This is a genomic window from Shouchella tritolerans (assembly GCF_025770735.1).
Taxonomy (GTDB): Bacteria; Bacillota; Bacilli; order Bacillales; family Bacillaceae_D; genus Shouchella; species Shouchella tritolerans.
Window position 1 is genome coordinate 461,005 of sequence record NZ_JAODPB010000001.1, and the last position, 115,343, is coordinate 576,347.

Consider the following 115,343-nt stretch of genomic DNA (forward strand, 5'->3'; position numbering starts at 1 on the left):
CATGAACGTGCCATTTCCAGCGGCTGGCGAGGTCATCGTCATGACGCTCTTTATTGAATTATTGCGTGAGGCGAGTATCCGGTTGCCTTCTCCCCTTGGGCAGACAATCGGCCTTGTTGGCGGCGTTGTCGTTGGTCAAGCTGTTGTTGAGGCCCATATCGTCAGCTCGATCATGGTGATCATCATAGCGCTGACGGCGATTTCGTCTTTTGCTGTGCCAATGTATAACTTAAGCTTGTCTTTTCGGTTTCTTAGCTTTATCGCCATCGTCTTTGCCTCAACGTTTGGGTTGTTTGGCGTCGTTTGTTTTTTTATTTTGCTTACCACCCATTTAGCAAGCTTGCACAACTATGGCGTCCATTATTTTTCGCTCAAGTTTTCATTGAAAAAGCATGGCATTTACGATGCCATCCTCCGTTTGCCGACTGTACTGAAGGATAAGAAGGGGTGAGTCACGCATGGCTAAGACAACTGTTTATACGCAGAAGACGCTGACCAACTTCCAGTTTGCGGCAATGATGATGACGGCGCTTATTGGCGTTGGCGTATTAAACTTGCCGCGGACGATGTCCGTTAACTTAAATACGGCCGATGGGTGGATTTCGATTTTTTTGGCCGGTACAGCAGTAAGCCTTATTTTTTTATTTAATGCCTTTGCCTACAAGGCCCATCGTATTGACTCAATTGATGTTTATATGGAAAAAGCGTTCGGCAAGTGGGCAAGTATGTTTCTCTGCTTCGTGATTGCGATTTACTTTCTCGTCGAGTCAAGTTGGCAAGCCGTGGCCATGAGCGAAATGGTCCGCTATTTTCTCCTGGAAGAGACGCCCTATTATGTCGTGATTGCGATGATTGTCATACTGAGCGTGTATGCCGTCTATTATCCATTTGCAACGATTGTGCGCATTTGCTTCTTTTTTCTGCCGATTTCACTTATCGTGCTCTTATTCATTCTTGGGCTTAGTGCAGAAGAAGTCGACGTGTATCGCCTGCGCCCTGTTGCTCCGGAAGGGTTTTGGCCGATCCTTGCTAATGTAAAAGAGGCGCTCCAAGCTTTTCAAGGCGCTGAAATCATGTTGATCATATTCGCTTTTCTTAGACCAGGCACAAAACCGAAAAAAAGCGGTGTGCTGGCGATTTCAACGATAACGGTAGTTTATGTGTTGATTTATGGGATTGTGGTTTCCTCGTTAGGAGTTGCTGAAGTGCAAACACTTGTGTGGCCGACGATTGCCTTGACACAGGCTGCAGAAAGTGGAGCGTTTTTTGCTGGACGCTTAAATTCGTTGCTGATTACAACGTGGACGGTGCAATTTTTTACAACTGTTGTCATTTCCTTGTTTGCCGCAGTCCACTTGCTCGATAAAATATTGCCGATCCGCCGCGGTTACTTGTTGCTTGTATGCGCTGTTCTCGTGTTCGTGGTCGGAGTGCTGCCGCAAACGTTCTACCATATTACAATGATAAGCAAGTGGGAACAGTATGCTTTTTTGACTATTTTTACGGTACTGCCGTTTCTTTGTTACCTCACTGTTGCGATTAAAAAGAAGGTGAGGGCATGAAATTTAAGATTATCGCGCTACTTTGCAGTGTGCTGCTGCTCACAGGTTGCTGGGACCACACGAATATTGAAGACTACTCACTCGTCATGGGCATTGGGCTTGGGATTGACGCAGAGGAAAAGGAAAAGGTCGGCATGCTGACGCAACTGTACATGCCTGTAGCTGACGACCAAGGCGTTGCCGAGCTCTCTTTTCGGAATCTCTACACGAAAGGAGCAACGGTCTTAGACGCCACCCGCGAGCTGGAGCTAATTGATCAAGGCATACTAAGCGACCATCAACTCGTGCTCGTCTTTCATCAGGATGCGTTAAAAAAATGGCGGGCAGAAGAGCTGATTAACCAAAAAATCCGCGACGAGCGAGCGAGAAGGGGCATTCGTGTATTTGTAACAGAGGTACCGTTGCAAACACTGTTTAAGTATCCAACGGAAGCGAAAGTAGCACCTACATCGCAAATGTTAGATGCTCTCGCGCAAAACATCGACCGCTCGACGAAAGTACTGCCACCAGTCACGCTTGGGACGTTGTCTGATAACATTAATCGTGGCTACACGATTATATTGCCAAAAGTGACAATTAAAGATGGAAACCTAGAGTTAGACGGAGGCCAGATTTTAAAGAAAGGCGTCCACCTAGCCAATGCGCTTTCCCCTGACCAAATTACAAGCTTAAACTGGTTTACAGGCGATATAAAAGCTGGCGTTGTTCAGACGGAAATAGATGGTTACCGAGTCGTATATGAAGTATTAAGCGCCGAGTTGAATTCTGTCAAAACCACCATTGAAGACGGCAAACTTGTGATGGACATTGATGTCCAATCAGATGGACGCCTAGCGGAAAACTGGGATCCGCAAGAAAATACGTACGACCCAAATTATTTAAAGAAACTTGAAGGGTTATTTGAAAAAACGGTAGAAACGCAAGTCGACCAATTCGTTAACGACATGCAAACAAAATACGAGGCAGCTCCCTTTAAGCTTGTTAAATATGTACGTGTCCAGCAATACCCATTTTGGAAAAAGAATAAAGACAACTGGGATGAAGTCTTTTCCGAGGCGACGGTCCGCTATCATGTTGATTTGACGATTACTGACTTTGGCATAAGGGGGAAAAGGCAATAGGAGAAGCAGCGAACAGCTTTACGGAGCTGTTCGCCATTTGCGCTTGCGCGACAGCCGTTTTTGCGTTACTCTAAAACTAGAACGAACGTCCGGTTTTTTAGGAGGGTCAGCAGTGGACCAAGCGCAAAGAAAAGGAGAAAAAACAAAACAATTTATCGCAGAACAAGCAAAAGCGTTGTTTGAGCAAAAGGGCTACGCAGCGACTTCGATGGAAGACATCCGCAGCGCGACCAACATGAGCAAAGGCAGCATTTATTATCATTTTAAAAGCAAGGAAGACTTGTATCTTTTTACGGTTGAAGAAGCCAATAAAGCATGGATTCGCAACTGGCACGAACAAACGCGTGCAGCCGCAACAGCAACAGAAAAACTTTATCAATTGGCGCGCTGTTATGCGACCGACATGCATTCATCCCTTGCGCAAACTGTACCCGAATACATTGCTTCTGAAAATGTACAAGGTCAAAAGCAGGAAAAACTGGCTGATTTAATCGAGCCAGAATATGATGTTTGCCGCCGTGTCATCGAGGAAGGGATTGAACGAGGAGAATGGAACCCAGACCAACCAGCAACTGAATTAGCGTTTATTCTGTATAGTACACTAACCGGCCTGTCCATTACGCAATTTTTAGGCCATGATGTCGACCAATTTTACCGCTTTTATGACAGTGCAATTGCTGTATTTTTACAAGGCATTGCTAAGCCATGATCCCATTTGGGGTCTTTCTATAACTAAAAATAAACCGGACGGTCAGTTTTATTTAATAAGGAAAGGATGATCAACTATGCAACGTGTTCCAACAGCGCGGTATCCCGAAATCGGCTCGCTTTTTGCCCACATGTCCCACCAACCGATTGTCAAATCGATATTAGCTGGCAATACGAAAGGAGAAGTTTACAGTGATTGCACGCTCACCCCTAAATCAAGCATGATCAATGGCATGGGCTTTGAAATCCTCGTCGCAGGTGACGCAGGCAACACGCGCTTTAACCAAGAAGCTGCAAACTACGTTGCCGACAAAGTGGTGCCAATCGCGAAAAAAGCAGGAGCACCACACGTAACGATCTATCCGGAAACAGACGTATGGGCTCACATGTTCCAGAAGAAACTAGGAGAAATGGGGAAACAGGCAGACAAGAAAAGCAAACGTTTCTATACTTTAGAGCGACAGCAGTTTAAAAAGGACAATAAAGAACTACCTAATCACGCAACTTTAACTGCAATTAACGCCAGCGTGCTAAAAGACGAAACGCTGCTAAACCGCGAATACTTGCGGCAATGGATCGATTCTTCTTGGACATCGGTAGAATCGTTTCTTAAAAAAGGAATCGGCTACTGTGTCATCGAAGGCGATGTGATTGTCCATTGGTGCCTCGCCGTCTTTGCGGCAGACAGGAAACTTGAATTTGCCCTTATGACAGTAGCTGGTTACGAAGGCAAAGGCTATGCAAAAGCAGGCGCAAGCGCATGCATGGAAAAAGCGCTTAGCATGGGCAAACAACCGCTCTGGAATTGTAATAAAGACAACGGAGCATCGATTGCTGTCGCAAAAAGCTTGGGCTTTAAACAGCAACTTGATTACGAAGTTTTGGAAATCAGGTTATAAGAAGGGGAGAGGAAGTCCAAACTAGCTATGTTTTAAGAGGACCATATAAAAAAGCTTGTTTTCCCTATTATTCTACAAAGTGCGACAGAAACAGCCAATTGAATGATGTTGGGAAATATCCAAATTCCTTACAATACGAGAAAATTCCATTTATAATAGAAAGCAACATACTTGGTTTGGGGTGATCGGATGTCTACGGTAGTGCAGGCGGAAAAAGCGGGGGCGAAAATCGTTGACTGGTATAGTTGCATTATTTCGCGGTCAATCGACCAAGCGATTCTCCTCAAAGAACAAGCCAGCGCCCTCGTAAAAAACATGGAGCCGAATGACAAGATTTTAGCGTACTATTCATTAGTCGAATTCCGCCATGAAATGCTGCTCAGACAAAACGCAGGAATGGAAGAAGAAGAACGATTTGCGAAAATTGAACCCATCCTAGAGGATACAGTCGACCATTTACTCAAGTACCTCTATTATTTCATCAGCGGGCAAAATGAATACATCAATGAACGTTACAAATCCGCGATCAAACTGTTTAGGAAAGCAGAGCGTTTATTAGAGTATGTCGACGACGACGCAGAAGAGGCCGAATTTTATTATTATGCTGGAGCCGTTTGTTACCGACTAAACCAATACCCTTTTGCGGTTTCATATACCGAGCAAGCCAAAACGATCTTTGACCGTCTTGGATATGTGGAAAAGGCGATTAACTGTCAAATTATAATGGCGGGTATTAACTCCGACATCAAAATGTATACAAAAGCGGCTGAAATCTTAAAAGACGCTTTACAACAGGCTCATATGTATCCTGAATCAAAAGCGCTTGTTTTCCGTGCCCGCGGACTAAATGCAATACGGAAAATGGAGTGGGAAGAGGCAGAACATTATTTCAAATCTGCCTTAGCGATTAAAGAACATCGCCAGTCACCAGTAAGCATGAAAAGCCAGTACAATTTGGCAAACATCTTATTTCGTTTACAGAGAGATTTGGAAGCGCGGGAATTTTTTAAAAAAGCGGAAGTAGGCATTCATTATTATAGAAATATAGAATACTCGGCGCGGTCTTTAGTCACAAAAGGGCTTTATATTGAAAAAGGAAATTTGGCATTAGTCAATAAGGGCATCGATCTTCTAAGAGAACACTCTTTAGAGTTTGAAATTGCTGAAGTGGCTGAAGAGACGTCTGCTTACCTTGAAAAAGCAGGAAAATCACAAGAAGCATTGAAGTATATGAAAGTCGCTTACGAAGCGAGGTTAAAACAAAATGCACTGGGGGTTGATCAAGCATGAAAAAACTTCTCTTCACTTTAGTGTTGGTGCTTGCCTTTACTGGATTTCAAGGCCTTGCACAGTCAAATGGGAACCCAATTCAACCGCATGATAAAAATGATATTGTGAGCTGATTTTTTTAGGAAGAGAAAGCCTAAATAGCAAATGCCTGAAGATGCCTGTAGATTGACAGTTTACAACCAAGCAAAACCAAAAATCAATGGGGGTCGGTCAGGAATGAAAAAACTTCTTTTGACTTTAGTCATGGTATTTGCGTTTACTGGATTTCAAGGCCTAACGCAGACAAGTGATGTGAATGTATTCCAACCAGATGATAAAGCGGATGGTGTTAGTTAAGAAGCATTTTTTCAATTATAAAACAAAGCTGCCCGTGGAAGCCGTTCTCGCGGCTCCGTTTGTAAGGAAACTGGGAAATTCACGGTATACTTAGAAAAACAACGCTGCTATAAAAAAACAGATGGCCGGATAGCCATCTGTTTTTTTGCATTACCCAAGAAGTTGAAGCACTTGTTGAGGCGCTTGGTTTGCTTGAGCAAGCATGGATTGAGAAGCTTGAGAAAGAATGTTGTTCTTTGTGTATTCCATGATTTCTTTCGCCATGTCCACGTCACGGATACGAGACTCAGCAGCTTGGAGGTTTTCAGAAGAGTTGTCCAAGTTAGAGATCGTGTGCTCAAGACGGTTTTGTGCAGCACCAAGGCTAGAGCGTTGTTTTGATACTTGTTTGATCGCATTTTCAACAGCAGCTAGTTGCGTATCAAAATCGTTCGCGTCTGTGTCAGATGAGTCAGCAAACTGTGTCACATCAATATCGGCAATTTTCAATCCGTCTTCGCCTTCAGTACCAAGTGCATTTGCGCTCATGTCGCCGATTTCGATTGTAATCGTTTGTCCTTGGTTCGCGCCGATTTGGAAAGTGAAAGAAGCAGGGCCTGTAGTGTCATCTTCACCAACTGCGCCTTTCAACAAATCTTTGCCGTTGAACGCAGTACGGTCAGAAATCCCTTTGCTTCCATCCGTCATGCCGCCAATTTCTTCTTTAAGCGAGTTAATTTCATCTTGGATCGCTTGAAGGTCTTCGTCTTGGTTTGTACCTGTGCTACCAGCTTGTACGACAAGCTCACGCATACGTTGAAGGATGCTGTGTGTTTCGTCAAGAGCGCCTTCAGCTGTTTGGATAAGAGAGATCCCGTCTTGTGCGTTACGGCTCGCTTGATCCAAACCACGGATTTGCGCACGCATTTTTTCGGAGATGGAAAGACCAGCTGCGTCATCCCCTGCACGGTTGATGCGTAGGCCGGAAGAGAGCTTTTCTTGTGCTTTTGCAGCAGCACCTTGGTTGATGCCGAGTTGGCGATGAGCGTTCATCGCAGACAAGTTGTTATTGATGATCATATTCGTCACACTTCCTTTTGTTTTTTGTTACCTCATCCTTGAGGATTTGCAGAAGCGCTGTGCTTCTAATTTTTTTATCGGCCCGTCTGCAGAATTGTTTACAGGCTTTCGAGGATTTTTTTAGAGAGCGTATTGATTGAAGCAAGTGCGTATAGGCGTAAATAGGCAGCTGCCATAGCTAAGAGATTTTTCCATCTCTTTTTAATGAAAAACTACTAAAATTTTTGTAACAAAGGTAGATGGAAGGTCTTTGGAAATGGTAAAATAGTTTTGTTTGCTAGAGTATCGCAAGGGTTAAATAAGAATGTTTGCTTTTTTGTCATATTTGTCTTTTTAAATAGATCAAAAGAATGGTTTTATGTAATCACACAAAAAAAACACAAAACCCTTTAAAATTAGTGTATATTAGTCAATAATCGACTTTTTTTAACCGATATAAGTAGAATGAGTCCGGTTACGCCTTCTTTACCGTTATCAAGGAAGGCACTCGGCTATGCTAAGGGAAGCATTATTCCTTAGGCGCATGTCGCCGCCAGCATGGTGTGAGGGGAGGTTCGATGCCTCAAGGGCTAAGCCCAAAATACTAAAAAGGATGAAAAAGATAGAAAAGCGCTTACATTTCTTGGCCATGTTAGCCTTTTTCTATCTTTTTCAATTTGTAAACATGGAGGCGAATCAATTATGTCAAAAGTAAAAAAAGCAATAATCCCAGCAGCAGGCCTTGGAACACGTTTCCTGCCAGCCACAAAAGCAATGCCGAAAGAAATGTTGCCAATTGTCGATAAACCGACCATCCAATACATCATTGAAGAAGCAATTGAAGCTGGCATCGAAGACATTATTATTGTGACAGGTAAAGGAAAACGGGCGATTGAAGACCATTTCGACCATTCATTTGAACTCGAACAAAACTTGTTCAACAAAGGCAAACTCGACATGCTCGAAAAAGTCCAAGCTTCATCAAAAGTCGAACTCCACTATATACGGCAAAAAGAACCAAAAGGACTTGGCCATGCCGTCTGGTGTGCCCGTAAGTTTATCGGCAATGAACCATTTGCCGTCCTCCTCGGTGACGATATCGTTCAGGCAGAAACGCCAAGCCTAAAACAACTCATGAACCAATACGACCAAACCGAACGCTCCGTCATCGGCGTCCAATCCGTACCGGAAAACGAAACGCACCGCTACGGCATCATCGACCCAGAATCACAAAACGGCCGCCTTTACCGAGTATCAAGCTTTGTTGAAAAGCCAAAACAAGGCACAGCGCCATCCAACTTAGCGATCATGGGCCGCTATATCCTCACGCCAGAGATATTTACTTTCCTAGAAAAACAAGAAACAGGCGCTGGCGGCGAAATCCAGCTAACCGATGCGATCCAAACATTGAACGAACAACAAAACGTCTACGCCTACGACTTTGAAGGCAAACGTTTCGACGTTGGCGAAAAACTCGGCTTCGTCTTAACGCAATTGGAGTTTGCGTTGGAGCGGGAGGAATTGAGGGAACCATTGCTCCAGAAAATGAGGGAGTTCATTAACGAAAAAACGGCGATTAACTAAGTAGGAAAAGGGGGAACAAAATGGAGGCATCGCGCACTGAAGCCATCCAACACAGATCGAGGAAGCAAGAACAAGTAACAGTTAACGACTCGAAAGGCTACCTCTTTGCTAAACGCACCTTGGACATTGCCGCAGCAACAGCGGGGTTGATCTTGCTTTCCCCGCTGTTTTTCATTCTTGCTATCCTCATCAAATGGGAAGATCCAAAAGGCCCGGTAATCTTCAAACAAGTTCGTGTCGGACAAGATGGGAAAGAGTTCTATATGTACAAATTCCGGTCAATGGTCAGTAACGCAGAAGAACTGCTAAAGGACTTACTCGACAAAAATGAAGTAAGTGGATTAATGTTTAAAATGAAAGACGATCCACGCGTCACAAAAGTTGGGAAATTTATTCGTCGGACAAGCATAGATGAGCTTCCCCAACTTGTCAATGTCCTTAAAGGCGAAATGAGCCTCGTTGGTCCGCGGCCGCCATTGCCGAGAGAAGTGGCAGATTATAATACATATCACAAGCAAAGATTGCTTGTGAAGCCTGGGTGTACAGGTGTTTGGCAAGTGAGTGCGAGAAATAATGTTGGTTTTGAAGAGATGGTGGAGATGGATTTGGAGTATATAAGAAATCGATCCATTATCTTAGACTGCTTGCTAATTTACAAAACTATATTTGCCGTTATTAAGTCAGAAGCCTATTAAATATAATAGGCAATTGATAAAAAGGAAAATGTAATGGTTAAATTAATATTAAAAAATAAATTCATGCGCAATCTTTCTCTTTTAATGTCGGGAACAGTTGTTGCTCAACTTTTGACAGTTGGAGTGACGCCTATTCTAACTAGATTGTATTCACCTGACGCTTTTGGGGCTCTTGCTATTTTTTCATCGATAGCAGGTGTTTTAATCATTTTAAGCACTTGTAGATATGAGATGGCAATCGTGTTACCAAAAGAAGAGAGAGTTGCTATTAATATTCTAGGTCTATGTTTCTCTATTTGTGTTATTACATGTATGGTTTACTACTTACTAATCTTATTATTTGGTAAAAGTATTATAAGTGTCTTTGAAATTACAGAAATAGAAGATGTACTGTGGATCTTACCATTAAGCGCACTAGCAATGGGGATTTACAATACCCTTAACTACTGGTCGACAAGGAACAAGCAATTTAAACGAGTTTCTATTTCACGAGTCACACAAGCCGGTGGGGTAACTGCAACACAAATAGGCCTAGGTGTAGGGAAAGTGCATAGTCTTGGCTTATTTATAGGGACTGTAACAGGTCAAATGATTGGTTCTTTGGTGCTGGCTTTGCAAGTATGGAAATCAGATGGTATTCGGATTAAAAGAAACTTAAACGTAAGGATTTGGTTAAAGCTTCTCTTCGAATATAAAGATTTTCCTTTGTATAGCTCTACACAAGCAATGATTAATGCTGCTTCTATTTCAATACCTCCATTATTATTAGGAATTTTTTATAATGCTACGACAGTTGGATACTATGCCCTAGGTATAAAGTTAATTCAATTACCAATTGCTTTAATCGGTGATGCTTTTAACCAGGTCTTCTTTCCAAAATTTAGTGATCATGCAAATAAAAACGATGATTTATATAAGGAGTTAAAGAAGGCTACGTTACTATTAGCATTAATTGCATTTCTTCCTGCAGTTGGAATTATTTTATTTTCCCCTATAATATTCGAATTTTTTCTAGGAACTGGGTGGGGGAACGCAGGAGTATTTTCTAGTTTGCTAGTAGTTTGGCTGTATTTTAGTTTCATTAATAGACCTGCGGTTGTAGCAATACAGGTATTAAGAAAACAAAAGTACTTCTTATATTATGAAATCTTTCTTTTTATTACAAGGTTTATTGTTTTGTTTGTAAGCGCACAGCATTTAAATGCTTTTGAAAGTATAGGTTTATATAGCATTGTAGGGGGCATATTTAATTTAAGCCTTATCCTTATTGTTTTAAAGACCACTAAAAATTATAAGAAAAAAATTACTAGAGGTAGTGAATAGATTGAAGGAATTCTTAAAAAATAAATCTATGGAAAATCGTTTCCTTCAAAAGATATGGCTGAGGGGAGTTTATTTTAAGTACCATAGGCGTCTGTTATCATTTAGAAACCCAAAAACATTTACTGAAAAAATGCAATGGGCAAAAGTCTACAGTGATTTAGAAAATTTGGCGTCCTATGTAGATAAGTATGAGGTTCGCCAATATGTTAAGGATACTATAGGGGAACAATACTTAATTCCAAGTTTAGGTGTTTACAGTAATGCGAAGGATATTGATTTTAATTCGTTACCGTCTTCTTTTGTAATAAAAGCTGTGCATAGTGCTGGGCAGAATCTCATAATTCCTAATAAAAAAGAGATTGATTTTGAAAAGACAAGAAATGAAGTAGACCAATGGTTAAAATCCAATTACTACAAAATTACTGGTGAGAAGAACTACAAGCACATAATTCCAAGACTAGTTATTGAGGAATATATAAAAGAAGAAACTGGTGGATTAAAAGACTACAAATTTTACTGTTTTAAAGGCAAACCATCTTTTATTCAAGTCATTAGTAACAGAGAGCACAACCAAACAATTGATTACTTCGATTTAAAATGGAACAACCTAAATATCCGGTCAAAAATGTATCAAAATTCGATGAAAGCAATTAGTAGACCAAGCAATTTGGAAGAAATGGTGAAGGTTGCAGAGTTGTTGTCTGCTAAGTTTTCTTTTGTCAGAGTAGATTTATATAGTGTTCGCAATAAAATTTATTTTGGAGAGTTGACTTTCACCCCAGCTAACGGTTTAAGGCCATATGAGAGTTTGAAACATGATATTTGGATTGGGAGCTTTATAGAAAAAGAAGATTTACGTTCTTTTATCTTGAAGTGAGAGAGGTAGCCGATTGTGAAAAAAAATATTGTCTTCTTAAGTCATACTTTTATAGGGGGACCATTTGTAGTAGGCTCTCATCATTTGGCTAAAGAATTGGCAAGACAGGGTCATAAGGTTTTGCATATAAGTACACCTTTAACATTATTACATTTGTTTAAGAAAGATGAGATTACAAGCTTAAAACGCTCAAAAAAAGATTCCCTGGAAAAAATAACGGATAACTGTTATCAACTCATACCATCTTCTTATGGATTACCCTGGAAGATATCTGGGGAAATATATAAGAAAACGAAAATAAATTTACTTACCAAACCAACTGAGAAAATAGTAAAAAAATCAATAAAAAGTGTATTTGATAATCAAGTCATAGATTATTTATTAATAGACCAACCTACTATGATAGGGCTAGAAAATATAATACCGTCTAAAAAAATTATCTATAGGGCGACCGATATATATAGTGAAATGTTGAGTGATCCAAATATAGTAAAGGCTGAAATCGATCTTTTAGAAAAAAGTGACGCAATGATAGGAACATCGCCCACAGTTAGTAGCTACTTAAAATCTTTAGATGGGGAACTTCCCCTTTTAACATTAGAAAATGCTGCTGATTTAAATTTGTTTAAATCAAAAACTAAGAAACCAAATTATTATGTGGGCATGGAATCCCCTATTATGGTATACGTAGGTGCCCTTGACAGGAGATTTGACTTTCAGACTATATATTGGATTGCTTCAAATTTAAAGTCAATAAATATAGTTTTAATAGGGCCGCTGGTAGAAAGTAAAGAAGTAGAATGCCTATCAGAGTTAAGCAATGTCTATATAATGGGCCCTATCCAATATGAAAAAATTCCATCATATTTACAACATGCTGATATCGCTATATTGCCCCTGAGTGACCACCCCTCAAACAAAGGAAGGAGCCCAATGAAACTTTATGAATATTTAGCTTCGGGGCTACCAATAGTATGCAAAGCTGTGGACGATTTGAAAAAGCGCCAATTAAAGCATGTTTACTTCTATGAAGAGTCGGAAGAAATTCTAGAATTGATACCGGAACTCTTGAATAAAAAAACAGATAAAGATACTATTAAGAATAGCTTCGGAGAGGTTTCCTGGGAAAACAATACAAGAAAGTTAATGAGTTTTATTTCTGATCTGTAGACAATTAACCTATATAATTTCGCTTCTTTAATAAAGAGGGAGGATCTCGATTCAATAAAGGAACATTCTTGGGCACATAAAAATTATTCGTTTGCTTGAGTTCCTAACGAATTTATGAACTTTGGAGTTTTAAACTATGACCAATAATTCAAAGTGGTGGAGTTCACCATACGGTATTGTAGCGTTTTTTCTTTTACCTATTTACTGCTTTATATTTTTAGTAACAAATAATAATTTGATAGCTGGCACGAAAAATTATTTTTCTTTAGAATACTTTTTATTGGGTTTGTTGTATCTATGCATATTTTTGTTTTTTGCATTTCTAGGTACAAGGATTAGTTTAACTAAAAAAAAATATGAAATTACAACGCTACATATAAAATCAAGTTTCTTGGATTTATTAGCTTTGTTGACCGTTACAGCCTATGTAGTTTGGTTTGGAGAGCTTTTGTTTCAACCGGAGATAATAATAAATATACTAATGGGACAGGGAGGGACTGATGGAGTTAGAAACTTTGTCTCAACGGTTCCAGGTGTCACCACCTTATCACAATTAGGTATTTTGTACTCAATAATATTCTTAAATTGTTATTTTGATGAGGATTATAAACTAAAAAAAAGATATTTTTTCTATTTCTTTATTATAATCTTTCTCACTTTATTTAGAGTTGTGGCCTGGTCCGAGAGGCTAGCGTTTATAGAGATCTTAATTCCTACAATTTTAATAGTCGTTGCTAATTTAAGGTTGAAAACTAAAATACTAATAAGAATGATTAAATACGCTCCATATATTGGTGTAGTGTTATTACTAGTGTTCTTTGGGGCAACGGAATATTTTAGATCTTGGAATTACTACAGGAATCAGTACAACAATAATATAATAGAGTTTGTTCTTGAAAGAGTAATGAATTATTATTCCACTTCCCTTAACAATGGAGCAGGGATAATTGAAAATTTTAGCGGTTTGGAAGGGAACTTATGGTTTCTACTGAACTGGCTTTACAAATTACCGATAATCGGTGATAAATTTGTAGAAACGTTTGATGCGAATCCAATAATTTCTGAATTTCTTAAACGATATGCTAATGAAGAATACAATAACCCCTCAGGTCTTTTTATAATTGCTCAGGAGTTAGGTATATTTGGGGGAATGGTTTATGTATTACTATTTGGATTATTGGCTGGGTCATTATACCGTTCATTTTATTTTAAGAACGGCGTAGGTTTATATCTTTATCCAATAGTATACATTTCGATTTTGGAATTTTTTAGATTAGTTTATTTGAGTGAAAGCAGGACTTTTCCCATTTTGCTATTTGGCTTAATTGGCTATCTGTTCTTTACAAGAAAAAAAAGAAAAGAGGCTTCATATGAGCGGTAAGGTTATATACATAAATGGTAGGTTCCTTACTCAAACTATAACAGGTGTTCAAAGATATGCGATTGAGATCCTAAAGGGAATTGATAAAGTAATCGACAAAAACCCAGCCTATTTAAAAGATATTGAGTTGATTATCTTAATGCCTAATCAGCTCCCAAACACTACTATTACCTTCCGACATATAAAACAAAGGAAAGTAGGTAAGCTTAAGGGGCATTTATGGGAACAGTTCGAACTCCCCTATTTTTCTAGAGGATGCGGATTAATAAATTTGTGTAATCTTTCCCCTTTAGTTAAAAGGAGTCAAATAATCACTATACATGATGTGGCAGTTTACACAAGACACAACAATCAATCAATTTTATTTAAATACTGGTATAAAATAAATTATAACATCTTTAAAGGCAGGTTCAAAAAGGTATTAACTGTTTCAGATTTTTCTATGGACGAGATAGTAAGGTATAAAATTTTTCCTCGGGAAAAAATCACGGTTACCCAAGAGGGAAAAGAACATATCTTGAAAGTAAAAGAAGACTATAGCGTTTTTGATAAACATAGCCTGAATCCCAAAGAATATTTTTTAGCGGTTAGTAGTCTAAACCCTACCAAGAACTTTAAGGGTATAGTAAATGCGTTAAAATTACTAGACGAGAATGTAACTGTTGTTATCGCAGGAGGTTCTAATTCAAAAGTTTTTAATGAAGAAGACATAGTTTTTCCTGGCAACGTTAAAAGGGTTGGCTATATATCTGATTCAGAATTAAAAGCTCTTTACCTAGAGGCAAAAGGATTCATATATCCTTCACTCTATGAAGGGTTTGGGCTTCCCCCTTTAGAGGCAATGTCATTGGGGTGTCCTGTTATAGTATCTAATGCTGCATCTCTTCCAGAAGTTTGCAAGGATGCCGCTGTCTACTGTAACCCATATGATCCAAAGGACATTGCTCGAACTATAAAATTATTAAATGAAGATAACCAATTACGATCTGAGTTAAGTAGAAAAGGTAGTCTAAGATCAGAGAGTTATTCATGGGAGCGGGCAGCGGAAAATATTTTAGAAGTGTTGAAGGAGATATATTCTTAATGAAGGTTTGCATCATACATGATTGGCTGGTTACTTACGCAGGCGCAGAAAAGGTATTAGAAGAATTGATAAAAATTTATCCTGATGCTGACCTTTTTAGTACTGTTGACTTCCTTGAATCAAATCAACGGTCATTTATTATGAATAAGGATGTAGAAACAACATTTATTCAAAAACTTCCTTTCGCAAAGAAAAAGTACAGGCAGTACTTGCCTTTAATGCCTTTTGCTATAGAACAGTTAAATGTATCTTCCTATGATTTAGTAATAACTAGCTCTCATGCTGTGGCTAAGGGAGTAATAACTGGACCTGATCAATTACACATATCTTACGTCCATTCCCCGATTCGTTATGCATGGGACTTGCAACATCAATATTTTAAAGAAGCCAATTTAGAAAAAGGTCTTAAAGGACTAATTGCAAAAATGATTATGCACTATATGAGGATTTGGGATTACCGTACTGCTCATGGGGTAAATTACTTTATTTCAAATTCAAATTTTATTGGGAAGAGAATTAAGAAGGTATATGGAAGAGAATCAGAGACGATTTATCCTCCAGTGGATGTCTCCTCTTTTTCTCTGTGTACAGAAAAAGAGGATTACTATTTAACAGCTTCTCGTATGGTTCCTTATAAAAAAATGGATTTAATTGTCGAGGCTTTTGCTCAGACACCTGAAAAAACATTAATTGTAATTGGCGATGGGCCTGATTACAAAAAAATTGAACAGAAAGCAACGGATAATATTAAACTTCTGGGCTATCAACCTTTTGATAAATTAGTGAGTTATATGCAAAGAGCAAAAGCTTTTGTTTTTGCAGCCGAAGAAGATTTTGGAATAACTCCGGTTGAAGCACAGGCATGCGGTACACCCGTTATTGCGTATGGGAAAGGCGGTTCGTTGGAAACAGTTAAAAATGAAGGCGAATTTAAAACGGGAAAATATTTTTATAAACAAGATGTTCCTTCAATTAAGAAGGCTGTAGAGGAATTTGAGGAAGAAAATTACAACTATGAAAAGATACGAGAACATGCTTTGAACTTCTCACCAGAAATATTCAGACAGAAGTTTAGCGATTTTGTAAATCAAAAACTTGAAGAGATGTAAGGAGGCAAGATCTTGAAATTAGTCCTATTATCTGGCGGTTCAGGAAAGCGTCTTTGGCCACTGTCGAATGATTCGAGATCAAAGCAATTTTTGCGGGTTTTAAATAGCAATAACGAGAAAAAATCATCTATGGTGGAAAGGGTATGGGCGCAACTAAATAATGTAGGACTTAGCGAATCAACTATTATTGCTACAAGTTACTCTCAAGTTGACATGATTACCAATCAACTTGGACAAAATGTGCCTTTAATTGTTGAACCAGAACGTCGTGATACCTTTCCTGCAATCGCATTAGCAGCCACTTATCTTTACTCGGTACAAGCTGTTTCTTTAGAGGAAGTAGTTGCTGTTTTGCCTGTTGATCCTTATGTTGAGAATGCCTTCTTCGAAAAAGTAAGTGAATTAGAAACCTTGTTAGAGAAGTCCGATGCTCAATTAGGCCTGATTGGGATCGAGCCAACATATCCATCATCTAAATATGGTTATATTATCCCTAACTTATCAAAACAGAACGATTATGTAAACGTCAGCCATTTCCAAGAGAAGCCGACTGAGGAGGAAGCAAAAGAATTGCTTTCTAAAAATGCTTTATGGAATGCTGGCGTTTTTGCATTTAAATTAGGAACGCTTATTGACATCCTTCTTGAGAAGGGACTTCCAATCCAATATAACGAGCTGTTGAATCGTTATAGCGAACTGCCGAAAATCAGTTTTGATTATGAAGTGGTAGAAAAGCTAGAGCATATCGTGGCACTTCCATACCAAGGGTATTGGAAGGATCTTGGAACTTGGAACACATTGACAGATGAGATGGCAACTAATTTGCTAGGTAAGGGCATGATTAGTCCTGATTCTGAAAACACGCACATTGTCAATGAGCTTGATATTCCAGTAGCAGCTCTTGGCGTTAGAGATTTGGTCATTGCTGCAAGTCCAGATGGAATTTTAGTAACCGAAAAGTCGGCAAGCCCACGGATTAAAGAACTACTGAAGGGATTTGACCAACGTCCTATGTTTGAAGAGCGCCGTTGGGGTTGGTACCACGTAATCGACCATGCGAGTTACGAGGATGGCCAGGAAATGTTAACCAAACGGATTTCTGTGCTGCCAGGAAAAAATTTAAGCTATCAATATCATGAGACACGTAGTGAAGTATGGACCGTTATAAAAGGGGAAGGCGAGTTTGTGCTTGATGATAAGATAATACCAATTAAAGCGGGAGATGTATTACGTGTCCCTGCACGGGCGAAACACGGTGTTAAGGCACTCACTGCTCTAGAGTTCATAGAGGTTCAAACTGGAAGAAACCTTGTGGAAGATGATAAGATCCGTCTATTTGAATCGTGGGAAGAAATTGAAGCACACTGTGAGTTTGTTAAACTACAAGTAAAGTAATTGAAGGAAGGGTATCGTATGTCTTTTAAAAACATCGCTGTCGTCGGCACCGGCTACGTTGGCCTCGTAACCGGCGTTGCCTTGTCGGATATTGGCCACTCGGTTACGTGCGTAGACATTGATGAACAAAAAGTTGAATTGATGCAAAGCGGTGTTTCTCCGATTTATGAACCAGGTTTATCGGAGCTAATGACGAAAAACATTAAAGCAGGTCGCTTGTCCTTTACGACTAAGCATCAACAGGCATTTGCAGGGGCTGATGCGATTTACATAGCGGTGGGCACTCCCCAGAAGGAAGATGGTACGGCTGATCTTCGCTTTATTGAGGCAGTCGCAGGCCATATTGCTGAGCATCTTACCCGTTATGCGGTGGTTGTCACGAAAAGCACGGTACCAGTTGGAACCAATGATTATATTAAATCTTACATTGAAAAGCATACGGATGTACCGTTTGATGTTGTCTCGAACCCTGAGTTTTTGCGTGAGGGTTCAGCGGTACATGATACGTTCCAAGGTGACCGCATTGTCATCGGTGCTGACAGTGTGGTCGCGGGTGATTTGATTGAGGAAATCAACAAGCCGTTTGGCATTCCTGTCTTTCGGACGGACATTCGCAGCGCTGAGATGATAAAGTATGCGTCGAATGCGTTTCTAGCTACAAAGATCAGTTTTGTCAACGAGATTGCTAATTTATGTGAGAAATTGAATGCGAATGTAGATGATGTTGCCAAAGGTATGGGCCAAGACAAGCGGATTGGCGATAAATTTTTAAATGCCGGGATTGGCTATGGCGGTTCCTGTTTTCCGAAGGATACGAGCGCGCTTGTGCAAATTGCCGGCAATGTGGAGCATGAGTTTACACTCTTAAAGGCAGTCATTGAAGTTAACTATAAGCAACAACGCCTTCTTGTTGAAAAAGCGCGAGAACACTTTGGTTCGCTGCGCGGCAAAACGATTGCGATGTTAGGACTGGCGTTTAAGCCGAATACAGATGATATGCGTGAAGCGGCCTCTATTATTCTAGCGCAAGAACTTATTCTCGCAGGCGCCCGTGTTGTTGCTTATGACCCAATCGCCATGGAGAATGCCAGAAACGTGCTTCCTGCTGCTGTCGACTACGCAGACAGTGCGTTTGCTGCTATTCAAGGCGCAGATACAGCTTTTGTGGTAACAGAGTGGGATGAGATTTGTGCCCTCACGCCTGAAGATTTTAAAGCGAATTTAAAAGAACCGGTTGTGTTTGATGGCCGCAATTGCTTTAACATCGAAACGATGAAAGAAGCTGGATTGAATTATTATTCTGTGGGACGTCCGGTTGTAAAAACGGAGAAAGAGCTGATTTAAAACTGAAACCGCCTGTATGCCTATCTAGGCTATATAGGCGGTTTTTCACTGTAGCTAGGGCATGTCGTATGCTACTATTTTTGGGGCACCAACAACATTTTGATAATACGCTAAATTTAAGGAATAGTCTCTTCAGTTATTACTAATAGCCTTCCTCTGAAGGTTTAAATGAAATATACATTGATAGTAAGCCGTTTAATGCCAAGAAGGTAACCATTAGTTTAGTAAGGAATGCAATATCGGCAGCAAATACTTTTACTGCATTCCAGGGAGATCCGACACTATAGATTAGTAATGGAATTACAGCAATAGATAAAATTAATAGAATTATACCGGAGAAGCGCCACACGCTTCTTTTACGTATTATTCCCGATTTAGCCTTTATTAAGAGGTAAAAGAACATTACAAAAAGTAAACAGACTATGCCTATTATGGTTATTTGAATGGTAGGGTTGTATTTAGGTATATCAATAGGCTCTTCCCCATTTAAAATATTGATAATCCCTTGTTTCAGGTATATAAGTGCGTCTTCTTCTAAGATGTGATTTTTATTTGTTAGAATCACACCGCCCCAACTCGTTTTTGGTATAAAGAATACTTCTGCATGTGAATCAGGAGTTGAGCCTGAATGCCATATTATTTCTTCTTTAGAATTTGGATTAGTGATTCTTACACCAAGGCCATAATATCGATGTTCACCAGTTTGAACGTAAGGCGATACATAAAGGTTCATAGTACTTTCGCTCAAAAAATGGTTACTCTCAGGTTGACTAAGTAAAATAATGTACTGAGCCATGTCTGTTGCGCTAGCAGTTATGTATCCATATGGTGCGCCTCCGTTATCATATTTTACTGCACTTTTTCGAGGGAGTCCTAGCCATGACTGATAACCAGCTACATATCCTTTTTTATCTGCCATGTTATAATCAGCAGCTGCATATTTCATTCCTAAAGGTAAAAAAACTTGCTTCTCCATGTACTCAGAATATGTTTGATTTGTAACTTCTTCAATAAGAGCACCAAGAATTTAGAAATTAGCATTACTATACTGATGCTTTTCTCCAGGTAAAGCAGTTAGCTTATCGTTTGACAAACGTTCTACATTCTTTTTTATAGCACCAAAACTTTTAGACTCTCTATCTGATATAGATAAGCCAGAATAAGTACTTATCCCACTTGTGTGTGTAAGTAACTGTTTAATTGTTATTTGAGATGCTGCTTGTTCATCTCTAAGATTAAACCATGGAATATACTTTTGAACCGGATCATCTAAAAGGACGGTACCTTCTTCAATTAATTTCATTATAGCTAAGCCTGTTAATGATTTACTAATTGATCCTAAAGTAAAGGGAGTTTTAGTAGTTACTTTTTCCTTGGATTCTCCTGTTACACCCCATGCTTTAGAGTGAAAAATATCATTTTCATGAACAATAGCAATAGAAGCCCCGGGAATCCGATGCTCTTCTAAAAAAGTTTCGACATAGCTGTTTATAGTACTTTTAATGTCTTGTTTTGCCGTGGTTTGTGAGATTGGCAGAAATATAATAAACGAAATGAATAACAAACATACTAAGATACCTTTTGATATAGTCGCTATTATTTTCACGGTACTCACCTAATTCTCATTTTTTGTGCGAAAAGTTTCGCAACAAGCACCGTTCCTAAACAAGCAGTAGAAATGCTAATTGTCATTAGTAAGAAATTCCACCATGAATTATCTGAAATATGATAAAAGATATTATAATCAAAGGAATGGGTAGTATTCTGTGGGTTAAAGGATTCAGTTAAAAATATGGATAGTATTAGCTGAGAGCTGAGATAGGTAAGAATTAAAGTAAAGAATCCTGCCACAAATAAAATCCCTGTTCTACTTTTGGATTTTCGTATCTGTTTTATTTCAGAATGAAGATCTATTCCATTAATTTCTAGGAAATCTTTGATAAATGTTGTTGTATTCCCCAGTTGACTTATACTATCTTGGCCATGTTCACGAGATGCTTGAATATGCTCTAAAAGCTGTTGTTTTATATTCCTTCTTTCCTCTGCACTTATTTGATATTGCTTTAACTCTTTGATAACTTCGTTTAAAAAATTTTTTTCTTCCATATTCAATTTAATATTCATTATAAAAGATCTCCTTCCAAACCACTTTGCAGTAGGGATTTTATGTCCTGTTGTAACTCCAACCATTCATTGATTTTTTTCCGAAGATACTTTCTCCCTTTTTCATTGATTTCATAATAAACTCTAACCTTCCCGTTATCTGTTAATTCACGGTAAGTATCAACCCATTCCTGATCCTTGAGCTTAGTCAGAATAGGGTAAATGCTTCCTACTCCTTTCAGTTTTAAATTGTATTTTTCAAGCTCCTTCATAATTTCATAACCATAACTTTTTTCCTTTGACAAAATAGATAATACACACATTTCTAGATGCCCTTTAATTAAACTTGTTCTATCCATATAACGAGTTTAACAAACGTATATATTTCTTTCAAGTATATATAGTAATTAAAAGTACATTTAGAAGGAATATGTGTAAGCAACAATGTTAAGAGCCCTTATAGAATGGTTAACACCGTCATGAGAGGAAGTACCAGAATACAGCGTCTTTGCTATGCAAAAAAGCTAAATTCTCGATAAGGTGACCGGGAATTTAGCTTTTTTCTTTCTTCTATGAAAGTGTTAGTCAAGTTCGATTGTATGCGCAGTTCGCCTAGCTGTCTCTGTGCCTAATCTTTTCCCAACTACGTGCAAGGCCATTTGAATTCCCGCTGAAATTCCGGCTGAGGTGATGACATTTCCTTCATCGACATATTTAACACCTCTTATGACTTCAACATCGGGAAAGTTTTTTTCTAACAAATTTAACGCAGCTCGGTTTGTCGTCGCTTTTTTTCCGTTAAGGATGCCAGCTTGTGCTAAGAAAAAGGCACCTGTGCACACAGAAGCCATCGTCTTTTCCTCGTCGCTTTTTATCCAACGAATGATTTCTTCGTTATTCTGTACAAGCTGCATGGCTTTTAGAGGTCCTCCAGGAACAATGACAATGTCAAATGCGGGTGCATTTGAAAACGAGTAATCTGGCGTTACTTTTAATCCATTATGTACAGTAATTTGCCTCCCGTCTTGGGAAACGGTACTCACTGTAAAAGGTTTTTCCGTCAAGTTGTTCGTAAACATTCTTTTCACATCATCGCTGTTATACGTGGTAAGGTTGAAAACTTCATATGGACCTGCGAAATCCAACGCATCCACATAATCGAATAGCAATATCCCGACATGCTCGTTTTGGCTCATGTTTAAACCTCCTTCTTTATACTGTACCCCCGTATCGTATATAAGGCAACCTTTTTATCATTCATCCCCAGCTTTTCTTAATCAAACGTTTAATTAAAGTGGTCATAGGAAGCAATAAACGCTGTTTGGGAATAGGGGATGATCCAATTTAAAAAGAGCCAATGATGGCTCTTAGCTGGTTCTGAAACTGATTATCCGTTGTATAAGCCTTCCCTACCCGTACTTCCAGCACACACTGTTCACTAAATCAATATTCGGCATGTCTCAGGTAAACTCCAGTGAGTTCACATTCAATTATCCTTGCCATAATTCAAACCGAAGCGGTAAGCTTGATCGAGCAGCCTTTCGTAATGTTCTGGCATTGAATCGAGTGTCTCATATAAGAATTCAACTTTGGAGTTGGAGATACCGCAATAATCGGCAATGCCTACATTGAGCAAATGCGTCATCTTTTCATCATAATCGCGCTTTTTCATCTGTTCTTTCGAAACCCCGGCCAATCCAAGCCATAACACATGCTGATGGTGAAGGTGGTTCGAACCGTACGCAAACCCATTGTTAAAAACGCGATCAATATACCCCTTTAGCATCGCTGGCAAATGCCACCACCAAATCGGAAAAATAAATGCCAGCGCATTATGCTTCTTTAACCGCTTTATTTCCGCTTCCACTTCAGGAGAGAAAGGCTGCTCCGCCACGGTCCAATCAGGTTCATCTATCCCTTTTAAAACAGGGTCAAAACCACTTTCATGTAAATCCAACAGCTCATACTCATGACCGGCGTCGGCTAGCCCTTGTGCGAAACGTTCAGCGACTTTAAAGGTCAAGGAATCTTTTCTTGGATGTGAAACAACCGTTAACACGTTCATGCTTATATCGTCACGACCTTTCTCAACAGCTCATATATAGCCATCAATACTGGCTGATGCTATTATAAACAGTAAGAAAACGATCTGGAAGTACGTACTTTAAAGTGCTATAGGAACATTAAAGTACCCTAGGTGCATTTCATGGAAATAGACTTTTGGCATAAAAATGAGTGGTTGTTCCAAGCAAACTTTGCCTTTTAACGGAGGGGGAAGAGATGGCTGAACAGACGGAAAATAGCGGTCAAAAGAAGTATCACGTTGGCGTGGAAGTGGCTTTAGAAGTAATGGGGGGGAAATGGAAGCCGTTAATTATTTACCACCTGATGACAGGGCGGAAACGGACCTCCGAGCTTCGCCGGTTAATCCCTGGCATTACCCAAAAAATGCTGACTACCCAGCTTAGAGGCTTGGAAAAGGATGAGATCGTTACCCGAAAAGTTTACAATGAGGTCCCACCTAAAGTCGAATATGAGTTAACGCCCTACGGCTGGGGACTAAAACCAGCGCTAGACCATTTATGCTATTGGGGAGAAGACCACCTGGAAAAGGTGTACGGCGACAAATCGAAAGTTTTGGCAGAATTCGAGAGCTGTATAGAGTAAATTAAGGAATTTAGAAAAATAGAAAAGCCTTCGATCGGAGGCTTTTTTTCTTTGTAGAAAATGTAATGCCTAGCGCATAATGATCCTGCCTAATTATGAGGGGAGAGGAGGCTTGTCCACAATAGAGTAGACACAAACACGATTCGAAAACGATTAAACGAAATGATAAGTAAACGTAGAGTTATTGAAAATCCAATTCATGACAAAAAGGGGGTTGTTTTATATCCATACTCTTATTTAAAATAGAGGGGTATGAAGCAATTGCCATTTAATAGAATATGAGATTGTTAGCCAAATGTTATCAAGTTGGTTAAAGGAAATTGGCTGAGGTAGTAGCGTCTGGGATGTGGGGCGCAAACGATGAAAAGAGCATGCTAAATCTACTTTACTGCCGTGTCTGTTGTCGTTTCACTATGAAGATGCAGAGCCTTCGACGAAAGGAGCGAAGGAAAGAAAGGAGAGAAAATAACGGTGAATGAACGGATTGTACGCCTAAAGAGCCGGAACTATGAATTAAGAGCCCGTGTGGGGGAGGCACAAGGAAATATAGAACGTTTGGAAACGGCGAGAACGACGATATCCGGAGAGAAGCCGAATGTCCAAGACAACCGTGAAACCTTGACACGCAAGGCTCTCGATGGCGATGAGTGGCGGGGAAACCGCAAAGAGGAGCACGAAGGGTTAAGGGAGGACATCAAGGCGAAATTCGATGACGCTGAAAGTCACATAGAGCAACTGCTAGAAGATATGAAGGCGAAGAAAGCACAGCTACAATCAAGCATTGAGACGATGCAAAACACGATGATGTTGAATGAATTACTCATAAGAGAAGAGAGGGAAAAAGCCCGTGGCTGAAATTTTATTCGAAAAAAGTGATGTAGAAGAGAAGTTCTCGCAATTGAAAAATGGCGCAAATGAATTTCCCGCCGACCTCGAACTTCCTTCTATCTCAACAAGTGAACTACGTACGGTTGAGCAATTCAAAGAAGTCGAAGAAATGTATCATGAACTGATCATTAGTTATATCGCTGCTTTGGGAAAAGGGGCAGAAACAGCATGGGATAATATCCAAACATTAGGGGAAGCGGATGAAGCCCTTTCGCAAAGTATGGGCTCCTAACACCTAGATGGACTCATTGTCTAAAAGTTGAAGGATCATACTCATTCATTCACTGAAATTTCATCCTTTTGGATATTAAGAAATGGATGGAAAGAATCAAAACCGTTCACATACAAATCGTTTTAAGAGGGAAGGAGGCCGGAAATGATTCTCGATACGAATGAACTGATCACAGAAATCGAACGTTCGATTGAACAAAAACGAGATCACCGGGACCAATTGCAAACGCTTCAATCTAAAGTAGAAGCCATCTGTCACTTAGAAACCCTCCAAGGAGAGGGAGGCGCAGCAATCAAAGACTACTTCACAACGCTGCACTTGCCTGTACTATTATTCTTCCAACAGTTTATCGAAACGCATATTAGCCAGCTTGAGACGGTGAAAGACAACTTGCTTTCCTATGACGGCGATGCCAATACCCTTGTCCGGACAGAGTTTCTGAATGAAGTGAAGATGGATTTGAACCGGGTCATCAACTATACGAGAGATTCGGCGAACATCATTAACAGCGCATACGAATCGGTGAGTGATCTGATCCACACAGGCCGCTGGGAGTCATCAGCCCTAACAGACAAAGCGAGAGAAGCGAGGGATCAGCTTAAAGACGCAGAAGACCACTTAGAGGAAACCGACCAAAACAATCAAACCGTGCTCGAAAATTCCAAAGCAACGCTAGAACATCTCGAAGCCTTGGTACGCAAAGTCGAAGGGTGGACGACGAAAGAGGCGATGCTTTCTCCAACAACACTCAGCGATATTTCCGCCTATTTCCAGGAGGGCGAAGCCGTTCTTTCCCTGTTGGGTGTAGACCATATGAATGATCTACTAGATAAAATGCTAGTGGGGGTAGATGGGGAAGGATTAACAGATGTGGAACATGCACTGCTTTATCATTATCTTCATCGTGAAGTCATTCAGGGAGTATCGAGTCTAGTAAAAGAAGACACAGCAGGATTGCAAGAACGTCTGAATTATGAAGTACTTATCTCAGATGGTGCATTAGCAAAAGAAATCATGATAATGGAGTTTTATATCTATGCGCCAGCAGTCAATCCAGCGCTATCTAACGACCCCGAAGAGCAGGCAATGATTCAGGCGTATACAAGTACGTTAAGAAACCATCAAGCTTCAATTGCGCATATAAGAAAGGATCACAACCATCTTGATTTAGAAGGAAGTCCATTGCGCGCATTTGTAAGTAAATTGGAAGTGAAACAAGAAGGAAATGCGTCTGTGTCGATACATTCCCGTTTGGCTTTTGATCTTATGGGTTCAAGTGCAGCAATCCCCCACGCTCAATGGATAGAGAGAAAAGTGTCACCTGATGTAGATGAGGGAACGTTAAAGCAGCACGGAATGACAAAGGAAGCGTATATTAAGGAAGGTCACCATTTATTAGAGCCAGGAATCGTCCAATCGGCATCAGAAGTAACTCATTATAGGGGACAAAGTGCTGGTTTCGAGTTTGGCAGAATTCATAGGGAAGAGCGTGAGGAAGACCTTCAAAATTTCACCGCGAATTTTGTTATTGGAAAAGTGGTAGATGCAACCGTGGGAAAAGCGGTAGATGCAGCGGTCACTGCTATAAAAATACCTGGGTTTATCATTAAAGCGGGAAATATTGTGATGATGGTGCCTGAGCACAACGCGGAAAAGAGCGAGCAAGAACGTCAAATTAATGGAGAAAAAACAATGGAAGCAGCTAAACTGTTGAAAATGGAGGTAACGGAGTCACAACGTATGGAAGTGCGCGCTCAACCTGAGCCTGAAATCCAACTTCATCCTACCCAACATACAGAAGGGATATTAAAGAGGTGGGAAGAGAAGGCGGGTGAAATAGAAATGATTGAGTACCCTGTTGAGGCGGTTAAAAATAATGAATGGGATGAAGTGTATAAGGCTTTGTTAGAGATTAATAGAACAGGGGGTATTAAGGAGGAGGATTACGAATATATCATTGAAGGATAAGGTTTTAAAGTTTTAAAGGTCAGTTCAGTTGAGCATTAAAGCATTAACTGTGCTGTCTTTGCAAATTTTGAAGTTTAGGAAAGAGAAGATCATTATATTTGGAGTCTTAAAAACGACAAAGGGAGACTGTTGTATGAGGACGTTTATTTGCTGCCTTCTTTTGCTTATGGTGGTATCAGCCTGTGGAAATATTACTGAAGATGATCTTATTGGTGGAACGTGGGTAGCTACCTCCGGTTATATTGATGGGGAGACGAGTGGAACTCCAAATTGTGGTCAATTGAATACAGGGCTGCAATTCCTTGATGAAGAACTCGTTTATGTCGTTGGGGAAAAGCGGAACTTTGAATATGAGTTGAGAGAAGGAATGGAGCAAATGGAAATTAAATTCTTTGACCCGGAACTAAGGGAGAGGCGTGAAGAAAAGGGAGATGAGGAAGTCGAAACGTATTGGTATTTAATGGGCGAGTATTTTATTGAAAAACATAGCAACAATGAATTTAGTTTAGAGGATCAATGGACATCGATTCAGAATCCCCATCATTGCTACATGGAGCGCCAGGATAGCGAGTGATTCTGCTGTTTTTCTAAGTTAAAAAGAGGGCTAATATTTGGAATGCTGACGATGTGTACACTACTTTTCATTTTGGTAGGGTGCGTTATCTTTACTGGAGACGATCTAATTGGAGGAGAACTTGGATAGCGCGACCTCAGGCTATGTTGATGGAGAAGCGCCGGGGTCCTTCCGGTTGACCTTGGATTGTCAACACTAAATCAGACGGCTTTTTTAAGGGATGATCGTTTATATTCAATTGGGCTTACGTAGCCTAGTGTTCCATGAATTCGCAGCTTATTAAACCAGTGAACATAATCACTGAATTCAAGCGTAAGATGCTCTAAACTATCAAACTTCATCTGGCTGATAAACTCTGTTTTGATGATTTTAAATGTGGCTTCCGCCACGGCATTATCATATGGACAGCCTTTCATGCTTAAGGAGCGGCCAATCTGGAAGGCTGCTAACGTTTCGTCAATGAGCTGGTTTTTAAACTCGCTGCCACGGTCGGTATGGAACAGCTGGATATCCCGCAGATCACCTTGAATAGAAGAAAAAGCCCGTGTGACAAGGCCTGCATCTTTGTTGGGTCCTGTGCTGAAGCCGATGATTTCGCGATTAAAGAGGTCGACAAAGATACATACGTAATGCCATTTGTTTTTGACTTTGACGTATGTTAAATCACTGACGACTACTTTTTTCGCTTTTGTCTGATGAAACTCGCATTTCAATTCATTTGTGAGCTGACTCATTACAGGAAGTTTTCTGCGGCTTGAACTGTGCCGCTGTATAGGAAGAAACAAGCCCTTGTTCCTTCATGATACGGCCAATACGTCTCCTAGAAACCGTAAATCCACGCTTGTGCAGTTCGACCTTGATTTTTGATTTTACGCGTGCCGTAGGCACTTCGGTTTTGTTCAAAAATCTCTATGACAGCGCCTGTTACATCGTCTTCTGACTGACGCTCTTTGGCCTTATAGTAGTACGTACTACGGGAGATTTGCAGGACGCTGCACATTGCTGATACCGAGTATTTGTCTGTGTTTCGTTTAATGACATTTACTTTCGTCCCATGATCAGCGCGGCTTGCTTTAAAATATCATTCTCCATTCTAAGTTGCTTTAGTTCCTTGCGAAGTTCCAAAAGCTCCTGCTGTTCAGGAGAACGATTGTCTTTCTCTTTGAAAGAACCAGAGGTTTCGTCCTGGTTGATCCATCGGTCAAGAGATGACGGAGTCAGATCATATTCATCAATAATCGCTCGTTTCGTTTTTCCATTCTGGTACAGCTGCACCATTTGCTTTTTAAACTCAGGCGTGAATGTGCGGCGTTCTCGCTTTGTCATAGTCGGAGCTCCTCACCTGTTTTAGGTCAAGTGTACGTGACCTTAATTTTTCTGTCCAGATAAGTGTAGACGCTCCAAAATGAGTAGGCGGGGCAGGAAGGGAAAGCTTGTGTAGAAGGGGTTAATTAATGCCCCTTATTCTCGCCTTAAAACGGATTAATACACATTCAGTACCTATTAACCTTTCGCATATTAAAGCTAAAGGTAAGGGCAGTATTCGCTTGTAAACTGGAGAAACAAGAGGAAGGCAGAAAGGACGATCCAGGTGAGGAGAGGCGGACGGCACGCGTTTGTCTATGTGTTTGTTGGACTGTTGATTTTTATGGCAGCGTGTAACACGGACGCGAAAGAGGAGAATTTAACAAGAAAAGAAGCGATTATTGCGAAAACGATCGAGCAAGCCGAATCAGTGGAGTCGTATGCGATAGAAGGAGGGATATTAGAAGATTTTCTATGGGAAGATGGGAGTTCGGAGTATAACTATCTATTGTTGTCGAGTAATAAAATTCCTGAGCGAACCCACAGTCAAGTCGTACAAGAATACGGTATTGGAGAATTTGAAACGACCGTGTTTACATCAGAACTGTACCAGAACGCAAAAGAGAGGTATATAAACCTCGATGATAAGGGATGGAAGAAATCAGAAGACCCCAAGGACATTGAATATGATTATACTGAATATGAAGCACCCATTATGTTTTTAGAACAACTGGAAAACGTGGACGAACTGATGGTAGAAGAAACGGAAGCTGAGTATGAAATTCGCTATTCTGAACCAAATGAAACTCTTTATGACATCTATGAGCCGCCTTCTGAGGCTTCGAAAAAGGGGACCGTCTTTGTAGAGACTGGCAGTCCAGAAGTGTTTCTTGTAATTGATAAAGCCGATTATACTGTCCGGGAATTTACAACAACGTTCTTTTATGAAGATGAGGCAGGAAGTGACTCGGAAGGTACAGCCACGCTGGAGTTGCGCTTTGATAAGATTAACGAAGTTGAGGACTTTGAGATCCCCGATGAAGTGATTGAAGAAGCGGAGGCAAATGAGTAGGCGGGGCAGAAAGGAAAAGCTTTTGTAGAAGGGGTTAATTAATGCCCCTTACTCTCGCCTTAAAACGGATTAATACATATTCAGTACCTATTAACTTTTGGCGTATTAAAGCTAAAGTTAAGGGCAGTATTCGTTTGTAAACTGGAGAAACAGGAGGCAGGCAGAAAGGACGATCCAGATGAGGAGAGGCGGACAGAACGCCTTTGTCTATGTATTTTGGGGGTTGCCGATTTTTATGGCAGCGTGCAGTATGAGCGCTGAAGATGAAGATTTATCAAAAGTAGAAACGGTTATTGCACAAGTAATTAAGAGAGCTGAAATGGTGAACTCTTATGCACTAGAGTTTGAGGTGCGTGATGATATTGCCTGGGGAGATGGAGACATAAGTTACACTCATTCTATGCTTTCAGGACTTTCATTTTCTAATCCTCAACGTGGGTATTACCAAATGACTGAGGTAGAAGGCAACGGAGAAACAGAAACTACTGTGTTTACAGACGAAATCTATGAAGATGAAGATGCAGTCTATGTAAACTTTAATCAAGAAGGATGGATAAAATCTGAAGGCTATAATAATTATAACGAGACAGGTTTTGAAGCAATGATTCAACTATTAAAGGAAATAAAGAATACGGAAGAGATAATTATTGAAGAAACGGAGGAGGCTTTTGAAGTTAGCTTTCCTGAAATGGCTGAAGTTCTCTACGAATTCTATGACCCAGCGACTTCTATAATGGAGAGTGATGCCTTTGTGGAAACTGGAGTTCCGGAAGCATTTATTAAAGTTGACAAAGAAGACTATTCGGTTCGAGAGTTTACGACAAAATTTTTTTATGATGCTAGAACAGGAAGCTCATCAGAAAGAGTGGTTACAATCGAATATCGGTTTGATGATATCAACGAAATTGAAGACATAAAAATCCCCGATGAAGTGATTGAAGAAGCGGAGGCAAATGAGTAGGCGGGGCAGGAAGGGAAAGCTTGTGTAGAAGGGGTTATTTGATGCCCCTTACTCTCGCCCTAAAACGGATTAATACACTTTCAGTACCTATTAACCTTTCGCATATTAAAGCTAAAGGTAAGGGTAGTATTCGTTTGTGAACTGGAGAAACAGGGGGAAGGCAGAAAGGACGATCCAGATGAGGAGAGGCAGACGGAACGCCTTTGTCTATGTAATTTTGGGGCTGTTGTGTTTCACGGCAGCGTGCAGTATGAGTACAGAAGATGAGGATAAGACGAGGGAAGAAGCAATTATTGCCCAAGCGATCGAGCAAGCCGAATTGGTAAACTCTTATGAAATCGAGGGAGGAGTTTTTAATGATATTACCTGGGAAGATGGGAGAATGGAATACACGTATTATTTGTTTTCGGCTTTCGAGACTTCCGAACCCCAACGTACACATGCTCATTTAGAAGAAAAACAGGGAAATGGAGACACAGAGATCACTTTGAATACAGAGGAAATTTACGAGAAAGGGGAGGACATCTATGTAAATTCCGATGGTGAAGGCTGGAAAAAAACGAGTAACTCAGCGAATTATGAATATGAGATGACAGAACATGAAGTGGCGATTAGGTTGTTGGACAGGATAGAGAACCTGGAAGGCGTAAACGTTGAAAAGACGGATGAGACTTATGATTTTAGCTACTATGAAGCCGATGAAACAATTTATGATATCTATAAGCCAACTTCTTCCGAAACTGTGAAAGGTACAACTTTTGTGGAGACTGGAAGTCCAGAAGTGTTTTTGGCAATTGATGAAACTGATTACACGGTACGGGAATATACGATCAAATTTTTTTATGAAGATCAGGCGGGGGGAAAGGCAGAGAACGTTCTTACAGTAGAATACCGTTTTGACAATATTAATGAGATCGAGGACATTGAAATCCCCGCCGAAGTCATTAAAGAAGCGGAACAAAACGAATAGCAAAAATGAAGACGCGATACATAGGGAGTAATGCTAAAAGCCTGATAGAGGGTCAACCCGCATGGCGAAAACGCATCTCCGGCCAACAAAAAAACGCACCAAGTAGATATGGTGCGTTTTTTTGTTAGATTTAGAGGCAAGGCGATCTTGCCTATACTGTTATTCTTCAGCAGTGTTTTAAGCATCACTTGTTGTTGGCAGGTAAGTTTACCGCTATGAACAAGTTTCCCCGCTGTATGGTTGCTTTTCAACGTTAATGTCATCTTCCCGTCCTCTGTACCATTGTAAAAAGGAATGGGCGAGTTCGATTGGCACGTCATCCATTCCTGAATGGCGCACAGGGTTTCCTCGATTGGTTATCTCAATCGAGGCGAGGCCCAACCTTTTTTGAATGATGTTTCGAGTGATCTTTGCTTTAATGACTTTTTCTCGTTTTGAGACAAATAAAGAGGTCGTGAATGCGCCTTTTTTCAACTGGATAAATTGGTCGTTGATGGCATAGCGGGTATGGAAAAAGTCGAACAACCTTGCGATCAATAGATAAACCAAAAGGGTTGCTGATACGATTATCCAGGACGGCTCTATATTGAAAATGGCAGGTTTAAAGTAAAATAAAGCACCGGTGGCAAGGAACCAGAACCAACTTGGGCGCAATATGCGGACCCACAAGGATTTTGTTGGAAGACGAGTCATTTCTGTTGTAATCGTATAGGACGGTAACATGTCCGATATCATCTCATAGGCTTTGTTTACTGGGAGAAACGGATAGAGCGTATTTTTTTCGAGTGCATCTTCTCCAGAACGTAGCCCACCGGCACTTGTTAGTTTAACTTCTGCGAGTCCGAGGAGTCTTTTTATCATGGACTGTTCCATTTCAATGGCTTGTACCTTGTCTTTGGAAATGGAAAAGGCGGTTTCGTCGATAACGCCTCTTTTAATGTAAATATGATTGGCATCTGAAGCGATTTCGTATTTTCCATACTTCAGATACGTTCGAATGAGTCCAAAGATCGTGGAGGCGACAATAAGCACGATGACGATGACGGCTACAATCCACCAGGAATTTGCTAGTTTGTTGATCAGTCCTTCTGCCGTGTCTTCCACATGGAAAAGATCATTGATTTTAAAATAAAATGAACCAATTATCGGAATGAGCACCAAAAAACTTAAAGAGGTTACAGATGCTTTTAAAATGTCTCTTTTTGTCGGTTGAAAATGAATCGTTCGCTCTTGATCGAGATCCCCGGGATGCTCTTCCTCGTCATTTGGATCATGTGATTGCTGATTCCAATCCTCTAGTTCCTCGTGAGTTGCCCTTTTGACGTGTGCTTCCATCTGTTCAGCTTCTGCTTTGGAAAGAACTTCAAATTTTATATTGGCATTTTCACCTGTCATCGCGATTTCAAAATGAATCGAAGTCCTTTTAAAGACACGATGGAGGAACGATGTGTGACGGTTGATGTTTTCGATTTTTGAAAAAGGAATGGTTTGTTCCGTTTTACTGAAAAGGCCTTTGTAAAGATGGAATGAGTGATCATCCAATTTGTATTTATGGGTAACCCATTTATAGATAATCGAGAAAAGGGTCAATCCAACTATGATCAAGAAAGCCATTCTCCCATATTTGATGAAGGCAGATTCGGAACCGGCCATGACGACGTATAAATAAATGACAAAGAAAAAGGCATTCCGTACAAGGTTGATCAAGTGAAAAAGCATCGTATATGGAGAATAACGCTTTGCCTTTGTCATTACTCCACTTCCTTAATTCTTGCATATTGGGCAATTTGATTTCGCAACTCAACTGCCACTTCTTTTGGCAAGGCAGGAATGGTGTGAGACGATCCCATCGTTTCCACGGAGACGGAACAGAGGCCATATTTTCTAAGAATCGGGCCTTGCTCGGTTGCAACCGATTGAATTTTTGTCATCGGGACAAGTTCATGGGTTTCTTTTAGTGCCCCTGATTTTAGTTGTAAATATGCTTCATCGACATCATAGCGCCAATGTTTGTAAAGCAAGAAGGGGCGAATCACTGACCAAATCCAGCCGATGATCGTTAACACGGTCGCGCCGATTAATAGCCATCCAACCCATTCTTTCCATGAAAAACGATCATCAAGGTAAAAAAAGATGCCCAAGATGATGAGAACGATGATATTTCCAATCGCGTCACTGATGAGCCAAACCTTGATTGCATCCTTCGATAAACGTTTCTGAGGTGCGTTTATGGGGATACTCAAACAATCACCACCTATATTCTCTGCCTATTATACATGGCTTTGAGTGATGGTTCATCCATCTGAATATGAGTCGCTATTTTCTATAAATTAAAACCCCTTGATAGAAAGTAGAATCAATTGTTTGTTTCCGGAAAATGGACGTACTGGCCTTTTCCCTATCAATGGATAATTCTCTTGCAATGTCTGAGATTGTCATTCCATTTTTGTATATACTTTAATCATAAAAAATTCCCCTCTTGTAAATTGTATGAAATTCTTTGGCGTATTAATGTCTTAAATGAAAATATCCCTAATCTGTGTTGATTCGTAAGACATTTGGCAAGAGACAGTTTAGTAATACGAATGGATGTATGAATTTAGCACAGTAATCTGGTAAAATATCATTTTCCACAAAAAACACTCAGAATGTTTCACTTCTGAGTGTAATTGAAATCGAAATATCTTTTTCAACTATCGCGGCCTACTTCAGAGACCGCTTAAATTATAATTTCTTTTTCTTTTAGTCAACACGAGCAGGCTTGTAATTAGAATTAAATTAGCTATTGAAACAATAATACTGCCTTCAAATTTATATGTACCACCTGATATCAACAAACTTCCTTGAAAAGTATTGATTAGAAGATTTGGATAATCACCTGCCAGAGAAACACCACCCAATATAATTGCCCCAACTGTATTCCAAATGAAATGGATAATTATTGGTGCCACTATTGTTCCTGTATACTCTAAAAGTAACGTTACAAATATGCTCATCGAAATAACATTAATCACTGGGATAATACCTGCTTCAAATGCGCCCCCATGCATCACGGTGAATAAAATTGTTGTTAAAATGGTTGCCACAATAACATTATATTTATGTTTCCATAATTGATATAAATACCCTCTTACCAACAATTCCTGCATGGCAACATTCAACAGTGATGCCAAAATCCAAATCCATATGTAATCAATACTGTTTTGACCCTGTATATTCATAGTTTTTGTAAGTAAGAAGACAGTTACTACACTCCCTAGCCACAAAATACCTAAAACAATACCTATTAAAGAACTTTTAAAGAATCTTGAAGCTACAGGAATCGTAATTTTACACTTTTCTACAATAAAAACGAAGACCACTGACAATAAAACCACTACCACAAGTGGTGTAAACTCCCACCATAATCGTAAATACGCCTGACTGTTTGTATGTATATCAGGCGTAAATGATATTAAAATGGCCCAACTCATAAAAAATATAATTGTTTTTAAAATGGTACTGGTTAACTTTTTCATTATTGGTTCCTCTCTTCTAACTAAGAAAAACTGTGCAGTAATCTTGTCCGTTTGCTGAACATCATACTCTTATATAGCTTAACACAAACAATATTTCTCTAAAATGGAAAGCTAAAAATACTGAGAAATGAGGAGAACCGTCAAAGTTAACCGAACGCCTGAACAGGAAGAACGGATTAAGAGACATAAAGAAAACCAAAGACTTGATGGAGAATAATATTTTAAGGGGAGCCGCGCTGATCTTGGGATAAAATAGATGTGATTCGAAATAACGCTCACAAATACTCAGTATCAGCAATGTGAGACGTCTTGCAAATTCCTAGAAGTACGTATTATTAAGAAGCGAAAATCAGAGATGACCAGGAAGAAGAGAATACGGCCAAGAAAATTAAAGATTGAGCTTCAAAAGAAGGACTGGCAAGTGTCACGCTGTCATATTGGGCGCATTATGAAAGAGCCCAGTTTACCCCCCAGAACACTTCAGTCAGTGAATCGGAAGTTGGAAACGTACTCAATCGAGAGTTTAATTAGGACAAGGAGTTAAAGGTCGTTGTCAGTGATCTGACCTACGTCCGGAACAGACAGAAATGGCATTACATCTGTATTTTGGTAGATTTATATAACCGTGAAATCATTGGCTACAGTACCGGTTCCGAGAAAACGGCATCCTTAGTTCAGCATGCCTTTGCATCGGTTCTCTAAAGTCTTAATCGCCTCGAATTGTTACATAACCGATCGGGGCAGTGAGTGTAAAAATAAGCTAATCGATGAAGCTCTTGGCCTTTGACATCGAGCGTTCCTTGAGGGCAAAAGGAACGCCCTATGACAATGCTGTTGAAGAAGCTATGTTTAAGACGATCAAAACAGAGTTTGTCAACGGTGTTTTTTTAGCCAACAGGAACTGGATCTGGAACTATTTGATTAGGTGAATTGGTTTAATCATATTCGGATCTATGAATGGCTGGCTATTTAACACCCCGTGAATATAAGCGCAAGCACCAGGCTGAAATATATGCTATTTAGCAGTAATGAGCGCACTCTACTTGGAGTGGCGGTCATGACAGCCTTGGCGGCTGAGCAAGATTCTCTTAAATATCTGGCTTCCTGGCCCGTCATCCTGCCCGCAGAGGCTCCAAGTTAAGTGACAGACGACTATCTTTCATTAAAGTGAGATTGAATACCTTAAACAGGTCTATGTTCTTAAAATAATTGTTCAGTTTAGTCATTCCAACGACCTAAATTACCCCCTACCACTTATAAAGGGATAGGCTTTTTCTATTTCTGAACAGCCGCATTTGGGAGGAGGTTGTTTATCTAAGTAATGGAATAATGGTCTCTTGTAGGTTGTAACATAGAAGAAAAAAACCATTGACCACTCCGGTCAGTCGTGATATTCTTCGGTTGACCAGGGTGGTCAATGGGATTAAGAAAGGAGGGCATTCCTTGTCTAAACAATTTGAGAGCCTTGAGAAAGAGAAGCAAGTCCGAATTTTAGATGCAGCTTTTCATGAATTTGCTGAAAATGGGTATGAGAGCGCGTCGACAAATCGGATTGTAAAGGCTGCGGGTATTGCTAAAGGAACACTCTTTAATTATTTTGAGAACAAACAGTCGCTGTATCATTATTTAATTAACTATGCGATTGACCTATCAAGGGAACAATATTTGCAAAAAATTGATGTAGAGGAAGCGGATTTTTTTGAACGCTTGAAAAAAGCAGGTACGTTGAAGTGGAAAGTGTTTAAAGAGCATGAGAAGGTGTTAAATTTTCTTGCGACTTTAGGGCTGAGCGTCGATGAAATCGAACTTCCTAAGCCTTTAAGGATGAAGTTTGAGGAATTGCTGACCTATTGGCATAGGGTGCTTAACGATAACATTGACTATTCAAAGTTTCGTGACGATGTAGATGTAAGGAAGGCATTTCATTTGATTCGCTGGTCGATTGAAGGCTATCGCTCTGAGCTTATGCAAAGATTTAAAGGGGAGAACTTGAATGAAATCGATACTGAGCCCTTTTACGACGAGTATTACCAATATATAGATATACTAAAAACTTGTTTTTACCGAAAGGAGGAGGTTGAGAGATGAGTGTATTAGTTAGCGAGTCATTAACGAAACGGTTTGGAAATTTCAGGGCGCTAAATCATGTTTCGTTTGACGTACAAGAAGGGGAAGTGTTTGGTTTCATTGGGCCTAATGGTGCTGGGAAATCAACAACGATACGGATTTTGCTCGGTGCTTTGAAAGCTTCGAGCGGAAATGCAACCATTTTCCAACAGGATGTCTGGAAAGACGCGGTGGCGATTCATAAACGTTTAGCTTATGTTCCAGGTGACGTCCATTTATGGCCGAATTTAACTGGCGGGGAAGTGATTGATTTATTCGGTAAAATGCGCGGGTCATACAACAAAGTACGTAAAGAAGAATTAATGGAAAGGTTTAGCTTTGACCCTACAAAAAAATGCCGTACTTACTCGAAAGGAAACCGACAAAAAGTTGCACTCATTTCCGCCTTTTCCTCCGATGCCGATTTGTATATTTTAGATGAGCCGACGTCTGGGCTTGATCCATTGATGGAGAAGGTGTTTCAAGAGTGTGTTGCAGAAGAGAAAGCAAAAGGGAAAAGTGTGCTCCTTTCTAGCCACATTCTTTCGGAAGTAGAGCGGCTTTGCGACCGCGTGGGGATCATACGAGAAGGAGAAGTGATTGAATCGGGGACCTTGGAAGAGCTTCGCCATTTGACGAGAACGAATGTAACGGTAAAAACGGAGAAACCGCTTGTAGGACTGGCGGATATGAAAGGGGTGCACGATCTCCGCGAGGAAGCCGGGACGTTTCGTTTCCAAGTTGACGGTGAAGAGCTCGGTACGGTGATGCAACATATTAGCAGCTTTGGATTGGTAAAGCTGGAAAGTGCTCCACCGACATTAGAGGATTTATTCATGCGTCATTATCGAGGAGGTGTCAAAAAGTGATGGCGTTTCATCATACGTGGTTGATGGTGCGGTTTATTTTCCGGCAGGACCGGATTCGCCTCTTCGTTTGGATAGCAAGTTTCGTTGTCGTGAATGTGGGAACGGCGTCTGCCTTTACGAATTTATATGCGTCGGAAGCAGAACGGCAGGCGATGGCACAAACAGTGGCAAACCCGGCGATGACCGCGATGCTTGGACCGGCATATGGCTTGGATAACTATACGGAAGCGGCGATGATGGCCCATCAAATGTTGCTTCTTACCGCCATTGTGGTTGCGGTGATGAACATTTTGCTGACCGCACGGCACACGAGGGCCCCAGAGGAAGATGGGCGTATGGAAATGATGCGGTCGCTTCCGCTCGGTACGTTGACACCATTAAGTGCGGCAATCATCGTGATGGCTGGAGCAAATATGCTGGTCGGCATAGGTTCAGGGTTTGGTTTGGCTGCCCTCGGGATTGAGAGCATGGACTTACATGGTTCGCTCATGTATGGAGCTGTACTAGGAGGCGTGGGATTCTTTTTTTCTACGATCACGGCAGTGTTTGCCCAGCTCTCAGAAAGTACGAGAGGAACCGTCGGCCTGTCCTTTGCCGTCCTGGGCTTAGCGTATTTGGTTCGTGCAATCGGCGATGTATCTAATGAAACGCTGTCTTGGTTTTCTCCTCTTGGATGGGCCGTGAAGACCGAAACATATGTCAATAATCAATGGGGACCATTCCTTCTGCTAATTGCGGTTGCGCTGCTTTTGTTTGTCTTCGCCCTATACTTGCAGGTCAAGCGTGATTTAGAGGCAGGCTTTTTACCAACCCGCGCAGGCCGCAAAGAAGCTTCTGCTTTCTTAAACGGACCTGTCAGTTTAGCGATAAGGTTGCAACGGACAGCGATGATCTCTTGGCTTGTGGCTATGGCTTTAATCGGTGCCTCCTACGGCTCCATTCTTGGAGACTTAGAGACATTTTTTGAATCCAATGAACTGATGGCAGACATGTTTGCTTCTGATGCAGGATTTTCGATAACGGAGCAGTTTATTTCGATCATTATGATGGTCATAGCGATTATTGCAGCGATTCCAGCATTGCTTGTTATGTTTAAATTGAAAGCGGAAGAAAAGAAAAACCGAAACGAGCACGTGTTGGCCAGAGCCGTGTCCCGAAACCGGCAATTTGGCAGTTATGTGTTACTTGCTCTTCTAGTCAGCATAGTCATGGTCGTTATCGGCGGATGGACGCTTGGAGCGACAGGGAACGCGGTGATGGATGAACCGATTAAGATTAGCCAATTACTAGGAGCTGCTATTGCTTACGTGCCAGCCCTTTTTGTCATCATTGGCCTCGGGGCTCTCTTTGTCGGGGTCTTCCCGCGAGCGACCATGATTACATGGCTCTATTTAGTGTTCGCGTTTGTTGCCAATTATTTTAGTGAACTTTTTCAGTTTCCAAATTGGGTAGTGCAGCTGACCCCGTTTGGATATGTACCGCAAATGCCGATGGAGGAAATGAATTACGCTGCAACAGGTGTACTCTTGCTCATAGCAGCATGTTTACTCGTCATCGCATTCCAAAGCTATAATAAGCGTGATATTCAAGGATAATCTAAAACTAGGGTGTAAGGGTACACCCTAGTTTTTGTTGGTGGGTTTGAGTACAACATAGGAGAATGGCAACTTCAGTTCATAATAAGTTTAGTGAATAGGCCATATTTTCACAGACATGAACAATATTTTATGTTGCTCTTCATCGAAAGCAAAGTTAGGAACGATCATATGACAAATGAAAAAGAAGAACTCCTTTACGTTATAGAAGCCAATGAGGAAAACAAGCCCCAAAAGGCAAGAGTTCTCTATTGTGTGGCACTCTATGTGGTTGTATCGATTGAAATTGGCTTAGGCTTTAGTATCCCATTCTTTGCAAGTCGGTGGGTTTTGAAAAGGATTGGCTGCTCAAATACGGGCGATAGAAGAAATTCATGAGCAAAAACAGAAGAATGGACTTGTTTGTCCGTATTGTAATAGCCATTCAGTTGTTCGGTTTGGGAAATACGCTATCAAAACACGTATCGGAGTGTTAAAACGTCAACGTTACCGCTGTAAAATAGGCAATCAAACATTCAACAACCTAACGAATACCCCTTTACCACGGACGTGGAAGCCGCGCCTATGGGTACGATTTATTGAGTGCAAAATGGATGGAACGCTTCAACGGTGTTGCGACCAAGTGTCTGCAACATTGCTTGCTTCAATTCATAGACAGAAAGGAATAGGAGAATACCTCGTCGAACAAAAAGAAGATGCTTGTTAGTTCTTATTTGTTTCCAGCGACAGAGACGAATGTCAAGCTTCGACGCACAGTGTTTTCGTGTTGAACTAACAGGTAATTTATATGCTCCAACTTAGGGTTAAGGGGGTAGCGATGAAAGTAGATGAAGACATCTCAATTGCAGAATACAATTCAAATTGGGCAATCTGGTATCGAGAAGAAACAGAACAACTACTGAATGTTTTTCCAAATGCAATGTTCGAGCATTTTGGCAGTACCTCGGTATCTGGACTCTATTCAAAACCCATCGTGGATATACTGATAGGTCTAATTGGTGTTCTTGAGTTGTCGGATGAACAAAGAAGAAAATTGGAGTATCTAGGGTATGAAGTTCTCGGGACTGCTGGTGTTCCTGGGCGGATACATTGCCGAAAGCGCGGCATACGCTCGTTTAATCTTGCAGTGACTCCATTTGACTCAGAATTATGGCGCGACAATTTGCTGATACGAGATTATCTGCGTTCTCACCCAGATGAAGCCAAAATCTATGCTCAACATAAGTTAGATGCGTACCGTAAAGGATATCGTACACTGATAGCATATTCGGATTATAAAGCGGAGTTTATATCGAGACTGCTTCTACGCGCTAAGACAGCTCAGGAAATTTGATTATTTTATTGTAGAATGGCTACCGTCGTCCAAAAGAGAGCCCCTTTTTTTAACAAGATGTTTTTCTTTGGGCATATATCAACACTAAGAGTGAACATAGCCTTTCTAAATAGGGGCTTATGCCAATTTATCCATTTAAAAAGTGCAGAACCTGTAAAAGAAACAACAGAGTTCTGCACTTTATTGATAGAAAGGACAACTGAGCAGTTCCGATTGTCTACAACTCAATGCTTGATTTAAGGGGTTGATTGAGATGGATTTTTGTATCGTGTTTAAGGGCTTGCTTACCTTCTAAATTGAGGCAAATCCTTTTTATGCGCTTCTAGCATCTCATCCAATATCTCTTTTGCCTTTGCGTCGCTCGTAATTAGCGGGTTTATGCAAAGAGCCAATAATGCTTGTTCATAAGAACCTGTTACGGCTGCTTCAATCGCTACTAACTCAAACGATTTGATTTGTTGGATGAGGCCATTGATCGAGTAAGGAAGTTCCCCTACTGCTAGTGGAATTGGCCCCTGCTTTGTGACAACGCAGTTAATTTCAACGATTGTATCATTAGGGAGATTTGTAATCGCCCCTTCATTACGGGTGTTGAGTGTTTGGACATCCCCTTTATCGTTGTAGATGGAAGAAATTAAATTACACGCAGCATCACTGTAATAAGCGCCTCCGCGTTTTTCTAGCTGTGGTGGCTTTATGTCAAGGTCAGGGTCTTTATAGAGTTCGAACAATTCATCTTCTAATTGCTTAACGACTTCAGCGCGTGTCTTACGGTGTTTAAACTCTTCCAATTCCTTTTGCAAGATTTCGCTCGTCTTGTAATAATAGCGATGATACGGACTCGGTATGCAGCCAAGCGCCTTCATAAACGCTTTCTCCCAAGGGAGTGGGATGATATTTTTCATTGTTACTTCATTATTGGGATCTGTTACTAAGTCGATGACGTCATTTAATCTCGATTCACCATTTACATGGACGTCAAGGCCATAGGACATATGGTTTAACCCAGCAAACGTAATCGTCAGTTGGTCAGGGGGGACGTCTAATAATGTCGCAATGGTCATTTTTGTGTTGATCGGTACATTGCAGACGCCGATGATTTTTTTGTGTTGACTATATTTCATGACCGCTTCTGTGACCATTCCCGCAGGGTTGGTAAAGTTGATGAGCCACGCATTTGGGCATAGTTCGTGCATTTGTTCGGCGATCTCCAATAAGACGGGAATGGTTCGGAGTGCTTTAAATAAACCACCTGCCCCGTTTGTTTCCTGGCCGATCATCCCGTGTTTTAATGGAATGCGTTCGTCTTTAATCCGAGCCTCTAATAAGCCAACACGCATTTGCGTTGTAACAAAATCAGCGTCTTTCAATGCTTCTTTTCGGTCAAAGGTTGTATAAATAGTTATGGGCAGGCCCGCCTTCTTGACCATTCGCTTCGCCAAGCTTCCGACAATCTCTAGTTTTTCTTTTCCTTTTTCTATATCAACTAGCCACAGTTCCCGAACGGGAAGCTCTTTATGGCGTTTTATTAATCCTTCAACGAATTCAGGTGTATAACTCGATCCTCCACCAATCGTCACGATTTTGATGCCGTTTTTACCCAATGATATCGCCTCCAAACACAAACGTCATTAATGCGCTCGTAGCAAAGCCGACAATAATGGCGATGCGTATTCTTTGTCTATTTAATCGTTTGTCAGTTGTTTTTCCGTCGATTTTTGTTAGCACAATGCCTATTCCAACAGCTGCGGAAATCCCTGCGCTTAGAAAGGCACTCATTACTTCAGAAAGGTGAATGTATTTGAGAGGAATGGAAAGGAGAAGCATTCCAAAAAACAAGATCATCATAAATACGAAAACACCTTTAGGGCTAATGCGAGGAATTAATCTTGGCTGCTCCACAAGACAGACCCCCTAATACCTTAGGGGATCGCAAGGATCCCCTAAGGCCAGTTTTTTTATTGCTCTTCGTTCTGTTCCATAGCAAGCATTTTATTGTCATAGATTCGTAGAAATGGCAAATAAATCACGACAGATATGGCAAGGTTTACTAGGACAAGAATAATCGAACGCCAGTCGCCCCCTGTCGCTAAATAGGCGCCTATTGGGGCCGGGAGTGTCCACGGTGCTTTTATAAATGTAGGCGAGACAAGGCCAACGGAGGTCGCTAAATAGGCAATGACTGCTGTGACGATTGGCGTGATAATAAACGGAATCACTAAAATCGGATTCAATACAATAGGTAAACCAAATATAACTGGTTCATTAATATTAAAAATACTCGGTACAGCCACGGTTCTACCTAGACTTTTTAAATACTTTGACCGTGCAAAAATCAACATGACAATGACTAGGCCTAACGTTGCGCCGGAGCCGCCAATCCATATAAACCATTGATATAGAGGTTCTGGGGCAATATGCGGAAGCTCACTTGCGCCTGATGCGACAGCTTCGCCATTTTTTAATAAGTATGTTTCCCATAGTGGGCGGGCAACGGAACCGACAACAGAAACACCATGAATCCCGAAAGACCAAAAGAATGTAATTAAAAATACAGGTACTAATACTCCAAATAAACTATCGCCAGCTGTAACGAGTGGGACCGTTAATTTCTCCACAAGGGCATGCAAATTGACCCCCATAATGATCGTGATGAGTGTCATAAGCATAATCACAATCGCCACAGGTATGAGCGCTTCGAATGAACGGCTGACTGACGCGGGCACTGCCTCAGGAAGCCGAATCGTTATATTTTTTTGCTTACATATCCTAAAGATTTCGACAGATAAAATCGAAACGATGATCGTTACGAAAAGCCCACTTCCACCTAGATATTGCATCGGCAGCACAAAGCCTAACTCTTCAACAACAGAGGGAGTAATGGTCAAGAGCAAGGAAGCGACTGCGATTTGTCCACCAGACAAGGGGTCGACTTTATAAGATTGTGCTAAGTTATAGCCAATGCCGAATGCCACGTATAAGGACATGATAAACATGGTCATTCGATAAGGGATTAAGATTTGGTCGGCGTTTTCCGTCGCCCATTGAGTGATTCCCCACGATTCGGGCAACGGAGGGAACGCAATGATTAAGAAGAATGAACCGACGATAATAAATGGCAAGGAGGAGACAACCCCATCGCGTACAGCTAAAAGGTGCCGCTGTTCCGCTAGCCTTGCCATCGGGTTAGATACTCTCTTTTCCAAGAAATCGATGAATTTCCCCATGACGTTAGCCTCTCTTTTTCTTCTTTATTTCACTAATTCTTGAAGCGTTTTCAATAATGTTGGGCCGCCTAATGGCGTATAGGCTTGCGGTGGAATTGGGCCACAAGGAACTCCGTATTCATCCGCTTCTTTTTTAATGTTGTCAAAACGATGTTTGATTTGCGGCGCAACCATAACGACATCCCAGTTGTTTTCCAGCTCCGCTGCCACTTCACTAGAGCCGATCGCTTTTACTTCCAAGGCTTGTCCATGTTTTTCTGCTTCTTTCTTAAGGGTGTTTACTACGATCGCGCTCGACATGCCTCCAGAACATACAAACAATACTTTTGTCATTTTCAATCATCTCCTTCATGTCACTCTAGAACTGTGAATCTGTCTTTTCGCTTCTTGCTTGAAAAGGCTTTCACTTACATGTATTATAGGGTTAATGAAATAAAAATTCAATATAGTTATAGAGAAAAGCTAATTTAAATTTCGTAATATGTTTTTTTATTGAACGAAGTACATGTTTAGGAGGAGTTAAGATGAACGTAGAGGCGGAAATATTCAACATGATTTCAAACGCAGGGGATGCAAAGGCGATTGCTTATGAAGCGTTAAAATTAGCACAAAATAACGATTTTCATTTAGCGAACGAGAAACTGGAAACAGCCAATAAAACGTTAGCAAAAGCACATAATACGCAGACAAAATTAATTCAAGCCGAAATCAATGGGGAGCGTGTTGAACAGTCTTTGTTAATGGTGCATGCGCAAGACCACTTAATGGCAGCTATTAGCGAGATGTCATTAATTGAACAGATGATCGCCATTCTCCGCAGGGTAGCTCAATTAGAAGAGAGATCGGAAAGTGAGAGTGTGTAAACATGCAGAAGCTAGGGATATCGATTTATCCAAATCATTCAACAGCAGAAAAGGACAAACAGTATATACACGTAGCTAACCAATACGGGTTTACACGTGTTTTTACCTGTCTATTGTCAGTAGAAGGGGACAACATTTTAGCTAGTTTTCAAGAGACGATTCACTTTGCCAAACAGCTTGGGATGGAAGTCATATGCGACATCAATCCACGTGTATTCAAGGATTTGGGTATTTCCTATGATGATCTCACTTTTTTTAAAAACCTTGGAGTGGATGGCATCCGGTTAGACCTTGGTTTTACTGGGAACGAAGAGTCCATGATGACGTTTAACCCTCATGGCTTGTTCATAGAAGTCAACATGAGCAATTCTACGAAATACATTGACAATATCTTAAGCTTCCAACCCAACCGCAATAAGTTAATCGGTTGTCATAATTTTTACCCCCATCGCTATAGTGGATTGTCGTATGATTTTTTTATAGAATGCAGCGAAAAGTTTAAGAAATTTGGATTAAGGACGGCTGCTTTTGTCTCTTCGCAAGCGGCAACGTTTGGGCCGTGGCCAATTGTCGAAGGATTGCCGACACTAGAAATGCATCGTGGTTTGCCTATTGACGTTCAGGCGAAACATTTGTTTGCCACGCGGTTGATTGATGATGTCATTATAGGCAATGCCTACGCATCTGAAGAGGAACTTAAGCGTTTAAGCCAAATAAACAAGGAGAAACTGACATTTAATCTAGAACTCGTTGACTCTGTGCGCGATCTTGAGAAAAAAATTCTATTTGATGAACCGCATTTTTATCGAGGCGATGTTTCTGACTATATGATTCGTTCTACTCAAAGCCGAGTTAAATATAGAGGGGAAGCTTTCCCACCCCACAATACAACAGACATAAAAAGAGGGGATGTCGTCATAGAAAGTGAATTATATGAACAATATGCCGGCGAATTGCAAATTGCTTTAAAGGATATGAACAATTCTGGCCGGACAAACGTTGTTGCTAGAATCAGAGAAGAAGAGATTTTCTTAATTGATTACTTAAAGCCATGGGACAAATTTGCCTTTTCAGAATGGGATGGGTGAGCAAATGTACGTGATCGGGCTTGACGCAGGCGGTACGAAAACACACGCGGCTGTGATCGATCAGAACCAAAACATTCATTTTTCGATCGAGACAGGGCCAGGAAACGTAGCTGTTAATAGCGAAAAAGCAAAAGAACATATAATGGCTGCCATACAAGCTTGTATAAAAAGTAAGTACGGCAGCCTCTGTAAATCGATTGTTTTAGGGATCGCTGGAATTGAAAAAGGGCATTTAAAAAGCGAATTTAAAACATTGGTTGAACAACACTTCCAATTGCCTGCATGGATTTTAAACGATGCCGAACTTGCACTTTATGCCGTTCTCGAAGACGAAAATGGGATACTGGCGATCGCAGGCACCGGCTCCGTATTGATTGGCAAAAAGGATTCAACGATCAAAATGGTTGGCGGTTGGGGGCATCTGCTCGGGGATGAAGGAAGCGCTTATCACATCGGAATACAAGCGTTAAAGCAATTAGCCTCGGAAATCGAGCAGGGGAACATTCAAACCAAATTGGCCAAGGCGTTGGCTACTCAGTACCAATTACCCAACGCATCAGCGATAAAGGAGTTTGTTTACTCTTCCACAAAAAAAGAAATTGCCGATACCGCCCTATTTGTGTATCGGCGTGCACAAATGGACGATACAGATGCAAAAATACTATTGGAACAAGCAGGAGAAGAACTAGCCCAGCAAGCCATTCGGTTAGTTAAACAACTCGGATTAGAAACATCGTCAATCCCGATCATTGTGAAAGGGAGTTTATTAGAGAAAAACGAATTTGTCCGCAACCATTTTACAGAAAAACTAAACCAATTTTCACCTGGCATTTCTATTGTTTGTAAAAACCGTCCAGCCGTAACAGGCGCCTTGCATGCATGGAAGAATTCAAACGGTGATTAAATGAAGCCGATGTTTTTGCATGGACAGCTTCTTTATAGGTTAAACGTTTCTAGAGGCAATGTTCATGAATTGAACTCACTGGAAATGATCACCCCCTTCCTGAAGAAACGACGATAACGAACATTCAAAGTGCGAACCCCAAGCGCACATAAAATCCCTAGATCACCCGCACCAAAAATAGCCTCTAATATGTGCCAATGTGTAGGAAAATGTAATCATGTGGCCTTGTTCGGTGTGCTATGATAGGCAATAGAAGCAAAATGATTCGTTTGCGGTTGTGTATTTCCGGAAACTGGATAAAATTCGCTGTCGCACTCTATGTGAGTGCGTGGATTGAAATTGCTAAACAGGTAGCGTGGGCATACGAGATCAAAGTCGCACTCTATGTGAGTGCGTGGATTGAAATGGTACATTAGTTATTTATGATAAGAAACAGAATAGTCGCACTCTATGTGAGTGCGTGGATTGAAATCGGCAGTCTCGGATATTGCCCCGATGATTGTTTCGTCGCACTCTATGTGAGTGCGTGGATTGAAATGTCGCATGTGTGGTCATCCTCTTTGATTACTTTGTCGCACTCTATGTGAGTGCGTGGATTGAAATAAGGATTTCTTTGTCACGCTCTTTTAGCGTGCTTGTCGCACTCTATGTGAGTGCGTGGATTGAAATTAGCGCTGCTGGCCGCCGAAGATGAAATCGTATTTGTCGCACTCTATGTGAGTGCGTGGATTGAAATATTGACGCAAAATCGCCAAGGACATCTGAAGACATCGTCGCACTCTTTGTGAGTACGTGGATTGAAATTCATTGCTCTTGCGATTGCGCCTTTACCTCTTGGTCGCACTCTTTGTGAGTGAGTGGGGGGGAAGAAGAATTGATTTTTCTACCACAAAACAAAAAAGACTCGAATCCGACGAATAAAGGTTCGAGTTTTTTTCGGTACATTTAAATTTACTATGAACATTTAAGCATGGGCTTCTTAGTATTTAGTAACGTCTTTCTCTGTTACGAAGTGCAAACAAAGCGATCGGTGCATAGAAAGGAATAATCGATAAAACAGTATGTATCCATGCCTTTTTTGCATAGGCCTCGTAAAGACGGTATATGATGTAGATAAGTAGAGCCCATAAAATAAGCGACACGATCCGATGGATTGGCTCTGGGATTTTAACTAATAAATGGATGTATAAATGATGGAAGGGAAGAAAGCGATAGACAATCGTTACACACCCAATGAGTAAGACCTTTATGCCCCCATTTCCTCGTAGTTTCTCCGAAATCAATTCACCGACAATCCAAAACTGAGCAATCGGTATCCAACTTAGCCAAGGGTGACGGATATGGACATTCTTGGCCATTCTCGATAAAGCAGCGGCCAATATTAAATGAGCAATAAGCCAAAGGATAAATAAACAAATATATAGGAACAACATCAGGTTCAGTAGAAGAAGAAAAGATTCTTTTATTTCCTCAGGCGATTGAGAAAACGCCGTCATAAAAATACCCCCTTCCCAGCTATACAGTCAATGTTTAAAATGCCTCTCATTAAAAAGCAAACGTTACCAACATCCTAACACATGGACAAATCGTGTGTCTCTTATTGTAAAAAACGCGGTGGTGTTAGCTGGAACTCCTTATTATCATAGAATAGCAGTACGATGGAAACGAGCCTTAAAGGCAAACGATTCTCCATTGCTTCAATAAGGAATAGCCTATGCTCACTTTTCTCTAGTGCGAACCCCAAGCGCACATAAAATCCCTAGATCACCCGCACCAAAAACAGCCTCTAATATGTGCCAATGTGTAGGAAAATGTAATAATGTGGCCTTGTTGGGTGTGCTATGATAAGAATTAGAAGCACAATCACTCGTTTTCGAATCATTATTTCTAAAAAAGGGGTAATATTCGCTGTCGCACTCTACGTGAGTGCGTGGATTGAAATATTTTGCTAAAAATTGCAGGATGGACAACATTTTGTCGCACTCTACGTGAGTGCGTGGATTGAAATGTAACGCGCAATTCATTGTCAACAAGCGCATACACGTCGCACTCTACGTGAGTGCGTGGATTGAAATGACTGTGAGGAACTTGGCTATTTGACGCGTAAATTGTCGCACTCTACGTGAGTGCGTGGATTGAAATCGTACCGGTATGCTTTTTTGCAGATCCCGCATTAGTCGCACTCTACGTGAGTGCGTGGATTGAAATGATTTTACGTTTCAATTTTTCCTCTGCTCTAATACGTCGCACTCTACGTGAGTGCGTGGATTGAAATTTGAAAATATCTCAACGTCTGTCAGCTAATTAACGTCGCACTCTATGTGAGTGCGTCGCATAAACTAAGACAAGCCTCACCCCTTGCTGCAACAAGTCTTTTCCCTGCTCAATTCGAGTGCATCATACGTTTCTCCACTAGATCAGCATGTGCATCACACCTATAAATACACGTATCTAAACACATAGCTAAAAAGTAAATTCCAATTAAGAGAGGAGTAAACAATGGAAGAGAAAGAAATGTTAGAGCTCTTATTACAGAAGGTAACTGATCTGGAATTGGGGTTGTTAGAGCAAAAAGAGCACAATTTGGCAGTGGCGCAAGATATCAAAGAATTAAAAGAAGGTCACAATGCTTGAAACGAATCAGAACGTCAAGAACATAGAGGCAAGTCTCGAGAGTTTGAGTGACCAAAGTGAGTCAGTTGTCTGAAGACCAAAAATCAGTCCGGGAGATTTTAGGCGATCATGAAGTGGCGATTGGAACGCTTTGAAGAAAGCCGGTTTAAAGATTTGGATAGAAAAAGGTAGGTATCACCACGAAACAAAATAGTAGATGATGTTTTTCCGCGTCTATTTCGCTGCGGATTTTTTGTTTTCCTTTGAGCGGATGGTTCAACATTTATTAGGAAGATTCTTAAAGCGTTTTTCCCCATTCAGTTTGGCATCAAATCGTTACACCCAGCCACTGTCGATACTATATCCTTTCAAACAACCCCCATGCAGTTGCATAACTCAGTACCATTTTCCTCATGTCCGTTCCTCTCCCGATAAAAATCGTTTCTGAATTTCGGATGTTTTTTTGCGATTTTAGGATTAACGTGTGGTTGAGTCTGCTTTAACATAAGGAATAGCAAAAGGAGGGATTGTTTTGAAAGCGCTTAAAAAATTCGGTGTGGTGGTCGGTTTGGCTGTTGCGGCAACAGGCTGCGGCGGGAATGGAAGCAGCGGCGATGACACATTGGTCGTTTATACAACGCGTAGTGAGAGTTTGAATGAAGCGGTGATTCCCCAATTCGAGAAGGAAACGGGCATTCGCGTGCAGATGATTTCGGCTGGCACAGGGGAAGCGATTACTCGGGTTGAGTCGGAGCGTAATAACCCGCAAGGCGATGTGTTGTGGGCGGCCGATATCACGATGCTTTATGATAAAACCGATTTGTTTGAGGAGTATGTGTCGCCGGAAGATGAATATATGATGGAAGGGTTTAAAAACACAACTGGTTATTTTTCGCCTGCCTTTTCTGATCCGACGGTGTTTATTGTCAATACCGATTTAGCGGGCGATATGGAAATTGAAAGTTTCCAGGATTTGTTGAATCCAGAGTTGAAAGGGCGGATTGCCTTTGGCGACCCTGTTAATTCAAGTTCAGCATTCCAATCGTTAATTGCGATGCTTTACGCTGCGGGCGACGGCGATCCAATGTCGGATCAGGCTTGGGAGTTTGTCGAAGCGTTTGTGGCCAATTTGGACGGCAAAGTGCAAGGCAGCTCTGGCCAAGTGCATAAAGGTGTGGCCGACGGTGAATATGTTGTTGGCTTGACATGGGAAGATCCGGTTGTCCATTACAAGCAAAGCGGGGCAGCAGTTGAAGTCGTTTTTCCAACTGAAGGGGTTGTCTACCCAGGGCAGTCGATCCAAATTATTAAGGGCACGAAAAATTTAGAGAACGCCAAGAAATTTGTTGACTATGTGTTATCGGAAGAAGTGCAAAGCCGTACGGGGCAGGAGTTGACGGTTCGGCCGCTCCGTGAAGGGGTAGAGGTGGCTGACTACATGACACCACAAGAGGAAATCAAGCTGTTTGATGAGTATGACGAGATGTTTATTATCGAGAACATGGATGACATTACCGCTCGTTATGTCGAAGTGCTTGAAGGCTCGATGGATTAAAGGCATTGGCATGCTTGCTTGTTTGGCTGGCATGCCTGATTGTGAATGGAAGGAGGCAACAAGATGGGTGTAGCAATTGATATTGACAATGTGGTCAAAATGTACGATGAGCATACGGTTATTGATGGGTTGTCGCTCACGATTCAGCCAGGCGAATTGTTTACGTTATTAGGTCCGTCTGGTTGTGGGAAAACGACGCTTTTGCGGATGATTATCGGTTTTAATTCCGTTGATGGCGGGGCGATTAAAGTCGATGGCCAGCGAATTAATGACGTTCCCGTTAGCAAGCGGAAAATGGGGATGGTGTTTCAAAACTATGCGATTTTTCCCCATATGACAGTGGCAGAGAACATTGCCTTTGGGTTGAAGACGCTCAAGGAAAGCAAGGCGCAAATGCAAAGCAAGATTGACCATATAATGAAGGTCGTCCACATTCAAGACCACCATAACAAAAAGCCAGATAAGCTTTCAGGGGGCCAACAACAACGGGTTGCGCTTGCTCGGGCGCTTGTTATTAATCCGAATGTTTTGTTAATGGATGAGCCGCTTTCGAACTTGGATGCGAAACTGCGGATTGAGATGAGAAATGCGATTAAAGAAATTCAACAAGAAGTGGGGATTACGACCGTTTATGTGACCCATGACCAAGAAGAGGCGCTGGCGATTTCTGACCGGATTGCTGTCATGAATAAAGGGATGATCCAACAAATTGGCAAACCTGAACAAATTTATTTGCGTCCGACGAATTTGTTTGTTGCCCAGTTTATTGGCACTTCCAATGTGATTAAAGCGAAGATCGAAAAGGAAGGTACTGATACGTTCGTCGTCTTTAATGGCGAATACAAAGAAAAGCTTGATAACGTGGTGGAAACGGTTGAAAATGGGCAGGAAGTGCTGGTATCTGTCCGTCCACAGGAGTTTACGATTACGCAAGAAGCGAGTGCGATCGCTGGCGTTGTCGAAAGCACGATGTTTTTAGGGATTAATACCCATTATCTCGTCACCCTTACAACTGGAGAGCGAGTGGAAGTGGTACAACATATTGAAGACAAAGCGATTATTCCAGAGGGAACGAATATTTATGTAAAGGTGAAGCCGCACTTAATCAACTTGTTTGATGTGGCGAATGAACAAACGCTCATGAAGGCAGGTGAGTGACATGCGGCCTAAAGCGTTCAATGGCTGGAATTGGATCACGCTGTCAATTGTGCTATTCTTTGCTTTATTCATTTTGTTCCCGGTTGTGTTAGTCTTGAATAAGAGCATTTATAATGGGGAAGCAGGGCGTTTCACACTTGAGCATTTCTCGCTCTTTTTTGAACGGAAGTTTTATTGGGTGACGCTGTGGAACAGCATCAAAGTGACTGTAGTAGCGACGCTCTTGGCTGTTTTGATTGGCCTGCCTCTTGCTTATATGTTGCGGCGAGTGAAAATTTTCGGAAGTGGCATTGTCCAAATTCTCATTATTGTCTCGTATATCTCGCCGCCGTTTATTGGCGCTTATGCATGGATTCAGCTACTCGGTCGAAGCGGTGTTATTACGAAATGGATCAATGATACCTTTCATCTTCAGTTTGATGGCATTTATGGTTTTGCCGGAATTGTGCTTGTGCTAACATTACAATCATTCCCGCTTATTTTCATTTATATTTCTGGGGCATTGAAGAACCTTGACAATTCATTGATCGAGGCAGCGGAAAGCCTTGGCTACTCCGGGATGCAGCGCGTCGTTAAAATTGTCGTTCCGCTGATTGCACCTACGATTCTTGCCAGCTCGCTCCTTGTCTTTATGCGCGTAATCGCTGATTTTGGCACACCGATGCTAATTGGCGAAGGGTACCGGACCATTCCCGTTTTGATTTATACGCAATTTATGAGCGAAGTTGGGGGCGATGCAGGCTTTGCGGCAGCACTGGCATCGATCTTTATTATTGTGACGATTGCTTTGTTTCTCGTGCAGCGAGTGATTGCGCGTCAATACTCGTATTCGATGTCGGCCCTGCGGCCAATGGAAACAAAGAAAAGCACAGGCATAAAAAACTTGCTCAGCCATGTGGCTGTGTACGGGGTCACACTGTTGGCGATTTTGCCGCAGCTCGTGGTCGTCTACACTTCCTTTTTGGAAACGATTGGTGGCCAAGTGTATACAGGAAAGTTCTCGTTGCAAAATTATGAGAATATCTTGTTTAACCGCGATTTGTCGATGATTTTAAATACGTACCAGTTAGGCCTGATCGCGATCGCGGTGATTGTCATTCTCGGGATATTAATTGCGTATTTAACGGTGCGCAAACGAAATAAAGTAACATCGTTGCTTGATACGGTATCCATGCTTCCTTTTGTTATCCCTGGTTCTGTTTTAGCAATGGCGCTCATATTCGCTTTTGGCGAAGCACCCCTGTATTTAACGGGAACGAGTTTGATTATGGTGCTAGCCTTTGTGATTCGACGTATGCCTTATACGGTTCGTTCCAGTACGGCAATTGTCAGCCAAATTAGCCCGAGCATGGAAGAAGCGGCCATCAGTCTTGGCGCTTCCGAAAAGCGGACATTTTTTAGGGTAGTGGTGCCGATGATGATGCCTGGCGTGTTGGCGGGCGCTATTATGAGCTGGATGACGATCCTTGGCGAGTTGAGCGCGTCGATTATTTTGTATTCAACCAATACACAAACGCTCGCCGTTTCCGTTTATACGGAAGTGATCCGTGGAAACTTTGGCAATGCCTCTGCTTATTCGGCCATTTTAACGGTAACGTCGATTTTGTCGCTGTTTCTATTTTTTAAGTTGACAGGCAAAAAAGAAATGAACGTGTAATCCGCAGGAAGAAATCACTCGGCTGGTTGAAAACGCTCGCCAGACGAGGAGTGCAGCCGAGGGAAGATGCGAATAGAACGGGGTTCATGAGCAGCGGTTTTCTTGCGCATGAAACGCAAGTTTCAAAGTATATGAGTGAGGCAAACGACGAAGTATGCGAGTTTGTCTGAGGGCTGCTTGTAAAAAGCAGCCCCTCGTTGTCCTATCATCATAGTGGGGTTGACCGCGATGGAACGCAGACGGATGAAAGATGATATTCAACGGTCGTTTTTAACGAACGCTATCGTCATTATTTCCGCGATTTTGTGTGTATATCTATTGTCTTTGCTTTTTCTATTCAATGTATCGATTGTCCGACCGAGCCAAGCGACAAATGAACGAGTGGCTAAAGAGGTCGAAGCTGAGTTTGCCCAATACAAAGAGGGAATGGCCCGTTTAGTAGCCGATGAACAAATCAAAGCCTTTTTACGTGGCGAAGGAAAAAGCAGAGAAGCGAATCAATTGCTTTACGATTTCCGTAATGCCCAAACGTTTCAGTCAGACTTTGTCTTGCTGGACAACGAAGAGGCGATTGTCTCCACAAGCTTGTATGAAGGGCAGAAGGAACAATTGCAGCAAAGCCCGGTCCTGCGGGAACAAATGCAAAAAGCAGATGAACATCAATTTACAGGGGAGTATGTCAATAAACGAGCGCTTAACGCTGGCCAAGGAGGCGCTTATGTGTTTGCCGCTGCGATAGAGGAAGGGGAGGGAGAGCGTACAGGTTATTTGCTGTTCTTGCTTGAACATACCCTCCAGTCGGCCAGTGAGCAAATTGTATTTGTCACCGATTCATTCTATAATGCCGTTTTTTATAGCCATACAATCGGAATTGGCGCCCTTGGAAAATTAACGATTCCAACCGATGGATTCCTTGTCCAGTATGACGGCAATCCTTTTTACGTGACGAAAACAGAAGTCGCTGGCCAGCCCATTCAAGTGATCACGCTCACGTCTGTCAAAACGTATCAGCTGCTGTTGTTGTATGGTATTTTAGCAATGGTGGTTTCAAGCTTTGTTATGTTGGCTGTTGTCTGGCTGGTCACACCGAAAATTTTAAAAAAGACGCTTGAACCTTTTGATGCGCTAGTCGCGCGAATCTCTTCAAAGAACAACCATCTTCATTTTCAACAAACCGATCATGTCTTTGCTGAAGTGCAAACAATTTACGAGGAATATACGAATAAAGTCCATGAAATTCAAGCACTTGTCGATAAAAACGAAGAGATTCTTGAGAAAAAACGCTTGAGTGAAATCAAACACTTAGAGGCAAAATTTAATCCCCATTTCCTTTACAATGTATTGGAAATGATCAAATATGAAACATTGGCTAACCCAGAGAGTGCAGCGGAGATGATTGTCAAAACAGCGAAATTGATGCGCTACAACGCTCATTTTGGCGATACGACTGTTTTGTTGGAAGAAGATATTGCCTACTTGCAAGACTATTTTGCCTTGCAAAAAATGCGCTATGGCAAGAGGCTCGATTACACGATCGCGATTGAGCCAGAACTAGGCCGTGCTCGTGTGCCGAAACTACTCCTTCAACCACTAATTGAAAATGCAATCAAGCACAATATTGACAGCACCCGCTGTTTGAAAGTTGATGTAAGCGCCTGCTGGGGGAATGGGGTGCTGACATTTGTAGTAGAGGACAATGGGCTTGGCATGACGCCTGGAGAAGTGGCGAAAATCAAAGCGATTATGGCAGGAGAAATGAAAGAGACGGCGCATACTGGTTTAAAAAATACCCACCAAATGATTCAACTGCTTTACGGGGAATCTTACGGGATTGAGATCGCTTCAGCGCCGGAAAAAGGAGAGGGGACGACCGTCCGTATGCACATTCCATATGAGGGGTGACAACATGCTAAAAGTGGCAATCGTGGAAGATGAACCGATCCTGTTAAAAGGGCTGCTCTACCGTGTGGACTGGCTAAGCAACGATTGTACCGTGGTCGGTGCCGCTGAGGATGGGGCTGAAGGGCTGAACCTCATTAAACAAACAAAACCGGACATTATCATTACGGACATCCGCATGCCGTTTAAAGACGGGCTGGCCATGTTAAAAGAAGCCAAAGCCGATTATTCCTTTGAAGCGATTATTTTATCTGGTTTTGGCGAGTTCGAGTACGCCAAGCAAGCGATCACAATTGGCGTCCATGATTATTTGCTAAAACCAGTTGATTTGCATGAATTGGAGGCTACTTTGCAAAAGCTCGTACAAAAATTGCAGGAACAAAAAAACAACGATCATTTAACAAAACAATCAAAAGTGTATAGCCATCTTCTCGACTTGGGGATAGGCAGCCACTCAACCTATGTCGCCGAAATCATGGATTTTATTAAAAAACACTACCATGAAAAAGTGACGTTAAAAGCAGCAAGCAATGAGATTGGCCTTTCCACAGTCAGCTTGAATGACAAGTTAAAGGAAAAAACAGGGTACAGCTTTAATGAATTAGTAACGCGCTACCGCCTTACCAAGGCAATTAGCTTGCTTCAAGACGAAAAGCTGCTTATCTATGAAGTCGCCGAAAAAACCGGTTTTAGTGACTATAAGTATTTTAGCCAAGTGTTTAAAAAGTACACAGGAATGTCGCCTAAGCAGTTTTGCGGCAAATAGAAAAGCAAGAGAGAAGGCGGCACCTCCTGCGGGAGCCGCTTCAACTAGTTGCTCCCTTGCTAAGCGACAGCGTTCGGTTTTACTTGGCCACTGGCAGCACGCGGCGGACTGACTGTCAGAGTAAAGGTTTATTGGCCTGCGCCTAATTTAAATAAGTTTTGCTTGGCTTGGTAAGCAATTTTTAAATATTTTAACGCCAATGTTGTATGGCCGGCTTGTTCAAAATAAGTCGCTGCTTCCTCTGCAAGCTCGTCCACTTCAAAGTCAAAGCATTCCTCATTTAACTGCTCGATTGCTTGGTCAATCAGTGCATAGTTGCCTTCCGCATATAACCCTCTAGTCGCTAAACATCGTGCCTTGTATTCTTTATTTCGATAAAACTCTGCCCCGATCGCTGCCTTTTTCAAATAAGGCGCTGCCTGTTGGGGCAAATTCAAGCGATACAATGTATTGGCTAAATTGTACGTATTTTTAACGCCGATAAGGGTATGCTGGAACTCATGGTAAGACAATGTCTTTTCAAACCATTGCCGTGCTTGTTCATAATTGCGGTACCTAAGTGCGTTCAGGCCTAAAGCGCGAAGGACCGCCATTTTGGAAAAAGGGTACGGATCAGCTGCGGCGAGGGCTTCATTAAGAATTAGAATTGCCTTATCGTATTGCTTTGTTTCCGAATAAATGCCCCCAAGGATCGTTTGGCAATGGATGGAGCGTTCCTTATTTCCTAAACGGTTAAATTCGACGAGTGCTTCTTCAATATAAGATCCCGCAAATGGGTACTGGCTGATCCGGTAAAGGGAGAGGCCCATATAGTAATGGAATTCAGCTTCTTCTTCTTTGTTTTCTACATATTCGAGCAAGCGTTCAGCTTTGCGGAATAAGCGAATGGCGGAGCGATAACGTTCATTGACAAATTCGTTCTGTCCGCATGAAAAATAATATAAATACTTCAATAGATGGTCCACGGATTCCTCAGCCACCATCCCGGCCCTCTTCAACATTTCGTCGTCAGCACTGCCTTGGCTAGCTTGTTTGCACATAAGGCGGTAGCGAAAGTTGACGAGTGCATAATAGGCGAGCAAACGCTCATTCTTTTCGATCTGCTTAAACATGGCATCAACTTTTGCCTTTAATTGTGAAGCTTGTTCCACGGAACGGGCAATGATGCAACTGTACCACTCGGCAATCGTGGCTCCTGCTTTCTCAGGGGAAATAGCAACGGTCATCTTTTATCACCTTTCATTGAAGATTTGTTCAATTACGTTCAGTCGTTTTTCATAAAAAAACGAGTGACAGCAACAGTCGTAATAAAAAATGAAGCCACTTACCATAACAGAATAGCGTGTTGATCGTTTGTTCGAATGAAGCTTGTTCGTTTATTATCAGCGATTCATTGGGAAATCGTCAAGACTTTTTGGCGTTTTTTACTGAATGATTTGAATAATTATGCGGAGGAAGAGTACAAACCATTTTTGGCAATGTCCAGGGGTGGCGCTTCTAGGAGCACGGTGTTTTGAACGAAAGAGCGTGGCAAGGTATGTTTTCCAGACGGACAAGCAACACTAACAGCAGGCAATAGAAAGAGAGGATGCTTGCGAATGGCTAAACCAGTAATAGGAATTACGAGCACAATTGCCCTTCATAATCAAATTCCAAGTGTAGACCTCGCTGAGAAGGTCGTCGAAGTCATCATGAACGCTGGAGGCGTGCCGATTGTGATCCCTGTAGGCAAAGTTGAACTCGCTTCTGATTGGATAAAAGCATGCGATGGCTTGATTTTAAGCAGCGGTGAGGATGTGGATCCATATTTATATAAGGCTGAACCTTCGCCGAAACTGCAAAAAACATTTTTACAGCGTGATGAAGTGGAAATCGAATTAGTTAAACACGCTTTGCAACAGAAAAAGCCGATTTTTGCCATTTGCAGAGGCATTGGCGTCTTGAACGTTGCTTTAGGAGGAAGCTTGATGCAAGATATTGAAACAGGCCTACCAAATGCCTGCAAACACTACCAGGAAGCAGGCCGCACAGATGTGACTCACCGTATTCAGATTGTGAAAGATAGCCTGTTGCATCAAGTGATCGGATCCGAAGAGATAAGGGTGAACAGTTTGCATCACCAGGCAATCGGCAGGCTTGCTCCGCAGTTAAAGCAGGTCGCATCGGCTTCTGATGGCATCATTGAGGCAGTAGAAGGCAGAGAAGGAATGCCCTTTGTCCTTGGCGTCCAATGGCATCCAGAAGAATTAGCAGCAAACGATGCAGCGATGGCACGGTTATTCACTGTTTTGATTGAGAAAGCGAGTAAGAAGTCCCTATAGGCGTTTTGTTGCTGTACGATTGGCGAGTCGGCCACAGCTCCATATCCTTCAAAGCCCCGCGCAAAAGACGACTGGAGGCCCTTCCCTGTAAGGAAAGAGCCTCTTCTTTATGATGAGCCAAGACGGTGCAACACTTGTTGTTTTGACGGCATCCCTGCTTGTGCGCCTGCCTGTTCTACTGATAGCGAAGCTGCGGCATTAGCAAATGGCACCGCTTCGGCTAATCGCTGGCCAGACGCCAAAGCCGCGGCAAGAGCGCCATTGAATGTATCGCCTGCCCCGGTAGTGTCGACGGCGTCCGCTGGAAATCCGTTTACGTGAACGAGCTGTTGGCCGTCGTGGTAGGTGGCGCCTTTTTTTCCTTCCGTTACAAGCAACTTGTTTGGATATCTCTGTACCGCTTGTTCAACCGATTGCTTAAAGATCGTCTGGCACTCCGTTTCATTTGGAGTGATATAATCAACGAGATCAAGCAACGATGGCGGCAGCGGCTGTGCAGGGGCAGGGTTTAGAATGACGATGCATCGTTCTTCCTTGCCTATTTTAGCGATTTCCTCGATAAAAGGGAGCGGCACTTCAAGTTGCAGCACGAGGACGTTTGTCTGTTTTAACACATCACGGTATTGGGCGGTGTCTTCGCGCTTCCAACTGAAATTGGCGCCAGGCGCGACAACAATCGCATTGTCGCTGTTTGTTACCGTAATCATGGCTACGCCTGTATGTTCGTCCTTACCAACGTCTATGTAATCCGTGTTAATTTGTTCGTTTTGTAAGTTGCCTGTGACAAGCTTTCCGTACGGGTCATTGCCGACTTTGCCTATCATCGTCACGTCAGCACCAAGCCTCGCCGCGGCTACTGCTTGATTGGCCCCTTTTCCTCCTGGGTTCGTTTGGAACTCGCCGCCAAGCACTGTTTCCCCTAGGACAGGCATGGTGCCCGTGTGGACGACAAGATCAATGTTTATACTGCCAACAATCGTAATCAATGGATACGCCTCCTCTTCCGAATGACTCCATTTTACAATAAATCGTTTTGCCAGAGAAATTTCAGTAGGGGACTGTGGACGTGTGGCAATGATCCAGCCGAAAGGCTAGATCATGAAAAGGACGCTTCAAGACATTTTGTCTTGAGGGCGTCCTTTTTTCGGGAAGTGAATATCAAATGATGTCCCTTTAGATGGTTCGCTCTCTACAGAGATCGTCCCATGATGAGCACGAACAAGGTTATAGACAATAGCCATACCAAGTCCAGTCCCTTCAGAGGCTGAATTTGTCGTTGCCCCTCGATAGTATTGTTGAAAAAGATTTTCCATCATGTGAGTCGGCATGCCTATGCCGTTATCTGTTATATGGATTCTTGCCTGTTCGTTGTAATCGAAAAGCTCTATATAGATGTCAACGGGTTCAGGATTATGGATAATCGAATTCATTAAAATGTTTTGCAAAATGCGTTGCATAAATTTGTCGTCAAAGTCGACGTCGATTCTTGGCTTGTTCGTTTTAAAATGGAGTCGATAGTCAACAGCTTGTGGGCTATTGCTAATATCGGCAACGACCCTTTTCGTAAATTCGACCAAATCCTGGCTCGTCGTATGGATAGGGAACGGGCGATCGCCATCATTTAATTTTAAGACGAGATTTAAATCCTGAATCAACTCTTCCATATGTTTGCCTTTATCATAAATTTCCTGAGTAAAAGAGCGGGCTTCCTCTGTTGACCATTCATACTGATTCGTTAATAAAAGGGTAGAATATCCAGTGATATATGTTAAAGGCGTTTTCAAATCATGGGAAATACCCGCTATCCATTCCTGTTTTGCATGTTCAATTTTCTTGCGTTCTACTTCATTTGCTTGTAATTGCTCAGCCAATAATTGAAGGGAATGGAGCACTTCCTTATAAAGAAGATAACGCATCCGCAATGTTTCTTTTCGTGTGTAAATCTTCCTTAGGCCTGGAGGCTGCTTGTAATCTCCTTGCGAGAGCTGGTGGATCCATCTCATGATAAAAGCGATCGGCCCGCCAAAATACCAGCCAAAGAGGACAATGCAAATAAGAGTACTTAGCGCAAAAATCCATCCAACTAGTAGTCCTTCCGTATTTGAACCAACCATCATATCGAATAAGGGAAGAAGGACTTCAACGAGAATCACTATACAGAGTCCGGTCCCTAGCAACCAAAGAGTAAGCCCTAAAGCGAAATGGAGGGTGAATCGCGTTTTTATTCCCATGGCAATGCCTCATTCGGAGGGAGAAATTTATAGCCAATTCCTCGGAGATTTACAATGATTTTTGGTTTACGCGTATCATCGCCAAGTTTCTTTCGCAGCTTGGATATATGGATGGTCACAGTTTTTTCTTCTCCGAACACATCATTCCCCCAAACGCGTTCATAAAGCTGGGCTGTAGTGAAAATACGATTAGGATTTTTACAAAAAAAATGCAGCAACTCCAGCTCTTTTGCCGTGCATTCTACTGTTTGATTTTGAACCATTAATATGGCCGATTCAGGATAAAACGCGAAGTAGCCGTAATCGTAAACCGGCTTCTTCTCTGAACGTTCATACATTTTTTGGCGCCGAAGAATGGCCTTTATGCGTGCAATGACTTCTAAAGGATTGAAAGGCTTAGTAATATAATCATCTCCGCCGATCCCTAATCCCGTTAATTTATCGAAGTCTGTAGACCGGGAACTAACAAAAATAATAGGTGTATCCGTATTTCGTCGTATTTCTGTACATAACTCAAATCCACTAATATCCGGAAGCATAATATCTAGCAAAATGAGATCGAATGTTTTTTCTTTCGTTAATTGCAGCGCCTCTTTTCCAGTGGTTGCCTTATCTATATGAATGAAATTTTCTTTTTCAAGTGTAATTTCCAGTAGCTTTATGATGCCTATTTCATCATCGACTATTAGAATTTTTGCGTGTTCCACTTTTATGATCCCTCATTTCAATCCCAATCTCACCAAACCAGTCTATAAAAATTACAGGCATTTTCCTTCCTGTTTACTTTGATTTTACTTTCATTGATTAAGCTAAGTGTGTAACAAATCAATACGCTTATTGTACCCCATTAAGGGAATCAGGAGGAAATAAGAATGGAAACCATTATCGAAATCCATCAATTGTATAAGAAGTTTAAGGGAATCGAAACAATATCTAATGTCAATATGAAGATAAACAAAGGGGAAATTTATGGTTTTTTAGGTCCGAATGGGGCTGGCAAAACAACGATTATGAAAATGATTTTGAATTTAGTCAAGCCTTCTTCTGGTAAAATCCTGGTCTCCAATCAATTGGTTAAACCAATGTCCTATTTCTATTTAAAGAATATCGGCAGCATTATCGAAAACCCTGTATTTTATGAGCGGCTTACCGTGAAAGAAAATCTCGAGCTGCATTGTCACTACCATGACTATCATGATCAACATGCAGTCAAAGAAGCTTTAGAAGTGGTCGGTCTTGTCGGTGTCGCGCAAAAAAGAATCAACGAACTTTCTTTAGGAATGAAGCAGCGATTAGGGATTGCTCGGGCGATCGTGACAAAACCAGAGATTCTCATTCTTGATGAACCGATTAATGGGCTTGACCCAATCGGAATCAAAGATATTCGAGAACTGCTTGTGTTATTAAAACAAAAATACGGCGTTACGATTTTGATTTCAAGTCATATTGTTTCAGAAGTGGAAGCGATCGCCGATACGGTCGGGATCATCAATCGAGGAAAACTGTTAAAAGAAGTGAAAATGGAAGAAATCCGAAAAGGAAATGACCATTATCTTGAAATCGAAGTCAACCACTTGGAAAAAACAATATCCATTCTAAAAAAGAAGCTAGGAATCAAAAAGTATCAAATCGTGGATCAACAGACGATTCGGATTTTTGAACAAAGTGTCTCTCAAGCTCAAATGAATAAACTGTTCGTAGAAAACGATGTTCAAATGGGCAAAATGGAAATGAAACAACATCATTTAGAAGCGTATTTTTTAAATCTTATTAACGAAGGAGAGCACCATGCTTAAACTGATTAAATTAGAATGGAGAAAAAATCACTTATCCCGTTATTTTAAAGGAGTCGTCATTTCAATCGCAACAATTTTTGCGGCTGTTGCCCTTATGGGATGGGGATCAAAAGGACAACAAGACATTATGTTTCCAGATTATTTTGAATTCATGTCGTTAACGAATATATTGATTAAAATCGTATTTATCATTTTTTCAGCCACTGTTTTATCTCGTTTAGTTATCGAGGAGTACAAAAGGAACACGGTTCAATTGTTGTTTACCTATCCATTACAGAGAAAGAAAGTAATGCGAAGCAAATTGTTCATTGTCTTTGGGTTTTGTTTTTTCAGTACCATCCTAGCTTCAATCATGATCAATGTACTGGCTTTTTATTTGAATCCGATCATAGGATTTTTTGAAAAGCCGGTTCACTTAAATGATATTCTCGGAACCATTCCAGCTGTTTTTCTAAGTGCCTTTATGATTTCTGGAATCAGTTTGATTCCTTTGTATTTTGGCATGAGGAAAAAATCAACGGCTGCCACCATTACCTCAGCTGTACTGATTGGCTTTTTAATCAATGCAACGGTTTCGAATGGGGGCGATCAAACAAGCCTGTTTCAATTTATGGGAGTGCCGGTTCTATTGTGTCTATTAGGTCTTATCATTGGCTATTTTTCTTTTCACCGCGTAGACAAAATCGATCTTATTTAAACGTCAAGAAAGGAGGAATAAAAATGAAACGAATAGTGGTGATTCTCGTTGCAGTTGCCGCAATTGGCGGACTCGTTTACGGGTTTACTAAAATAAAGGAGAATCCTTTCCGAATAGACGAGTCCTTTGACTCAGCAGGAATTGAAGAAATCGAAATCAATAATGAATCTTGGGATGTTGAACTCAAACAAGCTGAATCGAAACAACTAACGATTACTGCCGAGGGCACACAGAAAAATAAGAAGTACCCTGTAACAATAGAAAAGCAAGGAAACAAAATGACAATTCAACAGTCAGATGAAACAGGCGGCTCACGAGGGTTCAGCTTTGGAAAGAACGGCACAATTTCTGTCTCAATTCCAGACAATGAAGTCAACACAATCACAGTGTCAAATAATAATGGCGATATAGAAATGAAGAATATAGCGACGACCAACCTCATTGTTACAAACGGCTCAGGAAGTGAAAGAGTGGCCGGGATATCAGCTGAAAAGGGACAATTTACTTCAATCGATGGTGAATTAAACGTGGAGAATAGTTCATTGCAGGAAGTGATTGTAGCTTCTGAGGCTGGCGATAGTTATATAACAAATGTAACAAGTACTAAGATGAACATTACTTCAACAGATGGTGAAGTAGCTGTCAAAGAAGCAACAGAAGAAGAAGCCCTTTTTGTAGAAACAAAGTCTGGAGACATCACCGTGTCTTACAAAGAAGCTCCTGCTTCATTGCAGCTTACTGCCCAAAGCGAATCGGCCGATATTACAGTGGGATTGGCTAATATGAAAGAAACAAAAAGTACAGACAAATTAAAAGAGGGAACAATTGGTGATGCATCACATACAGTGGAGCTATTGAGTACACACGGAACCATCAATATAAAATAGATGGATACTGATCCAAACGTAACAAAAGCGAAGCTTCCTTATCAAAGGGGCTTCGCTAAAAGTCGATAACCGATCTCTATATTGTGACTCAAAAAAGCTTAAACAGACGTACATTCTTTTTTGCACATGGAGTTTGTCCAGTGCTCCATGATGGCCGCTTCCTTGTAGTCGTTGTCAATGACATGGATGGCTTCAGGTTTGTGCTTAATGAGGCGCAAGACTGCCGCAGCCATCTCCTGCTCATCGCTAGGCGTGGCAAAGGCAAGTGACTCTAACGCGCTTATAAATTGTTGGTTTAACATATCATAACCGACTGCATCATCCATTGGAACCATCCTTTCAAAAGTGTTGCTATTAGTTTGTACCTTTTTAAGCGAGAACGCAAACATTATGCTTGGGGGAGTGATGTGTAAGTAGAGGGTGGTGCTAAGCAGGACAAGTATTAAGTCTAACCAGTTCGTTTTTGTCTTTTAGAAATGCAGCATTATTCAAAGGCGTTTTCACCGTTTCCATCGAAAAATTGAGTTTGACATTTACTATCCATTTGGCTAATCTGAATTGGAGATTAACCATTTTTTTCAATTTAGGGGGTTGAAATGAGTATTTTTACTGTATTTGTTTTTGTATTGGCTTTAGTTCTTGTAGGACATGCAGCAATGGCCAATGCCAGAACACAAAAATTAAATGAACAAGCAATTAAAAATGCCCAAGAGTTTCATAATAAGTCTATTAGTCTACTTGAACAAATTCTCGAAACGGAGAAACAAGTATTAGAAGAATTAAGAAATAAGCAAAATAATTAATCCGTATGCCAATTATTGACGTAGCAAACACGCTTTTGACTTAATGGAGGGGTTGTTTGGAATCGTCATCAAAATTAGCCAGGTCCGCAGTTTCGCAATTTGTCAAAACCGTAGGCGTACCAATATTTCAAGAGGGGGGTATCTCAATGAAAAAAACGCTAATGCTAGGATTAACAATGACGTATATTGCGACAGGGTGTGCGGCTCCATCAAATGACATGGCTAAAGAGGAAATAAAGGAAGAAATCAGTCAAGAAAATGAAGACGTAGAGGCTAGCAGTTCAGGTAATGATAAGAATATTCACAGGGCGGTTTTAGACGGTATTCATAATACAGCGATGATTTATCATGCGACGCTACAGGAAACATTTGATTTCACTGATGAAGATTTAGCAGAATTTGAAAACGTGCTAGATCATCATGAAAGTACAATTCGGTTGGCAAAAGAATTTGACGTTTCAAGTGAGATACAATACTCCCTTGAAGAAAGTTTAGAATTGACAAGACAAGCAATAGAGCAAAAAGATATTAGCTTATTGGAAGAAGCAAATGAATATTTACAAAAGCTTGATAAACAACATTGGTACGAAAAAAATAGCAACCACTCCTAATTCCATGAATGATAAAGTATTAGAATAGGGGCGGTTACTATTTAAAAACAATTAGAAACAAAACCGAAAAACTCTTTACTCGGCTCGAATCGAAAAAAGGGAGCCGACAGGCGAAAAGCTATTAAATAGAAATAGTACCCTTCAATTATGTGAGATGGGAAGACGCTGTCGGTAAGAATGTAATATCCACTTTTTCACCGTTTGGGCTAACTCCTAAAGTAAGGGCAACTACTAGAAACGATAGAAAAACAATCCGTTTAAACAAATTGATCAACTCCTAAAGTGTTTTGGTGCAGACGCGCATCATGTGCAACTTTCATATACTTCAACGCCAGCTTGGTTTTTCCTTCCTTTTCTGCAAATTGTGCTGCTTCTTCTGCTAGTTCACCTACTTCAAAATCCATTCCTTCCTTTTCTAGATCTGTAATGGCTTGATCGATCAAATCAAAGTTGTTTTCAATAAAAATGCCTTCCATAAACAAGCAGCGGGCACCATATTCTTTGTTTTGATAGTAAGCGGCACCTGCTTTTGCCAGTTGGAAATGGTGCAGAGCTTCTTCAATTTTCTTCTGTTTAAAAAGGGCGTTGGCTAAACTGTAGCTTGTTTTTACTCCGAAAATAGTGTTCTTATGTTCGGGGTACTCAAGCGCTTGTTTAAAATAGATTTCGGACTCAGCGTACTTCTGTTGAGCTTGTTTATTTAAACCGAGTGTTCGCAATACTTGCGCATATACAATCGGAATGTCAACAGCCTGTCCTAATGCCTCTTTGAGTATTTTTTCACCTTTTTCTGTATTTTTAAGTTCTTGGTGGATGCCGGCTAAAACAATTTGGCAGTTTATCGACGGTTCCTTGTATTGGAGGCGGTCAAAGATGAGTTTTGCTTGCTCTATGTAGGAAGAGGCAACCAAGTACTGGTTGAGTCGATAATAAACGAGCCCGTTGTATTGGTAAAATTCGGCTTCTTCTGCCTCATCGTTTACATACTCCAGCAGTCGTTCAGCTTTACGGAACATTTTTACGGCTGAACGATACCGTTCTTGTGTAAACTCGTATTGTCCACTGACGAAGTAATAGAGATACTTAAGCATGTCATCAATTTTTGTTATTGCATCAAACGGATCTATTTTTTGGGAACATTGATTTTTATTATAGCGACTGACTAGGATGTTATGTTTAAAGTCAACCAAAGAGTAATAAGCTGTCAACTTGTCATTGGGATCAATTGACGAAATTAGGTGTTTAACCTCATCTTTCAATAAAACAGCCTGCTCGTATGACTTGGAAATGAGGCAGCTATACCATTCTACAATCTTGGCTCCAACCTTTTCTGAGCTTATCGTCCTCTCCATATAATCATCAGCCTCCTAATGAATCCCATTTTGCTTAATAATAGCAGAGGTAGAACGAGTTGCCTATAGTTTTAGGATTTTCCCAACTTTAGAATAAAGTTATCTTTAAATGAAGATAGGTTCTGGGGAAACACCCCCATTCACTCCCTGTTTAAAAAGCAGCCTATACGGCTGCTTTTTTAAGATGCATGGGGAGACGATTTCCGGTATACGAGCCTACGGAACAGGTGGTCAATTGGTCCACTTTTTTGTTTGGATTCGAGCCATGATGCGCAGCCGAGGGCTGTGAGCCAAATGCAGAGAGTGAGTCCCCATCCTGCGGCCATGCCTAGTTGGTTTCCTAGATTAAATGTTTGTGTGGAGAACAGCAAAATCAACATGATTTCGTTGTAGATAAAAAACGTAAGTGATCGTTTTCCAAGGGACGTGATCGCCCAAACCATACCGCTTGGTTTTGTTATTTTCGGTCCTATTAAGCCAAAGATAGCGGCGTAAGCGACACCCCCAAAAATGCCTGTTGCCATATGCAAGGAGAACGTCAAGCCGACTAAGGCTGGAGGCAACTCAATCAGTTGGTTGCTGTATAAGGCGTGGGGAAGAGCGCCGACTAAGGAAATGGAAAGGCCGTAAACAGCGGCTTTTTTCAGGAATGGTTTGTTCTTTGGGCTTTCATTTAACAATCCTTTTTGCCCAGACCAGATACCTATAAGGATTGATACCCCAACAGGCAGCAGAAAATGGGCGATGAATGGTCCGCCTGTGGCAAATTGGATAAATTGACTTGTGACTCGTTCGAAGTAATGTGCGTAATTGCCTGGAAGGATCTCGTTTCCGTTAAATTGTGCATAGGCCATCGCTATCCATGTGAGTGGCAAAATAACGACATACGCAAGGGATAAGGCCATGATGCTTCGAAGTACGGTTTTGTCACTTCGAAACAGTAACCAACAACACGCGAGAAGGGCAGTCCCATAGATGGCGAGAATGTCTTTTCCGCCGATCAGAACGGAGAGGATGAAGCCGAATAGAATGAGAAACCAAGCTCTTCGGTAAAGAGATGTTTTTGCATCTTTTATCGGTTTGTTTCGTTTTAGATAACTGCGCACAATTAAGGTCAGACCGTAGCCGAACAATAACGCAAACATCGCTCTCGCCCGGTTATCAACAAAGAAGACAGAAAGATAATTGACGATGGTATCGTACGTACTCATACTTTCGGGACGGGTTAACAAGGAGCTGCCCAAAAACAAGGATGCATGGGCGAGGGCGACAAGAAGGAGCATAAAACCTCTAGCGAGATCAAGTGAAACAAAGCGTTTTGTCCTAGCTGAGCAATGCGATTCATTTGTGCTTTCTCTCCTTTTTGCGTAATGGTTTCCTCCATTTTATGGAAGTGGTCATTCATGATAGCACTGGTAGAATCGCGAGTCAAAACGATTGTCGAAGATAAGTTATTGAACTAAAACATCTGTTACTTTGAGTATCTAAAGAAATTTTTAATTGCATCCATGCGTATTTTATGACTACAATCTTCGCAACAAAAAATCCCATTCCCGTTTTTCTTAAATTGTTTATATTTTAGTGAACCTTCGTACACTCTGAATTTTTGTTTGCAACTATAACAAAGTACCTCATAGTAAACCATTGTTTTCCTCCTAAGTGATACATTATTTTTTAGTTGACTTATCGAAGATTGTAATGAGTTCTCTCGTATATTCCTGAACATTTAACTGGGGATTTCTCATTAATTCAATGGTGAACCCGTCAATGGCATTTCTTATTGTTAACGCCATCACCCTTGCTGATGGTCTAGTAAATTCTCGGAAAACTCCTTCTTGCATCCCTTGGGTGAGAATATTTTCAATTGGAAGTAAAACAACTTCATCATGGTCTGCTGCAAACTGAAGTTTACCATCAGCAGTTATCTTATTAGAAACCATTTCTATAACAGCGAAAACATGCTTCCGATTTTCATCTACGAATGTAAGATTGGATTCAATATACACCCGAAGCATTTCTTTAGGAGATTTTTGAACTTCTACTCGTGGAGCAATATATGATTGCCAAGCCAAATAGTATTCGATCGCTATTTGCTCCAATAATTCCTCTTTATTTGCAAAGTGATAGGAAATAACCCCCTTACTGATTTTTGCACGTTTTGCAATTTGTCCTAAAGAGGCTTGAGCGTAACCTACTTCAGCGATTGTTTCAATCGCACATTCCACAATTTGAGCTCTACGGGCTTTTTCGATGAATGACATTTCTTTTTGGTTAGTTGATTTATTTTTTTTACTCATGTGCTAATTTTAGTACAACTGTACAAATAATTCAAACAGGGAACCCATTTAGATGAAGGGTATCTAAATGGGTTATGAATACCTTTATAACATAGCTAATCAATAGGTCAGAAAAGAAGAGTTTCCCATCGGGTAGCTCTTTTTTCTATTTGTCGATGTCCACGTTAAATCATTCCATGTGAAGTCGTTTCTCCATCATTTCAAAAAAACAAAAGTATCTCCAAAGGAACTTACAGAGTTGAAAGTGCCTCATTTTTTCCGGTGTAGAACTTGTTTATACTTAAGGTAAAGGAGGCAGAAAAATGGAAGAGCAAATCGAACGTACGATTCGCGAGCATTGGCATGTCCAGTATAGGCAAAATGGGTATCCCCATGTGCAACAAGGATGGGTGTTGCCTCCAGGGCGAGAGCAAGATTTTGATCCTTTTGTCGTGATGGCTGATGACTGGTTTAAACGGGGGACGTTTTCCGACCATCCTCATCGTGGTTTTCAAACGATCACGTATGTGATTGACGGCAGGTTGGAACATTCCGATAACCATGGCGGTTATTCGGTTTTGGACGCAGGCGATGTGCAATACATGAATGCAGGTTACGCTGCCCGCCATGCGGAGGAGGCATTTGCCGATGATGTCATTCATACGTTGCAGTTGTGGGTGAATTTGCCGAAAGCATTAAAGCGCTCGCCTGCCAGTTACCAGGACGTCCGTCTGGAAGAAGCGCCAGTAGTAGAAATAGACGGCGGTTCACTGCGTGTTTATTCCGGGAAAACGGCCGGTGTGACTGGGCCGCTGCGTTCAGCAGTTCCTGTGCAGATGGTGGAGCTATCGTTGCAGGCGGGGGCGGAGTACGATTTAACGCTGCCTGCACAGGACAATGGCCATCTCTATGTCCTGCAAGGGGAGTTGGCTTTTGGGCCAGAGGCAAACGAAGTCGTTTTAGAAAAAACGGGTGTCGGTTTGTTCAATTGGCCAAATGAAACGGGGCAAACTGAAAGCGTCCTACGTGTCCGTGCCTTACAGCGATCAAAAGTGCTTGTCTATTCAGGAAAGCCACTGCGCGAACAGGTCGTTGCCCATGGTCCGTTTGTCATGAACACGATCGAGGAAATTGAAGAAGCCTATGCTGATTTTCGCGCTGGCAAATTCGGCCCGCCCTCGCAATAATGTCTATTTCTGTTGTTGCGCCGCCAGATAAGCATGGTGTGCTTTGCCCCATGCATGCAGTTGCCGCAAGATCGGTTGGAGTGTTTGGCCGTGCTCTGATAGCGAATACTCGACTTTCGGGCGACCTTCGCCAAAAACGCGGCGCTCGATTAAGTGTTCTTGTTCAAGCTCACGCAAATGGGCGGTTAGCACTCTTTGGGTGATTTCCGGAATGGCGCGGCGCAACTCATTAAAGCGCAATGTTGTATGGTAATCAATGTGAAGAAGGATCAACACTTTCCATTTGCCGATAATCGGCGCCAGCGCTGTGTTCACTAAGCATTCATCGGGGTGGTAGTTTTCCATAAAAGCAGCCCTCCAATCAAGTCGTTTCCTTTATTTTACGAAAAACGAAACGGTACGCGCCAATCATTTGTTTTGGCAACGATAAACAAAGGGGGATTTTCAATGACGGACAAAGTGCTTTTTAAAGGTGGAACGATCCTCACACTTGACCACAAGTTGGGTGTTCTGAATGGGGCAGATTTGCTTGTGGAAGGATCGAAAATTGCTGCTGTTGAGCAAACGATCGAGGGAGTTGACGCCGAAATCGTTGATGCTGCTGGGATGATTGTTATGCCAGGGCTTGTTGATACCCACCGCCATACGTGGCAGTCGATTATCCGTGGCATTGGCAGTGATTGGTCGTTGCAGACGTATTTACAGTCCATCTATTTTGGCAACCTTGGCAGCAAACGGCGGCCAGAAGATGATTACATTGCCCAATGGCTAGGTGCTGTCGAGGCCCTCGATGCAGGAGTAACAACGCTTTTAGATTGGACAATGATTAACTCGGATGAACATACCGAACAGCTTATAGCTGGGTTGCGTGCTTCGGGCATCCGAGCCCGCTTTGCCTATGGTTCACCTGGTGAAGGGAGCTATTGGAACCGAGAGAGCCGGCTCGACTTAGCGGCGAAAGCAGAAGAAGTGAAAAACGCTTATTTTGCCTCAGACGACGAGCTTGTGACGATGGCGCTGGCGATTCGTGGGCCGGAATTTTCCTCTTGGGAAGCGACAGTTGCTGAAATCGAAGCAGCGCGCCGCCTTGGCCTCGTTTGCAGCATGCATCTCGGCTTTGGCAACTGGGGTGCACATGACCGTTCTGTCACCAAGTTGCACAATGCTGGCCTCCTTGGGCCTGATCTGAACATCGTCCATGGGAATGCGATTGCGAACGAGGAGTTGGAACTGCTCCGCGATTTCGGCGGCAGCTTGTCGATTACGCCTGAAATTGAAATGATGATGGGCCACGGCTATCCCGTGACAGGGGCCGCGATTGAACATGGTGTAACTGCTGCACTAGGGGTTGACGTTGTCACATCCACTGGCGGTGATCTATTTGCGCAAATGAAGTTTGCCTTGCAAGCAGAGCGGGCAAAACAAAACCAACGTCTATTGGATGAAGGGATCATGCCTGAACAAGTGCCGTTATCGACGAAACAGATGCTGGAAGCCGCCACAATCGAGGGGGCCAAAGCATTGATACTTGAAGACAAGATTGGCACGCTCACGCCAGGAAAAGAAGCCGATTTGATTATGCTTCGTTGTGATGATGTGAATTTGCTGCCGGTAACGGACCCATTTGGTGCCGTAGCACAAGCGGCCCACCCAGGAAATGTCGACAGCGTCTTTGTCGCAGGCAAAGCAAAAAAGCGCAACGGCCAGTTGATCGGCATCGATAAAGACAGGTTGAAAAAGCAAGCGGTCGAGGCGCGTGATTTTATGCTAGCTTCTCGTTAAAGCGCGTTTACTGCACCTAGACTTTAGAGGCGAAGCGCGTTTACTCTACAGTTGAAGGAGCCTTATCCATCGATAAGGCTCCGATCTTTTTAGTAAATCTCCGTTGCATCTTCGGGCAACGCTTGAATGTGCTGCAAATACGTTTTTACCTTTTCGGCATCTGTGTGTGGATAGTCAAACGAAAAGCAGGCGGCAACCTCTTGCGCTAGCACTTCAAAAAGGTGTGCCATTGCCAATAGGGCGCGCCACATATCTTCGTAAGTGGGGCGCGGGAAAGTCGACAGAAACAGCTGCCACCGTTCTTTGTCCACATACTGTTCAAGGTATTTGCCATGTTTGCCAACGCTGACGCGAAACTCGTTTTCGATCCCAACTGTCCATTCAAGCATGCGCAAAAGCATAGCCCGGATGACATTCAAGTGATCGTATGCATACGTAAACTCTTGCCGCCATAATCCTTTTGCGACATAGGTGGACACCCACCAAAATTCATTGCAGCAATCTGAAAAAAGGTCTTGGTTCGGCTTTTGGACCCAATAATCACGATCAGTGGGCGCAGGCAATAGCGGCAACGCTCCATCTTTGTCCAATAACACCACAGACAAGGGGTCGCCTTGGTTCCATGTCGTGCCCCTTTCGAGTGGGCAAAGTGTCAAATCAATCCGGTTTCCATCTGTAAATAACATCAAGTATGCAAACGTTCCGTCGCCTTCTGGTGGAATGAGCGTCATCTTTTCTGGCGTCTGCATGATGATTCGTTCGCCAAAACGATCAATCCAGCCAGTGTCGGAGACAAAAGAGTGGACGTCACGAACAATGTAGACAATGTCGTAATCTTGAAATGGGTCTTTTCGGGCATTTGGGTTGGTTCGAGATCCATTCATACATACAGCTCTGATCCGTTCGTCTGATTCGGCCACACCTAGCAACAAGTCAATCATTTCATTATACGTTCGCATCCTTTTCTCCTCCATCATCTGTTTTTGTCATTTAAAGGCTGGTTTGCTTGGATAGAGGAGGCCCGCGAATCGGGTATTGACGTTAAGGAAACTGTTCAGCGTTCATCCTTTTTCCTCCTAAGATTTGAGTATTTCGTCCATCGTACATGATTTTTACGAGCATGAAAAGGCTTTCTCTTCAAGGGGGCAAAACAAAAAGCCAAAGGACCTCGCTGATCCACTTGGCTAACATTCATCATAGGTTTTCTTTTAAACGTTTTACTATTTTCATATAGTCATCAGGATCAATTCCTGGCGCAAACATTTCCGGTTTTTCTTCAAAGTCTGGCACAGGCGCCCCTTCAGGCATGCCATCAATGACGCGAAGCGGCTCGCCTGTTTCTGGGTTTTCCCCTTTCCAAATTTGGCGAATGTCCCGGTACTCAGGTTCATCCCATGTATAAAGGATATTGTAGAGGCCTTGGTCCATATATTTGCGGGCAGTTTCAAACGCATTGTTGTCGGGATGGGGGACTGGAAGCATTTTTCCGATATCGACGCCTGTAGCGACTTTAATCGCTTTCGCATAAGCGATAATATGCGTGCCTCCTCGCACAAGCAAATAGCCGCATAATTCTCTTGCAGTTGGGTTAGTTGTCATTTCGTACACGCGCATCTTATGTAGTCGCGCCCCTATTTCGAGAACGTAGTTATGGAGTAAATCTTCGACCAATACACCGGAATTAGTGACAAAATCGCCGTTCCATGGGCGTCCCATGCCGTCCCCTGGATAGGACGTTTGCGCGGTTGTCGTAAAATGGAGGGAATAGCGTTTATCTTTGCCGTTTTGCAGTGGCGCTGTGTCTGGATCCCCTGGGAACGTGTTTCCATACGACATTAAATTAATCGCATTGGCGACCAACTCGACATGGCCAAACTCCTCAGCCGTAATGCTAGCAATTAAATCGTAAAACGGTTTGTATTTCTTTTTCCCCCTAAAATTGAACGATTGGAACATGTAGTTGTTTAACGTCGACATTTCGCCAAACTTGCCGCCCATCAACTCTTGCACGGCTGCCGCACCGTTTGCATCGCCATGCTCTGGGCGCGGCAACTCAATCGCAATTCTGTTCACTCGTTTCATCATAAGCATTTCCTCCCTATTCAGTAGCCCATACGCTCATGCATATGCGCCAGGGAGGATGTCTTAGTTCAATTTTTCTGTTTAGCTTGGTGTACCTTAGCTGGATGCACCCAGATGATTTGCTGGCTGCGGACATAAAAGGGAGTCCCGCCCATTTCCACAACAAGATGGTCAGGTTGGACCGCTTTAAGTATGCCTCTCAACGCCCCCCGTGTCGTCTGCACACCGATGGTGGTGCCTACTTGTTTCGCCAACATGCCGTACACATAAGGATCATGCAATTGCCATTCAGCTTTGTTGCTCATTTGATCTCTCCTTTGCCTCTTGGTGTAGGCAGTATATGCACGACAAAACAAATGGGGAAGTTGCCTATATAGGAAAATTCTTCAAAGCGAGCGCAAGCATTTAAAGAATGAAGCGTGGCACGCCCACTTTCTAGTGTAGGCCAAACGATGTTAATGCCCAGAATCTACTTTTCCATCTGTCTGTATGACGGATGGATGGCTTTCTCCCCATGTGTGAGGGGCAATCGAGACGCATACTAATGCAACTGCGAATACGAGCAATCCCTTTTTCATTCCTGATCGACTCCTAGCTTAAAGAAATTTTGCCGTGCATGGTAGGCAATTTTTAAATACTTTAACGCTAATTCTTCACGGCCGATTTGCGCAAAAAACGTGCTTGCTTCCTCGGCGATTTCATCCACTTCAAAGTCCATGCCACGGCCTTCAAGATCTTTTAAAGCTTTGTCAATGAGTGATGGATCAGAGTTTACATACAAACCGGTAGTAGCTAAACATTTTGCTTTGTATTCATGATTGTCAAAATAGTGGGCTCCTGTATATGCTTTTTTCATATGAGGCTCTGCTTCTGCCGGTAAATTCATGCGATACAACGTATTGGCCAAGTCATGTTCGCTTTTCGCTCCAAGAATGTGGTTGCCTAGTTCTTTAACAGATAAGGCCTTTTCAAAATAATGCTTTGCGCTCCTGTAATTTTTTTCCCTTACGGCATTTAATCCTAATGCCCTTAACGCAATCACTTTTGCCGTTGAATGGTTTTCTGCCGCCATCATCGCTTCTTTGAATAGACGCGAGGCTTTCTCGTGCTCCCCTGTTTCTGAATAAATGCCGCCAAGTATGACTTGGCAGAAGACAACCCTTTCCGTGAAACCTAAACGCTTGAACGCCACCAAGGCTTCTTCGATGTGGGAGGCGGCATATGGGTATTGGCTTATCCGATATAAGGAAGAACCCATATAGTAGTGGAAATCGGCTTTTTCGGCTTTGTCTTCAATATTTTCAAGCAGGCGCTCTGCTTTACGAAAAAGACGAATGGCGGAGCGGTAACGCTCGTTCATGAATTCATTTTGTCCGCTAACAAAGAAATAGAGATATTTAAGCAAATGATCCATTGAGTTTTCTACAACCGTACTTGCCTGTTGCATGGCATAATTGTCTTTCCCGCCTTTGCCTACCTGGTTCATCATAATATGATGCCGAAACTCAACTAATGAATAATAGGATAGCATCCGGTCATTTGGTTCCATTTGTTCAATCATGCTATCGACTTCTTCTTTAAGCTGAATCGATTGTTCTACAGACCTGGCAATAATACAGCTGTACCACTCAACAATTTTAGCCCCTACTTCTTCCGGTGATAAGGCCACAGACATAGTCTACTTCCCCCCTCTGGATCGACGACGACATCGTTCATACTTAAATTATTATAGTAGTAAAGCCGTAATAGAGTAAGAGTTTTTTATATTCTCAAACAAAAAAGCGACAAGGAGAAATACGAGTACCAATCTTGTCCCGAAAAGGCGAGAAAATGGAGCTTACTTACATGCGCTCCCTAAGCACACAGCCAATCGCGCATCAAATATGTATAAAGAAGTGTTCATGCCGTTTCATAACCTTGATACGATAAAGCATATGAGTGGCTTTTCCCTCGTATTCGTTCCCTTTCTTAAGGGTGCCACTCTCTAAGTAGGTGTGTGGATGACATTTTTAGCTCAAGTTAGCCTCCTACTAGGCGTTCGCCGCACTCCTTGCGGGTTCCTCCGTTAACATTATAGCCATTAAGTTGGCTTTTTTGTTTAAGCGAGTATGTGCCTCGTGAAGGGCCAGTCTATGTTTTGCAATTATTTTCAGAAAAATTGTTGACGCTCTCCTCATGTACAGTTATAATTTTCATATAAGGAAAATTAGTTTTCACTATGTGAAAGTAGCTGATAGGAATGGAATACCAAAACAAAAGTTTGCGAAAAGCGTTTGAAATCATTGAGTCCCTCTGTGCCAAACCGATGACAGCGACAGAGTTGTCGAAAAAGTTAAATTTAAATCCGAGTACATTGCATCGTTTTTTGGCTAATTTAGAGGCGATGGGGTACACAGAAAAGTTGAAAAACAACCAAGTCCGGTTGACGCAGCAATTTATCCAGCTAGGGAAAATGGCGCAAGCTCATTATGATGTTGAGGCATTGTCCAAACCTTACTTAAAAAAGCTTGCTGACAGTACAGGGGAAAGCGTCTTGCTGTCCTCGTTTCACCAGTTTAAAGTGACGTATTTAGACAAAATTGAAAGCTCGCAAACGGTGCGAATTGTTCTAGGGCCAGGAAGCCATGCGCCTTCTTATGCAGTCGCGTCTGGAAAACTGTTTTTGTCACAGTTGTCTCAAGAGCAGCTTGATGACTTTTTTGCGAGCACAGAATTAAAGCCTTTTACAAAGAACACGTTTACAGATGAACAACAATTAAGAAAGGAGTTGGTGCACATTAAAGCGCAAAACTATGCCATCGATGAGGAGGAGTATGAAATTGGCTTAAAAGGGTTCGCGGCGCCAATTAGGGAGGCGACAGGCACGATGATCGCAGCGTTAAGTGTGGCTGGCGTTTCCTTGCGTTTTGACGATGAAAAAAGCAAAGCAACGATTGAACAATTGCTCCGTTATGCGGAATTGATTTCGTTTGACTTAGGGTGGAAACGTTAGAGAGGAGGAGCGCTTATGGGCACGAAAGCGCTTAGCATGATTTTGATAGCGCTTACACTGTTTCTTGGAAGCTGTAGTGAACGGTCCGTTGCTGGAAATGAAAAACCCCATTATGAGTGGAAAATGACGGTGACAGTAGGCAGTGGCTCGACATGGTATGAAGCGGCAAAAAAGTTTGCCGATGATGTGGAGGCTGAAACAAATGGCAGAATCAACATAGCGATTTTTACCAATGAACAGTTATCAGCTGGAAGCCCGGAAGCTGGAGTGGAGCAATTGATGGATGGCACGAAGGATTTTTCTTACAATTCCACCATCATCTACGCAGGCATAGATCCTCGGTTTGGCATATTGAGCGCGCCGTTTTTAATAAACAGTTATGAAGATGCAGAACGGATGCTGAATGGCGAGTCAGGGGCTTTAATCAAAAATATGTTGCGTGAAAGAGGCGTCGAACCCCTTGGTTTTGCGGAAAGCGGCTTTCGGCAAATTACAAATAACACGAAGCCGATTAAAAAGCCAGAAGACTTAAAACACTTAAAAATCAGGGTGCCAAGTATGGGGGTGTTTACGACTCATTTCCGCAATCAAGAAGCCGATCCAATGACAATGGCTTTTTCTGAAGTGTATACCGCTCTTCAACAAGGCACCATCGATGGCCAAGAGAATCCAGTCGATGTCACCTATTCTTCTGGCCTTTCAGAAGTGCAAGGCTATATGACGATGTGGAATTACGTGTATGACGCTTTAATCCTCGGCATGAATAAGCAGTTGTATGACTCCCTTGATCCAGAAGATCAACAACTGATTTCGAGGCTAGCCGAGGAAGCGAATGCGTATCAAATTGAGATCGCAAGAAACAAAGAAGAAAGGCAATTAGAAGAGTTAAAGGAAAAAGGAATGGACATTTATTACCCAACGGATGAAGAAATTCAACAGTTCCGCGATGCCGCTCAGCCCATATACGAGCATTTTGAAGACATTTGGGGGAAAGAAAATGTGCAAACGTTTCTAAAAGAAGCGTCTGTACAGGATTAGGGGGGAGTTTGTTTGAGGGGTTTGGCGATTTTTGAATATGTGTTGGTTGCCGTCTCACTTGGGACGATGTCGGTGATTACATTTGCCAATGTATTATCCCGTTATTTGTTTCATACATCTTTCTCGTTTGCTGAAGAGATTACGATCAATTTATTTGTGTTGATGACGTTTGTTGGCGCTTCGATTGCGATTAAACAACATGCACACTTCGGTTTTCGTTTTATTTATGACAAGTTGAGCGGAATGTGGAAACGAATGGCTTTAACGGCGACTTGTTTGTTGATGGTCGTTTTTCTCAGCTGCATGCTCTATTTCTCCATTGAGCTCGTTTTGGCACAGGCAGAACGGGGCCGGGTGACGCCGGCTTTAAGCATACCCCAGTGGCTGTTTACTTCTGCGCTTCCCCTCGGTAGCCTGCTCTGTTTAGTAAGGACGGTTGAAATGTGGGTGAACGAAAGGAAAAGGCTCACGCAAGGGGGAGAGAAGGATCGGAAGGCGGAAATGGCAGTGAAAGAGGTGAATGGGTAATGTTATCGGCGTTGCTCTTTGTATTGTTCTTCTGTTTGTTGTTGATCCATGTGCCTGTTGCCTTTGCATTAGGCGTATCAGCATTGGTCATTCTTGTGTTGGACTCTGGATTTTCGTCATTGGCGCTTCTCCCTAGCATTATGTACTCTTCCATTTCTTCATTTACGTTATTGGCAATCCCATTTTTCGTGTTAGCTGGCGTTATTATGAGCTATTCAGGCATCTCCAAACGGCTTGTTGACTTTGCCTACCTTTGTTTTGGCCATAAGCAAAACGGCATTGTCATCGTCGCGATTGTAGCTGCGTTGTTTTTCTCAGCTATTTCTGGCTCGGGACCGGCGACAGTCGCCGCTATGGGGGCGATCCTCATTCCTGCACTCGTCAAGAATGGCTTTAACAAAAACAGTGCTTCGGCATTGATTGCCAGTTCAGGCGCACTAGGGATTATTTTGCCGCCAAGCATTGCCTTTATCATTTTTGGCGTGATTGCCAATGACTTTGTTGGCATTTCGATTAGCCGCCTGTTTGTCGCTGGCATCATCCCCGGCCTTTTGCTTGCCGCTGGCCTTCTCTGCGCCAGCATGTTTGCGAGTAAGCGCGCCTCCCACTTACAAACAAAGAACAAGCGCCCTGATGAAGCGGCAGCCAGCGTTGAACGCGCCTCTTTGACATCGATTTTGAAAGCGTTTTATCGGGCTCTTTTTGGGTTGCTCGTTCCTGTCATCATTATGGGCGGCATTTATTCAGGCGTGTTTACGCCAACGGAGGCTGCCGTTGTGGCCGTGTTTTATGCATTGCTCGTTGGCGTTGTGTTTTATCGAGAAATAAAGCTTAAACATCTCGGCCGGATTTTAGTCGATGCATCTGTACAGTCAGCGGTCATTATGTTCATCATTGGCGCTGCCTCGTTGTTCTCTTATCTCGTGACGACGCAACATGTAGCTGAATTAATGACACAAGCAGTGTTAGATGTGACAGAGAACCGTGTACTTCTTTTGTTTCTAACTGCTGTGATTTTGTTAGTGATTGGCGCGTTTATAGACGCGATTTCCGCATTTTATATCTTTGTGCCGATTTTGATGCCGATTTTGCTTGAAGTTGGCGTTGACCCGACTACGATCGGCGTGCTTATGACGGTCGCATTGGCAATTGGCCTTTTTACGCCGCCTGTAGGGTTGAATTTATTTGTGGCCAGTGGCATTTCCGGTGTACCGACTGAACAGATTGTAAAGGGAATTGGTCCATTTCTAATCTCTTCTATCATTGTGTTGCTAATCGTGATGTATGTTCCAGCTGTATCCAATTGGTTGCCTGATTTATTGAATCTCTAAATAAAAAGGAGTGGACAGAAATGTCGAAAATGGTAGGGAAAGTCTCAATCGTAACAGGAGCTGCACGGGGAATTGGCGCCGCTGCTGCAATTGAATTAGCTAGGGAAGGAGCCGATGTCGTTTTAGTCGATGTGCTGTCTTGTGAACAGACAAAGGAAACGATTGCAAACGATGTTGCTGCTGCCCAAGTTGTTTGTTATGAGGTAGACGTAAAAAATCGCGATGAAGTGGAAGGCCTGATGAAGGCGGTTTATCGCCAATTCGGCCGAATGGATGTTGTCGTCAACAATGCCGGCACTTGTTGCCGTTACGACTTGGAATCGATGACAGATGAAATGTGGCATCGAGACATTGACACAAATTTGCGCGGGACCTTTTTAATGACACAGACAGCGATCTATCCGTATATGAAACAACAAGGCAACGGCAAAATCATTAACATTAGTTCGATCTCTGGTATTATGGGCGGCCCTTTTGCCTTTAATGAGGGCGAAAAAGCGGAGCGATCAGGGCCGGCTTATGCGGCCTCCAAAGGTGGCGTGATTGCGTTTACCCGCTGGGTCGCCAAAGAAGTAGGCCGTTTAGGGATTACATGCAACAGCATTGCGCCAGGCCCAGTAGCAACGGAGATCACGAAAGGAATGAACTACCCATTGGCCAATCAAGTGATCCAACGGATGGGAACGCCAGAAGATATTGCAGCAGCCGTTGTCTATTTAGCGTCTCCCCAAGCCGACTATGTGACAGGCGAAGTATTAAAAGTATGCGGAGGAAGTGCGATCGGATAACAAGAGGGAGTGATGAAATGAAGGAGCGTGTATCTCATCTCTTTAAGGCGTCGGAGAGCCAAACCTATTTCGGTTCGATTTGTGCTGGAGAAGACTTGATGGACAAAATCCTTGAGTTATGTGAACAAAACGGCATTCGTTCAGGGATGGTCACCTGCATTGGCTCGCTGAAGCAAGCCGGTTTCACGGTTTTTAAAATGAAAAACGGGCGTACAGACGGCTATGCCCCACCTACCGTTATTGCTGAACCGGTGGAACTGATTCAAGCAACTGGGTTTATTTGTGAAGATGAGCATGGAAAACTGGATCTTCATTTACATGGCATTATTGAAAAACAAGATGAAACGGTATGGGCGGGCCATTTTTTAAGGGGTTACAACAAAGTATGCATTACGGCAGAATATTGCGTCATTAGCGCTGGCCATGTAACGGGGAAACGCCACTACGATCCGAGTCTAGGTTACAAGGTTATCAATTTTCACCATAGCGATGTAGGAGGGGATTAAATGGAAACGATTGGAGCGCTTGCCAAAAAAGCCATGCTCCAGCATGTTGATAACATTGCCGTCATCGATGAAGGAGGGGCGCTTACGTTTGGCCAGTTAAAGAAACGCGCCTGCCAGCTCGCCAATGCTTTATTGCAAAGTGGATTAAAAAAAGGGGACCGAGTGGCTACGCTCATGTCCAACCGCAAGGAGCATATTGAAATCGATGCGGCGGTCGCATTTGCTGGACTAGTGAAAGTACCAGTCAACTACCGCCTCCATCCAAAAGAAGCGACTTATATCATTGAAAATGCAGGAGCGAGCGTCGTCATTGGCGAGAGGCAGTTGCTGGCAGGCCTCTCCGTGAACGTCGAACGAATCGACGTAGAGGAAGCGTACGAACCGTTTTTACAAACTCAAAGCGACGATTTTCCCGATACCGCTGTTGAAGAAGACGACCTTTTTGCGATTATGTACACATCAGGCACAACTGGGAAACCGAAAGGGGCGATGCTCACACACAGAAACATGATAGCGGGCGCGCTTTCACTTATTCAAGCCTGTGAGATCACGTATGGCGACACGATCGGGCATGTCGCCCCTTTAACGCACGGAACGAACTTTTTAGCGCAAACCGCATGGTTCTATGGGCTGAAGCAAGTCGTCTTTAAAAAGTTTGAGCCGAGCGGATTTATCGATGAATTGGAAGAACATCAAGTGACGGTAATGTTCATGGTGCCGACACTCGTCAACTTAATGATTCATGACCCGTGCTTTGATCCTGTTAAATTGCGAAGCCTTAAATCGATTAATATGGCTGGCGCGCCGATTGCCGTCCCTAAATTGCAAAAAGCATTAACGGCTCTCGGTCCAAAGCTTGCGGAAACGTATGGCCTCGTTGAAGCGCCAATGGCAATTACGATAATGCCAAAACAGCAGCTCGGGGCGAGGCCGAGCTCTTGTGGGGCGATCGGGCCATTTGCAGAAGTGAAAATCGTCGCGGCAAACGGCGAAGAGGCGCCCGTTGGCGAAATCGGCGAAGTCGCCTGCCGTGGCTCGCTTGTGATGAAAGGCTATTGGCAGAATGAAACAGCAACGGCTGAAGCAATAAGGGATGGCTGGTTTTATACCGGCGACTTAGGCTGGCTTGACGACAAAGGCTACTTGCATCTTATGGATCGGGCCAAGGACGTTATCATTACCGGCGGTCTGAACGTCTATCCGCGAGAAGTCGAAGAAGTGCTCAATCAACATCCAGCTGTGAAAGAAACGTGCGTCTTCGGTGGCCCAGATGAAAAATGGGGAGAACGGATTTGTGCCCATGTCGTCTTGCAGGCTGGCGCTGCCCCTGTCACGGAAGAAGCGCTCATTGTCCATTGTACGGAGCATTTGGCCCGTTATAAAAAGCCGAAAGTAATTGAATTTGTACAGGAACTGCCAAAAAACAGCTATGGAAAGATAGTGCGGAAAACATTGCGAAACCAATACAAAAAGGCAGGTGTCTGAACATGGGGCAAGTGTCTGTAACTGGCACTGGACGAACGGTGTTTGGAAGAAGGAGCGAATCGATTAAGGCGCTGTTAGTAGAAGCAAGCCGTCAAGCATTGGCTGCTGCAGGCAGGCCGAAAATCAATGCTGTCTTTGTCGGCAACTTTTTAGGCGGGACCCTTTCCCAGCAAGAAATTCTCGGAGCGATCCTTGCCAATGAGTTAGGCCTAGGCCCCATTCCAGCAATGAAAGTAGAAGGCGCCTGTGCTTCTGGAGGCATTGCTTTTAGGCAAGCATACCAACTTATAAAAGCCGGCGAATACAACGCTGTCCTTGTCGCAGGCGTTGAAAAAATGACAAACGTTGATACAGAGACCGTCACTAATGCCATTAACGCAGCAATGGACGCAGAATCGAACGAAAGCGCGACGGGGCTAACATTCCCAGGCTATTTTGGCGCTGTGGCCAATCGCTATATCCACGAATATGGAGCACAACGAAAACATTTGGCCATGGTCGCCTTGAAAAACCGGATGTACGCCCAAGCAAATCCAATCGCCCAATTTCAAAAGGCCATTTGTTTAGAAGATGTGTTAACGGCAAGGCCGGTTACTAACCCGTTGCGGTTGCTCGACTGTTCACCGATTTCCGACGGAGCGGCAGCGGTCGTCCTGCAAAAAAGTGAATCAGGCGTCCATGTGTTGTCATCAGGCCAAGCGAGCGGCACGCCGCTCATGCAGGAAGTCGACAACTTGCTAAGAATCGAAGCAACCCATTTAGCCGCCCAGCAAGCTTATGCACAAGCCGGACTCGGTCCGGGAGACATTGATGTGGTCGAGCTTCATGACTGTTTTTCCATTACCGAACTGATTGCGACTGAGGAGCTTGGCTTTGCCGAAAGAGGCAAAGGCTGGGAAGCAGTGGAGCAAGGCCTGACCCAGCATGGTGGCAACGTTCCTGTGAATACAAGCGGAGGGCTGCTATCAAAAGGCCACCCTATCGGCGCCACAGGCATCGCCCAAATCGTACAAATCGCAGAACAGCTAAACGGCACTGCCTGCAATCAAGTAGATGGAGCGCGCATTGGTCTTGCCCAAAACTTAGGCGGCACTGGCGCGTATTCGGTTGTCCACTTATTCGCTAAGGAAGGGAGCTAAAGAGCTATGAATATGACAGCAAGCCGATGCCCTGATTGCGGTCGTTTATTTCACAGTGGAAGAAGCTACTGTCCTGATTGTGACCGTGACAACCTCGATTCCATTGACCTAAGCGGCAAAGGCAACGTGTACTCTTATACAGAGATTTATGCAGCACCAAAACAATTCGCACAACAAGCACCTTATTTGATCGTACTCGTTGAGATGGAGCACGGCCTGCGCGTGACAGGAAGGATGCTAAATGGGCCGGTCCAGATAGGCGACCGAGTCGAATTGCACAAAGTAGAGGACCATTGTTACTATTTTGCTGCGCTTTAACGTAGAAAAGCGATTGATCGAAGACCTATCATCCATAAAACCCCAGTCGGGACAAAAAACGCCCAACTGGGGTTTTGCTATTAAGAAGCAGTCGTCGGACTGCTTTCGGCTGTTGCCGTTTTCGCATTGTTTGGCAACAGCGCTAAGTAAATGAAGGCCAGCAGTTAAGCCGGTTACATCAATAAGAAGCTTTTGAAAAGGAAATACGGCGAAACATTTTTAAAAACACGCTTAGGGAGCTAGCGTGTTTTTTGGTGTGTTAAACATGTTTAGTTCTTCTTTCGTATAAAAGAATGGCGAAACCTGACATTCCTTGTCAGGAGAGTTTGTATCATGATTAGAAAAACATTTGAAAGCGAGGGTTAGATATGAGTCGAGCAAAAATGAGGGAAAAAGCCAAGCAAATAAAAGACAGGGAGAAAGAACACAAAAATGCGGTTCAAGCCCAATTCCGTGCGAAAATGAAACAGGTTAAGCAACCATCTGTATCACAGGATCAACCGACAATGTCCATTAGCGAACGGTTGCAGATAGAAAGGAAAAAACGGAAGCGTTTATCAAAGCAGTTACTTCATATGGAAAAGAAGATTGAGCAAACAACGGCTATACTCACAAAAAAAGAAGCACAGACGGGGAAACTTAAAAAACAAGTTAGCCAATTAAGCAAGCAGCTTGAACAAGCAAAAGCAGCCGGAAAAATAGTGAAAGAAACGTCGGCCTCTATAACGGAAGAGAATCAATCGCTAAAACGGGAACTGCTAGACCTGCAAAACGAAATAGGACAAGCTCGTAACCAACTAGCGTTACATCACAATCATCTTAAGAAGATTGGTAATCTAGAAAGAGAGAACAAGGCATTAAAAGAACAAATGAAGCAGCTGATTGCACAACAGCAACCTCCCGACGACCGATTGCAACAACAACTAAAAAAACGAAAAGAGGAAGTCCGACAATTACAACGCTGTATCCGGCGATTAAAGAAAAAGAAAGAACCGACCGTGTTCGAGATGCACCAACAGTTGCGCCAACAGCTAACAATTGAAACAATACAAAGTTATTTGCCGAACGGCCGACACCTTTTTGCAGAGCTGGTGCAAGACATCGAAACATTGGCCAATCGGCAGAAAAAGCAAAACAAGCAACAAACACCAGAAGAGCCAGGCCCAGAGGGTTATTTGGTACTACCTTTAGGCAGCAACAAACAGAAAGTCTTCTGTTTCGAGACTTAGATGGTCAAGTTTATCAAATTGAGCCCCAACATGAAGGGGATCGTAGCGAGTTGCCCGTCAAAGCAAAGCGTGTTTCTGAAAATAAAGTAGAAATCATCAAGGCCTACAGCGCAATGCCAAAACAAATGAGACGTTGCAAACGAAAAGTCAAAAAACAACAAGTTAAAGACAAGCCATTGCTAATTCCAATAGGCACATTTCGCGTATGTTTAATAGGTGCACAACGCATGCAACAATATAAAAAACGTTTAGAACAATACGGTGTACATGTGACTATTTGCAACCCATATGAAGATGGGGCCGAAACGATTCGCAATGCTTGCAAGAAATCAGCACTAACCATTGTGTGCACCCAGCATACGTCGCATACAGCCCTCGCTTTGGCACGTTCAACTAGCCAGCATCTAGAATGCATAAAACATGATAACGAAGACAATCTCGTTGCCCGTACACGCTTCTTTGCCAAATGGCGTTTGCTGCAAATCGAAAGAGATAAAAAAAGAGAAACGGTATCGGCGCTCGTAAGGGAAGAGGAAATCTCTTAAATGATCGCTTTATTGTGCTTAAAAAAGTGGATGTCAATTTTATGCACAACTATAGGCTCCTGAAGCTTAAAAATACAGCTGATAGCCAAGATTTTATGTATACGTAAAGGCAAACGCGATAAACTCAATTTTTTGCGCTACTTGTGAATGAGTTTTACCAGTCTAGAGGTTTAAAGCCGTTCCTTCCTTGATACCCCTATCGGCAAATTGATAGCGCTCCATTAGCTGACGGTACTCTGCATGTAAGGTTTCTCTAACCTCAACCGGTTCAAGCACTTCGGCATTAAGCCCAAACCCGCGTATCCAGCGAAGGAATTCCTTCCGGCTTTTGACTGTTGCTTGAAGAAGGATAGATCCGTCTTTTTCTTTTTTGATCATAGTTTCTGTATAAAATATATATTCATCGACATAACGGGCAACCTCTTTGTGGAAGCGAACAACAAAAGTAGTTTCCTAAGCATCGTCAGCAAAAATCGTCCACCGTTTGGCCAAATACTCATCAACATTAAAAGTAGGGTCTATTTCAAAGGTCTCATCCTGAAGCATAACTGCTAAAAATCGATTTAAGCGGAATGTTCGGAAGTCTTCTCGCATGGTGCAATATGCAAGGACGTACAAATGGCCATTCCTTGGAATAATGTAGTAAGGGTATATCACACGCTTTGCGGTCGTATCACGATAAATAGCGTAATATTCTATTTCAATCGCTCTGTTTTCAATTATTGCTTGAAACAAAAGCGGCATGACATGGTTCGTGTCTTTCTGACCAACTTGATCATGTAGGCGGATACGATCGCCGAGTTCCTCACTCATAGCAAGCAACTGCGTGGTAGTGGAATCACGTGTAAGCCCCTTCAATTTTTCGAAACCAGAACGATAGGCATCATGTACCGGGTGGTCATTATGAAGAAAATCATTTGTTACCAGTGGGTAAACAGTGAGTGCCATCCATTCCTCTTGCGTCAGTTTGCGGTGGGGTATAACAGGTCCAGAAATAAGCCGATAACCGCTTTTTCCTTCTGTTACATAATGTACACCTACTTTTTCAAGCAACGCCATATCACGATAGATGGTTCGTTGTGTTGTGCCGCAATATTCAGCCAGCTCACTTGCCGTAATGGTATCTCGCTCTCTCAGCAAGTTTAAAATCGTAAAAATCCGTTCAACTTTTTGCAAATCACGTCTCGCATTTCCCATAATACCGCCTCCCTATGACTCTAGTTTCTAGTGTACCTTGTTCTGGATAACTATGTCAAAGAAGGTTGGATGCTTGAAGTGAAGGGGATAAAATGGATAAAAAAGCCTGAAAAGCATGTAAATAACAAGTCCTCTTCGGTTTATAACCCACTAGGTTACTATAAAACTTGCCTGGGCGTTTAAAGAAGATGACGACGAAGAAGATTTATAACCCACTACGTTCATATAAAACCCTCAGGGCGTTTATGATGTGGTTGTTCTTATCCTCATTTATAACCCACTACGTTCATATAAAACTATATGGCAAATAATGAAGACGCAGACGCGCCCATAAAATTTATAACCCACTAAGTTCAGATAAAACGGAAAGTCGAATTGCATGGGGAATTAGACGATGATCAGCTTTATAACCCACTAAGTTCAGATAAAACCTCTTTTGCGCAAGATTTTATTGCAAACGCAACCTCCTTTATAACCCACTAAGTTCAGATAAAACAGTGTTGAAGATTTGCTGATTTGGAGACAAATGCACCTTTATAACCCACTAAGTTCAGATAAAACCTAGCCGAATTGATGAACCTGTCCACCAAAGAATCTGCTTTATAACCCACTAAGTTCAGATAAAACTTCCGCCATACTGCGCAACGACTTGAAGTTCGCCAACTTTATAACCCACTAAGTTCAGATAAAACAATGCCTTCATCTGCTCCCTGCGCTCTAACTCTTAACTTTATAACCCACTAAGTTCAGATAAAACGGGTAGCATCGATAAACGTACGCGCATTAATCGTTCCTTTATAACCCACTAAGTTCAGATAAAACTTGCCTTCGCCCTTAAATCCCATCGACGACTAGTGCCCTTTATAACCCACTACGTTCATATAAAACGCGGTTCTGCGTCTGCTCCTGGATCACCTTTGTCCCCTTCTTTATAACCCACTAAGTTCAGATAAAACGTGTTTCGAAACGTCTCTAACAATCTAATAAAATCAACTTTATAACCCACTAAGTTCAGATAAAACTTATCTAGTGAACTAGCAAGGAGGGAAGCAAGTGAACTTTATAACCCACTAAGTTCAGATAAAACTTTGAGGAGCAAGATTTCAGCGGGGGCATGATGGTCACTTTATAACCCACTAAGTTCAGATAAAACTTAGCGGGCTTTCCGTTGCCTTTAGCGGTCTTTCGTCTTTATAACCCACTAAGTTCAGATAAAACCGTGTCAACTAACAACGCGCGATCTTTCGGCATGTTACTTTATAACCCACTAAGTTCAGATAAAACTGTCATCGATGTCTTCCTCTATAACTTCTTCTTTCTTCTTTATAACCCACTAAGTTCAGATAAAACCAACTTGCCGAAATTCTTATCTTCCTCTAGCTTTGGCCTTTATAACCCACTAAGTTCAGATAAAACTTTGCTGCATCTGTGTAAACTCCGTCTTGTATGCAACTTTATAACCCACTAAGTTCAGATAAAACGCTGAATTTGTTCTCTTTGCACACAAGGCGGCAAGCTACTTTATAACCCACTAAGTTCAGATAAAACATGGATACTAGACATTCACTTTTTGAAGAAAATCAGCTTTATAACCCACTAAGTTCAGATAAAACACGGGCGGAAGGAGGGCGTCTAATTGACGGGCGGCAACTTTATAACCCACTAAGTTCAGATAAAACCAGTTTCCTCATTAGAAGCGGATATAGAAAATAAGCACTTTATAACCCACTAAGTTCAGATAAAACGCGCCTCTAGTTCTGCTGTTTCCTTTTCGATGACCTCGACTTTATAACCCACTAAGTTCAGATAAAACATAAAGTCGAGCTGCATGGCGAATAGACGACGATCAACTTTATAACCCACTAAGTTCAGATAAAACTGTTGGGCAGTTTCCTTCGGTACCTTAAATACACGCCTTTATAACCCACTAAGTTCAGATAAAACGTGCAGCCGGGCTATACGCCTAGCGCCGAGCAACAAACTTTATAACCCACTAAGTTCAGATAAAACGACATCTAACAGGGGAGGCGCAGTGTACACGCTCCACTTTATAACCCACTAAGTTCAGATAAAACTTTAACGCGAAAACTATACAAGGGGGAAAATAAATGTCTTTATAACCCACTAAGTTCAGATAAAACTTTCTTGGGTTTACTACTTACTGAGAGCCGTGTTTCTTCTTTATAACCCACTAAGTTCAGATAAAGCGGAATTGAGCTGTTAAAGGGCGACATTTGGTTTAGCGCTTTATAACCCACTAAGTTCAGATAAAACTACGAGCAAAAACACGGATTGGCCCGCGACAATTAGCTTTATAACCCACTAAGTTCAGATAAAACAATGTTACCCTACGCAATCTCAAATAGCTAGAGGTCTCTTTATAACCCACTAAGTTCAGATAAAACAGATATGGCGTTTCCTGTGACCGCGGAGGAACCGTCTTTATAACCCACTAAGTTCAGATAAAACACTGCGGAAGCTGGGGCAAAGCGGGAAGAAGTTTTACTTTATAACCCACTAAGTTCAGATAAAACGGCTATTTGAGTAAATCGTATTAAGCTGCAACCTTAGCTTTATAACCCACTAAGTTCAGATAAAACAAAACATATGGTGCGTAGAGCTTTAAAGGCTGCCTTCTTTATAACCCACTAAGTTCAGATAAAACTAGTGACAAACAGGCAAGCTTCGAGACAACAATAAACTTTATAACCCACTAAGTTCAGATAAAACTCGCCTCCTTTCGTGTGGTTTAGCGTAGTGTGCCGACTTTATAACCCACTAAGTTCAGATAAAACTCTGGATCGGGGACTAGGATACTACTTGCTTTTACTCTTTATAACCCACTAAGTTCAGATAAAACGGCTAGCTTCATTTGACACATTTGTGTTCATTAACACTTTATAACCCACTAAGTTCAGATAAAACTTTGTTTGTATTATATGAGAATGTACGTTCTATTAATAGCTTTATAACCCACTAAGTTCAGATAAAACTTTCCGCAACCGGTATCGCACCTTTACTTTTTATACTGCTTTATAACCCACTAAGTTCAGATAAAACAAAAATTGGAGAGCACAATTTCGTGCCTTCCGTTGACTTTATAACCCACTAAGTTCAGATAAAACTGTTATGAGATGTTCCCATTTGTTAAGGAGGGTTGACTTTATAACCCACTAAGTTCAGATAAAACACGTTTCCGTTACCAAGCGCCTTTTTAAACGCTTCGGCTTTATAACCCACTAAGTTCAGATAAAACTTGTCCGCTGTGCAGTACGAAGGATGAAATCATTAGGCTTTATAACCCACTAAGTTCAGATAAAACTTCTTCGTTTGCAAGTTTATCAAAATCGTATTCTTGCTTTATAACCCACTAAGTTCAGATAAAACATTTCTTCTAGCTCTGCTTGATATTTCACATCTGGCTTTATAACCCACTAAGTTCAGATAAAACGGGGTTGATGAATTTTTCTATGGCCCGGTGCATGACTTTATAACCCACTAAGTTCAGATAAAACCTTTCAGCTTTATAACGTACTTTAAAACGTACTGACTTTATAACCCACTAAGTTCAGATAAAACAAACGCTGCCGTTCATCATGATCAGCATCTTCAGTATCCTTTATAACCCACTAAGTTCAGATAAAACTGATTTTTGCTCAAAATAATGGAAGGCCGTATTCTGACTTTATAACCCACTAAGTTCAGATAAAACGCAAAAGGCAAGAGCTCAATTATTGAGTCTGCTTGCCTTTATAACCCACTAAGTTCAGATAAAACCCTTCTTTTCAGCCAACAAAAACCCTTAAAGCAACGGGCTTTTTCGCGATTGCTTGTCCTATCAAATGGCTTCATTTTGCAGTAGATCGTCAGTCGTGTGTTTAGAATCATTTTAAAATAGTCTGAATCCCTTAATGGGTAAGGGCTTCAGCCATTCCTCATCAAAATCGATTCACGGCAATCAGTGAAATGTCCTTCTCCTATTCTACCATTAATCTAAATAAGCGAAAAAGATATTTCTTAAATGTTTGTAGGTCTTTTTTATTATGAGAAATATGTAGGGATAGCGTGGCTAGAATTTCTTCAAAAAAATTTTTTACTACTGACACAAGCTGTCAGCGATCAAACTATGATAGAATTATCGGTTTTGAAATCAAGTGGTTATTGTTAGAGTAACCAAAAATTTGGTATATTTATAATGGGTATAAATTCCTTGTCGGAGGTGACTTATGCGGATTGCGGTAACGTACAAAGTAGAGAAATTACCGATTGCCTATCGTTTGGTGGTGCTAAGCTTTATTAAAGAAGCAATAAGGCGAGGCGATGAAGCTTATTTTAATGAGCTTTATGGGAAAGAACCGAGAAAAATGAAGCCTTTTTCGTATTCCGTTTTTTTAAAGAATTTTTCTATCGAAAAGGAAGAAGTTCATCTATCAGAAATGACGGTTACTATCAGTTCGCCTGATATGACGTTTATGCTCCATCTTTTTAATGGCTTACAAAAACTGCAAAGCTATCAAGCTGGTGAACACGAGTGGATACGTACGACGATGAAATGGCTACCGGAAGCGAGCATTTTTAATAACACCATCTTTTTGAAATCCCTTTCTCCAATACTGATTGAGGATAGGAATGGGAATCCCGTCCACCCAGGCGATCCAAACTATGAACAGGAGCTCAATTATTTCGCATCATTGCGGATTCAATCGCTCGCTAACCGTGAACCTTACCAAGAGTTACGGATTGTGCCTGGCAACCTAAAGAGGCGCGTCATTAAGGAAAGCAATTCGAAGTTCCGGGAAAGTCAAGCTAATTGGTACTTGACATTTACTGCTTATCAAGGAGTGTTTCAGTGTAGCGGACATCCAGAAGATTTGCTGCTTCTCTATCAAGGTGGGTTAGGAAAACGAGTTTCCCAAGGATTTGGGATGCTAGACTATGTCGGAGAAGGGGGGCAGTCATGAGCGTGATACATATTGAGGCGGAAGATTGGGTAATGACAGCAGCCTTAATAGGTGTAGTCCGTCTATGTGGGGAGGAAGTGATCACTTCCACTGGTGTCAGTTTGGGAAAGCATCATTTAAAGGAACTTCCTAAAAAATACTTTGATTATTTATTAACCCATTTTAGCATTGTAGACCGTGATGTTGATCGTATGCAATGGCATGTTAACCAAGCCAACAAAAAGCCGGAAACAGTGAAGGACTGTGCTAAAGAAATTCGAAAGATGATGGGGGAACAAGCGAAAAAAGTCGAAAAGTATTTTGCTGATACAGATGAAGCCGTCCAATTAAAAACATTATTGGACAAGCTTAAAGCAGTTAAGGCAAAGGATGATGGTTCAGTCATAGCTGAAGCGGTCAACGAATACAAACAGATTATGTCAACCGCTTTTATCAATGAAAAGCTAACATTAAATTATGTTAAAGCAGTTATCCTTGGCCCACTTTATGGCCAGCCTAGCTTTTTGCAGCCTGCTTTTAATGTTAAAACAAGGGAGGCGCATGAACAACAATTTTATAAAGACTTTGTCTATGCCGCAGAGTTGGATTTTGAATTTTATGAGCAGGTGAAAGACGGCTATCAGTTAGAGACACTTCTTCCATTTTTAAAAGAGAGGGAAGAATACAAGCCATTTAAGGATTGGCTTAAAAAACTGAAAAAGGCATCTTCGCCTGAATCGCTTCATGCATTTTTTACAGAAGAGCAACTGCCTTGTTCGTTTGTCCCAGGGCTCGTTGCCACACAGTCCTTTGAAGAAATGGTGTTTTCGCCACTTGCGTTATCGAAAGAGAAAGCGGCTAATTTTAACTGGGAATTTAACAGGAACACGCCTGTGCCAATTAGTGGATTAGCGCGGTTACTTCTATTTTTAGTACCGATTGGCTTAGCAACCTATACACGAAAAGTCGGATCAACGACTTCAAGTGAGACGTTACGCTTTTCAGGCTTGATTCTTTCGCAACAATTGTTTCCAGAAATTGTGAAGCAGAATGAACAATTATTCGCGGAACGGCAATTAAAGGGCACCACATTTGGAGAGGCGATTTTGACTGTGCTAGGAGATGCCTCCGTTAAAGCTGAAAAGAAGGCCCAATCGTACATGTACGTCGAATTTTTCTCTAACTATCAAGCAAAAAAGACGCTTCTTGACTACTACCATATGCCAAGCTACCTAGTAGATTACTTAAATAACCACGGACGTTCGCTGTTTCAATTTAAACACGCTGAATTACGTGATCGCTTTGTACGAATGTCAATGAAAGGAATCGATACAAAGCAAGTGGTTTTTGACTACATTCGTGTAGCGATAAAAGAGCCTTTTCATGCCGTTGGGGCATTCTCAGCAGTAAAGGAAAGAAAGCGGTTAAATCAAGCGAAAAAGGGAGTGAGCGATTTGACAAACCAGGATAAGAGAATTTCATTTATCTTTATGAAGGGCGCAGAGTTAAGGAGCAAGTATGTAAGGCCATCAACAAGTACAGAAGAAACGGGCGTTTATCAAGCGAGCGGCCAAAAGAAATTGGAAGGCATCGCCTACAGGCTTTTAAATTCAGTCAAAGCGGGAAACCGGCATGCGTTTATGGATACTGTATTCCGAATGTATATGGGAACCGGTTTATCGATTCCAACGATTTTCACTGACATTAACAAGGAACAAGGATTGGATTTTGAAACAATTGCCAGTGCATTTATAACAGGCTTGTTAGCAGAAGATCGTTCCAACAATAAAGAGGAGGCAAAAGCAAATGGGTAAAGCACTTTCATTTACAGTTGTTTTTAAAGCAAATTCGTTGAACTACGGGGAAGGCGTTGGCAATGTGTCTGAATTGAAAAAAATTCATCGTGGAAATGGCGATGTTCATACATTTGCGTCTCGGCAAAGTTTACGTTATGACATTGTCCGGCTTGGCAACGAGTTGTTTGAGTGGAATCTGGACACCGTTGATAAAACAAAGGGTACGCTTCAATTTAAAGATAAAGCAACGATTGCGGACTCAGTGGAAATGGACTTATTTGGCTATTTAAAAACAGGAAAAAAATCAATCAAACGTCCAGCAGTCGTGCGTCTTTCCCATGCTGTTTCGCTTGAACCATACCGCCACGACATGGAGTTTTTAACGAATATGGGGCTGGCCGAACGAATTGGTGAAACTGCCAACTTAGCAAACATTGAACAGCATGAAAGTTTGTATGCGTATACAATTACGATCGATTTAGCTAGAGTCGGAAATGATCAGGGGGAAGAACTAGCATCCGAAACAAAATGTGACCGTGTCCAACAATTCTTGGATGTTGTGAAATTATTAAATCGCCATATTCGCGGACGGCAAGAAACATTGTCTCCTTTGTTTGCCATTGGTGGGCTTTATCCCGTTGCGAATCCATTCTTTTTGGGCCGTGTTCAACTAAGACCTGATTCGCGGACGTGGGACTTGAATTTAGACAGTATTGCGGATGTGATGGATACAACAGTTGGCAGTGACCGAATTGGCGATTATACACGAATTGGATTTGTAACAGGTCAATTTGGAAATGAGAGTCAATTTGAGCAAGCAGCTGAGGGCAAAGCGGGAACAGTAGAAGCATTCTTTAAGGATTTAAAAGAGGAAGTGGCACAGTATTACGGAGTGACAAGTTAATGAAAGTTCTTCGTTTAAAGCTTTACCAAGAAACGGCTTGTTATAAGAAACCGTTTGCTTTCAAAGTTTCAGAAACGTATCCCTTGCCACCTTATTCCACTGTAAAAGGAATGCTTCATGCGGCATTAAATGCCACTTCTCTGATTCCCATGCGTTACAGTATCCAAGGAAAGTACGATACGCTTATAACTGATTACCAAACGCATTATTTCTTCAAAAACAGCAAGACGGAGGAATTTGTGTTGACGACAGCCGGGCTAGGAATTGAACGGGAATTTAAGGATTTGACTTCAATGCCGATTTACATGCATTTGCTCTACGATGTAGAACTGCTGATTCATGTAAGCGCGGAGGAAGAGGTTCTTTATCAATTAAAAGAGGCCATTTTATCGTCAGACAGCCATCTGAGCCTCGGACGTTGGGAAGATCTTGTCCGCGTTGATGAGTGTGAGGTGGTGGAGGCTAAACAAGTAGACGACGATGTGACTTTGCAGTCTTACTGTGCTTTTGTTCCAGAAAATTGGTTGGATGAAGGTGACTACATACCATATAAGCTAAATTCTACCTATCGGTCCTTAGGCGGAAAAGTGAGGGTATGGGATAAGATTGCTGTTGGTTACGTTCAACCAGGTTATACGATAGAAGAACCATTTATTGATTCACACGGAGACTGTATATTACTTCATAATTAAATGAATAAAGAAGTCAGTACAGCTGGCTTCTTTTTTGCTAACTAGGAGGCAGTTTTTTTATGGACTTTTTTGCAAAATCTGACCCTGTAGAAACCATTCGCGAGCATACAGAAGAGCTATTTATACGTTATGAACAATTGAAAGTGAAGTATGGGGATCGCCTACCTTTAACAGAGCGGGATTGGTACTTGTTAAAAGTCATGGTGCTTTATCATGATGTTGGAAAAGCAGATACATTTTTTCAGAATAAAATAAGAAACGCTTTAGGGAAGCCGTTGCTTCAAGCGGCCTCTTCGTTTGACGTGCAGCACAACTATTTATCTATCCTTGCTGTCCCCGTAAAGCAACTAGGTCTAGATAAAGAAGAGGAAAAACTTGTTATGCAGGCAATTGCTTATCACCATGAACGGGATCGCCCTGTTAACGTGTTAGAAGCGGTCGCTAACTATCGCGAAAATATTTTACCGATTTGTGACGAGTTGAGTACACATATGGGGATTGAAATTGAAGGGAAAATGAAACAAAAGCGGTTTGATCGCATAAGCACATCCCAACGGTTTACCCCTAGTCACGGTCCAATTTTTTATCGATATGTACTATTAAAAGGATTATTGCACCGACTAGACCACGCCGCCTCAGCTCATGTCCCAATTGAATTAAGTCATGACTTGGCTGTTGGCGATTACGTCAACCGTTTTATGGAGCGAGAGTTTAATGGCGCGAAAAAAGAGCTGCAGCAGTTTACAGAGACCCATCAAGACAAGCATGTTGTTGTTGTGGCCCAGACTGGGATGGGGAAAACAGAAGCGGGATTGCTTTGGCTCGGAAAGGAAAAAGGGTTTTTTACGTTGCCTCTTCGCGTTAGTTTAAATGCGATGTACGATCGGATTGTTAACCCAGATAAAATTGGGTTCTCTCAAATAACAGATGACCATGGAGAGACTGCAACCGGTCTTCTGCATTCTACTAGCTTGGACTATTTGTTGGATACGATAGAGGGTGACGATTCCACGCTAGAAAAAGTCCATGCGCAATCAAAAGAATTTGCCAATAAATTGGTCGTTTCTACCATTGACCAAGTATTAAAATTTCCTTTCTTTTATCTCGGTTTTGAAAAAGAATATGCGACGATGGCTTCTTGCAAACTAATTATTGATGAATTGCAAGCGTATAACCCAAAGATTGCTGCACTGCTTGTACGCGCTATGGCCATGATCGATGAAATTGGCGGTTCCTTTTTAATCATGACAGCAACACTCCCTGACTTTTATTATAAAGCGCTCCAGCGGGAATTAAAGCAGCCCAACAAGCCTTTGCGCTATGGAGAATTTATAGATGACCGGGTTAAACGGCATAACGTTTCGATTCGGGAAAAGTCGATACTCGATTGTGCGCAAGAAGCGGCTGAAGCAGGGAAGAAGAAAAAAGTCTTAATGATTTGCAATACGGTTGATCAGGCAAGAACATTGTACCAAGAAGTTGTAAACCATCACCCTGATACACACTTGCTTCATTCTCGGTTTATCCAAAAGGACCGAAAGCGTTTAGAAGCAGAAATTCTCGCATTTGCTGAGAGTGAGGGTACTGGCATTTGGGTGACAACTCAGCTTGTGGAAGCAAGCCTTGACATTGATTTTGACGTACTCTATAGCGAAATGGCTTCTCTTGATAGCCTGTTTCAACGCTTAGGTCGCTGCAATCGCAAAGGGATAAAACCAATAGATATGACAAATGTCTATATCTTGATTAACGACGTGAGTGGTGTCGGCTCCGTTTATGATCAAGACATTTATCAGCGCAGTTTGGACTTGCTAAGTGAGCAGAGTGGTGTACTGTTAGAAACAAAAAAGCATGAGTTGATTCAACGTTTGTATGATGAAGAAGCTTTAGTGGGCACTGCCTTTAAAGCAGAGTTTGATGAAACATTGAGACAACTGAAATCTCGACCTCTTTATGAAATTGGCAAACAAAAAGCACAATCTTTGTTACGAGACTTTCAACAAAACCAGGTGGTTCCAGCCATGTTCTTAGAATTGGATGAGGTCCAGCAGGCGATCAACGATTGGGAAAATGCCAACAATCGATTTGAGCGGAAGGAGGACATCAAACGAGCAAAACGAAAGGCTCGACGTACGATTGAACAATACTCCGTAAGCATAAATAAGTTCAAAAATCTAAGCATAAGTGACTTCTATGGGATAAAAGGATTGTATATAGCCGAATGCCGGTACGATACAAAATTGGGATTATTAACGGAAGAAGCAGATGGTTTCTTTTCGTAGAAAAGGAAAGGGGAGCACTATGCAGGAGAAAACGATTGGAGGGGTGGACATACACTATCTCTTGCTGTGCAAAAGGAAACTGTGGCTGTTTAAACATGGCATTTCCATGGAAAATGAGTCTGATCGAGTCGCAGAAGGGAAGGTGCTTCACGAAACAGCTTATCCAAGGGTCGAAACAAGGGAAATTCTCATAGACAACGCATTTAAAATTGACGCCATCGACGGTGAATATGTCCGGGAAGTAAAACTGTCAAGCCGAATGAAAGACTCGGATAAAATGCAAATGCTGTTTTACCTTTACCAGCTTGATCAAAAAGGGGTAAAGAAAAAAGGACTAATTAGCTATACAAAGGAAAAGCGAACGCTTGAAATGGTGCTTGGGGAAAAGGAAAAACAACAAGTCAAACAAGCAATCGCTGAGGCTTATGAGGTAACAAAACAACCAAAACCGCCAGTCGTGAAAAGGCTTCCTTATTGCAAAAAATGTGCCTATTATTCCTTTTGTTACGCTTTGGAGGTGGATGATGATGATGCGTGACCACTATGTTTTCACAAATGGTCGGCTTCAGCGAAAACAAAATACTATTTACTATGTAGCAGAAGAGGGTGGTCGTAAGCCACTCCCTATTGAAAAAATTCGTAACCTCCATATCTTTGGTGAAGTGGATATGAATACAAAACTGTTAAATTACTTAAGCCAGTATGATGTTTGTTTACATATTTACAACTATTACGGCTTTTATGCAGGGACGTACTATCCACGTACAAAAAATGTCTCCGGTTTTCTTATAGTGAATCAAGCAGAACATTATAACCATAAATACAAACGCTTGTTTTTAGCTCATCAGTTTATTGCTGGTGGTACTCATCATATGCTGCGGAATCTCCGCAAACGAAAAGAAGAAACGTCAGATATTATCGAAGCAATCATGGGGGTTCAATCAAGTTTGCAAACCTGCACAGATATTACAATGTTGATGGGAAAAGAAGGGCAAATTCGTAAGCATTATTATGAAGGTTTCCGACAACTAATCAAACAAGATTTTGCTTTTGCGAAAAGAACGAAGCAACCTCCCAATGATCCAATTAATGCTCTTCTTTCTTTTGGCAATACTATGATGTACCAAACAGTATTATCGGAAATTTATCGTACATCGTTAAACCCAACTGTTAGTTTTCTCCATGAACCATCGACCAAACGTTTCTCATTAAGCTTAGACCTGGCAGAAATTTTTAAGCCACTGATTGTCGATCCACTCATACTTTCTTTAATTAACAAAAAAATCATTACGAAAAAGCACTTTGACTATTTAGAAGGCGAAGTTTGTTATTTAAACGAAGAAGGGAAAAAACGATTTATTCGAGCCTGGGAAGAACGCTTGCAAACAAGCATTATGCATCGAAAATTAAAGAGAAAAACAACGTACCGTTATCTTATCCGACTGGAATGCTATAAACTGATCAAACATGTAATTGATGATGAAGTCTACAAGCCATTGAAAGCGTGGTGGTAACATGTTTGTCATTATAACGTACGATGTCGGCCAAAAGCGAGTTGGAAAAGTATGCAAAACGCTGCGAAAATATCTGGACTGGACCCAAAACTCCGTATTTGAAGGAGAGATAACAAAAGGAACATTAAGTAAATGTATGGCTGAACTCGATACCATTATCAAAAGAGAGTCAGACTCTATCTATTTATATCAGGTTGCCAATCCAAGAAATTTAAAGAAGATTATCCATGGCCATGAGAGAAACCCTTCCGACTTGTTTTTATAAATGATAAAATGAGACGAAACATTCACAGTTTGCCGTGAATCGGTTTTGATGTAAAATGAGCGAATCGCTTGCCCCTTAAGGGATTCAAGCTATTTTGAAGTGATTCTAAATACACGACTGGCGATCCACTGCAAAATGAAGCCATTTGATAGGACAGGCAATCGTGAAAAAGCCCGTTGTTTTAAGGTTTTTTGTTGGCTAAAATGAAGGGTTTTATATGAACTTAGTGGGTTATAAAGTAGTAAGTCAGGAGAACAAACGGTGAATCGAAGTCTTGTTTTATATGAACTTAGTGGGTTATAAAGAAGCACGTCAACGGCCGTGGCACTAACGCCTATCATGTTTTATATGAACTTAGTGGGTTATAAAGACAAAAAAGCGCCCGCCTGCGCCACTAGCGCTCGCAGTTTTATATGAACTTAGTGGGTTATAAAGTTGAAATTCTGAGGAAAACAACGTGTTCAGTTTACCTGTTTTATATGAACTTAGTGGGTTATAAAGATGACTGACATAGTGAGTCCGAGAACTGTAATAAAGTTTTATATGAACTTAGTGGGTTATAAAGCAAGACAAAGAAGAAGTGTTAGAGCAAAAAACGAAAGCGTTTTATATGAACTTAGTGGGTTATAAAGAAGATAATACTCACCTGTTCGGTGATGATGAAATCGTTTTATATGAACTTAGTGGGTTATAAAGATAACTATTATCAAATGGCCTTAGTCGCACTCGACGAGTTTTATATGAACTTAGTGGGTTATAAAGCAAGGTATTTCCAACTTGAAGTTGTTTCATCGATCATTGTTTTATATGAACTTAGTGGGTTATAAAGCTGATCCGAATTGGTGGGTGTGGCATGATCGACTTGGTTTTATATGAACTTAGTGGGTTATAAAGCCACATTGCAGTATTGGGATTTTCGGTTGTACACCGGTTTTATATGAACTTAGTGGGTTATAAAGACGCGCACCGAGGCGAGCTTGCTGCAAAGCATTCTGAGAGTTTTATATGAACTTAGTGGGTTATAAAGCTATGATCGCCAATAATCCGGTTGCTAGATAAAGAACGGTTTTATATGAACTTAGTGGGTTATAAAGCTGCAACCATCAGATTCTTTTTGTATTTGACAATCTCGTTTTATATGAACTTAGTGGGTTATAAAGTTGCGGCTTTTAAGATTGCATTTGACGCTTGTATTGCGTTTTATATGAACTTAGTGGGTTATAAAGTTCCTGAACTCTCCTTTATTGCGTTTTCCGTGTCGTCGTTTTATATGAACTTAGTGGGGTTATAAAGTTACACGATAGTACTATCATGCTATTATTAGTGTAGGTTTTATATGAACTTAGTGGGTTATAAAGTAGACACTAAAGTGACGGGAGTACAGGGGGATGTGAGTTTTATATGAACTTAGTGGGTTATAAAGCTTGATTTGTTTTCTTATATTTAGTGATCATTTTCAAGTTTTATATGAACTTAGTGGGTTATAAAGAGGTTAGGAAAAACGGTTTTCCCTTAGAATCTTTTCTCGTTTTATATGAACTTAGTGGGTTATAAAGACGGTTATGGTTCATACTCTCTGCTTTCGCTTGAGCGTTTTATATGAACTTAGTGGGTTATAAAGTTAATACACGCTTCTCTTCTTCAGGTGAGCAAGCACGTTTTATATGAACTTAGTGGGTTATAAAGATAACCCGCCTAATGCCGCCCACATCCTTCCACATACGTTTTATATGAACTTAGTGGGTTATAAAGAACATCGAACCAATTCCGTTTACTAAGCCTTGTATGTTTTATATGAACTTAGTGGGTTATAAAGCCGTAACCTTCGATAGCTGTCGCGAGATCGTGCGTTTCGTTTTATATGAACTTAGTGGGTTATAAAGCGCCAAGGCCGTGGCTGCCCGCTCCTTTTCGATTTCTGTTTTATATGAACTTAGTGGGTTATAAAGGCGTCAAAAATACCTTTGCCAAGCTTACCGATTTCAGTTTTATATGAACTTAGTGGGTTATAAAGACGCTGACCAAGTGAGTGGTAAGTCTGAAAACATTCATGTTTTATATGAACTTAGTGGGTTATAAAGAGCATTTCAATGTCAGTATTTGAGTTAGACGCTGCGTTTTATATGAACTTAGTGGGTTATAAAGTTACCTCAAACCAAAAAAGAAATTGAATGTACCACATGGTTTTATATGAACTTAGTGGGTTATAAAGAGAGCAAAGAAACCCAATCAAAGATCGTAGCATCAAGTTTTATATGAACTTAGTGGGTTATAAAGCCACGCGTGGAGTACACTTCGCCACTTGCGGAAAAGTACAGTTTTATATGAACTTAGTGGGTTATAAAGCAAACTTTATGGTTCACGGGATACCGACCAGGCGGCAAGTTTTATATGAACTTAGTGGGTTATAAAGACGCTTCTTAGCGAAAAATCAGGAATAGTGGTTATGGAGTTTTATATGAACTTAGTGGGTTATAAAGCGGGATCATCGTATATTACGAAGTCGAGGGCGAAAAAGGTTTTATATGAACTTAGTGGGTTATAAAGCCGTTTAAATGTGTTACGCCGTGATAAGTTAGTTTCAGCGTTTTATATGAACTTAGTGGGTTATAAAGTGGTAATTCCTTTGCGTGTTTCTGGTCCTTTTAGTCGTTTTATATGAACTTAGTGGGTTATAAAGTAAAGCGACTTGATGATAAGGTCAATAATCGGCTGAGTTTTATATGAACTTAGTGGGTTATAAAGTGGCGCGCCTTAACAGAGACGTGGCTTTATACGTAAGTTTTATATGAACTTAGTGGGTTATAAAGCCAAGTGGGGAAAATGTTGAAGGCAGAGAAGAAAAGTTTTATATGAACTTAGTGGGTTATAAAGTATCTTCAGAGCTTGCTTCAACTGAAGGTTCCCGTGTTTTATATGAACTTAGTGGGTTATAAAGAGCGACGACAGTCGCTAGCGACAGCGCAAAGCACCCGGTTTTATATGAACTTAGTGGGTTATAAAGACTATCATCCACCTTTTCTAAATCTAATTCTACAAAAGTTTTATATGAACTTAGTGGGTTATAAAGTAATGATAGGCGTGGAGGAAGGAGCGTAGCGGATGAGTTTTATATGAACTTAGTGGGTTATAAAGCTTATTGACCATCATATTCTTAACAGTGAAGAACTTGTTTTATATGAACTTAGTGGGTTATAAAGAAGCTAAATCCTCCATGTTCTTTACCTAATCGCAATCGTTTTATATGAACTTAGTGGGTTATAAAGTTCATCATCACAAGTGATTTCATAAGTTTGTCCACAATCGTTTTATATGAACTTAGTGGGTTATAAAGTAATTTTCGCCCTCACCTTCTTCTAACCAATTGAAGTTTTATATGAACTTAGTGGGTTATAAAGAATTACGTTGATAATGTAATGCGCTATTTAGAGCCAGTTTTATATGAACTTAGTGGGTTATAAAGCCGTCTGGCGAGTGCGTGTTATCAGAAATGTTCAATCCGTTTTATATGAACTTAGTGGGTTATAAAGAAGTGGAAGCTAAACCGAAGTTGTTAAGAGAAAAGGGTTTTATATGAACTTAGTGGGTTATAAAGTTTAACGTGCTGGACGACGCGGTGAAAATCGCTACGCGTTTTATACGAACTTAGTGGGTTATAAAGAATTTCAAAAGCTTGTAAATGAGTTAGGTGAAAAAGGTTTTATATGAACTTAGTGGGTTATAAAGTAGATGGAGAGGTTCAGGCGCAAGGACGGCCAAGAGCGTTTTATATGAACTTAGTGGGTTATAAAGTCGTTACAAATTTCCCGAAATACCGGACGCCTAACGGTTTTATATGAACTTAGTGGGTTATAAAGGAAGATCTGACGGAGGCTGTGACGAGCTTTGCCGTCGTTTTATATGAACTTAGTGGGTTATAAAGTTCTCTTTACCAAGACACCCTTCTTGCGGACTAATTGGTTTTATATGAACTTAGTGGGTTATAAAGAGGTTATTGCGGGCCATAACATTGCCTGGTCATACGCGTTTTATATGAACTTAGTGGGTTATAAAGAAGAGCTAACACCGGCAGTATCGGAAAACAAGCCAAGTTTTATATGAACTTAGTGGGTTATAAAGCCAGCTAAATAAAGACGCTTGGCCACGTTCAAGATAGTTTTATATGAACTTAGTGGGTTATAAAGGCAACGGACTGATAAAAATAGCAGATGGAGAAGGCGTTTTATATGAACTTAGTGGGTTATAAAGGCGTTAAACTGTTTATTTAGCTCGTTTTGTAGGATTTGTTTTATATGAACTTAGTGGGTTATAAAGTGGGTGCAGGCAACGGCGACCCGTCCACACGTAACGCGTTTTATATGAACTTAGTGGGTTATAAAGTTGATTGGGTATTCTATCTATTATATCTTGCTTATTTGTTTTATATGAACTTAGTGGGTTATAAAGCTATCCACAGCTGAGGCGTCCCAGCCGACTCGTAAAAGTTTTATATGAACTTAGTGGGTTATAAAGTCGACTTCGATTCCTTTCTTAAGATCAGCTAATATTTGGTTTTATATGAACTTAGTGGGTTATAAAGCCCGCTTAGGTACCGGGCGGGAAGTTTCTCCGAAAGCGTTTTATATGAACTTAGTGGGTTATAAAGATGGAATAAAAGCATTATCGCCTATTCAGGTTGCGCGTTTTATATGAACTTAGTGGGTTATAAATAAATGACATTCATCGTGTTCTGGAATTCGGGAGCGAGTTTTATATGAACTTAATGGGTTATAAAGAAGAAACCAAGCTAATCTTAAGTCACTAAGCGGTTTATATGAACCAAGAGGGGTATAGGGGATTAAAATAAAATTAGTAGTATCGAAAGGAGCATACCTGTTAGAAGGGGTTGAAACAAAAAGAGCCCCTTGGGAGGATGTGGAGTGTCTGGAGTGTCAACGAGCAAGAATTGGAGTAAATTCGTGCCCTTACAATCATGACGAGCGGTTAAACCCTTTTACACGTTCAGGCGACGATGGTCCGCCATCACAAGACTAATAATAAAACTGACTGGCCTCTAGCTGAACTTGGCTTATTTCCTCGAAGACCGTGGCATTCCGTTGGTGATGGGGAACCCGATGCATGTTTCGAAGTCCAAAGGAGCTCGACGATAAGCTTCAAGGTAAAGCGCGATGTCAAAGATGCGCGAACGATTGGTCTTCTCGTTAAAGACAGGCGCTTTAGTTACCTGCGTATCCTTCAGAGCCATGAAGCGGATTTGTGGACGGAATCAAACCTTCGAGTGTCATTTACGGAAGACTTGGGGACGAGCACAACAAAAAAATGAACCCCGTCCAAGGTTCATTTTTATGTAGATCACATGTTACATGTAAGGCAAAATCGTTAAAAACGGACTACTCAATCTCTTTCTCTTGCCCGTTGTGTATCCCTAATATTCTTCTGGACCGTGATGGCAGCAAATAAGCTAAGGACAAAAGACATGCCATAAAATCCTTTTTCGCTCAAAACAATGCTGCCAGCATTGTACAAACCGATACCCATTAATAAAATAGAGACAATAAGTGCAACCCAACTAATCCCATAATAAATGCTCGTAACAGGTATGCCTTCATCTTTATCTCTTACTGCCTTTTGCAAAGATACGGCTGAATAGAGGCCGAAGATTAAAACGGCAAAGTAATATCCTTTTTCGTTCAGTTCCATGGCTGCGTTAAACAAGCCGATAAAATACGAGCCGACACCTACTACCAACGCAGCCCAAGCAGCCCCTTTGAAGGCTGCAGTTGGTTCCCCTTCTCGTCTTTCCACTTTGATTTCGGGCTCATTTTGTTTTTCATTATCTAATAAAACCTCATGATCATTAGACATGAATGTTTCACCTCCGTCTTTTTTCCATGAAAATTTAGCACTGCAAGTACACTGTCATGCCTTTGCCTAGATCTTATTATATAGAAATTGTATGCAAAAAGGCAGATTATTTTGTTAAGACGCTTCCTTTATTTGCAGAAAACCGATTCATTGCATCGAATGTGATCGTGCCCACTGTTTTGTCCGCCATCTCCGACGGGATCTATTCGTTGGTAAACTGTGGTGATTACACGACGAGAGAATACAGGTTAAAGTCCATTGCATCCGCTGGAACAAACGGAAAGTGGTGGTCTGTGGACGTCCGCTATTTCAAGCTCTGGCATATCCGGACTGTTAGGAAGTGAAAAATGCAACGTTAGCAGCAACAAAGCCAGGCCACGATTATGTTTTGTTCATAAGGCCCTTAGGCTATCACGTGAAAACGCTTATTCTTTTGCGCAAAAATCCATTGGTGTGTTACGTTTATTTTAGAATGGCCGAGTCTTTGTTCGAATGAAAATAGGCAAGGGAGTGCTTTTCCTAAATTTGTTTAGTGAAAAATTGAAAACAAAGAAAGCAGGGATTCGATGTTTTTTTTCAAAAGGGACAAGAAACCAAAAAGATTGGAAGTAGATGCACCGGACGGCGCGTTGGTTCTGTATCCTACTGAATTGGAAGAGCTGAAAGAAAAAGAGGGCAAACATTTTTTGTTTTTTATAACGACCGATGAAGACCAAACTGGCTATATTGTGACGTCGAAGCCTGATAATGAAGGGCCAGGTCTGCTTTTTCCAATTCAGGAGGAATTTGAGGCGTGTTCAGATCTGTTTTTAGCCATCCCCCTTTCCTTAAACCATGCAGATAGCTTTGTATACAAAGAAGCCTCCTCTTATGAAGAAATGACAGAAGCAATTGAAAAAGCGAAAAATGAAAGAAAAAGCTAGCTTATGGCTAATTTTATGAATGTCATATCCTTCCTATAACGATACCTACACTCCTTTTTCTCGAGACAGCGTCACATGAAGCGCTGTCTTTTTTTATCGTTCCGTTTAAGGATGCTTTCTTGCGCTAAAAAACAAGGTTTAATTTTTGTTTAACGGGAATAAATACAGTGCTTGCTGCTTTGGCAAATGGCTTGAACGTGTGGTGGCTTGCAGCAATGGGGGCTAGCCTTGGTTTACAGGAAAGGAAGCAATTGATTGAAGGCGAGACGGTTGCCGGTCCATTGGACAAAGGAGAATGGTGTCGGTTTCTCCCCCTGTATGAATGGAGCTTGCCCCCTGATCAAATTGGAATAGCTTTTTTAGATTGGAGAGATTTGATGAAAAGCGGTCCGATAGGCAAAAAAAGAACGGTGGAAAACAAAATTGTTTTTCCTTCTATTCTAATCATTGCGATAGTCAGTTTTTTATTTGCCATTTATACTGAAGAATCGATGACGTTGTTAAACAATATCTTTGATACGATTGTCGATCTCTTTGCTTGGGGCTATATTTGGTATGCCCTTCTTATGGTTGTAGCGGGCGTTTGGTTAGCTTATTCGAAATACGGACAAGTCGTTTTAGGCGATCCGGCGGTAAAGCCAAGATTTACACTGTTTGAGTACGCTTCAATTTTAGTGGCAATGGGCGTCGGCGCGACATTGATGCGGACAGGAATGGTTCAATGGAGTGAAGTGGCGGTTGATCCCCCATTTGGCTTACAAGCTGGTTCTAGCGAAGCACTCCTGACAGGCAATGCCTACAGCATGTTTTTATGGAGTTTCCAAACGTTTGCTGTATTCGTAATGGCCGCTCCTGCGATGGCTTACATCCTTCACGTCCGGAAAAAGCCAAAGATGCGTATTTCGGAAGCGTGCCGAGTCATTTTTGGCGATAAATTCACGGATGGCCTCGGCGGTATTGTATTGGACACACTCTTTTTAGTCAGTATTTTAGCAGGCGCTGCTGTGACATTAGGGCTAGGAACACCGATTGTGACAGAGAACTTAGCGGAATTGTTCAATATAGAGGTTACGTTTTTGTTAACGATGATCGTGACTTTAATTTGGGTGTTTGTTTTTACTTTTAGCGCCTATGTAGGGTTAGACAAAGGAATCAAGCGTTTGAGTACGATAAATATGTACATTGCTGGGGTTTTTGCTTTGTTTATCATGATTGTTGGCCCAGGCATTTTTATTCTTAATTTCTTTACCGATTCCGTTAGCGTCTTGGTTTCACGCTATCTAGACTTTTCCCTCTATACAAACTCGCTTAATACGGAGGGAGGAGGTTCTCATATTGAAAGCCACACGGTCTTTTGGTTTGCCTACAATGCGACATGGGCGATGCTCCACGGTGTATTTGCAGCGGTGGTCTCAAAAGGAAGGACCATTAAAGAAATGATTTTAACGTATCTATTGGCGCCTACATTGATGTCGTGGATTGCGACAGGGATTTTAGGAGGCCTCGGCGTTGAGCGATACACAAGCGGGGACGTCTCTGTTTTAAATATTGTCCAAGAACAAGAACCAGTTGCCGCAGTACCGCAAATCTTGGCATCTGTGCCGCTTCCGGAAATATCCATTGCGGTGTTTGTCATTATTGCCGCTATTTTCTTGGTCACGACATTAGACTCAACGACGTATACAATTGCGACCTATATGTCAACACAGGACATGAGCAGACGCGCCCCTTCAAAGCATCTCCGCATATTTGTCGCTATGGTTATTACCGTGCTTGCGCTAACGCTCATGAACATAGGTGGATTGGCGCCACTTGAAGTGTTATCCGGGTTAATGGGTATCCCCATTATCGCGATTCAAATACTGACGATTATCGCCGCCAAAAAAATGATGGATGAAGACAAAGCGTGGATTAATAACGTTAGAAAAGAAAAATAAGAAGGGGCAAGTTAAGCCTGCCGGCTACTTTTGCTGGCGGGCTTTGTATTTTTGGGGAAAGCATGTATTTATGAGTGGTAGTGAGGCCAGTGTAGATATGCTTACTGACAGTTCATCCTATTATTTGATCGAACGGCCAAGACCTGTTTCCGAAAGATAGTGTTAACAATAAGGGAACATGCTATAATTAAAGAACAATAGCATAACGGTTACTCAAGGGTGGTCGGCACACTCCCACGAAAGGGGGTGTTGCTGTATGACAGTATTTGAAGGAATTTCCCTTATGTTGACGTTCGGGCTACTGATCGTTGCATTGCTGTCATTTCACAACCATAAAAAATAATCCACCCTTGAGTTAGTGGCTCAGGTGGATTATTCGTAACCATCGGCCGACCCCCTTGCAGGGAACCGAGCTATTGTTTGACTGAAGGTGTTACAGCACCTTCAGTCTTTTTACTTTACTCATTTCTTATGATCAGTATACCCTTTTTCTTAAGAAAAGAAAACCCTATTATAAATGCGGCGGTTTTCTGGGATGAAACGGGTAAAGTGAAGGAAAAAATGTTGAAATGTTGTTTGTGTTCCATGATATGATGAGGGAAAGAGTGACTTTTCGCTGTATTATCCGGTTGATCGAAGTATATGAAGTCGCACTCCTTGTGAGTGCGTGAATTGAAATTAATAAGCGCAGCTCATAATCAGTCTGCGCTTGTCGTCAAACTCCCTGTGCTGCGTTATCGGGCGATATTTCTCTTGTTGATTCATCAACTTGTCTCGCAGAAGCGATTGTACATAAATATTTATCATTAAAGAACTGATTTTACTCTTTTCGAAACAAAGAAGCTTGTGCCTGTTCTTCCTTCACACTAAATCACGCGATTAAGATATTATGAAGGGAGGTCAAAACGCCCTGTGAAATGAGGATTGAATAGCTTTTTCTCGAAGTCTATCGGGAGAAGGCTTTTTAATGTTGATAGTGAAGGCGCACGAGGTTATAATTATAAGATGGCTGGGCATTACCGACCTTTAGAATCAATTACGGCATACGTATGATAATACAGTCGCAGAAGCGTCTTTAAAATGTTTTTTCGAAAACCTCTCCAAAATAAGACCCAAGCAAAAATAACTGTTAAAAATATTAGCAATGTCTGGTTAAACTTCCCCACATATAAATTATGGCCCACTGAAAAGATAAGCATTAAACCGACTAGAATGAGTAAACCGTTCAACAATTGCATTTTAATAGAGTTTTTTGATTTAGCGCTCATAACTCCCTCCTATATTCCCCTTTCATCTAGGACCATCATTATCTAATTTTTCTTATTTCCGTTTAGTTATTTTTTAAACGGATCAAGTTGTAGCAACTCCAAGGGACAACCCAAGTAGGGATAAACCCCTTAAAGAAACACTACCAGATCTTAATGCAACAGGAATATCTACACCTTTGCTTGACGCTATAATGGGTAGACATATGAGAGGAGGAATTAAATGAAATCTCTGTTGAAAGCGCTTACTGTTTCGGTGATTTTATTGTTGGCCGGTCTGGTTCTGAGCGATGATCGTATGGAGGCTCATGAGTTGCCGTTGTTTCATTTTGAAAAAACGCTTATTGAGCCGAGTGAGATGCGGTATAATCCAACGGGAGAAGTTGATTTTCCGACGGTTATTCGGGCAGCTGATTATTTTGAGAATCCTCTTGGAACGTATTACATGTATTATGGTCCCCACGATGCTCCAGGAGGGATCGCGCTTGCGTATGCGGATTCGATAACTGGACCCTGGACGGAATACGCCTCGAATCCTGTGATCTCAAGAAACTGGCAGCCCCACTACAATGTTTCACATGTTGCTTCTGCTCATCCGATTTGGAATGAAGAGGAGGGAAAGTTGTTTTTGTATTTTCACGGGGAAAACTCAGTGACTCGTCTTGCTTCTTCTGAAGACGGCATTCATTTTGATTATGAGCAGGTCGTGATTGACACGTCTGATTTTACAGATATAAGTGAGGCCTCTTATGCGCGTGTATTCGAGCATGAGCTTGACGGAAAGGACAATCGCTATGTGATGATGTTAATGGGGAACAATAATGGGACGCGGCGGATTTATTTAGCTTGGTCAGCTGATGGGCGGGAGTGGGAGACGCAACAAGAACCGCTCATTTCCCCGCAGCCTGGGCAAGGAGGGAATTTGTCAGGAGCTTACTACTTTCCTTACAATGGCCATCATTATGTTACTGTGCATGGGGGATCAGGAAATCAGTATGTGGTGGATGTTGGCGAGAACTTTGACCAGGAAATTCATTTAGGATCTTATTATCAGCCGTCAGCCGTTGCTCCAGAAAACGGACGTGCGGCGTCGCGGTCTTATATTTATTCGGAAGATGAGCTATACATGGTGTATGAAGCCGGGCAACGGGGATCAACGAAAATTGCCCTTGCTCGGGCGATTGTTGGCGATGAGCGAGTGGAAATGGCGTCAGCCTCTTTGCGATTGCCAAGTCGAGTTGTTTCAACCGACCGTGAAATTGATTTTGATGTTCTTGCTCATCGTTACGATGGAACAACGATTGCGCAAAAGGAGCTTTCGTTTTCCCTGTTTTCAAGTGATCCGTCAGTTGTGAGGGTGGACGGTCAGCGCCTTTATTCTGGTGTAGAAGGAATCGCAGAAGTACGAGCAGAAGTTTCTTATCAAGGAAAAGTTATAACAACTGAATCGCTTTCGCTAGAGGTGCGCGATGGGGAGGTGTGGAATGTCATTAACGAACGCTTTGACGATTACACAAGGCGGTGGCAGATTGCCAAAGGCAGCGCTGCGCAAGGAACGATTGAGCAAGGTGCTGGGTTCGTTGACATTATTGAAAACCGCAGAAGTGGAGGCGCTTTCCATTACTTGACGTATGATGGGTTTTCCTTGCCAGATTCGCTTTATACATTAGAGGCGGAGCTGTCGATTTTTGCTCCGAGCCAGGGCAATGAAATCAGCATCCGAGAAGGCAACCGTCAAAAGTCTCTATTCATCACGTATGACGGTAACCAAGGGTTCATTCAAGATCGGCTTCTCCAACCTACTGTCGCGGTTGAGATTGATCCAACGGAGCGAGCGCGTTATCAATTGGTGTCAACGGGACAAACCACGTACGACGTTTATCGAAATGATGAGTTTTTGTTTCGGTCGACGTCGATTTCCCAAGCTGGGCAAAATTTAGTGAAGGTGGGAGCTGACTCAGAAGGAAGTGCGGCCTTGAGAGTGGATGCATTGCGGATTCAGACGAATACAGCGCCATAAAGAATGGAGGGACCTTCTGTTAAATGAAGGTTCTTTTCTTTAAAGGGGGAGCAGAAATGTACAAAGTTGTCATTGCGGAAGACGAAAAGATGATTCGAAAAGGGCTGATGACGATCGTCGATCAGCTTGTCACTGACTTTACTGTTATTGGCGAAGCCGATAATGGGGAGCGGGCGCTGGAGTTGCTTGCCCATGATTGTCCTGATGTTTTATTAACCGATATTCGGATGCCAAAGCGTGATGGGTTATCGCTTATTCGAGAAGCGCGGAGCTATCATCCCCATCTAAAAATAGTGATTGTTAGCGGGCATGAAGAGTTTACGTATGCTCAACAGGCCATCCAACATGGTGTGAGTCGTTATTTATTGAAGCCCATTGACCGGACCGAAGTGGTGCTTGCTTTTGATGAGATAAAGAGAGGTCTCGTTGAGCCAGAACAAGAGGATCATGAAAACCATTTAATTCAACAAGTGGATTCGTATATTAAAACGCATATTGATCAAGATATTACCCTTCAGGCTGTAGCGAAGCTCGTTCATTTGCATCCTACTTATTTCAGTCAATGGTTTAAAAATGAAACCGGTCAAAATTTTTCAACCTATGTCACGCAAAAACGGCTGGAACGGGCTGAAACGTTGCTCCATCAAACGAACCTCCGTGTGTATGAGGTAGCGAGAATGTCGGGCTATCAGAGTGAAAAGCACTTTATGAAACTATTTAAAAAAGAAAAACGGTGTACACCTACCCAGTTTAGGCAAAGAGCCTTATTGTAACGGAGCGGAGGGGACGTAAGGTGTCGTTACGGCCAAAGATTATTTTGTTGTTTTTATCGATTGTTTTAGTACCGTTAAATCTTTTAGGGATGATCACATATGCTTACTTTTCGAAAACGCTTGAAGACCAAACCTACCATTATACGGTTCAAGTGATTGGGCAAGTGAATCAAAACGTGAATGCCTATATTGAGGAGATGCACCGTTTGTCGCTGTTGCCGTTATATGACAGAGAGATTTTAGCGATTCTTAAAAACCGGTCCGACGTCCATCATTCCTATTATCCACAGACTGAGGAGTTCGAACGAATGAGCTCGTTTTTATCGACACTCTCTTATAATCGGCAAGAGCTTTCTGGTATTCATATCATTACGCGAGACGGGAGTTTGTTTAGTGATCTTGGCTCACCTCGCACGGTGCATCGTTTAGCCGAAGGGACGTCTGATTGGCAAGAGGCGATTGAAGCAGGGAATGGCGCGTCTCTGTTACTGCCAACCCATTCTCCGTCCTACGTGCTAGGAGCAGAAAAGTCTGTTTTTTCTGTTGGGCGTTTGCTCCGTGACCCTGATGGCTTTCGTCCCCTTGGCATGATGAAAGTCGACATTGAATTAAGCTTCATTGAATCCCTTCTAGAGGATGTTGATTTATCAGAAGATGCATCGATTACGATGATTGATAGAAATGGGGAACCGATTTACGAAACGGGGAAAGCCATTTACCCCCTCTTAAAAGCGAAAGGAGAGGATGTTTGGCAGCTTGCTGAGCGTGAGAGTATCACGGTAGATGGGGTGGATTACTTGCCTGTTATTCGAAATGATTCGAGTGGAGACGTGCAAACGATCGTCTTCTTGCCTGAGCATCATATTGTCGGGGCATCACAATCGTTGCGCTTGTTCACAATCGGACTGATGCTGGCTGTCTCAGGAGTTGTGATAATGCTTGCCCTTGTAGCTGAACGTTCTTTAACAAAGCCAATTTTTGAGCTTCGCCAAGTAATGGCGCTAGCAGAAAAAGGCGAGTTTCATCATCGAATGAATCGAAACACGAAGGATGAACTGGGGCAATTAGCGATTGGATTTAATCATATGATGAAGCAGATTAATGAATTAATTGAAAAAGTGTATCAAACGGAGATTAGAGAAAAAGATGCAGAAATTAAAGCACTCCAAACGCAAATGAACCCACACTTTATTTACAATACATTGGAACATATTAATATGATGGCGATTACAAAACAAGCGTACGAGCTTTCCGACATGGTCGCCTCACTCGGGCGCCTGATCCGCTACAGCATTGATCAAAAAACACGCTTTGTCCCGCTAAGAGAAGAGTTGGCTTTCGTTGAGTCGTATATAACAATCCAACAGAAACGATTAGAAGGAAAAGTGACTTTTTCGATCGCTGTTCCAGAAGCGATGCGCTCCCTTTCCATTCCGAAACTTATCTTGCAACCGTTAATTGAAAATGCAATCGAACACGGGCATCAGCATGGGGAATGGGTTGGGGAAATTTCCATAAAAGGCTGGCAAGATGACGCCTATTCGTACATTGAAGTTCGGGACAGTGGCCAAGGGATGAAGCAAGAAACGATTGAACGAATGAAAGTAGAACCTGAATGTGGCGTAGGGAATCAAGTTGTCCTTGGAAATATATCAGAACGACTTCTCTTGCTTTTAGGGGAACAGGCACAACTCATGATCGAGAGTGAGCTGGGACGAGGGACAAAGGTGACCGTCCGGTTACCGAAAACCTGAGAAAAGGATACCAAATCGAAAACGAACACCCTCTTAAACTGTAAGCGCTTTATTTAAACTGAAGGTAGAACAAAGGGGGGGAATTTAAAGTGAAGAGATGGAGCATAAGTGCGAGCCTGTTGCTCGTTGTGGCGGGTTGTTCATCGCCTGGTGGATCAACGGATGCAAATGGAGAAGAACAAATTGAATTAACGTTCTCAACTTGGGGCAACGAAAACCATATTGCCGTTTATAAAGAATTACTAGAAGCGTATTACGTGGATCATCCGCATGTACATGTAACGATCCAAACGACGCCTTTTCCTGACTATCAGCAAAACATGACGGTGCTTGCAGCGGGGCAAGAGCTGCCGGATATCGGATGGGCGGCTGAGCGAATGGTGCCTCAATTTATTGAAAACAACATACTCGCTGATTTATCTGCACTCCGTGAAGACGAGTCGTTTCACTTTGAGGACATTTTGCCAGGGACGATTACGCAATAT

The 115,343-nt window shown here is 41.9% G+C and carries 103 protein-coding genes, 5 pseudogenes and 4 CRISPR repeat arrays (2 of these 112 only partly in view); of the genes and pseudogenes, 75 read left to right on the top strand and 33 right to left on the bottom strand.

Annotated features, from left to right (window positions below):
* The 7 genes from N6H06_RS02210 to N6H06_RS02240 form a co-directional block, all read left to right on the top strand.
* Window positions 1-451, top strand: partial view of a spore germination protein gene (locus N6H06_RS02210; protein WP_062745277.1) — the final stretch only. The gene continues 974 nt to the left of window position 1, outside the view; 451 of the gene's 1,425 nt are visible here — the last part of the coding sequence; its start codon lies off the left edge, out of view; it ends in the stop codon at window positions 449-451.
* A gap of 7 nt (window positions 452-458) precedes the next feature.
* Window positions 459-1,562, top strand: a complete 1,104-nt coding sequence (locus N6H06_RS02215) for a GerAB/ArcD/ProY family transporter (protein ID WP_263705522.1) — start codon at window positions 459-461, stop codon at window positions 1,560-1,562.
* Window positions 1,559-2,683: a Ger(x)C family spore germination protein gene (locus tag N6H06_RS02220; RefSeq protein WP_263705523.1), complete on the top strand. Its 1,125-nt coding sequence runs from the start codon at window positions 1,559-1,561 to the stop codon at window positions 2,681-2,683. Before N6H06_RS02215 ends, N6H06_RS02220 begins: the two co-directional genes overlap by 4 nt.
* Window positions 2,684-2,795: 112 nt before the next feature.
* Complete coding sequence (locus N6H06_RS02225; RefSeq protein ID WP_263705524.1) at window positions 2,796-3,392, top strand: TetR/AcrR family transcriptional regulator; 597 nt, start codon at window positions 2,796-2,798, stop codon at window positions 3,390-3,392.
* Window positions 3,393-3,468: 76 nt separating this feature from the next.
* A complete protein-coding gene (locus tag N6H06_RS02230; protein ID WP_263705525.1) occupies window positions 3,469-4,290 on the top strand; it encodes a GNAT family N-acetyltransferase in 822 nt (273 codons plus the stop codon).
* A 189-nt stretch (window positions 4,291-4,479) separates the two neighbouring features.
* Entirely contained in the window at window positions 4,480-5,580 is a 1,101-nt protein-coding gene (locus N6H06_RS02235; RefSeq protein ID WP_263705526.1) for a response regulator aspartate phosphatase, read from the top strand.
* Window positions 5,581-5,745: 165 nt separating this feature from the next.
* Window positions 5,746-5,916 (top strand): hypothetical protein, encoded by a 171-nt coding sequence (locus N6H06_RS02240; protein WP_193754444.1) that lies wholly within the window; start codon window positions 5,746-5,748, stop codon window positions 5,914-5,916.
* 150 nt (window positions 5,917-6,066) lie between these two features.
* Here the strand turns inward: N6H06_RS02240 and hag are convergent, their stop codons facing one another.
* A complete protein-coding gene (gene hag, locus N6H06_RS02245) occupies window positions 6,067-6,975 on the bottom strand; it encodes a flagellin Hag (protein ID WP_062745287.1) in 909 nt (302 codons plus the stop codon).
* A 681-nt stretch (window positions 6,976-7,656) separates the two neighbouring features.
* Between hag and galU the strand changes: the two genes are divergently transcribed.
* From galU to N6H06_RS02295, 10 genes are all read left to right on the top strand, one after another.
* Entirely contained in the window at window positions 7,657-8,538 is an 882-nt protein-coding gene (gene galU, locus N6H06_RS02250; protein ID WP_212954492.1) for a UTP--glucose-1-phosphate uridylyltransferase GalU, read from the top strand.
* Between the two features lie 20 nt (window positions 8,539-8,558).
* A complete protein-coding gene (locus N6H06_RS02255; RefSeq protein ID WP_212954491.1) occupies window positions 8,559-9,233 on the top strand; it encodes a sugar transferase in 675 nt (224 codons plus the stop codon).
* Between the two features lie 33 nt (window positions 9,234-9,266).
* Window positions 9,267-10,556 carry a lipopolysaccharide biosynthesis protein gene (locus tag N6H06_RS02260; RefSeq protein ID WP_212954490.1) on the top strand — a complete coding sequence of 430 codons (1,290 nt, stop codon included), beginning with the start codon at window positions 9,267-9,269 and terminating at the stop codon, window positions 10,554-10,556.
* Window position 10,557: 1 nt separating this feature from the next.
* Window positions 10,558-11,433 carry an ATP-grasp fold amidoligase family protein gene (locus tag N6H06_RS02265; RefSeq protein ID WP_212954489.1) on the top strand — a complete coding sequence of 292 codons (876 nt, stop codon included), beginning with the start codon at window positions 10,558-10,560 and terminating at the stop codon, window positions 11,431-11,433.
* Between the two features lie 15 nt (window positions 11,434-11,448).
* Complete coding sequence (locus tag N6H06_RS02270) at window positions 11,449-12,603, top strand: glycosyltransferase (RefSeq protein ID WP_212954488.1); 1,155 nt, start codon at window positions 11,449-11,451, stop codon at window positions 12,601-12,603.
* Between the two features lie 136 nt (window positions 12,604-12,739).
* Window positions 12,740-13,984: an O-antigen polymerase gene (locus N6H06_RS02275; protein ID WP_212954487.1), complete on the top strand. Its 1,245-nt coding sequence runs from the start codon at window positions 12,740-12,742 to the stop codon at window positions 13,982-13,984.
* Entirely contained in the window at window positions 13,974-15,068 is a 1,095-nt protein-coding gene (locus N6H06_RS02280) for a glycosyltransferase family 4 protein (protein ID WP_212954486.1), read from the top strand. The genes N6H06_RS02275 and N6H06_RS02280 overlap by 11 nt, the downstream gene beginning before the upstream one ends.
* Complete coding sequence (locus tag N6H06_RS02285; protein WP_213028952.1) at window positions 15,068-16,177, top strand: glycosyltransferase family 4 protein; 1,110 nt, start codon at window positions 15,068-15,070, stop codon at window positions 16,175-16,177. Before N6H06_RS02280 ends, N6H06_RS02285 begins: the two co-directional genes overlap by 1 nt.
* A gap of 12 nt (window positions 16,178-16,189) precedes the next feature.
* Window positions 16,190-17,572: a sugar phosphate nucleotidyltransferase gene (locus N6H06_RS02290; RefSeq protein ID WP_212954485.1), complete on the top strand. Its 1,383-nt coding sequence runs from the start codon at window positions 16,190-16,192 to the stop codon at window positions 17,570-17,572.
* Window positions 17,573-17,590: 18 nt separating this feature from the next.
* On the top strand, window positions 17,591-18,916 hold the full coding sequence (locus N6H06_RS02295) for a UDP-glucose dehydrogenase family protein (RefSeq protein WP_212954484.1): 1,326 nt from the start codon (window positions 17,591-17,593) through the stop codon (window positions 18,914-18,916).
* A gap of 142 nt (window positions 18,917-19,058) precedes the next feature.
* On the opposite strand, the pseudogene N6H06_RS02300 reads toward N6H06_RS02295, so the two are convergent.
* From N6H06_RS02300 to N6H06_RS02320, 5 genes and pseudogenes are all read right to left on the bottom strand, one after another.
* Window positions 19,059-20,516: pseudogene (locus N6H06_RS02300) on the bottom strand (serine hydrolase domain-containing protein).
* Between the two features lie 11 nt (window positions 20,517-20,527).
* Window positions 20,528-21,040, bottom strand: coding sequence for a DUF1700 domain-containing protein (locus N6H06_RS02305; RefSeq protein WP_263705527.1), 513 nt, complete (start codon window positions 21,038-21,040; stop codon window positions 20,528-20,530).
* Window positions 21,040-21,378, bottom strand: coding sequence for a PadR family transcriptional regulator (locus N6H06_RS02310; RefSeq protein WP_062745315.1), 339 nt, complete (start codon window positions 21,376-21,378; stop codon window positions 21,040-21,042). Before N6H06_RS02310 ends, N6H06_RS02305 begins: the two co-directional genes overlap by 1 nt.
* A 222-nt stretch (window positions 21,379-21,600) precedes the next feature.
* Window positions 21,601-22,215, bottom strand: a complete 615-nt coding sequence (locus tag N6H06_RS02315) for a DJ-1/PfpI family protein (protein ID WP_263705528.1) — start codon at window positions 22,213-22,215, stop codon at window positions 21,601-21,603.
* A 290-nt stretch (window positions 22,216-22,505) separates the two neighbouring features.
* Window positions 22,506-23,084 (bottom strand): NAD(P)H oxidoreductase, encoded by a 579-nt coding sequence (locus N6H06_RS02320; RefSeq protein ID WP_212954481.1) that lies wholly within the window; start codon window positions 23,082-23,084, stop codon window positions 22,506-22,508.
* A gap of 215 nt (window positions 23,085-23,299) precedes the next feature.
* Here N6H06_RS02320 and N6H06_RS02325 point away from each other — a divergent pair, with 215 nt between their 5' ends.
* From N6H06_RS02325 to N6H06_RS02345, 5 genes are all read left to right on the top strand, one after another.
* Window positions 23,300-23,686, top strand: coding sequence for a winged helix-turn-helix transcriptional regulator (locus tag N6H06_RS02325; protein WP_095304820.1), 387 nt, complete (start codon window positions 23,300-23,302; stop codon window positions 23,684-23,686).
* Window positions 23,687-24,157: 471 nt separating this feature from the next.
* The gene (locus N6H06_RS02330) at window positions 24,158-24,541 is read left to right on the top strand and encodes a YwqH-like family protein (RefSeq protein ID WP_212954480.1); all 384 of its coding nucleotides are present in this window, start codon (window positions 24,158-24,160) and stop codon (window positions 24,539-24,541) included.
* On the top strand, window positions 24,534-24,806 hold the full coding sequence (locus N6H06_RS02335) for a YwqI/YxiC family protein (protein ID WP_212954479.1): 273 nt from the start codon (window positions 24,534-24,536) through the stop codon (window positions 24,804-24,806). The genes N6H06_RS02330 and N6H06_RS02335 overlap by 8 nt, the downstream gene beginning before the upstream one ends.
* 144 nt (window positions 24,807-24,950) lie before the next feature.
* Window positions 24,951-26,774: an LXG domain-containing protein gene (locus N6H06_RS02340; protein WP_212954478.1), complete on the top strand. Its 1,824-nt coding sequence runs from the start codon at window positions 24,951-24,953 to the stop codon at window positions 26,772-26,774.
* Between the two features lie 133 nt (window positions 26,775-26,907).
* On the top strand, window positions 26,908-27,348 hold the full coding sequence (locus tag N6H06_RS02345; protein ID WP_212954477.1) for a hypothetical protein: 441 nt from the start codon (window positions 26,908-26,910) through the stop codon (window positions 27,346-27,348).
* A 200-nt stretch (window positions 27,349-27,548) separates the two neighbouring features.
* Here N6H06_RS02345 and N6H06_RS02350 read toward each other — a convergent pair.
* Window positions 27,549-28,674, bottom strand: a pseudogene (locus N6H06_RS02350) (IS3 family transposase).
* A 265-nt stretch (window positions 28,675-28,939) separates the two neighbouring features.
* On the opposite strand from N6H06_RS02350, the gene N6H06_RS02355 reads away from it, so the two are divergent.
* From N6H06_RS02355 to N6H06_RS02365, 3 genes are all read left to right on the top strand, one after another.
* Entirely contained in the window at window positions 28,940-29,725 is a 786-nt protein-coding gene (locus tag N6H06_RS02355) for a DUF6612 family protein (RefSeq protein WP_212954476.1), read from the top strand.
* Between the two features lie 178 nt (window positions 29,726-29,903).
* The gene (locus N6H06_RS02360) at window positions 29,904-30,686 is read left to right on the top strand and encodes a DUF6612 family protein (RefSeq protein ID WP_212954475.1); all 783 of its coding nucleotides are present in this window, start codon (window positions 29,904-29,906) and stop codon (window positions 30,684-30,686) included.
* A gap of 250 nt (window positions 30,687-30,936) precedes the next feature.
* The gene (locus N6H06_RS02365) at window positions 30,937-31,656 is read left to right on the top strand and encodes a DUF6612 family protein (RefSeq protein ID WP_212954474.1); all 720 of its coding nucleotides are present in this window, start codon (window positions 30,937-30,939) and stop codon (window positions 31,654-31,656) included.
* A 213-nt stretch (window positions 31,657-31,869) separates the two neighbouring features.
* Here the strand turns inward: N6H06_RS02365 and N6H06_RS02370 are convergent, their stop codons facing one another.
* The 3 genes from N6H06_RS02370 to N6H06_RS02380 all read right to left on the bottom strand — a co-directional run bounded on the left by N6H06_RS02370 (window position 31,870) and on the right by N6H06_RS02380 (window position 35,174).
* A complete protein-coding gene (locus N6H06_RS02370) occupies window positions 31,870-33,408 on the bottom strand; it encodes a PH domain-containing protein (RefSeq protein ID WP_212954473.1) in 1,539 nt (512 codons plus the stop codon).
* Window positions 33,408-33,899: a PH domain-containing protein gene (locus N6H06_RS02375; protein ID WP_062745335.1), complete on the bottom strand. Its 492-nt coding sequence runs from the start codon at window positions 33,897-33,899 to the stop codon at window positions 33,408-33,410. The genes N6H06_RS02370 and N6H06_RS02375 overlap by 1 nt, the downstream gene beginning before the upstream one ends.
* A gap of 465 nt (window positions 33,900-34,364) precedes the next feature.
* Window positions 34,365-35,174: a CPBP family intramembrane glutamic endopeptidase gene (locus tag N6H06_RS02380; RefSeq protein WP_263705529.1), complete on the bottom strand. Its 810-nt coding sequence runs from the start codon at window positions 35,172-35,174 to the stop codon at window positions 34,365-34,367.
* A 142-nt stretch (window positions 35,175-35,316) separates the two neighbouring features.
* Between N6H06_RS02380 and N6H06_RS02385 the strand changes: the two are divergent.
* The 7 genes and pseudogenes from N6H06_RS02385 to N6H06_RS02415 form a co-directional block, all read left to right on the top strand.
* Window positions 35,317-36,197: pseudogene (locus N6H06_RS02385) on the top strand (IS3 family transposase); the annotation flags it as partial.
* 420 nt (window positions 36,198-36,617) lie between these two features.
* Window positions 36,618-37,262, top strand: a complete 645-nt coding sequence (locus N6H06_RS02390; protein WP_062745339.1) for a TetR/AcrR family transcriptional regulator — start codon at window positions 36,618-36,620, stop codon at window positions 37,260-37,262.
* Window positions 37,259-38,149: an ABC transporter ATP-binding protein gene (locus tag N6H06_RS02395; RefSeq protein ID WP_212954471.1), complete on the top strand. Its 891-nt coding sequence runs from the start codon at window positions 37,259-37,261 to the stop codon at window positions 38,147-38,149. Before N6H06_RS02390 ends, N6H06_RS02395 begins: the two co-directional genes overlap by 4 nt.
* On the top strand, window positions 38,149-39,744 hold the full coding sequence (locus tag N6H06_RS02400; RefSeq protein WP_263705867.1) for an ABC transporter permease: 1,596 nt from the start codon (window positions 38,149-38,151) through the stop codon (window positions 39,742-39,744). The genes N6H06_RS02395 and N6H06_RS02400 overlap by 1 nt, the downstream gene beginning before the upstream one ends.
* Window positions 39,745-39,915: 171 nt before the next feature.
* Window positions 39,916-40,122, top strand: coding sequence for a cytochrome c oxidase VIIc family protein (locus N6H06_RS02405; RefSeq protein ID WP_263705881.1), 207 nt, complete (start codon window positions 39,916-39,918; stop codon window positions 40,120-40,122).
* Window positions 40,079-40,363: pseudogene (locus N6H06_RS02410) on the top strand (transposase); the annotation flags it as partial. The gene N6H06_RS02405 and the pseudogene N6H06_RS02410, both read left to right, overlap by 44 nt.
* A 198-nt stretch (window positions 40,364-40,561) precedes the next feature.
* On the top strand, window positions 40,562-41,077 hold the full coding sequence (locus N6H06_RS02415; protein ID WP_263705530.1) for a GrpB family protein: 516 nt from the start codon (window positions 40,562-40,564) through the stop codon (window positions 41,075-41,077).
* Window positions 41,078-41,361: 284 nt separating this feature from the next.
* Here N6H06_RS02415 and N6H06_RS02420 read toward each other — a convergent pair whose 3' ends face one another.
* Genes N6H06_RS02420 through N6H06_RS02435 form a run of 4 tightly spaced genes read right to left on the bottom strand, consistent with a single transcriptional unit; the run spans window position 41,362 to window position 44,637 of the window.
* Window positions 41,362-42,681, bottom strand: a complete 1,320-nt coding sequence (locus N6H06_RS02420; protein WP_062745346.1) for a 6-phospho-beta-glucosidase — start codon at window positions 42,679-42,681, stop codon at window positions 41,362-41,364.
* Entirely contained in the window at window positions 42,674-42,979 is a 306-nt protein-coding gene (locus N6H06_RS02425; protein ID WP_062745347.1) for a hypothetical protein, read from the bottom strand. The genes N6H06_RS02420 and N6H06_RS02425 overlap by 8 nt, the downstream gene beginning before the upstream one ends.
* Before the next feature lie 56 nt (window positions 42,980-43,035).
* Complete coding sequence (locus tag N6H06_RS02430; RefSeq protein WP_212954469.1) at window positions 43,036-44,304, bottom strand: PTS sugar transporter subunit IIC; 1,269 nt, start codon at window positions 44,302-44,304, stop codon at window positions 43,036-43,038.
* A 24-nt stretch (window positions 44,305-44,328) separates the two neighbouring features.
* Window positions 44,329-44,637 carry a PTS sugar transporter subunit IIB gene (locus N6H06_RS02435; RefSeq protein ID WP_062745351.1) on the bottom strand — a complete coding sequence of 103 codons (309 nt, stop codon included), beginning with the start codon at window positions 44,635-44,637 and terminating at the stop codon, window positions 44,329-44,331.
* Window positions 44,638-44,828: 191 nt separating this feature from the next.
* Here N6H06_RS02435 and N6H06_RS02440 point away from each other — a divergent pair, with 191 nt between their 5' ends.
* From N6H06_RS02440 to N6H06_RS02450, 3 genes are read left to right on the top strand one after another with little or no spacing between them, the layout of a single operon-like run.
* Window positions 44,829-45,167: a PTS lactose/cellobiose transporter subunit IIA gene (locus tag N6H06_RS02440; protein ID WP_263705531.1), complete on the top strand. Its 339-nt coding sequence runs from the start codon at window positions 44,829-44,831 to the stop codon at window positions 45,165-45,167.
* 2 nt (window positions 45,168-45,169) lie between these two features.
* Window positions 45,170-46,255, top strand: coding sequence for a DUF871 domain-containing protein (locus tag N6H06_RS02445; RefSeq protein ID WP_062745355.1), 1,086 nt, complete (start codon window positions 45,170-45,172; stop codon window positions 46,253-46,255).
* A gap of 4 nt (window positions 46,256-46,259) precedes the next feature.
* Window positions 46,260-47,159, top strand: a complete 900-nt coding sequence (locus N6H06_RS02450; RefSeq protein ID WP_263705532.1) for a BadF/BadG/BcrA/BcrD ATPase family protein — start codon at window positions 46,260-46,262, stop codon at window positions 47,157-47,159.
* 308 nt (window positions 47,160-47,467) lie between these two features.
* Window positions 47,468-47,964: a CRISPR direct-repeat array (repeat unit 32 nt; unit sequence GTCGCACTCTATGTGAGTGCGTGGATTGAAAT).
* Between the two features lie 181 nt (window positions 47,965-48,145).
* Here the strand turns inward: N6H06_RS02450 and N6H06_RS02455 are convergent.
* A complete protein-coding gene (locus N6H06_RS02455; RefSeq protein ID WP_062745359.1) occupies window positions 48,146-48,655 on the bottom strand; it encodes a hypothetical protein in 510 nt (169 codons plus the stop codon).
* A gap of 414 nt (window positions 48,656-49,069) precedes the next feature.
* Window positions 49,070-49,500: direct repeats of the CRISPR family, unit length 32 nt.
* Window positions 49,501-49,658: 158 nt separating this feature from the next.
* Here N6H06_RS02455 and N6H06_RS02460 point away from each other — a divergent pair.
* The 6 genes from N6H06_RS02460 to N6H06_RS02485 all read left to right on the top strand — a co-directional run bounded on the left by N6H06_RS02460 (window position 49,659) and on the right by N6H06_RS02485 (window position 56,807).
* The gene (locus tag N6H06_RS02460; protein ID WP_263705533.1) at window positions 49,659-49,793 is read left to right on the top strand and encodes a hypothetical protein; all 135 of its coding nucleotides are present in this window, start codon (window positions 49,659-49,661) and stop codon (window positions 49,791-49,793) included.
* Between the two features lie 511 nt (window positions 49,794-50,304).
* Window positions 50,305-51,327 carry an extracellular solute-binding protein gene (locus tag N6H06_RS02465; RefSeq protein WP_062745363.1) on the top strand — a complete coding sequence of 341 codons (1,023 nt, stop codon included), beginning with the start codon at window positions 50,305-50,307 and terminating at the stop codon, window positions 51,325-51,327.
* 63 nt (window positions 51,328-51,390) lie between these two features.
* Window positions 51,391-52,485, top strand: a complete 1,095-nt coding sequence (locus N6H06_RS02470) for an ABC transporter ATP-binding protein (RefSeq protein ID WP_062745365.1) — start codon at window positions 51,391-51,393, stop codon at window positions 52,483-52,485.
* Between the two features lies 1 nt (window position 52,486).
* Complete coding sequence (locus N6H06_RS02475) at window positions 52,487-54,142, top strand: ABC transporter permease (RefSeq protein WP_263705534.1); 1,656 nt, start codon at window positions 52,487-52,489, stop codon at window positions 54,140-54,142.
* A gap of 228 nt (window positions 54,143-54,370) precedes the next feature.
* Window positions 54,371-56,044: a sensor histidine kinase gene (locus N6H06_RS02480; RefSeq protein ID WP_263705535.1), complete on the top strand. Its 1,674-nt coding sequence runs from the start codon at window positions 54,371-54,373 to the stop codon at window positions 56,042-56,044.
* A gap of 4 nt (window positions 56,045-56,048) precedes the next feature.
* Complete coding sequence (locus N6H06_RS02485) at window positions 56,049-56,807, top strand: response regulator transcription factor (RefSeq protein WP_062745371.1); 759 nt, start codon at window positions 56,049-56,051, stop codon at window positions 56,805-56,807.
* Window positions 56,808-56,935: 128 nt separating this feature from the next.
* On the opposite strand, the gene N6H06_RS02490 is transcribed toward N6H06_RS02485, so the two are convergent.
* Window positions 56,936-58,033, bottom strand: coding sequence for a response regulator aspartate phosphatase (locus tag N6H06_RS02490; RefSeq protein ID WP_263705536.1), 1,098 nt, complete (start codon window positions 58,031-58,033; stop codon window positions 56,936-56,938).
* A gap of 372 nt (window positions 58,034-58,405) precedes the next feature.
* Between N6H06_RS02490 and N6H06_RS02495 the strand changes: the two genes are divergently transcribed.
* Window positions 58,406-59,128, top strand: coding sequence for a gamma-glutamyl-gamma-aminobutyrate hydrolase family protein (locus N6H06_RS02495; protein ID WP_263705537.1), 723 nt, complete (start codon window positions 58,406-58,408; stop codon window positions 59,126-59,128).
* Window positions 59,129-59,235: 107 nt separating this feature from the next.
* Here N6H06_RS02495 and rbsK read toward each other — a convergent pair whose 3' ends face one another.
* From rbsK to N6H06_RS02510, 3 genes are all read right to left on the bottom strand, one after another.
* Window positions 59,236-60,114 carry a ribokinase gene (gene rbsK / locus N6H06_RS02500; protein WP_263705538.1) on the bottom strand — a complete coding sequence of 293 codons (879 nt, stop codon included), beginning with the start codon at window positions 60,112-60,114 and terminating at the stop codon, window positions 59,236-59,238.
* Window positions 60,115-60,240: 126 nt separating this feature from the next.
* Window positions 60,241-61,359: a sensor histidine kinase gene (locus N6H06_RS02505; RefSeq protein ID WP_263705539.1), complete on the bottom strand. Its 1,119-nt coding sequence runs from the start codon at window positions 61,357-61,359 to the stop codon at window positions 60,241-60,243.
* On the bottom strand, window positions 61,350-62,066 hold the full coding sequence (locus tag N6H06_RS02510) for a response regulator transcription factor (protein ID WP_263705540.1): 717 nt from the start codon (window positions 62,064-62,066) through the stop codon (window positions 61,350-61,352). The genes N6H06_RS02505 and N6H06_RS02510 overlap by 10 nt, the downstream gene beginning before the upstream one ends.
* 165 nt (window positions 62,067-62,231) lie before the next feature.
* Here N6H06_RS02510 and N6H06_RS02515 point away from each other — a divergent pair, with 165 nt between their 5' ends.
* The 3 genes from N6H06_RS02515 to N6H06_RS02525 are packed head-to-tail and all read left to right on the top strand — an operon-like array spanning window position 62,232 to window position 64,739.
* Window positions 62,232-63,155, top strand: coding sequence for an ABC transporter ATP-binding protein (locus tag N6H06_RS02515; protein ID WP_263705541.1), 924 nt, complete (start codon window positions 62,232-62,234; stop codon window positions 63,153-63,155).
* Window positions 63,148-63,852 carry an ABC transporter permease gene (locus N6H06_RS02520; protein WP_263705542.1) on the top strand — a complete coding sequence of 235 codons (705 nt, stop codon included), beginning with the start codon at window positions 63,148-63,150 and terminating at the stop codon, window positions 63,850-63,852. Before N6H06_RS02515 ends, N6H06_RS02520 begins: the two co-directional genes overlap by 8 nt.
* Before the next feature lie 23 nt (window positions 63,853-63,875).
* Complete coding sequence (locus tag N6H06_RS02525; protein WP_263705543.1) at window positions 63,876-64,739, top strand: DUF4097 domain-containing protein; 864 nt, start codon at window positions 63,876-63,878, stop codon at window positions 64,737-64,739.
* Between the two features lie 98 nt (window positions 64,740-64,837).
* Here N6H06_RS02525 and N6H06_RS02530 read toward each other — a convergent pair whose 3' ends face one another.
* Complete coding sequence (locus N6H06_RS02530) at window positions 64,838-65,065, bottom strand: hypothetical protein (protein ID WP_263705544.1); 228 nt, start codon at window positions 65,063-65,065, stop codon at window positions 64,838-64,840.
* 270 nt (window positions 65,066-65,335) lie between these two features.
* On the opposite strand from N6H06_RS02530, the gene N6H06_RS02535 reads away from it, so the two are divergent.
* Window positions 65,336-65,542 carry a hypothetical protein gene (locus N6H06_RS02535; protein ID WP_263705545.1) on the top strand — a complete coding sequence of 69 codons (207 nt, stop codon included), beginning with the start codon at window positions 65,336-65,338 and terminating at the stop codon, window positions 65,540-65,542.
* Window positions 65,543-65,688: 146 nt separating this feature from the next.
* Complete coding sequence (locus tag N6H06_RS02540) at window positions 65,689-66,153, top strand: hypothetical protein (protein WP_062745382.1); 465 nt, start codon at window positions 65,689-65,691, stop codon at window positions 66,151-66,153.
* Window positions 66,154-66,410: 257 nt separating this feature from the next.
* Here N6H06_RS02540 and N6H06_RS02545 read toward each other — a convergent pair whose 3' ends face one another.
* From N6H06_RS02545 to N6H06_RS02560, 4 genes are all read right to left on the bottom strand, one after another.
* Complete coding sequence (locus N6H06_RS02545; protein WP_263705546.1) at window positions 66,411-67,505, bottom strand: response regulator aspartate phosphatase; 1,095 nt, start codon at window positions 67,503-67,505, stop codon at window positions 66,411-66,413.
* Window positions 67,506-67,684: 179 nt separating this feature from the next.
* The gene (locus tag N6H06_RS02550; protein WP_263705547.1) at window positions 67,685-68,788 is read right to left on the bottom strand and encodes a DUF418 domain-containing protein; all 1,104 of its coding nucleotides are present in this window, start codon (window positions 68,786-68,788) and stop codon (window positions 67,685-67,687) included.
* Between the two features lie 188 nt (window positions 68,789-68,976).
* Window positions 68,977-69,150: a DUF2197 domain-containing protein gene (locus N6H06_RS02555; protein ID WP_095238770.1), complete on the bottom strand. Its 174-nt coding sequence runs from the start codon at window positions 69,148-69,150 to the stop codon at window positions 68,977-68,979.
* Window positions 69,151-69,172: 22 nt separating this feature from the next.
* Window positions 69,173-69,802, bottom strand: coding sequence for a TetR/AcrR family transcriptional regulator (locus tag N6H06_RS02560; protein WP_212954458.1), 630 nt, complete (start codon window positions 69,800-69,802; stop codon window positions 69,173-69,175).
* 302 nt (window positions 69,803-70,104) lie between these two features.
* On the opposite strand from N6H06_RS02560, the gene N6H06_RS02565 reads away from it, so the two are divergent.
* Window positions 70,105-70,968: a pirin family protein gene (locus N6H06_RS02565; RefSeq protein WP_062745388.1), complete on the top strand. Its 864-nt coding sequence runs from the start codon at window positions 70,105-70,107 to the stop codon at window positions 70,966-70,968.
* Between the two features lie 3 nt (window positions 70,969-70,971).
* Here the strand turns inward: N6H06_RS02565 and N6H06_RS02570 are convergent, their stop codons facing one another.
* Complete coding sequence (locus N6H06_RS02570; RefSeq protein ID WP_062745389.1) at window positions 70,972-71,313, bottom strand: winged helix-turn-helix transcriptional regulator; 342 nt, start codon at window positions 71,311-71,313, stop codon at window positions 70,972-70,974.
* A gap of 102 nt (window positions 71,314-71,415) precedes the next feature.
* On the opposite strand from N6H06_RS02570, the gene N6H06_RS02575 reads away from it, so the two are divergent.
* Window positions 71,416-72,750 carry an amidohydrolase family protein gene (locus tag N6H06_RS02575; RefSeq protein WP_212954457.1) on the top strand — a complete coding sequence of 445 codons (1,335 nt, stop codon included), beginning with the start codon at window positions 71,416-71,418 and terminating at the stop codon, window positions 72,748-72,750.
* A gap of 89 nt (window positions 72,751-72,839) precedes the next feature.
* Here N6H06_RS02575 and N6H06_RS02580 read toward each other — a convergent pair whose 3' ends face one another.
* From N6H06_RS02580 to N6H06_RS02600, 5 genes are all read right to left on the bottom strand, one after another.
* Window positions 72,840-73,709: an aminoglycoside 6-adenylyltransferase gene (locus tag N6H06_RS02580; RefSeq protein ID WP_263705548.1), complete on the bottom strand. Its 870-nt coding sequence runs from the start codon at window positions 73,707-73,709 to the stop codon at window positions 72,840-72,842.
* Between the two features lie 235 nt (window positions 73,710-73,944).
* The gene (locus N6H06_RS02585; protein WP_263705549.1) at window positions 73,945-74,835 is read right to left on the bottom strand and encodes a manganese catalase family protein; all 891 of its coding nucleotides are present in this window, start codon (window positions 74,833-74,835) and stop codon (window positions 73,945-73,947) included.
* Window positions 74,836-74,900: 65 nt separating this feature from the next.
* Complete coding sequence (locus N6H06_RS02590) at window positions 74,901-75,137, bottom strand: YuzF family protein (RefSeq protein WP_062745395.1); 237 nt, start codon at window positions 75,135-75,137, stop codon at window positions 74,901-74,903.
* 150 nt (window positions 75,138-75,287) lie between these two features.
* Window positions 75,288-75,410 carry a hypothetical protein gene (locus N6H06_RS02595; RefSeq protein ID WP_263705550.1) on the bottom strand — a complete coding sequence of 41 codons (123 nt, stop codon included), beginning with the start codon at window positions 75,408-75,410 and terminating at the stop codon, window positions 75,288-75,290.
* Window positions 75,407-76,507, bottom strand: a complete 1,101-nt coding sequence (locus N6H06_RS02600; protein ID WP_263705551.1) for a response regulator aspartate phosphatase — start codon at window positions 76,505-76,507, stop codon at window positions 75,407-75,409. Before N6H06_RS02600 ends, N6H06_RS02595 begins: the two co-directional genes overlap by 4 nt.
* 564 nt (window positions 76,508-77,071) lie before the next feature.
* On the opposite strand from N6H06_RS02600, the gene N6H06_RS02605 reads away from it, so the two are divergent.
* The 11 genes from N6H06_RS02605 (at window position 77,072) to N6H06_RS02655 (ending at window position 86,731) form a co-directional block, all read left to right on the top strand.
* Window positions 77,072-77,824, top strand: a complete 753-nt coding sequence (locus tag N6H06_RS02605) for an IclR family transcriptional regulator (RefSeq protein WP_263705552.1) — start codon at window positions 77,072-77,074, stop codon at window positions 77,822-77,824.
* A gap of 15 nt (window positions 77,825-77,839) precedes the next feature.
* Complete coding sequence (locus N6H06_RS02610; protein ID WP_263705553.1) at window positions 77,840-78,862, top strand: DctP family TRAP transporter solute-binding subunit; 1,023 nt, start codon at window positions 77,840-77,842, stop codon at window positions 78,860-78,862.
* Between the two features lie 12 nt (window positions 78,863-78,874).
* The gene (locus N6H06_RS02615) at window positions 78,875-79,390 is read left to right on the top strand and encodes a TRAP transporter small permease (protein ID WP_263705554.1); all 516 of its coding nucleotides are present in this window, start codon (window positions 78,875-78,877) and stop codon (window positions 79,388-79,390) included.
* Window positions 79,306-80,721 (top strand): TRAP transporter large permease, encoded by a 1,416-nt coding sequence (locus N6H06_RS02620; RefSeq protein WP_318527491.1) that lies wholly within the window; start codon window positions 79,306-79,308, stop codon window positions 80,719-80,721. Before N6H06_RS02615 ends, N6H06_RS02620 begins: the two co-directional genes overlap by 85 nt.
* 20 nt (window positions 80,722-80,741) lie before the next feature.
* Entirely contained in the window at window positions 80,742-81,509 is a 768-nt protein-coding gene (locus N6H06_RS02625; RefSeq protein WP_062745406.1) for an SDR family NAD(P)-dependent oxidoreductase, read from the top strand.
* A gap of 17 nt (window positions 81,510-81,526) precedes the next feature.
* A complete protein-coding gene (locus N6H06_RS02630; RefSeq protein ID WP_263705555.1) occupies window positions 81,527-82,015 on the top strand; it encodes a PPC domain-containing DNA-binding protein in 489 nt (162 codons plus the stop codon).
* Window positions 82,016-83,500: a class I adenylate-forming enzyme family protein gene (locus tag N6H06_RS02635; RefSeq protein ID WP_263705556.1), complete on the top strand. Its 1,485-nt coding sequence runs from the start codon at window positions 82,016-82,018 to the stop codon at window positions 83,498-83,500.
* A 2-nt stretch (window positions 83,501-83,502) separates the two neighbouring features.
* Complete coding sequence (locus N6H06_RS02640) at window positions 83,503-84,639, top strand: thiolase domain-containing protein (RefSeq protein WP_263705557.1); 1,137 nt, start codon at window positions 83,503-83,505, stop codon at window positions 84,637-84,639.
* Between the two features lie 6 nt (window positions 84,640-84,645).
* Window positions 84,646-84,957 carry a Zn-ribbon domain-containing OB-fold protein gene (locus N6H06_RS02645; protein WP_064505253.1) on the top strand — a complete coding sequence of 104 codons (312 nt, stop codon included), beginning with the start codon at window positions 84,646-84,648 and terminating at the stop codon, window positions 84,955-84,957.
* Between the two features lie 368 nt (window positions 84,958-85,325).
* Window positions 85,326-86,186: a coiled-coil domain-containing protein gene (locus N6H06_RS02650; RefSeq protein ID WP_263705558.1), complete on the top strand. Its 861-nt coding sequence runs from the start codon at window positions 85,326-85,328 to the stop codon at window positions 86,184-86,186.
* A gap of 50 nt (window positions 86,187-86,236) precedes the next feature.
* On the top strand, window positions 86,237-86,731 hold the full coding sequence (locus N6H06_RS02655) for a hypothetical protein (protein ID WP_263705559.1): 495 nt from the start codon (window positions 86,237-86,239) through the stop codon (window positions 86,729-86,731).
* 162 nt (window positions 86,732-86,893) lie between these two features.
* Here the strand turns inward: N6H06_RS02655 and N6H06_RS23225 are convergent.
* Together N6H06_RS23225 and N6H06_RS02660 are read right to left on the bottom strand one after the other, a co-directional pair.
* A pseudogene (locus N6H06_RS23225) lies at window positions 86,894-87,166 on the bottom strand (WYL domain-containing protein); the annotation flags it as partial.
* An 18-nt stretch (window positions 87,167-87,184) separates the two neighbouring features.
* On the bottom strand, window positions 87,185-87,928 hold the full coding sequence (locus N6H06_RS02660) for a helix-turn-helix transcriptional regulator (protein ID WP_450103991.1): 744 nt from the start codon (window positions 87,926-87,928) through the stop codon (window positions 87,185-87,187).
* A gap of 138 nt (window positions 87,929-88,066) precedes the next feature.
* Window positions 88,067-91,705: a CRISPR direct-repeat array (repeat unit 29 nt; unit sequence CTTTATAACCCACTAAGTTCAGATAAAAC).
* 449 nt (window positions 91,706-92,154) lie between these two features.
* Between N6H06_RS02660 and cas6 the strand changes: the two genes are divergently transcribed.
* From cas6 to cas2, 8 genes are read left to right on the top strand one after another with little or no spacing between them, the layout of a single operon-like run.
* Window positions 92,155-92,889, top strand: a complete 735-nt coding sequence (cas6, locus tag N6H06_RS02665; RefSeq protein ID WP_263705560.1) for a CRISPR-associated endoribonuclease Cas6 — start codon at window positions 92,155-92,157, stop codon at window positions 92,887-92,889.
* A complete protein-coding gene (locus N6H06_RS02670; RefSeq protein ID WP_263705561.1) occupies window positions 92,886-94,682 on the top strand; it encodes a hypothetical protein in 1,797 nt (598 codons plus the stop codon). Before cas6 ends, N6H06_RS02670 begins: the two co-directional genes overlap by 4 nt.
* Window positions 94,675-95,568, top strand: a complete 894-nt coding sequence (cas7i, locus tag N6H06_RS02675) for a type I-B CRISPR-associated protein Cas7/Cst2/DevR (protein ID WP_263705562.1) — start codon at window positions 94,675-94,677, stop codon at window positions 95,566-95,568. Before N6H06_RS02670 ends, cas7i begins: the two co-directional genes overlap by 8 nt.
* On the top strand, window positions 95,568-96,260 hold the full coding sequence (gene cas5b, locus N6H06_RS02680) for a type I-B CRISPR-associated protein Cas5b (RefSeq protein WP_263705563.1): 693 nt from the start codon (window positions 95,568-95,570) through the stop codon (window positions 96,258-96,260). The genes cas7i and cas5b overlap by 1 nt, the downstream gene beginning before the upstream one ends.
* Window positions 96,261-96,319: 59 nt before the next feature.
* Window positions 96,320-98,542 (top strand): CRISPR-associated helicase Cas3', encoded by a 2,223-nt coding sequence (gene cas3, locus N6H06_RS02685; protein WP_263705564.1) that lies wholly within the window; start codon window positions 96,320-96,322, stop codon window positions 98,540-98,542.
* Between the two features lie 19 nt (window positions 98,543-98,561).
* Window positions 98,562-99,080 carry a CRISPR-associated protein Cas4 gene (gene cas4 / locus N6H06_RS02690; protein WP_263705565.1) on the top strand — a complete coding sequence of 173 codons (519 nt, stop codon included), beginning with the start codon at window positions 98,562-98,564 and terminating at the stop codon, window positions 99,078-99,080.
* Entirely contained in the window at window positions 99,070-100,056 is a 987-nt protein-coding gene (gene cas1b / locus N6H06_RS02695; RefSeq protein WP_213028947.1) for a type I-B CRISPR-associated endonuclease Cas1b, read from the top strand. Before cas4 ends, cas1b begins: the two co-directional genes overlap by 11 nt.
* A 1-nt stretch (window position 100,057) precedes the next feature.
* Entirely contained in the window at window positions 100,058-100,321 is a 264-nt protein-coding gene (gene cas2, locus N6H06_RS02700; RefSeq protein WP_062745430.1) for a CRISPR-associated endonuclease Cas2, read from the top strand.
* Between the two features lie 210 nt (window positions 100,322-100,531).
* A CRISPR array of direct repeats spans window positions 100,532-105,096; the repeat unit is 29 nt; unit sequence GTTTTATATGAACTTAGTGGGTTATAAAG.
* A 619-nt stretch (window positions 105,097-105,715) separates the two neighbouring features.
* On the opposite strand, the gene yiaA is transcribed toward cas2, so the two are convergent.
* Entirely contained in the window at window positions 105,716-106,186 is a 471-nt protein-coding gene (gene yiaA, locus N6H06_RS02705) for an inner membrane protein YiaA (protein ID WP_062745434.1), read from the bottom strand.
* Window positions 106,187-106,752: 566 nt separating this feature from the next.
* Here yiaA and N6H06_RS02710 point away from each other — a divergent pair.
* The 7 genes from N6H06_RS02710 to N6H06_RS02735 form a co-directional block, all read left to right on the top strand.
* Window positions 106,753-107,109, top strand: coding sequence for a hypothetical protein (locus tag N6H06_RS02710; protein WP_062745436.1), 357 nt, complete (start codon window positions 106,753-106,755; stop codon window positions 107,107-107,109).
* A gap of 377 nt (window positions 107,110-107,486) precedes the next feature.
* Entirely contained in the window at window positions 107,487-109,046 is a 1,560-nt protein-coding gene (locus N6H06_RS02715) for a BCCT family transporter (protein WP_213028946.1), read from the top strand.
* 256 nt (window positions 109,047-109,302) lie between these two features.
* Window positions 109,303-109,389, top strand: a complete 87-nt coding sequence (locus N6H06_RS23145; RefSeq protein ID WP_220557514.1) for a putative holin-like toxin — start codon at window positions 109,303-109,305, stop codon at window positions 109,387-109,389.
* 1,145 nt (window positions 109,390-110,534) lie between these two features.
* A complete protein-coding gene (locus N6H06_RS02720; RefSeq protein WP_263705566.1) occupies window positions 110,535-112,331 on the top strand; it encodes a glycoside hydrolase family protein in 1,797 nt (598 codons plus the stop codon).
* Window positions 112,332-112,387: 56 nt separating this feature from the next.
* A complete protein-coding gene (locus N6H06_RS02725) occupies window positions 112,388-113,104 on the top strand; it encodes a response regulator transcription factor (protein ID WP_263705567.1) in 717 nt (238 codons plus the stop codon).
* Between the two features lie 20 nt (window positions 113,105-113,124).
* Complete coding sequence (locus N6H06_RS02730) at window positions 113,125-114,858, top strand: cache domain-containing sensor histidine kinase (RefSeq protein WP_263705568.1); 1,734 nt, start codon at window positions 113,125-113,127, stop codon at window positions 114,856-114,858.
* Window positions 114,859-114,947: 89 nt separating this feature from the next.
* Window positions 114,948-115,343, top strand: the 5' end (the start) of a protein-coding gene (locus tag N6H06_RS02735) for an ABC transporter substrate-binding protein (RefSeq protein ID WP_263705569.1). It continues 870 nt past the right edge of the window; the window shows 396 of its 1,266 coding nt (coding positions 1-396); its start codon is at window positions 114,948-114,950; its stop codon lies off the right edge, out of view.

Coding starts and splice junctions, on each gene's coding strand:
- N6H06_RS02305 (WP_263705527.1), bottom strand. CDS start 21,040: ATGAATATTAAATTGAATATGGAAGAAAAAAATTTTTTAAACGAAGTT.
- N6H06_RS02520 (WP_263705542.1), top strand. CDS start 63,148: ATGCTTAAACTGATTAAATTAGAATGGAGAAAAAATCACTTATCCCGT.
- N6H06_RS02340 (WP_212954478.1), top strand. CDS start 24,951: ATGATTCTCGATACGAATGAACTGATCACAGAAATCGAACGTTCGATT.
- N6H06_RS02485 (WP_062745371.1), top strand. CDS start 56,049: ATGCTAAAAGTGGCAATCGTGGAAGATGAACCGATCCTGTTAAAAGGG.
- N6H06_RS02260 (WP_212954490.1), top strand. CDS start 9,267: ATGGTTAAATTAATATTAAAAAATAAATTCATGCGCAATCTTTCTCTT.
- N6H06_RS02320 (WP_212954481.1), bottom strand. CDS start 23,084: ATGAACGTGTTAACGGTTGTTTCACATCCAAGAAAAGATTCCTTGACC.
- N6H06_RS02585 (WP_263705549.1), bottom strand. CDS start 74,835: ATGATGAAACGAGTGAACAGAATTGCGATTGAGTTGCCGCGCCCAGAG.
- N6H06_RS02565 (WP_062745388.1), top strand. CDS start 70,105: ATGGAAGAGCAAATCGAACGTACGATTCGCGAGCATTGGCATGTCCAG.
- N6H06_RS23145 (WP_220557514.1), top strand. CDS start 109,303: ATGACAGTATTTGAAGGAATTTCCCTTATGTTGACGTTCGGGCTACTG.
- N6H06_RS02525 (WP_263705543.1), top strand. CDS start 63,876: ATGAAACGAATAGTGGTGATTCTCGTTGCAGTTGCCGCAATTGGCGGA.
- N6H06_RS02365 (WP_212954474.1), top strand. CDS start 30,937: ATGAGTACAGAAGATGAGGATAAGACGAGGGAAGAAGCAATTATTGCC.
- N6H06_RS02635 (WP_263705556.1), top strand. CDS start 82,016: ATGGAAACGATTGGAGCGCTTGCCAAAAAAGCCATGCTCCAGCATGTT.
- N6H06_RS02550 (WP_263705547.1), bottom strand. CDS start 68,788: ATGCTCCTTCTTGTCGCCCTCGCCCATGCATCCTTGTTTTTGGGCAGC.
- N6H06_RS02610 (WP_263705553.1), top strand. CDS start 77,840: ATGGGCACGAAAGCGCTTAGCATGATTTTGATAGCGCTTACACTGTTT.
- N6H06_RS02505 (WP_263705539.1), bottom strand. CDS start 61,359: ATGGGAATAAAAACGCGATTCACCCTCCATTTCGCTTTAGGGCTTACT.
- N6H06_RS02255 (WP_212954491.1), top strand. CDS start 8,559: ATGGAGGCATCGCGCACTGAAGCCATCCAACACAGATCGAGGAAGCAA.
- N6H06_RS02310 (WP_062745315.1), bottom strand. CDS start 21,378: ATGGATAGAACAAGTTTAATTAAAGGGCATCTAGAAATGTGTGTATTA.
- N6H06_RS02495 (WP_263705537.1), top strand. CDS start 58,406: ATGGCTAAACCAGTAATAGGAATTACGAGCACAATTGCCCTTCATAAT.
- N6H06_RS02575 (WP_212954457.1), top strand. CDS start 71,416: ATGACGGACAAAGTGCTTTTTAAAGGTGGAACGATCCTCACACTTGAC.
- N6H06_RS02630 (WP_263705555.1), top strand. CDS start 81,527: ATGAAGGAGCGTGTATCTCATCTCTTTAAGGCGTCGGAGAGCCAAACC.
- N6H06_RS02380 (WP_263705529.1), bottom strand. CDS start 35,174: ATGAAAAAGTTAACCAGTACCATTTTAAAAACAATTATATTTTTTATG.
- N6H06_RS02650 (WP_263705558.1), top strand. CDS start 85,326: ATGAGTCGAGCAAAAATGAGGGAAAAAGCCAAGCAAATAAAAGACAGG.
- N6H06_RS02415 (WP_263705530.1), top strand. CDS start 40,562: ATGAAAGTAGATGAAGACATCTCAATTGCAGAATACAATTCAAATTGG.
- N6H06_RS02605 (WP_263705552.1), top strand. CDS start 77,072: ATGGAATACCAAAACAAAAGTTTGCGAAAAGCGTTTGAAATCATTGAG.
- N6H06_RS02450 (WP_263705532.1), top strand. CDS start 46,260: ATGTACGTGATCGGGCTTGACGCAGGCGGTACGAAAACACACGCGGCT.
- N6H06_RS02725 (WP_263705567.1), top strand. CDS start 112,388: ATGTACAAAGTTGTCATTGCGGAAGACGAAAAGATGATTCGAAAAGGG.
- N6H06_RS02475 (WP_263705534.1), top strand. CDS start 52,487: ATGCGGCCTAAAGCGTTCAATGGCTGGAATTGGATCACGCTGTCAATT.
- N6H06_RS02445 (WP_062745355.1), top strand. CDS start 45,170: ATGCAGAAGCTAGGGATATCGATTTATCCAAATCATTCAACAGCAGAA.
- N6H06_RS02530 (WP_263705544.1), bottom strand. CDS start 65,065: ATGGATGATGCAGTCGGTTATGATATGTTAAACCAACAATTTATAAGC.
- N6H06_RS02540 (WP_062745382.1), top strand. CDS start 65,689: ATGAAAAAAACGCTAATGCTAGGATTAACAATGACGTATATTGCGACA.
- N6H06_RS02455 (WP_062745359.1), bottom strand. CDS start 48,655: ATGACGGCGTTTTCTCAATCGCCTGAGGAAATAAAAGAATCTTTTCTT.
- N6H06_RS02570 (WP_062745389.1), bottom strand. CDS start 71,313: ATGGAAAACTACCACCCCGATGAATGCTTAGTGAACACAGCGCTGGCG.
- N6H06_RS02660 (WP_450103991.1), bottom strand. CDS start 87,928: ATGGGAAATGCGAGACGTGATTTGCAAAAAGTTGAACGGATTTTTACG.
- cas5b (WP_263705563.1), top strand. CDS start 95,568: ATGAAAGTTCTTCGTTTAAAGCTTTACCAAGAAACGGCTTGTTATAAG.
- cas7i (WP_263705562.1), top strand. CDS start 94,675: ATGGGTAAAGCACTTTCATTTACAGTTGTTTTTAAAGCAAATTCGTTG.
- N6H06_RS02285 (WP_213028952.1), top strand. CDS start 15,068: ATGAAGGTTTGCATCATACATGATTGGCTGGTTACTTACGCAGGCGCA.
- cas4 (WP_263705565.1), top strand. CDS start 98,562: ATGCAGGAGAAAACGATTGGAGGGGTGGACATACACTATCTCTTGCTG.
- N6H06_RS02405 (WP_263705881.1), top strand. CDS start 39,916: ATGACAAATGAAAAAGAAGAACTCCTTTACGTTATAGAAGCCAATGAG.
- N6H06_RS02325 (WP_095304820.1), top strand. CDS start 23,300: ATGGCTGAACAGACGGAAAATAGCGGTCAAAAGAAGTATCACGTTGGC.
- cas6 (WP_263705560.1), top strand. CDS start 92,155: ATGCGGATTGCGGTAACGTACAAAGTAGAGAAATTACCGATTGCCTAT.
- N6H06_RS02490 (WP_263705536.1), bottom strand. CDS start 58,033: ATGACCGTTGCTATTTCCCCTGAGAAAGCAGGAGCCACGATTGCCGAG.
- N6H06_RS02595 (WP_263705550.1), bottom strand. CDS start 75,410: ATGAAAAAGGGATTGCTCGTATTCGCAGTTGCATTAGTATGCGTCTCG.
- N6H06_RS02555 (WP_095238770.1), bottom strand. CDS start 69,150: ATGGTTTACTATGAGGTACTTTGTTATAGTTGCAAACAAAAATTCAGA.
- N6H06_RS02645 (WP_064505253.1), top strand. CDS start 84,646: ATGAATATGACAGCAAGCCGATGCCCTGATTGCGGTCGTTTATTTCAC.
- cas1b (WP_213028947.1), top strand. CDS start 99,070: ATGATGCGTGACCACTATGTTTTCACAAATGGTCGGCTTCAGCGAAAA.
- N6H06_RS02280 (WP_212954486.1), top strand. CDS start 13,974: ATGAGCGGTAAGGTTATATACATAAATGGTAGGTTCCTTACTCAAACT.
- N6H06_RS02360 (WP_212954475.1), top strand. CDS start 29,904: ATGAGGAGAGGCGGACAGAACGCCTTTGTCTATGTATTTTGGGGGTTG.
- N6H06_RS02480 (WP_263705535.1), top strand. CDS start 54,371: ATGGAACGCAGACGGATGAAAGATGATATTCAACGGTCGTTTTTAACG.
- yiaA (WP_062745434.1), bottom strand. CDS start 106,186: ATGTCTAATGATCATGAGGTTTTATTAGATAATGAAAAACAAAATGAG.
- N6H06_RS02580 (WP_263705548.1), bottom strand. CDS start 73,709: ATGCGAACGTATAATGAAATGATTGACTTGTTGCTAGGTGTGGCCGAA.
- N6H06_RS02715 (WP_213028946.1), top strand. CDS start 107,487: ATGAAAAGCGGTCCGATAGGCAAAAAAAGAACGGTGGAAAACAAAATT.
- N6H06_RS02710 (WP_062745436.1), top strand. CDS start 106,753: ATGTTTTTTTTCAAAAGGGACAAGAAACCAAAAAGATTGGAAGTAGAT.
- N6H06_RS02625 (WP_062745406.1), top strand. CDS start 80,742: ATGTCGAAAATGGTAGGGAAAGTCTCAATCGTAACAGGAGCTGCACGG.
- N6H06_RS02430 (WP_212954469.1), bottom strand. CDS start 44,304: ATGGGGAAATTCATCGATTTCTTGGAAAAGAGAGTATCTAACCCGATG.
- cas3 (WP_263705564.1), top strand. CDS start 96,320: ATGGACTTTTTTGCAAAATCTGACCCTGTAGAAACCATTCGCGAGCAT.
- N6H06_RS02400 (WP_263705867.1), top strand. CDS start 38,149: ATGGCGTTTCATCATACGTGGTTGATGGTGCGGTTTATTTTCCGGCAG.
- N6H06_RS02235 (WP_263705526.1), top strand. CDS start 4,480: ATGTCTACGGTAGTGCAGGCGGAAAAAGCGGGGGCGAAAATCGTTGAC.
- N6H06_RS02600 (WP_263705551.1), bottom strand. CDS start 76,507: ATGTCTGTGGCCTTATCACCGGAAGAAGTAGGGGCTAAAATTGTTGAG.
- N6H06_RS02440 (WP_263705531.1), top strand. CDS start 44,829: ATGAACGTAGAGGCGGAAATATTCAACATGATTTCAAACGCAGGGGAT.
- N6H06_RS02395 (WP_212954471.1), top strand. CDS start 37,259: ATGAGTGTATTAGTTAGCGAGTCATTAACGAAACGGTTTGGAAATTTC.
- N6H06_RS02215 (WP_263705522.1), top strand. CDS start 459: ATGGCTAAGACAACTGTTTATACGCAGAAGACGCTGACCAACTTCCAG.
- cas2 (WP_062745430.1), top strand. CDS start 100,058: ATGTTTGTCATTATAACGTACGATGTCGGCCAAAAGCGAGTTGGAAAA.
- N6H06_RS02590 (WP_062745395.1), bottom strand. CDS start 75,137: ATGAGCAACAAAGCTGAATGGCAATTGCATGATCCTTATGTGTACGGC.
- hag (WP_062745287.1), bottom strand. CDS start 6,975: ATGATCATCAATAACAACTTGTCTGCGATGAACGCTCATCGCCAACTC.
- N6H06_RS02545 (WP_263705546.1), bottom strand. CDS start 67,505: ATGGAGAGGACGATAAGCTCAGAAAAGGTTGGAGCCAAGATTGTAGAA.
- N6H06_RS02460 (WP_263705533.1), top strand. CDS start 49,659: ATGGAAGAGAAAGAAATGTTAGAGCTCTTATTACAGAAGGTAACTGAT.
- N6H06_RS02275 (WP_212954487.1), top strand. CDS start 12,740: ATGACCAATAATTCAAAGTGGTGGAGTTCACCATACGGTATTGTAGCG.
- N6H06_RS02435 (WP_062745351.1), bottom strand. CDS start 44,637: ATGACAAAAGTATTGTTTGTATGTTCTGGAGGCATGTCGAGCGCGATC.
- N6H06_RS02345 (WP_212954477.1), top strand. CDS start 26,908: ATGAGGACGTTTATTTGCTGCCTTCTTTTGCTTATGGTGGTATCAGCC.
- N6H06_RS02230 (WP_263705525.1), top strand. CDS start 3,469: ATGCAACGTGTTCCAACAGCGCGGTATCCCGAAATCGGCTCGCTTTTT.
- N6H06_RS02295 (WP_212954484.1), top strand. CDS start 17,591: ATGTCTTTTAAAAACATCGCTGTCGTCGGCACCGGCTACGTTGGCCTC.
- N6H06_RS02535 (WP_263705545.1), top strand. CDS start 65,336: ATGAGTATTTTTACTGTATTTGTTTTTGTATTGGCTTTAGTTCTTGTA.
- N6H06_RS02560 (WP_212954458.1), bottom strand. CDS start 69,802: ATGAGTAAAAAAAATAAATCAACTAACCAAAAAGAAATGTCATTCATC.
- galU (WP_212954492.1), top strand. CDS start 7,657: ATGTCAAAAGTAAAAAAAGCAATAATCCCAGCAGCAGGCCTTGGAACA.
- N6H06_RS02315 (WP_263705528.1), bottom strand. CDS start 22,215: ATGAGCCAAAACGAGCATGTCGGGATATTGCTATTCGATTATGTGGAT.
- N6H06_RS02470 (WP_062745365.1), top strand. CDS start 51,391: ATGGGTGTAGCAATTGATATTGACAATGTGGTCAAAATGTACGATGAG.
- N6H06_RS02515 (WP_263705541.1), top strand. CDS start 62,232: ATGGAAACCATTATCGAAATCCATCAATTGTATAAGAAGTTTAAGGGA.
- N6H06_RS02720 (WP_263705566.1), top strand. CDS start 110,535: ATGAAATCTCTGTTGAAAGCGCTTACTGTTTCGGTGATTTTATTGTTG.
- N6H06_RS02670 (WP_263705561.1), top strand. CDS start 92,886: ATGAGCGTGATACATATTGAGGCGGAAGATTGGGTAATGACAGCAGCC.
- N6H06_RS02220 (WP_263705523.1), top strand. CDS start 1,559: ATGAAATTTAAGATTATCGCGCTACTTTGCAGTGTGCTGCTGCTCACA.
- N6H06_RS02370 (WP_212954473.1), bottom strand. CDS start 33,408: ATGACAAAGGCAAAGCGTTATTCTCCATATACGATGCTTTTTCACTTG.
- N6H06_RS02640 (WP_263705557.1), top strand. CDS start 83,503: ATGGGGCAAGTGTCTGTAACTGGCACTGGACGAACGGTGTTTGGAAGA.